The sequence below is a fragment of the Candidatus Paceibacterota bacterium genome (genome assembly GCA_035530615.1).
GTDB lineage: Bacteria > Actinomycetota > Actinomycetes > Nanopelagicales > Nanopelagicaceae > QYPT01.
In genome coordinates, this window is sequence record DATKUL010000001.1 from 115,344 (window position 1) to 230,686 (window position 115,343).

At 50.8% G+C, this 115,343-nt stretch carries 128 protein-coding genes (2 of these 128 cut by a window edge); 30 read left to right on the forward strand and 98 right to left on the reverse strand.

Annotated features, from left to right (window positions below; genetic code table 11):
• The 5 genes from guaA to VMW30_00610 all read right to left on the reverse strand — a co-directional run.
• Nucleotides 1-1,463, reverse strand: partial view of a glutamine-hydrolyzing GMP synthase gene (gene guaA / locus VMW30_00590; protein ID HUW86865.1) — the 5' portion only. It extends 88 nt beyond the left edge of the window; only the first 1,463 of its 1,551 coding nucleotides appear in the window; the start codon lies at nt 1,461-1,463; its stop codon lies off the left edge, out of view.
• A complete protein-coding gene (locus VMW30_00595; GenBank protein ID HUW86866.1) occupies nt 1,456-2,568 on the reverse strand; it encodes a GuaB3 family IMP dehydrogenase-related protein in 1,113 nt (370 codons plus the stop codon). The genes guaA and VMW30_00595 overlap by 8 nt, the downstream gene beginning before the upstream one ends.
• A gap of 9 nt (nt 2,569-2,577) precedes the next feature.
• Complete coding sequence (locus VMW30_00600) at nt 2,578-3,690, reverse strand: IMP dehydrogenase (protein HUW86867.1); 1,113 nt, start codon at nt 3,688-3,690, stop codon at nt 2,578-2,580.
• A gap of 77 nt (nt 3,691-3,767) precedes the next feature.
• The gene (locus VMW30_00605) at nt 3,768-4,451 is read right to left on the reverse strand and encodes a calcium-binding protein (protein HUW86868.1); all 684 of its coding nucleotides are present in this window, start codon (nt 4,449-4,451) and stop codon (nt 3,768-3,770) included.
• A gap of 158 nt (nt 4,452-4,609) precedes the next feature.
• Complete coding sequence (locus VMW30_00610) at nt 4,610-5,506, reverse strand: MerR family transcriptional regulator (protein ID HUW86869.1); 897 nt, start codon at nt 5,504-5,506, stop codon at nt 4,610-4,612.
• Nucleotides 5,507-5,678: 172 nt separating this feature from the next.
• On the opposite strand from VMW30_00610, the gene VMW30_00615 reads away from it, so the two are divergent.
• Nucleotides 5,679-5,990 (forward strand): WhiB family transcriptional regulator, encoded by a 312-nt coding sequence (locus VMW30_00615; GenBank protein ID HUW86870.1) that lies wholly within the window; start codon nt 5,679-5,681, stop codon nt 5,988-5,990.
• Nucleotides 5,991-6,038: 48 nt separating this feature from the next.
• On the opposite strand, the gene VMW30_00620 is transcribed toward VMW30_00615, so the two are convergent.
• The gene (locus VMW30_00620) at nt 6,039-6,725 is read right to left on the reverse strand and encodes a dienelactone hydrolase family protein (GenBank protein ID HUW86871.1); all 687 of its coding nucleotides are present in this window, start codon (nt 6,723-6,725) and stop codon (nt 6,039-6,041) included.
• 136 nt (nt 6,726-6,861) lie between these two features.
• Between VMW30_00620 and VMW30_00625 the strand changes: the two genes are divergently transcribed.
• The gene (locus VMW30_00625; protein HUW86872.1) at nt 6,862-7,311 is read left to right on the forward strand and encodes a GNAT family N-acetyltransferase; all 450 of its coding nucleotides are present in this window, start codon (nt 6,862-6,864) and stop codon (nt 7,309-7,311) included.
• A gap of 31 nt (nt 7,312-7,342) precedes the next feature.
• Here the strand turns inward: VMW30_00625 and VMW30_00630 are convergent, their stop codons facing one another.
• From VMW30_00630 to VMW30_00660, 7 genes are all read right to left on the reverse strand, one after another.
• Nucleotides 7,343-7,927: a hypothetical protein gene (locus tag VMW30_00630; GenBank protein ID HUW86873.1), complete on the reverse strand. Its 585-nt coding sequence runs from the start codon at nt 7,925-7,927 to the stop codon at nt 7,343-7,345.
• A 102-nt stretch (nt 7,928-8,029) separates the two neighbouring features.
• Nucleotides 8,030-8,782 carry an amino acid ABC transporter ATP-binding protein gene (locus tag VMW30_00635; GenBank protein ID HUW86874.1) on the reverse strand — a complete coding sequence of 251 codons (753 nt, stop codon included), beginning with the start codon at nt 8,780-8,782 and terminating at the stop codon, nt 8,030-8,032.
• Nucleotides 8,783-8,805: 23 nt separating this feature from the next.
• The gene (locus tag VMW30_00640; GenBank protein HUW86875.1) at nt 8,806-9,702 is read right to left on the reverse strand and encodes an amino acid ABC transporter permease; all 897 of its coding nucleotides are present in this window, start codon (nt 9,700-9,702) and stop codon (nt 8,806-8,808) included.
• A 52-nt stretch (nt 9,703-9,754) separates the two neighbouring features.
• Nucleotides 9,755-10,642: an ABC transporter substrate-binding protein gene (locus VMW30_00645; protein ID HUW86876.1), complete on the reverse strand. Its 888-nt coding sequence runs from the start codon at nt 10,640-10,642 to the stop codon at nt 9,755-9,757.
• A gap of 221 nt (nt 10,643-10,863) precedes the next feature.
• On the reverse strand, nt 10,864-11,619 hold the full coding sequence (locus VMW30_00650) for an ROK family protein (GenBank protein ID HUW86877.1): 756 nt from the start codon (nt 11,617-11,619) through the stop codon (nt 10,864-10,866).
• A gap of 55 nt (nt 11,620-11,674) precedes the next feature.
• Nucleotides 11,675-12,229 (reverse strand): GNAT family N-acetyltransferase, encoded by a 555-nt coding sequence (locus VMW30_00655; GenBank protein HUW86878.1) that lies wholly within the window; start codon nt 12,227-12,229, stop codon nt 11,675-11,677.
• Nucleotides 12,230-12,348: 119 nt separating this feature from the next.
• Nucleotides 12,349-13,359, reverse strand: a complete 1,011-nt coding sequence (locus tag VMW30_00660) for a hypothetical protein (GenBank protein ID HUW86879.1) — start codon at nt 13,357-13,359, stop codon at nt 12,349-12,351.
• Nucleotides 13,360-13,719: 360 nt separating this feature from the next.
• Here VMW30_00660 and VMW30_00665 point away from each other — a divergent pair, with 360 nt between their 5' ends.
• Nucleotides 13,720-14,970, forward strand: a complete 1,251-nt coding sequence (locus VMW30_00665; protein HUW86880.1) for an MFS transporter — start codon at nt 13,720-13,722, stop codon at nt 14,968-14,970.
• A gap of 136 nt (nt 14,971-15,106) precedes the next feature.
• On the opposite strand, the gene VMW30_00670 is transcribed toward VMW30_00665, so the two are convergent.
• The 22 genes from VMW30_00670 to VMW30_00775 all read right to left on the reverse strand — a co-directional run bounded on the left by VMW30_00670 (nt 15,107) and on the right by VMW30_00775 (nt 35,834).
• Entirely contained in the window at nt 15,107-16,015 is a 909-nt protein-coding gene (locus tag VMW30_00670; GenBank protein ID HUW86881.1) for a DMT family transporter, read from the reverse strand.
• Between the two features lie 108 nt (nt 16,016-16,123).
• Entirely contained in the window at nt 16,124-17,758 is a 1,635-nt protein-coding gene (gene groL / locus VMW30_00675; protein HUW86882.1) for a chaperonin GroEL, read from the reverse strand.
• Nucleotides 17,759-18,055, reverse strand: coding sequence for a co-chaperone GroES (gene groES / locus VMW30_00680; protein HUW86883.1), 297 nt, complete (start codon nt 18,053-18,055; stop codon nt 17,759-17,761).
• A 152-nt stretch (nt 18,056-18,207) separates the two neighbouring features.
• Nucleotides 18,208-19,257 (reverse strand): tRNA (adenosine(37)-N6)-threonylcarbamoyltransferase complex transferase subunit TsaD, encoded by a 1,050-nt coding sequence (gene tsaD / locus VMW30_00685; protein HUW86884.1) that lies wholly within the window; start codon nt 19,255-19,257, stop codon nt 18,208-18,210.
• A complete protein-coding gene (gene rimI / locus VMW30_00690; protein ID HUW86885.1) occupies nt 19,254-19,709 on the reverse strand; it encodes a ribosomal protein S18-alanine N-acetyltransferase in 456 nt (151 codons plus the stop codon). Before rimI ends, tsaD begins: the two co-directional genes overlap by 4 nt.
• On the reverse strand, nt 19,706-20,308 hold the full coding sequence (gene tsaB, locus VMW30_00695) for a tRNA (adenosine(37)-N6)-threonylcarbamoyltransferase complex dimerization subunit type 1 TsaB (GenBank protein HUW86886.1): 603 nt from the start codon (nt 20,306-20,308) through the stop codon (nt 19,706-19,708). Before tsaB ends, rimI begins: the two co-directional genes overlap by 4 nt.
• On the reverse strand, nt 20,305-20,745 hold the full coding sequence (tsaE, locus tag VMW30_00700) for a tRNA (adenosine(37)-N6)-threonylcarbamoyltransferase complex ATPase subunit type 1 TsaE (protein ID HUW86887.1): 441 nt from the start codon (nt 20,743-20,745) through the stop codon (nt 20,305-20,307). The genes tsaB and tsaE overlap by 4 nt, the downstream gene beginning before the upstream one ends.
• A gap of 114 nt (nt 20,746-20,859) precedes the next feature.
• Entirely contained in the window at nt 20,860-22,500 is a 1,641-nt protein-coding gene (locus tag VMW30_00705; GenBank protein HUW86888.1) for a hypothetical protein, read from the reverse strand.
• 14 nt (nt 22,501-22,514) lie between these two features.
• The gene (locus VMW30_00710; GenBank protein ID HUW86889.1) at nt 22,515-23,822 is read right to left on the reverse strand and encodes an ABC transporter substrate-binding protein; all 1,308 of its coding nucleotides are present in this window, start codon (nt 23,820-23,822) and stop codon (nt 22,515-22,517) included.
• 34 nt (nt 23,823-23,856) lie between these two features.
• Nucleotides 23,857-24,858, reverse strand: a complete 1,002-nt coding sequence (locus VMW30_00715) for a branched-chain amino acid ABC transporter permease (protein HUW86890.1) — start codon at nt 24,856-24,858, stop codon at nt 23,857-23,859.
• Nucleotides 24,851-25,759 (reverse strand): branched-chain amino acid ABC transporter permease, encoded by a 909-nt coding sequence (locus VMW30_00720; GenBank protein HUW86891.1) that lies wholly within the window; start codon nt 25,757-25,759, stop codon nt 24,851-24,853. Before VMW30_00720 ends, VMW30_00715 begins: the two co-directional genes overlap by 8 nt.
• A gap of 17 nt (nt 25,760-25,776) precedes the next feature.
• Nucleotides 25,777-26,487 carry an ABC transporter ATP-binding protein gene (locus VMW30_00725; protein HUW86892.1) on the reverse strand — a complete coding sequence of 237 codons (711 nt, stop codon included), beginning with the start codon at nt 26,485-26,487 and terminating at the stop codon, nt 25,777-25,779.
• A complete protein-coding gene (locus VMW30_00730) occupies nt 26,484-27,248 on the reverse strand; it encodes an ABC transporter ATP-binding protein (protein HUW86893.1) in 765 nt (254 codons plus the stop codon). The genes VMW30_00725 and VMW30_00730 overlap by 4 nt, the downstream gene beginning before the upstream one ends.
• Nucleotides 27,245-28,381 carry an alanine racemase gene (gene alr, locus VMW30_00735; GenBank protein HUW86894.1) on the reverse strand — a complete coding sequence of 379 codons (1,137 nt, stop codon included), beginning with the start codon at nt 28,379-28,381 and terminating at the stop codon, nt 27,245-27,247. The genes VMW30_00730 and alr overlap by 4 nt, the downstream gene beginning before the upstream one ends.
• Nucleotides 28,381-28,725: a holo-ACP synthase gene (locus VMW30_00740; protein ID HUW86895.1), complete on the reverse strand. Its 345-nt coding sequence runs from the start codon at nt 28,723-28,725 to the stop codon at nt 28,381-28,383. Before VMW30_00740 ends, alr begins: the two co-directional genes overlap by 1 nt.
• A 14-nt stretch (nt 28,726-28,739) precedes the next feature.
• Nucleotides 28,740-29,408 carry a phosphatase PAP2 family protein gene (locus VMW30_00745; GenBank protein HUW86896.1) on the reverse strand — a complete coding sequence of 223 codons (669 nt, stop codon included), beginning with the start codon at nt 29,406-29,408 and terminating at the stop codon, nt 28,740-28,742.
• Nucleotides 29,409-31,247, reverse strand: a complete 1,839-nt coding sequence (gene glmS / locus VMW30_00750; GenBank protein HUW86897.1) for a glutamine--fructose-6-phosphate transaminase (isomerizing) — start codon at nt 31,245-31,247, stop codon at nt 29,409-29,411. It lies immediately after the preceding gene.
• 3 nt (nt 31,248-31,250) lie between these two features.
• Entirely contained in the window at nt 31,251-32,591 is a 1,341-nt protein-coding gene (glmM, locus tag VMW30_00755; protein ID HUW86898.1) for a phosphoglucosamine mutase, read from the reverse strand.
• 29 nt (nt 32,592-32,620) lie between these two features.
• The gene (gene rpsI, locus VMW30_00760; GenBank protein ID HUW86899.1) at nt 32,621-33,109 is read right to left on the reverse strand and encodes a 30S ribosomal protein S9; all 489 of its coding nucleotides are present in this window, start codon (nt 33,107-33,109) and stop codon (nt 32,621-32,623) included.
• 16 nt (nt 33,110-33,125) lie between these two features.
• Nucleotides 33,126-33,578 carry a 50S ribosomal protein L13 gene (gene rplM, locus VMW30_00765; GenBank protein HUW86900.1) on the reverse strand — a complete coding sequence of 151 codons (453 nt, stop codon included), beginning with the start codon at nt 33,576-33,578 and terminating at the stop codon, nt 33,126-33,128.
• 103 nt (nt 33,579-33,681) lie between these two features.
• Entirely contained in the window at nt 33,682-34,701 is a 1,020-nt protein-coding gene (locus tag VMW30_00770; protein ID HUW86901.1) for a glycosyltransferase, read from the reverse strand.
• Entirely contained in the window at nt 34,698-35,834 is a 1,137-nt protein-coding gene (locus tag VMW30_00775; protein ID HUW86902.1) for a glycosyltransferase, read from the reverse strand. Before VMW30_00775 ends, VMW30_00770 begins: the two co-directional genes overlap by 4 nt.
• A gap of 244 nt (nt 35,835-36,078) precedes the next feature.
• On the opposite strand from VMW30_00775, the gene VMW30_00780 reads away from it, so the two are divergent.
• Nucleotides 36,079-37,554, forward strand: a complete 1,476-nt coding sequence (locus VMW30_00780) for a glycoside hydrolase family 130 protein (GenBank protein HUW86903.1) — start codon at nt 36,079-36,081, stop codon at nt 37,552-37,554.
• 13 nt (nt 37,555-37,567) lie between these two features.
• On the opposite strand, the gene VMW30_00785 is transcribed toward VMW30_00780, so the two are convergent.
• From VMW30_00785 to VMW30_00860, 16 genes are all read right to left on the reverse strand, one after another.
• A complete protein-coding gene (locus VMW30_00785) occupies nt 37,568-38,311 on the reverse strand; it encodes an HAD-IIB family hydrolase (GenBank protein HUW86904.1) in 744 nt (247 codons plus the stop codon).
• A gap of 51 nt (nt 38,312-38,362) precedes the next feature.
• Nucleotides 38,363-39,964, reverse strand: a complete 1,602-nt coding sequence (locus VMW30_00790; protein ID HUW86905.1) for an ATP-binding cassette domain-containing protein — start codon at nt 39,962-39,964, stop codon at nt 38,363-38,365.
• Nucleotides 39,964-40,824 carry a tRNA pseudouridine(38-40) synthase TruA gene (truA, locus tag VMW30_00795; protein ID HUW86906.1) on the reverse strand — a complete coding sequence of 287 codons (861 nt, stop codon included), beginning with the start codon at nt 40,822-40,824 and terminating at the stop codon, nt 39,964-39,966. The genes VMW30_00790 and truA overlap by 1 nt, the downstream gene beginning before the upstream one ends.
• Nucleotides 40,825-40,842: 18 nt before the next feature.
• Nucleotides 40,843-41,343 (reverse strand): 50S ribosomal protein L17, encoded by a 501-nt coding sequence (gene rplQ / locus VMW30_00800; GenBank protein HUW86907.1) that lies wholly within the window; start codon nt 41,341-41,343, stop codon nt 40,843-40,845.
• A gap of 8 nt (nt 41,344-41,351) precedes the next feature.
• Nucleotides 41,352-42,365, reverse strand: a complete 1,014-nt coding sequence (locus VMW30_00805) for a DNA-directed RNA polymerase subunit alpha (GenBank protein HUW86908.1) — start codon at nt 42,363-42,365, stop codon at nt 41,352-41,354.
• 96 nt (nt 42,366-42,461) lie between these two features.
• The gene (gene rpsD, locus VMW30_00810; protein ID HUW86909.1) at nt 42,462-43,088 is read right to left on the reverse strand and encodes a 30S ribosomal protein S4; all 627 of its coding nucleotides are present in this window, start codon (nt 43,086-43,088) and stop codon (nt 42,462-42,464) included.
• A gap of 16 nt (nt 43,089-43,104) precedes the next feature.
• The gene (gene rpsK / locus VMW30_00815) at nt 43,105-43,530 is read right to left on the reverse strand and encodes a 30S ribosomal protein S11 (protein HUW86910.1); all 426 of its coding nucleotides are present in this window, start codon (nt 43,528-43,530) and stop codon (nt 43,105-43,107) included.
• The gene (gene rpsM, locus VMW30_00820) at nt 43,530-43,907 is read right to left on the reverse strand and encodes a 30S ribosomal protein S13 (protein ID HUW86911.1); all 378 of its coding nucleotides are present in this window, start codon (nt 43,905-43,907) and stop codon (nt 43,530-43,532) included. Before rpsM ends, rpsK begins: the two co-directional genes overlap by 1 nt.
• Nucleotides 43,908-44,058: 151 nt before the next feature.
• Nucleotides 44,059-44,172 (reverse strand): 50S ribosomal protein L36, encoded by a 114-nt coding sequence (gene rpmJ, locus VMW30_00825; protein ID HUW86912.1) that lies wholly within the window; start codon nt 44,170-44,172, stop codon nt 44,059-44,061.
• Nucleotides 44,173-44,185: 13 nt separating this feature from the next.
• Nucleotides 44,186-44,407 carry a translation initiation factor IF-1 gene (infA, locus tag VMW30_00830; GenBank protein ID HUW86913.1) on the reverse strand — a complete coding sequence of 74 codons (222 nt, stop codon included), beginning with the start codon at nt 44,405-44,407 and terminating at the stop codon, nt 44,186-44,188.
• Nucleotides 44,408-44,536: 129 nt separating this feature from the next.
• Nucleotides 44,537-45,475, reverse strand: a complete 939-nt coding sequence (locus VMW30_00835; GenBank protein ID HUW86914.1) for an amidohydrolase family protein — start codon at nt 45,473-45,475, stop codon at nt 44,537-44,539.
• Nucleotides 45,476-45,481: 6 nt separating this feature from the next.
• On the reverse strand, nt 45,482-46,519 hold the full coding sequence (locus VMW30_00840; GenBank protein HUW86915.1) for an SIS domain-containing protein: 1,038 nt from the start codon (nt 46,517-46,519) through the stop codon (nt 45,482-45,484).
• Between the two features lie 28 nt (nt 46,520-46,547).
• Complete coding sequence (locus VMW30_00845; protein ID HUW86916.1) at nt 46,548-47,411, reverse strand: carbohydrate ABC transporter permease; 864 nt, start codon at nt 47,409-47,411, stop codon at nt 46,548-46,550.
• Between the two features lie 5 nt (nt 47,412-47,416).
• Nucleotides 47,417-48,322, reverse strand: a complete 906-nt coding sequence (locus VMW30_00850) for a sugar ABC transporter permease (protein HUW86917.1) — start codon at nt 48,320-48,322, stop codon at nt 47,417-47,419.
• 12 nt (nt 48,323-48,334) lie between these two features.
• Entirely contained in the window at nt 48,335-49,648 is a 1,314-nt protein-coding gene (locus VMW30_00855; GenBank protein ID HUW86918.1) for an extracellular solute-binding protein, read from the reverse strand.
• 122 nt (nt 49,649-49,770) lie between these two features.
• The gene (locus VMW30_00860) at nt 49,771-50,562 is read right to left on the reverse strand and encodes a 6-phosphogluconolactonase (GenBank protein ID HUW86919.1); all 792 of its coding nucleotides are present in this window, start codon (nt 50,560-50,562) and stop codon (nt 49,771-49,773) included.
• 85 nt (nt 50,563-50,647) lie between these two features.
• Between VMW30_00860 and VMW30_00865 the strand changes: the two genes are divergently transcribed.
• Together VMW30_00865 and VMW30_00870 are read left to right on the forward strand one after the other, a co-directional pair.
• Nucleotides 50,648-51,436: an ROK family protein gene (locus tag VMW30_00865; protein ID HUW86920.1), complete on the forward strand. Its 789-nt coding sequence runs from the start codon at nt 50,648-50,650 to the stop codon at nt 51,434-51,436.
• A gap of 65 nt (nt 51,437-51,501) precedes the next feature.
• Nucleotides 51,502-52,251: a GntR family transcriptional regulator gene (locus VMW30_00870; GenBank protein HUW86921.1), complete on the forward strand. Its 750-nt coding sequence runs from the start codon at nt 51,502-51,504 to the stop codon at nt 52,249-52,251.
• A 13-nt stretch (nt 52,252-52,264) separates the two neighbouring features.
• On the opposite strand, the gene map is transcribed toward VMW30_00870, so the two are convergent.
• The 38 genes from map to VMW30_01060 form a co-directional block, all read right to left on the reverse strand.
• Nucleotides 52,265-53,077: a type I methionyl aminopeptidase gene (map, locus tag VMW30_00875; protein HUW86922.1), complete on the reverse strand. Its 813-nt coding sequence runs from the start codon at nt 53,075-53,077 to the stop codon at nt 52,265-52,267.
• A 13-nt stretch (nt 53,078-53,090) separates the two neighbouring features.
• Nucleotides 53,091-53,741 (reverse strand): adenylate kinase, encoded by a 651-nt coding sequence (locus VMW30_00880; GenBank protein ID HUW86923.1) that lies wholly within the window; start codon nt 53,739-53,741, stop codon nt 53,091-53,093.
• Complete coding sequence (gene secY / locus VMW30_00885) at nt 53,741-55,036, reverse strand: preprotein translocase subunit SecY (protein ID HUW86924.1); 1,296 nt, start codon at nt 55,034-55,036, stop codon at nt 53,741-53,743. Before secY ends, VMW30_00880 begins: the two co-directional genes overlap by 1 nt.
• A gap of 96 nt (nt 55,037-55,132) precedes the next feature.
• Nucleotides 55,133-55,573 carry a 50S ribosomal protein L15 gene (gene rplO, locus VMW30_00890; GenBank protein ID HUW86925.1) on the reverse strand — a complete coding sequence of 147 codons (441 nt, stop codon included), beginning with the start codon at nt 55,571-55,573 and terminating at the stop codon, nt 55,133-55,135.
• A 2-nt stretch (nt 55,574-55,575) separates the two neighbouring features.
• Nucleotides 55,576-55,758: a 50S ribosomal protein L30 gene (rpmD, locus tag VMW30_00895; protein HUW86926.1), complete on the reverse strand. Its 183-nt coding sequence runs from the start codon at nt 55,756-55,758 to the stop codon at nt 55,576-55,578.
• A complete protein-coding gene (gene rpsE / locus VMW30_00900; protein HUW86927.1) occupies nt 55,758-56,384 on the reverse strand; it encodes a 30S ribosomal protein S5 in 627 nt (208 codons plus the stop codon). Before rpsE ends, rpmD begins: the two co-directional genes overlap by 1 nt.
• Entirely contained in the window at nt 56,384-56,761 is a 378-nt protein-coding gene (gene rplR / locus VMW30_00905; GenBank protein ID HUW86928.1) for a 50S ribosomal protein L18, read from the reverse strand. Before rplR ends, rpsE begins: the two co-directional genes overlap by 1 nt.
• Entirely contained in the window at nt 56,761-57,300 is a 540-nt protein-coding gene (gene rplF, locus VMW30_00910) for a 50S ribosomal protein L6 (protein ID HUW86929.1), read from the reverse strand. Before rplF ends, rplR begins: the two co-directional genes overlap by 1 nt.
• Before the next feature lie 5 nt (nt 57,301-57,305).
• Nucleotides 57,306-57,710 (reverse strand): 30S ribosomal protein S8, encoded by a 405-nt coding sequence (rpsH, locus tag VMW30_00915; protein HUW86930.1) that lies wholly within the window; start codon nt 57,708-57,710, stop codon nt 57,306-57,308.
• Between the two features lie 73 nt (nt 57,711-57,783).
• A complete protein-coding gene (locus VMW30_00920; protein HUW86931.1) occupies nt 57,784-57,969 on the reverse strand; it encodes a type Z 30S ribosomal protein S14 in 186 nt (61 codons plus the stop codon).
• Nucleotides 57,970-58,521, reverse strand: coding sequence for a 50S ribosomal protein L5 (rplE, locus tag VMW30_00925; GenBank protein ID HUW86932.1), 552 nt, complete (start codon nt 58,519-58,521; stop codon nt 57,970-57,972).
• A complete protein-coding gene (gene rplX / locus VMW30_00930) occupies nt 58,521-58,832 on the reverse strand; it encodes a 50S ribosomal protein L24 (GenBank protein ID HUW86933.1) in 312 nt (103 codons plus the stop codon). Before rplX ends, rplE begins: the two co-directional genes overlap by 1 nt.
• Nucleotides 58,833-58,834: 2 nt before the next feature.
• On the reverse strand, nt 58,835-59,203 hold the full coding sequence (gene rplN / locus VMW30_00935; GenBank protein ID HUW86934.1) for a 50S ribosomal protein L14: 369 nt from the start codon (nt 59,201-59,203) through the stop codon (nt 58,835-58,837).
• 18 nt (nt 59,204-59,221) lie between these two features.
• Nucleotides 59,222-59,500, reverse strand: coding sequence for a 30S ribosomal protein S17 (rpsQ, locus tag VMW30_00940; GenBank protein HUW86935.1), 279 nt, complete (start codon nt 59,498-59,500; stop codon nt 59,222-59,224).
• Nucleotides 59,497-59,712 (reverse strand): 50S ribosomal protein L29, encoded by a 216-nt coding sequence (rpmC, locus tag VMW30_00945; protein ID HUW86936.1) that lies wholly within the window; start codon nt 59,710-59,712, stop codon nt 59,497-59,499. Before rpmC ends, rpsQ begins: the two co-directional genes overlap by 4 nt.
• The gene (rplP, locus tag VMW30_00950; GenBank protein HUW86937.1) at nt 59,712-60,125 is read right to left on the reverse strand and encodes a 50S ribosomal protein L16; all 414 of its coding nucleotides are present in this window, start codon (nt 60,123-60,125) and stop codon (nt 59,712-59,714) included. Before rplP ends, rpmC begins: the two co-directional genes overlap by 1 nt.
• Nucleotides 60,126-60,965, reverse strand: a complete 840-nt coding sequence (rpsC, locus tag VMW30_00955; GenBank protein ID HUW86938.1) for a 30S ribosomal protein S3 — start codon at nt 60,963-60,965, stop codon at nt 60,126-60,128.
• On the reverse strand, nt 60,965-61,330 hold the full coding sequence (rplV, locus tag VMW30_00960; GenBank protein ID HUW86939.1) for a 50S ribosomal protein L22: 366 nt from the start codon (nt 61,328-61,330) through the stop codon (nt 60,965-60,967). The genes rpsC and rplV overlap by 1 nt, the downstream gene beginning before the upstream one ends.
• Nucleotides 61,331-61,343: 13 nt before the next feature.
• Entirely contained in the window at nt 61,344-61,625 is a 282-nt protein-coding gene (gene rpsS / locus VMW30_00965) for a 30S ribosomal protein S19 (GenBank protein HUW86940.1), read from the reverse strand.
• A gap of 8 nt (nt 61,626-61,633) precedes the next feature.
• Complete coding sequence (gene rplB / locus VMW30_00970; GenBank protein HUW86941.1) at nt 61,634-62,467, reverse strand: 50S ribosomal protein L2; 834 nt, start codon at nt 62,465-62,467, stop codon at nt 61,634-61,636.
• A gap of 39 nt (nt 62,468-62,506) precedes the next feature.
• Complete coding sequence (gene rplW / locus VMW30_00975) at nt 62,507-62,797, reverse strand: 50S ribosomal protein L23 (protein ID HUW86942.1); 291 nt, start codon at nt 62,795-62,797, stop codon at nt 62,507-62,509.
• The gene (gene rplD / locus VMW30_00980; GenBank protein ID HUW86943.1) at nt 62,794-63,471 is read right to left on the reverse strand and encodes a 50S ribosomal protein L4; all 678 of its coding nucleotides are present in this window, start codon (nt 63,469-63,471) and stop codon (nt 62,794-62,796) included. The genes rplW and rplD overlap by 4 nt, the downstream gene beginning before the upstream one ends.
• A 2-nt stretch (nt 63,472-63,473) precedes the next feature.
• Nucleotides 63,474-64,190 carry a 50S ribosomal protein L3 gene (gene rplC, locus VMW30_00985; GenBank protein HUW86944.1) on the reverse strand — a complete coding sequence of 239 codons (717 nt, stop codon included), beginning with the start codon at nt 64,188-64,190 and terminating at the stop codon, nt 63,474-63,476.
• 14 nt (nt 64,191-64,204) lie between these two features.
• Nucleotides 64,205-64,513 (reverse strand): 30S ribosomal protein S10, encoded by a 309-nt coding sequence (rpsJ, locus tag VMW30_00990; protein ID HUW86945.1) that lies wholly within the window; start codon nt 64,511-64,513, stop codon nt 64,205-64,207.
• Nucleotides 64,514-64,629: 116 nt separating this feature from the next.
• Nucleotides 64,630-65,823, reverse strand: coding sequence for an elongation factor Tu (gene tuf, locus VMW30_00995; GenBank protein HUW86946.1), 1,194 nt, complete (start codon nt 65,821-65,823; stop codon nt 64,630-64,632).
• Between the two features lie 70 nt (nt 65,824-65,893).
• Nucleotides 65,894-67,999 carry an elongation factor G gene (fusA, locus tag VMW30_01000; protein HUW86947.1) on the reverse strand — a complete coding sequence of 702 codons (2,106 nt, stop codon included), beginning with the start codon at nt 67,997-67,999 and terminating at the stop codon, nt 65,894-65,896.
• Nucleotides 68,000-68,080: 81 nt separating this feature from the next.
• Nucleotides 68,081-68,551 carry a 30S ribosomal protein S7 gene (gene rpsG / locus VMW30_01005; protein ID HUW86948.1) on the reverse strand — a complete coding sequence of 157 codons (471 nt, stop codon included), beginning with the start codon at nt 68,549-68,551 and terminating at the stop codon, nt 68,081-68,083.
• Complete coding sequence (gene rpsL, locus VMW30_01010) at nt 68,551-68,931, reverse strand: 30S ribosomal protein S12 (GenBank protein ID HUW86949.1); 381 nt, start codon at nt 68,929-68,931, stop codon at nt 68,551-68,553. Before rpsL ends, rpsG begins: the two co-directional genes overlap by 1 nt.
• 265 nt (nt 68,932-69,196) lie before the next feature.
• Nucleotides 69,197-70,165 (reverse strand): D-2-hydroxyacid dehydrogenase, encoded by a 969-nt coding sequence (locus VMW30_01015; protein ID HUW86950.1) that lies wholly within the window; start codon nt 70,163-70,165, stop codon nt 69,197-69,199.
• Nucleotides 70,162-71,100 carry a D-2-hydroxyacid dehydrogenase gene (locus VMW30_01020; GenBank protein ID HUW86951.1) on the reverse strand — a complete coding sequence of 313 codons (939 nt, stop codon included), beginning with the start codon at nt 71,098-71,100 and terminating at the stop codon, nt 70,162-70,164. Before VMW30_01020 ends, VMW30_01015 begins: the two co-directional genes overlap by 4 nt.
• Before the next feature lie 14 nt (nt 71,101-71,114).
• Nucleotides 71,115-72,020 (reverse strand): ABC transporter permease, encoded by a 906-nt coding sequence (locus VMW30_01025; protein ID HUW86952.1) that lies wholly within the window; start codon nt 72,018-72,020, stop codon nt 71,115-71,117.
• Nucleotides 72,017-72,964: an ABC transporter permease gene (locus VMW30_01030; GenBank protein ID HUW86953.1), complete on the reverse strand. Its 948-nt coding sequence runs from the start codon at nt 72,962-72,964 to the stop codon at nt 72,017-72,019. The genes VMW30_01025 and VMW30_01030 overlap by 4 nt, the downstream gene beginning before the upstream one ends.
• A gap of 1 nt (nt 72,965) precedes the next feature.
• Nucleotides 72,966-74,012 carry an ABC transporter ATP-binding protein gene (locus tag VMW30_01035; protein HUW86954.1) on the reverse strand — a complete coding sequence of 349 codons (1,047 nt, stop codon included), beginning with the start codon at nt 74,010-74,012 and terminating at the stop codon, nt 72,966-72,968.
• Nucleotides 74,002-75,021, reverse strand: a complete 1,020-nt coding sequence (locus tag VMW30_01040) for an ABC transporter ATP-binding protein (GenBank protein HUW86955.1) — start codon at nt 75,019-75,021, stop codon at nt 74,002-74,004. The genes VMW30_01035 and VMW30_01040 overlap by 11 nt, the downstream gene beginning before the upstream one ends.
• Nucleotides 75,022-75,095: 74 nt before the next feature.
• Nucleotides 75,096-76,631: an ABC transporter substrate-binding protein gene (locus VMW30_01045; protein ID HUW86956.1), complete on the reverse strand. Its 1,536-nt coding sequence runs from the start codon at nt 76,629-76,631 to the stop codon at nt 75,096-75,098.
• Between the two features lie 42 nt (nt 76,632-76,673).
• Complete coding sequence (locus VMW30_01050; protein HUW86957.1) at nt 76,674-77,447, reverse strand: SDR family oxidoreductase; 774 nt, start codon at nt 77,445-77,447, stop codon at nt 76,674-76,676.
• Nucleotides 77,447-78,367 carry a dihydrodipicolinate synthase family protein gene (locus VMW30_01055; GenBank protein ID HUW86958.1) on the reverse strand — a complete coding sequence of 307 codons (921 nt, stop codon included), beginning with the start codon at nt 78,365-78,367 and terminating at the stop codon, nt 77,447-77,449. The genes VMW30_01050 and VMW30_01055 overlap by 1 nt, the downstream gene beginning before the upstream one ends.
• Nucleotides 78,360-79,073 carry a GntR family transcriptional regulator gene (locus tag VMW30_01060; GenBank protein ID HUW86959.1) on the reverse strand — a complete coding sequence of 238 codons (714 nt, stop codon included), beginning with the start codon at nt 79,071-79,073 and terminating at the stop codon, nt 78,360-78,362. Before VMW30_01060 ends, VMW30_01055 begins: the two co-directional genes overlap by 8 nt.
• Nucleotides 79,074-79,208: 135 nt before the next feature.
• Between VMW30_01060 and VMW30_01065 the strand changes: the two genes are divergently transcribed.
• The 11 genes from VMW30_01065 (at nt 79,209) to VMW30_01115 (ending at nt 90,028) form a co-directional block, all read left to right on the forward strand.
• Nucleotides 79,209-80,093 (forward strand): NAD-dependent epimerase/dehydratase family protein, encoded by an 885-nt coding sequence (locus VMW30_01065; protein HUW86960.1) that lies wholly within the window; start codon nt 79,209-79,211, stop codon nt 80,091-80,093.
• Nucleotides 80,090-80,872: an amidohydrolase family protein gene (locus tag VMW30_01070; GenBank protein ID HUW86961.1), complete on the forward strand. Its 783-nt coding sequence runs from the start codon at nt 80,090-80,092 to the stop codon at nt 80,870-80,872. Before VMW30_01065 ends, VMW30_01070 begins: the two co-directional genes overlap by 4 nt.
• Before the next feature lie 86 nt (nt 80,873-80,958).
• A complete protein-coding gene (locus VMW30_01075) occupies nt 80,959-81,693 on the forward strand; it encodes an amidohydrolase family protein (protein ID HUW86962.1) in 735 nt (244 codons plus the stop codon).
• A gap of 41 nt (nt 81,694-81,734) precedes the next feature.
• Nucleotides 81,735-82,793 (forward strand): enolase C-terminal domain-like protein, encoded by a 1,059-nt coding sequence (locus VMW30_01080; protein HUW86963.1) that lies wholly within the window; start codon nt 81,735-81,737, stop codon nt 82,791-82,793.
• Nucleotides 82,794-82,832: 39 nt separating this feature from the next.
• On the forward strand, nt 82,833-83,603 hold the full coding sequence (locus VMW30_01085; GenBank protein HUW86964.1) for a creatininase family protein: 771 nt from the start codon (nt 82,833-82,835) through the stop codon (nt 83,601-83,603).
• A 40-nt stretch (nt 83,604-83,643) separates the two neighbouring features.
• Nucleotides 83,644-84,519 carry a fumarylacetoacetate hydrolase family protein gene (locus tag VMW30_01090; protein ID HUW86965.1) on the forward strand — a complete coding sequence of 292 codons (876 nt, stop codon included), beginning with the start codon at nt 83,644-83,646 and terminating at the stop codon, nt 84,517-84,519.
• A complete protein-coding gene (locus VMW30_01095; protein ID HUW86966.1) occupies nt 84,516-85,802 on the forward strand; it encodes an amino acid deaminase in 1,287 nt (428 codons plus the stop codon). Before VMW30_01090 ends, VMW30_01095 begins: the two co-directional genes overlap by 4 nt.
• 14 nt (nt 85,803-85,816) lie before the next feature.
• On the forward strand, nt 85,817-86,200 hold the full coding sequence (locus VMW30_01100; GenBank protein HUW86967.1) for a RidA family protein: 384 nt from the start codon (nt 85,817-85,819) through the stop codon (nt 86,198-86,200).
• 4 nt (nt 86,201-86,204) lie between these two features.
• Entirely contained in the window at nt 86,205-87,818 is a 1,614-nt protein-coding gene (locus VMW30_01105; protein HUW86968.1) for a D-aminoacylase, read from the forward strand.
• Entirely contained in the window at nt 87,815-89,047 is a 1,233-nt protein-coding gene (locus VMW30_01110; protein ID HUW86969.1) for a hypothetical protein, read from the forward strand. The genes VMW30_01105 and VMW30_01110 overlap by 4 nt, the downstream gene beginning before the upstream one ends.
• A gap of 57 nt (nt 89,048-89,104) precedes the next feature.
• Nucleotides 89,105-90,028: an aminotransferase class IV gene (locus VMW30_01115; GenBank protein ID HUW86970.1), complete on the forward strand. Its 924-nt coding sequence runs from the start codon at nt 89,105-89,107 to the stop codon at nt 90,026-90,028.
• A gap of 92 nt (nt 90,029-90,120) precedes the next feature.
• On the opposite strand, the gene VMW30_01120 is transcribed toward VMW30_01115, so the two are convergent.
• The gene (locus tag VMW30_01120) at nt 90,121-91,509 is read right to left on the reverse strand and encodes an acyltransferase (GenBank protein ID HUW86971.1); all 1,389 of its coding nucleotides are present in this window, start codon (nt 91,507-91,509) and stop codon (nt 90,121-90,123) included.
• Nucleotides 91,510-91,724: 215 nt separating this feature from the next.
• On the opposite strand from VMW30_01120, the gene VMW30_01125 reads away from it, so the two are divergent.
• The 4 genes from VMW30_01125 to VMW30_01140 all read left to right on the forward strand — a co-directional run bounded on the left by VMW30_01125 (nt 91,725) and on the right by VMW30_01140 (nt 97,803).
• Nucleotides 91,725-92,735 (forward strand): matrixin family metalloprotease, encoded by a 1,011-nt coding sequence (locus VMW30_01125; protein HUW86972.1) that lies wholly within the window; start codon nt 91,725-91,727, stop codon nt 92,733-92,735.
• 165 nt (nt 92,736-92,900) lie between these two features.
• Nucleotides 92,901-95,462, forward strand: a complete 2,562-nt coding sequence (gene pepN / locus VMW30_01130; GenBank protein ID HUW86973.1) for an aminopeptidase N — start codon at nt 92,901-92,903, stop codon at nt 95,460-95,462.
• Between the two features lie 81 nt (nt 95,463-95,543).
• Nucleotides 95,544-96,254 carry a DUF1684 domain-containing protein gene (locus VMW30_01135; GenBank protein ID HUW86974.1) on the forward strand — a complete coding sequence of 237 codons (711 nt, stop codon included), beginning with the start codon at nt 95,544-95,546 and terminating at the stop codon, nt 96,252-96,254.
• Between the two features lie 49 nt (nt 96,255-96,303).
• A complete protein-coding gene (locus tag VMW30_01140) occupies nt 96,304-97,803 on the forward strand; it encodes an ABC transporter substrate-binding protein (GenBank protein ID HUW86975.1) in 1,500 nt (499 codons plus the stop codon).
• Nucleotides 97,804-97,887: 84 nt separating this feature from the next.
• Here the strand turns inward: VMW30_01140 and VMW30_01145 are convergent, their stop codons facing one another.
• Complete coding sequence (locus VMW30_01145) at nt 97,888-98,601, reverse strand: DUF1028 domain-containing protein (GenBank protein HUW86976.1); 714 nt, start codon at nt 98,599-98,601, stop codon at nt 97,888-97,890.
• A gap of 217 nt (nt 98,602-98,818) precedes the next feature.
• Between VMW30_01145 and VMW30_01150 the strand changes: the two genes are divergently transcribed.
• The 7 genes from VMW30_01150 (at nt 98,819) to VMW30_01180 (ending at nt 106,320) form a co-directional block, all read left to right on the forward strand.
• Nucleotides 98,819-100,513 carry an aminotransferase class V-fold PLP-dependent enzyme gene (locus tag VMW30_01150; GenBank protein ID HUW86977.1) on the forward strand — a complete coding sequence of 565 codons (1,695 nt, stop codon included), beginning with the start codon at nt 98,819-98,821 and terminating at the stop codon, nt 100,511-100,513.
• Between the two features lie 13 nt (nt 100,514-100,526).
• A complete protein-coding gene (locus tag VMW30_01155) occupies nt 100,527-101,222 on the forward strand; it encodes a DUF1684 domain-containing protein (GenBank protein ID HUW86978.1) in 696 nt (231 codons plus the stop codon).
• A 57-nt stretch (nt 101,223-101,279) separates the two neighbouring features.
• On the forward strand, nt 101,280-102,779 hold the full coding sequence (locus tag VMW30_01160; GenBank protein ID HUW86979.1) for an ABC transporter substrate-binding protein: 1,500 nt from the start codon (nt 101,280-101,282) through the stop codon (nt 102,777-102,779).
• A gap of 113 nt (nt 102,780-102,892) precedes the next feature.
• Nucleotides 102,893-103,858 (forward strand): ABC transporter permease, encoded by a 966-nt coding sequence (locus VMW30_01165; GenBank protein ID HUW86980.1) that lies wholly within the window; start codon nt 102,893-102,895, stop codon nt 103,856-103,858.
• Entirely contained in the window at nt 103,855-104,682 is an 828-nt protein-coding gene (locus VMW30_01170; protein HUW86981.1) for an ABC transporter permease, read from the forward strand. The genes VMW30_01165 and VMW30_01170 overlap by 4 nt, the downstream gene beginning before the upstream one ends.
• Complete coding sequence (locus tag VMW30_01175) at nt 104,679-105,539, forward strand: ABC transporter ATP-binding protein (protein HUW86982.1); 861 nt, start codon at nt 104,679-104,681, stop codon at nt 105,537-105,539. The genes VMW30_01170 and VMW30_01175 overlap by 4 nt, the downstream gene beginning before the upstream one ends.
• Nucleotides 105,520-106,320 (forward strand): ABC transporter ATP-binding protein, encoded by an 801-nt coding sequence (locus VMW30_01180; GenBank protein HUW86983.1) that lies wholly within the window; start codon nt 105,520-105,522, stop codon nt 106,318-106,320. The genes VMW30_01175 and VMW30_01180 overlap by 20 nt, the downstream gene beginning before the upstream one ends.
• On the opposite strand, the gene VMW30_01185 is transcribed toward VMW30_01180, so the two are convergent.
• The 7 genes from VMW30_01185 to VMW30_01215 all read right to left on the reverse strand — a co-directional run bounded on the left by VMW30_01185 (nt 106,317) and on the right by VMW30_01215 (nt 112,327).
• A complete protein-coding gene (locus tag VMW30_01185) occupies nt 106,317-107,972 on the reverse strand; it encodes a DUF885 domain-containing protein (protein HUW86984.1) in 1,656 nt (551 codons plus the stop codon). The two genes, VMW30_01180 and VMW30_01185, sit on opposite strands and share 4 nt — an antisense overlap.
• 110 nt (nt 107,973-108,082) lie before the next feature.
• Nucleotides 108,083-108,406: a hypothetical protein gene (locus tag VMW30_01190; protein HUW86985.1), complete on the reverse strand. Its 324-nt coding sequence runs from the start codon at nt 108,404-108,406 to the stop codon at nt 108,083-108,085.
• A gap of 61 nt (nt 108,407-108,467) precedes the next feature.
• Nucleotides 108,468-108,875, reverse strand: a complete 408-nt coding sequence (locus tag VMW30_01195; protein HUW86986.1) for a type II toxin-antitoxin system VapC family toxin — start codon at nt 108,873-108,875, stop codon at nt 108,468-108,470.
• Nucleotides 108,872-109,111: a type II toxin-antitoxin system VapB family antitoxin gene (locus VMW30_01200; protein HUW86987.1), complete on the reverse strand. Its 240-nt coding sequence runs from the start codon at nt 109,109-109,111 to the stop codon at nt 108,872-108,874. The genes VMW30_01195 and VMW30_01200 overlap by 4 nt, the downstream gene beginning before the upstream one ends.
• 49 nt (nt 109,112-109,160) lie before the next feature.
• Nucleotides 109,161-109,319, reverse strand: a complete 159-nt coding sequence (locus VMW30_01205) for a hypothetical protein (GenBank protein ID HUW86988.1) — start codon at nt 109,317-109,319, stop codon at nt 109,161-109,163.
• 313 nt (nt 109,320-109,632) lie between these two features.
• Entirely contained in the window at nt 109,633-110,835 is a 1,203-nt protein-coding gene (locus tag VMW30_01210) for a Fic family protein (GenBank protein ID HUW86989.1), read from the reverse strand.
• 418 nt (nt 110,836-111,253) lie between these two features.
• The gene (locus tag VMW30_01215; protein HUW86990.1) at nt 111,254-112,327 is read right to left on the reverse strand and encodes a nuclease-related domain-containing protein; all 1,074 of its coding nucleotides are present in this window, start codon (nt 112,325-112,327) and stop codon (nt 111,254-111,256) included.
• Nucleotides 112,328-112,835: 508 nt separating this feature from the next.
• On the opposite strand from VMW30_01215, the gene VMW30_01220 reads away from it, so the two are divergent.
• A complete protein-coding gene (locus VMW30_01220) occupies nt 112,836-113,771 on the forward strand; it encodes an ATP-dependent Clp protease proteolytic subunit (protein ID HUW86991.1) in 936 nt (311 codons plus the stop codon).
• A gap of 796 nt (nt 113,772-114,567) precedes the next feature.
• Nucleotides 114,568-115,343 carry the 5' portion of a Fic family protein gene (locus tag VMW30_01225; GenBank protein HUW86992.1) on the forward strand. 640 nt of this gene lie beyond the right edge of the window, so 776 of the gene's 1,416 nt are visible here — the first part of the coding sequence; it begins with the start codon at nt 114,568-114,570; its stop codon lies beyond the right edge, outside the window.

A 115,343-nucleotide genomic window follows, 5' to 3' on the forward strand; every position in this document is an offset into this window, starting at 1 on the left:
GAGATTTTCTCAAGGAGTTCGTAGGGAAGTCTTGACCAATCCGCCGTCATGGCATCTTCACTGGAGACAGGCCGAAGGACGATTGGATGACCGTAGGTGCGACCATCTCCTTGGACTCCAACACTGCGAACTTCCGCCAGGAGTACCACTGGGCATTGCCAGATCAGTCGATCTTGTCCCGCACTGGCTAATTCTTCGCGGACAATGCGGTCTGCATGTCTCAATATTTCCAAACGCTCCTCAGTTACTTCTCCGATGATTCGAATCGCAAGTCCCGGGCCGGGAAAAGGCTGACGCCAGACTATTTCTTCGGGAAGTCCCAACTCAAGACCCACCTGGCGTACTTCATCCTTAAAAAGAGTCCGTAGTGGTTCGATGAGGGTGAACTTTAAATCTTCGGGCAGGCCGCCGACGTTATGGTGGGATTTGATATTTGCCGTTCCTGTCCCTCCTCCAGACTCGACAACATCTGGGTAGAGAGTTCCTTGGACGAGAAATTCGACATCGCCGCCGGCTGCAATTTCACGGGCAGCGGCTTCAAAACTACGGATGAATTCTCTGCCAATAATCTTCCGTTTAGTCTCTGGCTCACTAACCCCGGCTAGAGCATCCATAAACTGCCGCCGTGCATCGACTACTTTGAGTGAGACGCCAGTGGCAGCGACGAAATCTTTCTCGACTTGCTCGGTTTCACCGGCGCGTAAAAGTCCATGATCTACAAATACACAAGTGAGTTGATCTCCGATTGCCTTCTGAATCATCGCAGCAGCAACCGCAGAATCTACTCCGCCAGATAATCCGCAGATAACGCGTTTCTCTCCGACAAGCGCCCTAACTTTTTCAATCTCATGCTCAACGATATTTGCAGAGGTCCAGGAAGGGGAACACTTGGCAATATCGACCAACCAATGTCTCAGAATTTCCTGTCCGTACTCAGTGTGCAGGACCTCTGGATGGAATTGGACTCCTGCCAACATGGCCGTTTCATTCTCAAAGGCACTTATTGGAGTGTCGCTAGTACCTGCACAGACCGTGAAGCCGGGCGGCTCTTGAGTGACTGCATCACCATGACTCATCCATACACGTTGCACATTTGGCAAAGACGCAAAAATTCTTGAGGTTGTCGCTGCATTGAGTTCCGTGCGGCCAAACTCTGACTTCCCCGTCTTACTAACCACGCCACCGAGAGCAACAGCCATGACCTGGAAGCCATAGCAAATTCCAAAAACAGGAATGCCTAATTTGAGAATCTCCGGATCCATGGCAGGAGCATTTGGCGCATAAACACTGGATGGTCCGCCAGAGAGAATTATGGCCTCTGGGTTTTTTGCCAGGACATCCTTTGCAGAAATTGAAGAAGGAACAATTTCGCTAAATACCCTGGCTTCGCGGACTCTGCGTGCGATCAATTGGGCGTACTGTGCACCAAAATCAACGACCAGCACTCCGGATGGATTAGTCACGATGAATGAGTACCTCAACTCGCTGGAATTCCTTGACATCGGAATATCCACACGTGGCCATGGCACGGCGGAGTGCACCAAAGAGATTCATTGATCCGTCCGATGCTCGAGAAGGTCCCAAGAGGATTTCGCGCAGAGTTCCGGATGTGCCCACCGCCACGCGCTCGCCCCGTGGGAGCTCTTGGTGGTGCGCTTCGCTTCCCCAGTGCCAACCAAGTCCAGGAGCCTCTACCGCTTTTGCGAGAGGCGATCCCATCATCACGGCATCTGCACCGCAAGCAATGGCTTTGGCAATATCGCCACTTCGTCCAACAGAACCATCCGCGATGACGTGAACATATCGCCCGCCAGATTCATCAAGATAATCGCGTCGAGCCGATGCAACTTCAGCCACTGCCGAAGCCATAGGAACTTCGATTCCCAGCACTTTTCGCGTTGTATGCGCAGAACCCCCACCGAATCCAACGAGCACACCTGCGGCGCCTGCGCGCATCAAGTGCAACGCTCCAACCGCAGTAGCAACACCACCAACGATCACTGGCACATCAAGTTCGTATATAAATTTCTTTAAGTTAAGCGCTTCATTTTTTAACGAAACATGCTCGGCACTCACGGTCGTTCCACGAATGACGAATATATCTACGCCTGCCTCAATAACGGTCTTATAGAGATCAGCAGTTCTTTGCGGTGATAAGGACCCTGCCACTCTTACTCCGGCATCGCGAATCTGCTGGAGTCTTTCTTTGATCAGAGTTGGCTGAATTGGCGCCGTATAAAGCTCTTGCATGCGACGGGTTGCATGCACATCCGGCATCGACGCAATTTCACCAAGTTGAATACGCGGATCCTCGTAGCGAGTCCATAAGCCCTCAAGGTTGAGTACGCCCAGACCACCCAATTTGCCGATTTCGATAGCGGTTTCTGGCGAAACCACGGAGTCCATCGGAGCCGCAACCATTGGGATATCGAATTTATATGCGTCGATCTGCCAAGAAGTTGAGACTCCTTCATGATCGCGGGTGCGGCGGCTGGGAACTATGGCAATATCATCAAAAGAATAAGCTCTGCGAGCGCGTTTGCCAGGTGCTATTTCGATTTCGCTCATGGTTACTCCTTAATTGTTTCGGATGTAGTTCGGGGCCGAAGCCACATCCAAAACGTCATGCGGATGACTCTCTTGCAGGCCTGCACTGGTGATTTGAATGAGCCGGCCCTCGCGGCGCAAGTATGCGATATCTGCCGCGCCCGCATATCCCATGCCCAGGCGCAAACCACCTATTAACTGGTGGGCGACTTGAGACAGAGGACCGCGGTAGGCAACTTTTCCTTCAATGCCTTCAGGGACCAATTTATCTTCAGATAAAACATCATCCTGCATGTACCGATCTTTCGAGTAGGACTTCTTCCCGCCGCGAGTTTGCATTGCGCCGAGCGAGCCCATTCCTCGGTAAGCCTTGTACTTGCGGCCATCAATCTCAACGAGTTCGCCTGGGGATTCATCGCATCCCGCAAGTAATGAACCAAGCATTACCGTATCTGCGCCAGCAACCAGTGCTTTCACGATATCGCCAGAATATTGCAGTCCACCATCTGCGATGAGGGGTATTCCAGCTTTCGCACATGCCTTACTAGCTTCCATGATTGCAGTAATCTGCGGAACACCAACCCCAGTTACAACTCGAGTCGTACATATTGAACCCGGGCCTACACCCACTTTGACGGCATCTACTCCGGCATTGATAAGCGCCTGTGCGCCTGCGCGGGTAGCTACATTGCCGCCAATAATTTCTGTCTTTGGCGAATATTTCCTTATTCTGGCAATCGCATCCAGAACGCCCCGGTGATGACCATGTGCCGTGTCCACGACGACAACATCTACTCCCGCCTCAATGAGCGCCTTTGCGCGAGCAAAGCCGTCATCGCCGACACCTACCGCTGCGCCGGCCAGTCCGACACCTTTCACCAGTTTCACGTGCGTAACTTGCTCGTCGATCGGAAGGTTGCGGTGAATGATTCCGATTCCACCGGCCTTTGCCATGGCAATGGCCATCTCTGATTCTGTCACCGTGTCCATGGGAGAGGAGACGAGAGGTATCCGAAGTGAGATATTCCGAGTGAGTCGAGTAGAAGTATCAACCTCACTTGGAACCACATCGGATGCATCAGGCAGAAGAAGGACATCGTCATAAGTCAGACCGAGCATTACGACTTTCTCATTGTCGGCCATTTCGCCTCCCCTACGACGGTTGAAGGCGTGAAGTCTATCGGTGACTTGGAACTCCCAAATCCGATGAAATTGTTGGGTTAGCCCTCGCTGGCAGTAGTGGCGGCGCTGCTGTCCTCAGGCGCCTCGTCACTTTCAGGGGCACCATCTTCGGTGTCAGTTCCAGGTCCGCCATCTTCAATGTCACTCCCGCCGCCACCGACGAGTTCGTCATCGCCTTCGCCACCTTGGAGTTCGTCATCGCCCAGACCGCCATCTGCAACGTCATCACCGTCTCCGCCATCTAGCTGGTCGTTACCTTCATCGCCATCTAGCTGGTCGTCACCAGTTCCGCCGCTAAGAACGTCACTTCCAGTGCCACCAGCGAGCGTGTCTGTACCATTGCCGCCGTTTAGTGTGTCATTTCCAGCGCCGCCCTGGAGCGTGTCATTTCCAACCGCACCTATAACCACATCATTACCGGCTCCGGCAACCACGGTGTCATTTCCCGCCTGACCATTAATCTTGTCAATACCTGATCCCCCACAGATAAGATCATTCCCAGCGCCGGCCAGAACAGTGTGAGTACCTGAACCTTGCACAACTATCACGTCGGGCTTTGAAGTACCTTTGATGGTGGACGCACTCGACACTACGGTCGCTTTCTTTCCATCACACGTTGGGGAATCTGCTGCTTGTGCCGAAGATCCAGCCAAGATAAGTGTCGGAACGAAAAAGACAGTCGGTACGCTCAAGATCGCTACACGCTTAAAAAGGCGATTCATAGCGCAAACCTTCCATTTGCAGACTTGTCTGAATGAAGTCTGATCAGCTTGTTTCTCTCCATTGTTCCTCCTCAGGATAGGTTGATCTACAGGATTCAACGATCAAAACCACTCGCCCGTTACAGAAATATTAAGAATGTTTTTGGGTTACGGAGTCGCTAGCGCGAATCCCCTAGAACCCGTGAAATCTCCGCGCAGGCCGATCTCAGATCAGCGGAGAAGAGTGCGTCTTTACACTCATCCAGGTTCCATCCCGGTCCTCCAAGGAGTATGCGTGGGGCCGGCCGAACCTTAGGTAGATCACGGAAGAAGGCAGGATCACCGTTTTCGGGAAGGAGAGCCCAAAGAAATATGACCGGCGGGGCAATACGGGTCACTATTCTGGCAACTGCTGCGTGCGGTGTGCGAGCACCTAAAAAATATGAAGATATCGATCGTTCAGCCAACGCGGCTTTCACGGCGTAAAGTGCCAGGGAATGTTGCTCTTCACTTGGAGCCGCCAACAAGATCGGACGCGGGTTGCGGGCTTCATGAACTTCGACGGCTAACAATACTTTTTTCACTATTTCAGAAACCATATGTTCAACTTCAACGCCCTGATCGGTTCGCTCCCACTCGCTACCAATTCTCACAAGCAAGGGGACGACTATTTCCTGCCACGTGCAAATGACTCCATTTCGTGCCAGTTCTTGCTTCAGCCCCGATTCCAAGAAGCAATCATCCAAAGTGAACGCAGCCCTGTAGAAAATCTCAACGAGGTCTTGGGTTGAATTCCCATTCGGATTCTCGCGAATCAATTCTTCAAGTACGTCGCCGACCGTTTCATCACTACACAGGGCCTTCGCGCGAATTGCGGCATCACACGGTGCCACGCCTTCGATGACAAGACGGCGCATCAAGGTGAGCCTAGCCAGATCGCCGGAGGAGTAGCGTCGGTGATTGCCTGCCTCATGAACCGATGGTCCAAGGCAGTAACGTCGATCCCAGGTTCGCAGGGTGGCCGGAGCAATCCCCAGGCGGCGAGCCACCGCGGCCACCGTCAAGAACTCGCTCATGAGGCTATCTTCGGGCACTTGGGCAAATCTCACCACTTGAGAATCTAGGTGATTTCCTGGCATGGGCTCGGGACTCTACGGAATTTCTCATGGACTTTTCAGTGATCTCTACTTGAACCACCTATGAAGCGATTATAGAGTGGTACCACTCCCCCAAGAAAGGAACTCGAAAATGGCCGAAATCTCCCGGTTGCCCAAGCCAGTAGCCCAAGTATGGGAATGGCAGCAGTCGGGCGCCTGTCGTGATCTTCCATCCGAAATGTTTTTCCACCCAGATGGGGAGCGTGGTCCAAGTCGCCGAAACCGCGAGAACCGCGCCAAGGCGGTATGCGCCACATGTCCGGTGATTCAACAGTGTCGAAATCATGCCCTTGCGGTTGAGGAGCCATACGGAATCTGGGGCGGCCTCAGTGAAGACGACCGCCTCAGTATCCTAGAAAGCAACGATCGAAAGATGAACGAAGCGATTCCTCACGCCTCATAATTTCTCAGGGGGAATTCCCGAATGGGGAAGCAATCATCTATTTTCTATTTAAGCAATATGCGCATTGAAAAATGCGAGCGTTCGATCCCATGCAACAGTTGATGCCGCGGGGTTATAAACCTCTTTCCGTTCATCATTAAAGAAGGCATGATCGGTCCCTGGGTAGTCATATGCGATAACACTGCCTCCCGCTGTTCGGATTGCGAGGAGTGCCTCCTGAATTCCGGGGGCTGCAGAAGTACCATCATGCTCACTGCAGTGAATGATGGCGTGCTTACCTGAATAGTTCTCCCAAGCAGGTGACATACGCGACCAAGGTTGGCCAGGATAGAAACCAACCGTTGCAACAATTTCAGGTGAGAGAGTTGCACTCCAGAGTGCCAGTGAGCCGCCCATGCAGAACCCAATAACCCCAACACCTTTTCCAACGACGTCTTTACGGTTGCTTAGATACTTCGCCGCTCCATCGATATCTACCGCCGCTTTATCTATGGCGAGATCCATCAACAGCTTCCTCGCCTCATCTGGTTCGGTTGTGACAACGCCGTGATAAAGATCAGGTGCGAGAGCGACGAAACCAGCCTTGGCGAATCGATCGGCAACATTTGTAATATGCCCGACCAGTCCCCACCACTCTTGAATCACAATGACAGCAGGGCCACTTCCACTTTGCGGTAACGCCAGGTAGCCCTCGCACGTGCCACCGTTACTTGGAAAGGTAACTTTCTCACCCATGTCGCACTCCTTCACTCTTTCCCTGCCCCTGCTTGGTTAGAACCAATCTAGCTGCATCCGTACATCCAAGAGGCAACACTCTGACTGGGTGTAGTAGAGTCTGCAAACTTCACAATTGAGATAGCTAAGGGGCATCGTGGCAAGCAAGAATTTCCTAAACCAGGTGAAGAATGGACTTTTACTCAGCGACGATGAGGGACTTCTCGATATGGAAAAAATCCATGCCTGGCTCTCACTGGACGCCTACTGGGCGCTAGGGAGGGATCTTGAGCTTGTCACCAGAACTTTCAAACATTCCTATCCCTTTGGTGTCTACGAGGGCAAGAAGCAAGTAGCAGTCGCACGAATCGTTAGTGATACCGGAATTTTCGCTGTGTTATGCGATGTCTTCGTCGATCGAGCATATCGAGGGCGCGGAATTGGCACCTGGTTGAGCCAGGCGACCGTTGAGTGGACCCAGAAACTAGAAATTAAGAAGACCACCTTGACTACAAGCGATGCCCACGATGTTTACTCGGCTGTTGGATTTCGACAACTTAAAAACCCTGATCGCTGGATGGAGTTGGAGCGACCGAGTAGCCTCTGAATCAGGATCTAGTCGTTCGTAGGTGCATTCCCTAAGCGATGGCGACGACCTCTTGCCACATTCCGTTGGCGTAATGGTTGGTTAGATTACAGAGAAATTCATACCGGCCGGCGCTCAACGTAAGTGTGGCCCAAGAGATTCCTCCAGGTTCGATTCCTTCACCTGAGCCCGCTCCGCAATTGTTGGAGGCCTCGCCCAAACTTCCAGTCTCGTTGACCCTTCCCTCAGCATTTGGAACCCGGCTTCCTGCTGTATTTCCCTCACCTAATGGCATAACAACGAGTTCGTGCTCACGCCACCCGAGATTAGAGACCACAACGGTCACTTCACCGGCAGGAAAAGTTGTTGGATTTGCAACAAGCCGCATACGAGAATTCCGAGGGGCCACACCACCCATCATCTGAGTCATACCCATATCACCTAGTTCCACATTAATAATCTGGCCAGGCAGGTTCTCCGGAACCGAACAGGTCACCTTCGAGGAGTAATAACGAGAGGATGAATTCATCATTCCTGGACGTCCGGTTGAATTGAATGTGGCACATCCTGCAAGCAGGAGGGCGAGTGCAATAAAGCCGAATATGACTGCGGTCTTGGATTGCGGGGGTCTATTCATGTTGACCACTATCCCACCAATACCGCCTCCAGGTAACCATCGCAGGTGTCGCCGTTACTTGGAAATAAAACGCGCTCTCCCATAATTCACGATCTAATTTAGTTAGAGGACTTTCGACAGGAATGCTTTAGTACGCGCATGCTGCGGCTTGCCAAGAACATCGCGTGGGTGTCCGGACTCAACTACGACCCCCTCATCCATAAAGACGAGGGCATCACCTACTTCGCGAGCGAAATTCATCTCGTGCGTAACAACAATCATCGTCATGCCATCTTGTGCCAATTGGCGCATCACGTCAAGTACTTCGCCGACCAACTCAGGGTCCAGGGCGCTCGTAGGTTCGTCAAAGAGCATCAACGCCGGCTCCATCGCGAGCGCGCGGGCGATCGCAACCCGTTGTTGTTGACCACCCGAAAGTTGTGAAGGATAACTTTCGATTTTATCCCCGAGCCCAACGCGATCAAGAAGTTTCATTGCACGTTCATGAACAACTGATTTGGATTCTCCCTTTACAAGCATGGGCGCCTCCATCACATTCTCCAGCGCCGTCATATGAGGGAAGAGATTAAAACTTTGGAAAACCATACCGATTTTGCGGCGTTGGGTTGCGACTTCACGCTCGCGCATCTCGTGAAGTAATCCTCCACGTTCGTGATAGCCAACAAGTTCGCCATCAACAGAGAGTCGGCCCGCATCAATTTTCTCTAGGTGATTGATACATCGCAGAAACGTTGATTTACCAGAACCCGAAGGTCCGACAATACAGAAGACTTCGCGAGGAGCAACTTCTAGATCAATGCCCTTGAGTACTTCCAAGCGCCCAAAAGACTTATACACGTTCTCGGCTTTCACCATGGGTTGCAGAGGTTGGACCATCATCAACCACTTATCCCTAAGAAGCGAGTACGGAATCGTTGCACTGGAGTTGGCGGCAGAGTGCGCAATGAGCCGCGCGCGAAATGACGTTCGACGTAGTACTGCACCGTCATCAAGATGCTAGTCATCGCGAGATACCAGAGACTTGCCATAATTAACATCGGCATGACTTGGTATGTGCGGGTGTAGATGTTCTGCACTTTAAAGAGCAATTCGTAATATGGAACGTACGCCACTAGTGACGTGGTCTTGAGCATCGAGATCGTCTCGTTGCCTGTCGGGGGAACGATCACTCGCATCGCCTGTGGTAGCACAATACGACGCAGGGTCTGCATCTTTGTCATTCCCAGGGCTGTTGAAGCCTCAGTCTGTCCTTCGTCCACCGAGAGGATCCCAGCGCGCACAATCTCTGACATATATGCAGCTTCATTAAGTCCAAGACCGAGAAGTGCGGCAGCCAGACCGGGGACGAGATCGAAGGTTTTGGCAGAGAAAAGTTCGTGACCAAAGGGAATACCGAGACCAAGAGTTGGAAAGAGCGCACCTAGGTTGGCCCAGAAGAGTAACTGCACCAGCACTGGAGTGCCTCGGAAAACCCAGATGTAGAACCAGGCAGCGCCCGAGACAAGTGGGTTGGTTGAAAGACGCATGACGGCAAGGATGATGCCGAGTACTACGCCGATCAGCATTGATACAAAGGTAAGCATCAAGGTGGTGCGCACCCCAGCGAACACACTTGCATCAAATATGTACTTCGCTTGTTCAGCCCAGCCAAATCGCGGGTTTGTGATGACGGCGTGGATCGCCATGGCTGCAAGGAGGGCAATTACTGCAGCGGCGACCCAACGCCCCGGATGGCGGACAGGGACGGCCCGGATTGCTCTGGGACGTCCCTGCATCGAATCTGAACTCACGGATGCGAATCTAGTCGCTTAAACGTGAGATGACGACTTACTTGGCGCCATTTATGACTGACTCAGTCACGCCGCCTTCAGCCGCGCCGTACTTGTCGAGGATTGATGCGTAGGTGCCATCAGCGATTATGGCTGCAATTGCACCTTGAACGGCCTTGGCAAAATCACCCTTCGCCTTTGGCAACCCAACTCCATACGGAGCCGTGTCGTAAACGGTGCCAATAATCTCAAGTTGACCATCCGAGGTCTTCACTGCATAACCAGTAATCGGCGAATCAGCGAGCATCGCGTCATTCTTGCCGGAAATAACAGTGGCGGTTGCATCTTGCTGTGATTGATATTGGTTGATCATGATCGCAGACTGTCCTGCATCGGTACACACCTTAGAGCGCGCATCGATGTCATCAACTTGGACAGTTCCTTTCTGCACAGCCACGTTCTTTCCGCAGACAGTGTCTAAAGTCAAAGTTGAGCCGGTCTTTGCAGCCCATGAAGTTCCAGCGCTGTAGTACGTCACGAAGTCAAGAATTTGTTCACGCTCTTTGTTATCAGTGAAGGAGGAGATTCCCGCCTCGTACTTGCCTGACTGAATACCGGGAATGATGGAATCAAATGGTGCATTAATGAACTCTGCTTCCAGACCAAGTTTCGCAGCGATCGCGCTGCCAAGATCAATATCCATTCCTTCCATCGTCTTGCCATCGGTGCCAACAAACTCGTTTGGCGGATACGTACCATCTGAACCAAACGTGAGTATGCCGTCAGCGGCAACATCAGTTGGAACCATCTTGACCAGGGCTTCGTCGCCAGATGCTGTGGTGGAGGTAGCAGAATCTGTGGAGGTCGAACTAGAACAGGCCGAGAGCACGAGAGCGCTTACAGCGATCAGGGCGAAAGCCGAGGCCTTAAAACGTGTGGTTGTCATTTAGTAATCCTTTGTTAAATTTAGTGATAGGAAGAGTTAGCACATCCTAGACCTTAGGACTCAACTCTTAAACCTAGTTTCGCTACTCAATCTATGGAAACCGAAGAATGTGCGAATTAGTGTGCACTATCGCGAGACAGGCCTCGAACGAAGGCGACTCCCCATGAAAGAGAGTGCCTGATTCCTCGAATGATCGTCGAGCGGAATAAGTACTCGCCCGCCTACGAAGTGATCAAGCTCCACGCCCGCACGCCACCGATGATGCCTGCTTCATTGGGGACGATCACCACATCATCACCCAATTTATGGATAACCGAATCTTTGATTCGCCGTGAGTTTCCGCCGCCCAAGTACAAACGATCCCAAAGAAATACTGGTCGTAAGTCATCAACCATTGTGCGAACGCGTCGCGACCAGAAACTATCCCCCAATCTCCGACGTTCGTGCTCCCCTATCCATTCGTCATACATGGTTGAGCGACGGACTGGTGCATGCGAGAGTTCAATGTGCGGTGCAAGTACACCTCCATCAAAAACTGCGCAACCCAAGCCGGTTCCTAAGGTAAGTACAACTTCGAAACCAGAACCAGCCACGACACCTGCACCATGGACCTCTGCATCATTCAAAACGAGAGTCGGAATTTTCAACGCATCGATCAAAGCTTGACGCATATCAAAACCATCCCAAATCGCTTTCAATTCAGGAACCATGCGCGTCAGCGGTCCGGCAACATTAATGTAGTGGGGAGTCGCAACGACAACCCCATGTCGAATCATTCCTGGAATACCTACCGTTGCGCGATCTGCCTTCGGCAATGACTTGGCAAGATCTGCGATGGTTTCCACTAACAGTTGTGGCGAAAGCGGATAAGGCGTAGAAATGCGAACAGCAGGGGTTCTCATTGTTCCAGCGCTATCAAGCACTGAAGCTTTAATTCCCAGACCGCCGCAATCAACTGAAAGCGTGAGTTGTTCCATGAGGATTGAAGTTACTCGTTAATCGCTCTGTTCACCAGACACACCCAAGTAGCCCCTACAGATATATCCGAAACCTGAAGCCATCCGTGCCACCGTGGGATTGCGGCTTAACAAACTTCTCATGAAGTACTCCACCATTTTTCTGTATAACTCGTTGCGAAAAGAAATTATCAGCATCAGTAGTAAGTTCAACGAAAGGCATTCCCAACTTAACCGCTTCAGGCAGTATCTGCTTGAGCGCCTCTGATGCATAACCTTTATTTCGCTTCCACGAAAAGACTTCATACCCAATATGCCCCAAACAGTGAGGGGGCAGTTCAGTCGATCCCTCTTGCCAACGAAAGTTGATACTTCCGCATGCTTGCCCATCCCACATCCAGCGGGTAATTCCCGGTAATCGAGGAACGAATGAACCATCAGGAAGTTTCACATCTCCACCTAGAGCTTTGGGGTCTTCTTGTTTGGCCAAGAAAGATTCGGAATCTGCTTCTATCTCTAAAAGTTCGTCTTGGGCTTCTGCAAGACTGGCGGCCGTGCCTGAAGAAATAGCCTGAATTAGCGCCTTCTTATAACTCTCCAGATAGGCCTCTGCAGGACGGACAATTTTCATGTCGCAATCCCACCACAAACGAGATTACTCTCGCGAGCAATTTGGTGGCTGCCTCCACCAGGTACACACAAGCCGCATTGATCAGAGGGCTGCCATTTCAAGTAAATTGAGTGCGCGGACTACGTAACAAGCCGACGATATTTGGCCACGTCCTCGTCGGTCCAATGCTCGTATTTCAACGCCGCATATTCCGAATTAGAGAATCCCAAAGCCGTTCTTGCGAAACCCACTCCAGCGTAACGGGTGTATTCGTCAGTTTCACCATCTTTTGGCGGAGAATCATTTTCATAGGCCTCCACTGCCTCCGTGGCTCTATCTATGTCGATGGCTAGTTGGCGAATAGTGGAATACCCGACTGCCACTAATTCCTCAACAAATTCAGAGGTTATTTCCAAGGGTGCGCTTTCTCTATCGGGAAATCGAGCTGCCAAGAAGGCTTCAACCGTATCGCGGTTGATGGGAAGGTCCGCGAAATCAGTTGCCTTCCCAACTTGCTTGAGTGATTCAACCGCCTCCGCGCGAGAACCAAGCGACTCCAAGAAAAACAATTCAAAATGTTTATCTGCAACATAGAAAAGCCCCGCAAGCGCGTGAAAATCTTTCCTTAAAGGTTCAGGGATACTTGCTTCTCCCTTGTATGCGAGGCGATGAGACACATTTGCCCAAGCGTCCTGGAGGATAGTGCGACATTGGACCTCAAATTTCATTCCATGTAAGCCTTGATATCGTGGTCCCACGTTTTCGGCCAGAAGAACGCATACAAAATGCACGGACATATATCCGAATGAGTCAGCAGTACCACCTTCAACTTTGTCGTCTTCATCCACCACTGTAAACGTCTCGCGAATGATTGACTTAAGACGAGGCATATCCGAGAGAAAAAGGCACACCACACGGACGCCAACAATATCTTCGATTTCCTCCGTCGGCGCTGCATAAGCCTTGCGGTCGACCTTCTCCAAGAAGCTAGCCTTGCTCTTGATTCTAGAGATGAGTGATTGCGTTTCAATTCCAACCAAATCCACCGCGGCCTTGAGTGAATATTCCACTTCTTCCTGTAAGCGACGAAACGCCTCCAGATTATTGTCATATAACTGGCTCGGAGTTATCGGTTCTGGATCGAGTGTCATTTTCAAACCTTAACGAAGGAGTGTAGAAAATCAACCCTCTTAGAATGTAATTGCCTAGAATGTAAGAGCCATTGGCCGATCGTTAACGATTCGTATAAGGGGGTAGCGTCTTTACTTCAATAGTCAATAACAAGGTTTTGTTCTTGCCCGCTAAAGGCTCAAGGCAATGGGAAGTTTCGATAACCGGAGTAGCCCCCATATTGTCACTGCTCTGCCTCAACGCTCGTAGAGACATTGACTTCCGTAAGGAAGCCTTTTGCTCACGCGAGGACCATAAAATCCTCCGCAGGATGGGGGTGTCTTACCGATTAGTGGGGTTGCCCGTTGTGCTGATGCGTATGCGTACGTCAAGATGGGATAGTGGCAAAGGCAAGCCCTAAGGGCTGGAATACGATTCGTGTCATTGCAGTAGCCAGAGCAGTTTCTCTCCTCGGTGACGAACTCGCGATTTTTGCGCTCTTGCTACGTGAGAAGCACAACGGTGGAGGCGCTCTTTCTATTGCTGCTATTTTGGCGGCGGGACAGTTGCCTCTGATCTTGCTCTCGCCCTGGGCAGGAACACTCGCTGACCGCGTGCCAGTTCGTCGCCTGGCTCCTATCGTGAACGTCATTCAAGCGATGTTGGCAGCATTGCTCGCTTTCAATGCGCCGTTGTTCGTTTCACTCGTACTCATATGTTTAATTGGAGTCGGCCAGGCGTTTACCGCGCCTGCGTGGTCAGCCACATTGCCAGAACTCGTAGGCAAGGAGGCGATGCCACGTGCCATGTCTTTGATGATGGCGTCGTATGCCCTCGCGGGAATCGCTGGACCTGGAATGGCTGGAATCATGGTCAGTAAATTTGGCTACGTAACGCCGATGATCACTAATGCCGCGACTTTTGCAGTACTCGCGATCGTTCCCGCATTCTTAGTGTTGCCGTTTCATGCGCGAGAAAGAGGTCATCGACAACGAGGCGATGTATGGGTGGGATTGCAGATTGTGCGTAATGAACCTGTCATCAGAGCCCTGACGATTCTGGGATTTAGTCTCAACGTTACGGTAGGGACATTTAGCGTGGCGGAATTATTTTTCGCACTTGATAATCTTCACGCCACAATGTTTATTTACGGTCTTGTCGGTTCAACTTTCGCCGCTGGCGTCCTCGTTGCCGCGCTTGTCAATGAGCGGCGCGATGTGAGCCAGGCTCGACTACCAGCAAATATTATTGCGGGAGGGTTGCTGGCTGCTCTTGGAGTGCTTCTTACTGGCTTCTCTTGGCATTGGGCATTGCTATTCCCCACGGCGGCTCTGGCGGGTATCGGCGTTAGCACGTTGAACGCGTACTTCTTCGCCCTCATCTTGCAACGTGCGCCGGATGAAAGTCGGGGTCGCGTCTCGTCAGCAGTCCAAGGAGTGTCTTCGGCTGGACAGATGGCCTCTCTTGCAATCGGAGGAGTAGTTGTTTCGGTGATCGATCCAAGAATCGCCATCCTCCTTAGTGGCACAGCCTGCTTTGTAGTACTTGGCGTTCTGTCATCGACAGTCCTTGGCGCCTCAGCACGAAATCAAGTCCATGACATCTCACCGACACAACCTGCCGAGGATTTGTCACCTAATGAAACGGAGTAAGGAATCCGGATTTGAATGTGAGAAGTCCGTTCGATGTCAAAATCGCATCCTCCAGAGTTCGATTAGGGTGAGTATTAACAATTGGTGGGACTACTGAGTTACATTGTCGATTGATGTAGAGAGAAAACGCATTTATTCACTGGTCCGCAGATTTGCCATTTCTATGGGCAGTCTCAATTCGTTGGCCGAAGAATGTCGCACCAACTATCAGAACGGCACCGACTCCGCCAAGAATCGACAGTATCTCCCCGCCGAGGATTACTCCCACTGCAACAGCCCAGATGGGTTCTGTGCCAAGAAGCAAACTGGCTCGCGATGCCGAGGTGCGGCGAATGGCCCACATCTGTCCAAGGAACGCAAAAACACTGCACGCCATACTTAAAAATAGGAGCCCCCACCACTGCGGCGCTTGGAAAGTTGTTATTGCCGTTCGCACCCCATCAAGACTTAGTGAAGTAAACACAACTGCACCGGTTACGTTTTGGAGAAGCGTCAAATTCACCGAACTGTACGAATGACCGCGGGTCAAGTGACCCATCGCAGTAACGTGGACTGACCTAACAAAGGCAGCGGCCAACATCAGGAGGTCACCAAGTCCCGGACGACCGAATCCATTTCCGGAGACAAGCAGAAGCACTCCGACGACCCCGACGACAGAGGCAACGAAGTAGGCCCTTGGCAGCCAGTTTCTTGCCGCTATCGACTCAAGAATCGGAGTCATCACGATCGTCAAACTTATGATGAGTCCGGCGTTTGTCGCGGTGGTCTTGGAGACACCGGCAGTTTCAAGGTAGAGAATTACTGATTGCGTCGTTCCGAGAAGTAGTCCAAGTTTGATTTCGCCGCGCGAAAAGGATTCTCGCTTCGCCACCCAGATTGCGAGCATCCCTATGGCTGTGAGGATAAACCTGAGAGCGAGAACTACCACAACGGAGGCATGCGTAGTGAGGACTTTCGCAGCCAAGTAACTGGCTCCCCAGACCATGGCCACTGCGAGAAGAACTAGATCGACTTCTCGTTCTTTCAATTTTCCTCTCAGATTCACCAACAGAGTGTAGTGGTGCGTTTTCGTACGATGCTTGCCAATAAAAATATAAGAGAAATAAGAAACGGACCTCGCGTTATGCGAAGCCCGTTTCTTCTTACTAATTAATTAGTGAGAATGTCCACCAGGACCATGCGAGTGGCCAGAGCCACCTGCATCATCAGTGTCACTCTCTGGACGCTCATAGACAACCGCTTCGGTTGTAATGAACATTGCTGCGATTGAGGCAGCATTTGCGAGCGCAGAGCGAGTGACCTTTACCGGGTCAATCACGCCTTCAGCGGTGAGGTCTCCGTAGATTCCAGTCGCGGCGTTGTAGCCCTCGTGAGGCTTCATTGCACGGACTTTGGCAACTACGACGTAACCTTCAACGCCAGCATTCTCGGCAATCCATCGAAGCGGTTCATCGCATGCCTTGCGGACGAGACGAACACCAACGGCCTTATCGCCGTGGAATCCGAGATCGCCTTCAAGTGAGTCAGCTGCGTGAACAAGTGCTGCTCCGCCTCCGACAACAATGCCTTCTTCAACCGCTGCGCGAGTGGCAGAGATCGCATCTTCAAGGCGATGCTTCTTCTCTTTCAACTCGATCTCGGTATAGGCACCAACCTTGATAACGCATACTCCGCCTGCGAGTTTGGCAACACGCTCTTGCAGCTTGTTGCGATCCCATTCAGAGTCTGTGTTCTCTAGTTCGCTGCGGATCTCACCGACGCGAGCAGCAACGGCTACCTTGTCTCCGCCACCATCAACGATGGTCGTAGTGTCTTTGGTGATCACAATGCGACGAGCGCGACCGAGAACATCAAGGCCAACCTGATCCAGTTTCATTCCAACCTCAGCCGAGACAACCTGTCCACCGGTGAGAATTGCAATATCTTGCAACATCGCCTTGCGGCGATCACCGAAACCTGGGGCCTTTACTGCGGCAGATGTGAAAGTGCCACGCATCTTATTCACGACGAGAGTTGAGAGAGCTTCTCCCTCAATGTCTTCAGCAATAATCAGAAGTGGCTTGCTGGCCTGTGCGATCTTTTCCAAGATAGGAAGTAGGTCGCCAAGTGCAGAGATTTTATTAGCGCTGATCAGGACGTAGGCGTCTTCAAGGACGGTCTCCATACGATCCGGGTCAGTGACGAAATATGGAGAGATATAACCCTTGTCGAATTGCATTCCTTCGGTGAACTCCAATTCGAGTCCAGTCGTTGAGGATTCTTCAACGGTGATAACGCCATCTTTCCCGACCTTGTCCATCGCCTCAGCGATTAGATCGCCGATTGCGCGATCCTGTGCGGAGATGGTTGCTACGTCGGCGATCTGCGACTTGTCTTTGACGACTGTGGCATTCTCGCGAAGACGCTCAATAATGGATGCAACCGCGGCTTCAATTCCCAACTTAATATCCATTGGTTGTGCACCGGCAGCCAGGTTACGAAGACCTTCCTTCACCATTGCTTGCGCAAGAACGGTTGCGGTGGTTGTTCCATCACCGGCAACATCGTTGGTCTTAGTTGCAACTTCCTTCACCAACTGTGCGCCCATGTTCTCGGCGGGATCAGATAGTTCGATCTCTCGCGCGATGGTTACACCGTCGTTGGTAATGGTTGGTGCGCCGTACGATTTAGCGATAACGACGTTACGACCGCGAGGTCCGAGCGTTACCTTGACGGTGTCAGCCAGAATGTTGACGCCGCGCTCCATGGCACGACGGGCGTGCTCATCGAACTCAAGAATTTTTCCCATTTAGTTCTTCTCAATCACTGCGAGAATGTCGCGAGCAGACAGAACCAAATATTCTTCATTGTTGTACTTCACTTCAGTTCCACCGTACTTGCTATAAAGAACAACATCGCCAACTTTGACATCCATCGGCACACGTGCGCCATCATCAAAGCGACCTGGACCAACTGCAACAACAGTGCCCTCTTGTGGCTTCTCAGTAGCGGTATCAGGAATGACCAACCCAGATGCGGTGGTCTTCTCGGCTTCTAGAGCCTTAACTACGATGCGGTCTTCTAGTGGCTTAATGGCAACGGCCATCTTTATTACTCCTTTAGTTATTGCGAACGTGGTTTCGTATCTCAACACCGGCACCACCCGCCCGCGAGGGCGGTTGGCAGACTCGGGGTGAGAGTGCTAACGCCAAGCCTAGGAGGGTCGTTCCTCAGGGTCAATTTGAAGTCAGGCCGGGCTTAAATCAGGCTCACCGTGGTCACGGGAAGGCTGGAGTCGGCCTCAACATCAATCCGACTAGCTGGTCGCCCGGCTGAGACCATGAGCGAACCGAGGGCGGCAACCATTGCTCCGTTATCCGTACAAAGGCCTGGAGCAGGAATACGGAGGCGGATTTTCGCCTCATCACAGCGTTTCTGGGCAACTTCCCGAAGGCGGGAATTTGCCGCGACTCCGCCGGCGATCACGAGTGAATCAATCCCAGTCTTGCGAGCGGCGGCCACAGCTTTGAGAAGGAGTACATCAACAATCGCCTCTTGAAATGAGGCGGCCACATCGGCTCTGACATATGCAGGCGTGGCTTCCAGATAGCGGGCGACCGCGGTTTTAAGTCCAGAGAAAGAGAAATCAAACGGACGGCTCGCCCAGTCACTTGCCCGAGTAAGACCGCGCGGGAAATCAATCGCCTGCGGATTTCCTTTACGGGCTTCACGATCAATAGCCGGACCACCCGGAAATCCGAGTCCCATGACCCGTGCAATTTTGTCGAAAGCTTCACCGGCGGCATCATCCATACTCTCGCCGAGTTTGGTCACAGAGGAAGTGATGTCATCGACTTGAAGTAGCGATGAATGCCCGCCACTCACAAGCAGCGCAATCGTCGGTTCGACCGGCATCTCGTGGGTGAGCAGATCGACCGAAACGTGTGCAGCTAAATGGTTCACGCCATAGAGTGGTTTGCCTAAGCCCAATGCCAATCCACTCGCCGATGCAACACCCACAAGGAGGGCACCAACAAGTCCTGGTCCGGCAGTAACCGCAACTGCGTCAATATCTTTGAGCGATACTTTCGATTCCTTAAGTGCGGCTTCAAACACCATCATCATCGATTCGAGATGTGCTCTGCTGGCAATTTCAGGAACGACTCCACCAAAGAGCGCGTGTTCTTCCACGCTAGATGCAATGACGTTGGCAAGGAGGGTGCGTCCACGGACAATTCCGATTGCTGTCTCATCGCATGAAGTCTCGATCCCAAGTACTAGTGGCCCGCTACTAATTCCAGTTGTCATTGGAGATCCTTTTTCATGACAACGGCGTTGACACCCAAGGAGTAGTAATTACTGCGACGAGATATCTCCTCGAAACCTTCTGATAAATACAAGGGTGCCGCCTCTTCATTACCTTCACGCACCTCAAGGAAGATGGCAGGCGCTCTGCGCTCTTGCGCCCAGGCAATCAAGTCTTGCAACATTGCCCGGCCAATTCCTTGCCTTCGAAAGGATTCCGCAACGGTCAAGGTCAATACATCTGCATCAAGACCATAATCGGGTGAAAAAACGCCTGCATATCCAACTATTTCGCTCGTCTGGCTTACTGCGACGAGATAGAACCTATTTTTTGGAACATTGGCCAACTCTTCCTTGAACTGGTCGACAGACCATGCATCAGTGCGGTAGACCTCACGTTCCATGGCTACAACAACTGGTACATCCAAAGAGATCATCGGACGGTAGGTAATCATTTGTTGCGCTCGCTCGTCGGGACCGCATCTGGATGACGGATGTATAGAGGTTCATCTATGCGCATGTCAGAGTTTTTGCTCAAATCAACCAGTGCCAGCAGATCCGGGTACTGGTCCTCATCGGAAGCCGCGATCGAATACTTAACCGCTCCCTCGCCGAACATAGGAATTCCCTTTGTGGCTACAAGTGCGGGGAGGTCAACGCTTGGTCCCTCGACTCGCATCCCACTTTGATAACGAGTCCAATAAATCTCCTTGCGGCGCGCATCTGTGGCAACGATAAAATCATCTCTCTCACGTACGCATGCCGCTATCGCATCCAATGAACAGATCCCGATAATCGGAATTGTTCGGGCCAAGGCGAATGTGCGAGCAAATGCAATTCCAACGCGCAAGCCGGTAAATGGTCCGGGTCCCATACCAACAACAACTTGCTCAACCACGGGTTGTGTCATGAGCCCCTCCAATACAAGTGCAGGGAGAGCATCTCCATGAGACGTCGCTCCATCGCGGTAACCATGCCAAAGGAGTCCACCCTCATCAATGATTGCCACAGAAGTCCGAGAGGTTGAAGTATCGATCGCTAAAGAGATACTCATATCGCAAATCCCTCCCACCGCGCGCCATATCCTTTTGCGGTAACGGTACGAATATCGCTACTTCTATCAATATTGATTTCTAGCCTCTCTTCAGAGAGGCGGGAAGCAAGTTCGCCACCCCACTCAACCACGGTTACTGCGCCCTCTCTTTCGGTATCCAAATCGAGATCGTCAAAAGAAAATGTTGGGTTCTCTGAAATCATCAGTCGGTATGCATCAACATGGATAAAAGGAATCTCCCCTTTATGAACCCTGGAGATCACAAAGGTAGGCGAGGTAATACCTGTAATCCCTAATGAGGCACCTATCCCCTGCGTGAGGAGAGTCTTCCCAGCACCAAGGGGACCGTTGAGGATGAGCAAGTCGCCTGGGTGCAACTGGGTGCCGATTCGTCTTCCCAATTCAAACATCTCATCTGGCGTAGCAACATTGACCATAGTTCTTCAAGGCTAGTAGAAGGTGGCGCAGACGCAAAGAAAAGGGCAAAGGAGAGGGGCATAGAAAAGGGAGTCCGGTTTCCCAGACCCCCTCTTCTTTTTTTGGACGGATTTTTAGTCGGTATAGAACTTCATCAACGGAGGGCTGAAGAAGGGATCCGTGCTTAAGTTCTTTGCAACTCGGATCATGTGAGCCAGCGTGCCACCGTGGATGAAAGAACCCGTGGTGCCAACTGTTGTTAGCTCCTTCGCAACTACCAAGTACTGCGCGGCTGTGAAGTTACAGTGGTTCGTTCCGGGAGCAGCAGCCGTTGTGGTTATGGGGGCACCAGCTGAAGTAAAGGTGGTGTAAGCCGCAGGTGTTGTGCTCCAAATGGTTAACAACTTCTTCATTGGAGGCACAAACACATGTGTCTTTCCATAATCGGCAACAACTTTTGCGTATTCCTCTGCATATTGTTCTGCGTAAGCATTCGCGATACGCATCGTGGCACCGGCGGGAGTAACTGGATCAGCAGTTCCAACCATCATGATTGTTGGAACATTGATCTTTCCGGTGTTCGAGAGCAAAGAATTCATCTTTGCAATCGCAGTTGCACTGCCTACGGCACGTGGCGCTCCCGGATTTAGAGGACTCAATGCACCAAGAAGTGCATCAATAACCGTGTTGCCACTTAGTGCAGCATTGAAGATCACTCGCTCGTCAACCACCCGTGCTGAGTAATCAGTCTTGGTGTTATCAAATACTGCACCACCCGTCTGGTTTTCGAGATCGTGCATAACCAAGATGGCAAGTGCGCCTGCATTTGCGCCATTCTCAAGAATCGCTAGCGCGGGGCTAATCGCCAATGGGAATGTCACTTTTAGCGTACCTTCGGGACCCGAAATTGAGTCAAAGTTAGCGGATTGCGTTGGCAACCCCGCCATGAGACCAAGCAACAACAATGCGCTACGGGATGGAACTCCAGCAGTAGCGAGAGCTTTTCCAGTTGTACTTGATGTATCTGGCCAAACACCGGTTGATATACCTGCCTTCAATTTGCCCAGGACAGTGAAGAACTTGACCATGTCACCCATGGCCTCGCCGTATCCAGCTGCGCCTGCAGAGTAATTACCGCCTTTGATCGTTGGATCAAATAGCGTTTTTACACCCCACAGGAAATCGCCGGCTGCGGTCAGTTCAGCATTGATGCTATCTGCTACACACATAGGTGCAACTGCATCAACGAGATCAGGATGCGTTTCAGCGAGTGCTTGAGTAATAACACCACCAAGAGATTTGCCCCATGCCACAACATGCGTTGTTGCCGGGAATTTCTGCTTAAATAACCCGATTAACTCGACGTCTGTTGCAACTCCAGAGTCAACGTTCCAACCTTGGCGGGCGAATCCAGAACCAGCAACCGCATAGCCGTTGCTAAGTAAATAAGCGATTACTGATGTGTCGCTTGTACCAACGATCGGTCCAGGTTCCGGGGTATTGTCGACTTTATATCCACCATAACCAGGAATTCCTGCAGGTACATTAATGTTGGGGCGATATCCATGTGAATAAAGCACCAGCGTTCCGTTGAAGTTCCCTGGTACCTGCATGACGTATGGCGCAGAATCACTTGTGACACCTTGACACGAGTTAACCGTGAGTTTTCCGTCACAAGCAGGATCGGCCGCTTGCGCCGCAGTTGGAATTGCAATCACCATCATCGACACAAGTGCCGCCGTTGAGAGCGTTGAGATAATGCGTGTCTTCTTCATATGTATTGTCCTCATTATTTGATCGGCAATCCGTTAGCTGGCATTGCTGGACGCTTATAGGTGGACTTAACCACTGCGCCAGTTCCAGAGTCGGTTGTGTAGACGGTATACGCGCCGCCGCTTGGCTTCATTTCGCCCGTCGGGCTATAAGTACCAAACCAGTAGCCGTTGTATCCACCATGGTTTGTCGCTGAATAATTCAATGGAGCAAGGCCAGCACCGAAGAATGTTGCGCCCTTCTTCTCAATCGCAGCAATCAATGATTTCCGAGTTGGCTTCGCACCTGCTGCGGCAATTGCTTGAACTGCGACAAATGCACCATTCATTCCAACCAGAACGTTATTATCAAATACCGCGTTATTGTTGTACTTGGCATTGATCTCTTGGAACAACTTAATGTAATCATCAGTCGTATCAGTAGGTGCCGGTAAGTACGAGGCGCCAATCGCGCCGTAGAGAACCCCTACAGGAACACCGAGTGCCTTGATCGTCGTGGCATCACCACCGACTGAGCCCAGTATCCACTTGGGTCCGTACTTCATCACCGCAGCGGTACCTAGGGCGGCAGCAGTCGCGCTGGTGACACCGAAGAGAACTACCACTTCAGCACCAGCGGCAGATAATTTCTGGATCCATGTTGCGGGCACACCTGAAACACCTTGTGAACCAGATGCGTAAGGAACTTTCACTGAAAAGGTTAAGCCAGCTTGTTTGAAACCAGCCAGGGCATCAACACCAAAATCATCATCTTGGTAAAGAAGACCGATTTTCTTATCCGGAAAAGTCTCCTTAATGTACTGGGCCATTACCTTTGCTTCCATTATGTAGGAAGGAAATAGAGAGAAGGTCGTTGGGTAGGTTTTCTTAATTGCGAATCCGCTGTAACCGGTATTAACAAAAAGAACCGGAATCCCACGGCGAGCAGGATTGACAGAAGCGGCAACTGCTTTGATATTTGCGGTACCTAGTGGACCCAGTAGTGCAAAAACCTTGTCTCTTAGAATCAATTCGTTGGTCTTCGCAACAGCAAGGGTCGGGACATACTGATCATCTTTAACGATTAAAGTAATTTTCCTACCGTTTACTCCGCCATTAGCATTGACATAATCAAAATATGCCTTCATGGCTGAAGGGATCTTGTTGTATCCGGGCGATGCTGCTCCGGTCATGGGAATTGTGACGCCGAGTTTGATCGACTTTGCCGTTACACCAACTTCAGTGCGAGGCGAGAAGGCTTGCGCGGGAACCGTCGAAATGACGAGTCCGCAAGTCGCGAGCACCGCAGAAGCCACAAGGAGCCTCCGACGATTAATTACGATCATGTATTTCCTTCCATCAAGGGATAGTTAGCCCGTGTTACTTGTGAGTATCCGCCTTCTTTCGATGGCGAACTGTTCGCATCTGCTCTACTGGCCCATTTGGAACGAGAAGGACCACCAGAATCAATAATGCGCTCACCAATAACCCGGGAAGGTTTGTGGTCACGTTCTCCGAATTCGCAAAGCGATTGGATATCGCATCGGCGATCTCGGGGGTCACGACCAAGGTCAGTGCGCCAATCATGACCCCAGCAAGGGTGGTTACGCCAGAGAGAACCGCCCCAGTTAGTAGGGCAAAAGAAAGGGTAAGTGGGAATGCGCTGGGAGAGACGGTGCTAATCGTCATCGCCAGAAGGGCACCTGCCAGGCCAGCCAGTCCTGAACTGATAGTAAAAGCTAGAGTTTTGGATTTTCCGGCGTGGATTCCTGCCAATTCTGCCGCCACCTCATTGCCGCGGACCGCCCGCCAAGTCCTGCCATAGCGCGATCGGAGAATGTTCTGGAGCCACCACAAGGAGATCAAGGCAGCCAGAGAGGCAATCCAGAAATACCACTTATATTGAGTGAACTCCTCCCCCAGGCTCAGGGGTGGGAAACCGACATCGAAGAGGAGTCCTTGCTCGCCTCCGAGAATCCCAAACTGATTGGCGATCGAAGGTAATCCCACCGCCAGTGCCAAGGTGGTTCCCGCCAGGTACGGTCCCGACAATCGCGCAGCGGCAGTACCAAGGACCGCGCCGGCCAGCCCTGCAACGAGGATGGCGATGACGAAACAGATCCATACGGGTGCAGAGAGATGATTGCGGGCAAGGGCTGCCGAATATCCACCGATCGCAAGTAGCGCGCCATGTCCTAGCGAAACTTGGCCGGAGTAGCCCGTGAGAAGAATCAGCGAGGCAATTGCGACAACGTACATCGCAAGCGTCGCACCTTGATAAACACGCAGTTCGTCGACACGGTTGCCAAGGAGAAATAAGAAGATACCAATCCCAATAAAGAATGTGAGTCGCCCAAAATTTGAGTGGAGAAATTTATGCACGGCGAACTCGTTTCGTCCCAATCAAACCATTTGGTCTCACCAGCAGTACGACGATCAAGACGGCAAATGCCGTGATAAAGACAAGCGATCCACTTATGTAAGTCAAGACAAATGCCAGAACGAGACCAAGTAAGAGACCACCAACAACAGCACCAATCAGACTCTCCAAGCCTCCAATGACCGCGGCGATGAATCCAAAAACGAGTAACAAACTAAATTCGAGTGAGTCGGGCGAAAGAGCCCCATTACCGTCGGGAGTTTGCAACATCCCGGCCGCCGCGCCTGCGGCTCCAGCAAGTGCCCAACCAAGAGTGCGAATTCCATCTACTCGCACACCTGCCAGGCGAGCGATCTCTGGTGCATAGGCAGAGGCACGCAATGCCAGACCTACATTCGTGTGCTGAAAGATGAGCGAAAGGACCAGCATAAGGAAGAGAACGGAACTGACTATGAGGAGTTTGAGAGGAGAGAATGCCAGAGTGTGCCCCGAGATCGTGTAGCCGATATTAGAAACAGGAGGACGGATGCTCATGTCCTTGTTCCCAACAGCGAATCCTAACAAACTGCGGATTAATCCAAGTAATCCAAGGGTTGCGATGATCGGTGCCACTCCTGCAATGGGACCTTGTGCTGCCCTCTTGAAAAGCGTGCGCATAAATAGCGCGTCAACCAGGGCAGATACTGCGGCTCCTGCAAGCATGGCGATCAACAAAGCAAGCCAGAAGGAGTGAAAACTTTGGATGACAGCATAGCCAATATACGTAGAGACAAGAGCCTGACCCGCTTGGGCAAAATTCACTACTCGAGTGCTGCGCCAGACCAGTACAAGTGCGATAGCCATCAACGAGTAGATCGCCCCAGATGTAATTCCAATGAGAACGGTATTAATGAATTGATACATAGTTATTTGGTATCTCCTCAATAACCAAGGTAGGCCGCGCGGACCTGGGGGTTGGCAATGAGATGTTGTGCAGAATCATGAGCTGCGATTCGTCCAAGATTAAGAACGATCCCCAGATCTGCAATCTTAAGGGCGCTCATTGCATTCTGCTCTACGAGCACAACGGTCAAACCCATCTGCGACGTAAGAGCCTGGATACTCTGGAATATTTGCGCAACAACGAGAGGTGCCAAGCCCAGCGAAGGTTCGTCTAGCAGCAGAAGCGATGGTTTCGACATTAGCGCGCGTCCAATAGCAAGCATCTGTCGCTCGCCGCCCGAGAGAGTATCTGCTTGCTGATCAAGACGTTCAGAAAGGCGAGGAAACGTTTCAAGAATCATCTCTTGTGTTGCGCTGGCTTCATCAGAATTCTTTCGCCATAACGCACCCAAATCCAAATTCTCTTTCACAGTTAGTTCGGCAATAACGGATTTACCCTCAGAGGCGTGCGAAACACCACGTCGGACTAATTTCTCTGGTTTCGAGTAAAGCAACTCGGACCCATGCCACGTCGCAGAACCTCCCGTTGCTTGCGTGAGCCCCGAGAGAGTCCTAAGTAACGTGGTCTTTCCTGCTCCGTTTGCACCGATGACTGCTGCGAGCTGTCCTTCTTCAACTCGGAAGGAAATATTATTGATGGCGCGAATTGCACCATGATCCACGACCAGATCAGAAACGATAAGTGTCATGTCTCACTCACTCCGAGATAAGCAGCAATCACGGCAGGGTCGCGGCGGACCAATTCGGCTGCGCCACTTGAAATCGTCTGTCCAAAATTTAGAACATACAAACGATCACATACGGACATGACTACATCCATGTGGTGCTCAACCAGAAGAATTGAACACTGGGATTTAAGATTGTGAATAAGCGAATTCATCCAGGCAATATCTTCACCACCAAGACCACCGGCGGGTTCATCGAGCATAAGAATCTTGGGTTCACTGGCAAGCGCCCGCGCGATGGCTACTCGCTTGGTATCTGGATAAGAAAGAGTGTCTGCGCGTCGATTCGCGAGCCTCGTAGCGTAAACGCGTTCCAAGGCGAGCATCGCGCGGTTGCGCAACTTGGTCTCATCCCTGCTTCTTCCTAGAGCAGCCGAAATCAATCCCGAGTGAGCGAACTTCTGCGCGCCGATCATGACATTCTCCACGACCGTCAGATCAGGAAAGAGGCCGACACCTTGCAAAGTTCGGGCTATTCCCAAGTCTGCCAACTCATGGGTCCGAGGCCACTTGTGAGATTTTCCATTGAGAATGAGTTCTCCATCCGAAGGAGTAACCAGTCCACAGAGCGCGTTAAAGAGCGTCGTCTTGCCTGCACCATTTGGGCCGATGACACCGACCACTTCATTCTCGTGCAGTTCAAAATAGATATCGTGGAGGGCTTTCAAGCCACCGAATTCGACGGAGAGTTTTTTGGTGGCTAAAAGAGCGGTTTGCGAGTTCATTGATCTTCCACCCGGATAATAGGTTTATAAACTCTGGGAACACGTGGTCCAATACGGGTAACAATTTCATAATTGATGCTCTGACTTGCGTGGCCCCAGTCATCGGCGGTGTACTCGCCGGCATCACCTGAACCAAAGATCGTGACCCACTCTCCCGCCTCAGCAGTCGAATCCGCCCCAAGATCAACGACAAATTGATCCATGGACACCCGGCCGATAATAGGCGCCCTTCTTCCATCGTGAAAGACGCCAGCATTCTTGGCAATTCTGGGGATTCCGTCGGCATATCCCATCGCGATAACTCCAAGCTTTGTATCTTTTTCCGTACGCGCCGTTGCCCCATAACCAACTGGTGTTTCCGATAACACGTCTTTAACAAGATGAATTTTTGCCCTTAATGTCATCGCTGGTTTCAATCCTAAATCTTTAGAAGTACCAAGATGCTCAAGATCAGGAGTCAAACCGTACATTGCGATCCCGGTTCGTACCATGTCGAAGTGCGATGCGGCATCTATCAGGCTGGCTGCCGAGTTAGAGAGATGGTGAATCGCAGGTTCAATTCCTATCTCATTGAGATCGTCTGACATCTCTATAAAACGCTTGAGTTGAAGCGAATTTTGAAGTTCTCCGGGTTCATCGGCACGGGCAAAATGCGAAAAGAGACCAACCACTTCTACTTCATCTCTTGAAATAGTAAGCAAGTCAAGAAATGACTGCCACTCATAGAGAAATCCTCCTCGAGTCATTCCTGTATCGACCTCGATGTGAATCCGTGCGCGTTTGTTGAGATGCCGACTTGCAACGCAAATTTCTTGAAAGATCGCGATGGAGGGGACCGCCAAATCAATATCGCCCGCTATTGCGCTTTGGTAATTCGATCCGGGTGGAACTAGCCAAGCAAGAATGGGGATTGCAATCTCAGCGCTTCGCAACGCGAGAGCCTCCTCAAGAAGTGCAACACCTAACCATGAGGCACCTGCAGTTACGGCCGCTCTCGAAACCGGAACTAATCCGTGGCCGTAAGCATCCGCCTTTACTACCGCCATAACGGCTACACCCGCGTGCTGCTGCAATAAGTGAAGGTTGTGACTAATTGCAGAAAGGTCGACCTCGACTTGCGCGCGATTGCCCATTACAGTCGTTCGACAATCACGATAGCGGAGGCAATGCCAGAGTCGTGGGAGATTGAAAGGTGCACGCTAGCTCCATCAATGATCTCGGCGATCTCACCTCGGAAAAGAAAGACGGGCTTACCGGTCTCAAGATTGATTACTTCTGCGTCCAGCCAGAGGAGACCTTTGCCTGCATTGAGCGCCTTTGCCAGAGCCTCCTTTGCGGCAAAGCGTGCCGCCAACGAGGAGATGGACTTGCTCTGCTCCGCTTGCGTAAACAGGCGATCAATGAGGCCGGGGGTTCTTTCGAGTGACTGAGCGAACCTCTCAATATTTACTACATCAATACCGATGCCCTCGATCATGCACCAATACTAAGTCAGGAAGGTTGTCTTTCAGAAGGAAAATATCGATCTATAGCAATTATTAATACCAGCAGAGAGCCACCAATGAAGAGGCCGCCGATCAGGTCCGAGAACCAGTGGGTGGTTCGGATCAACGAAACGATGCAGACGGTCATGGTGATGACACCGACCATGATTGCCAGCACTTGGCCATGAAACACCTCGCGGTGCGTGTACCGATAAATCAAGTAAGCGAGCACGCCCCATGAGAGAAGTGCGTTAGAAGCATGCCCGCTGGGATAAGACATGCCGCCCGCATGTATGAGATCAATATTGAGGCGGGGCTTGGTGCGCCCTATTGCTAGTTTTGAAACGCCTACAACAAAGTTGAGTGATAGTAGTGCAAGTATTGCGAGGTTGAGGGGGCGCCAAGATTTAAATTGGCGCGAGATAAGAATCGCCGCGATTATGAGAATAGTTCCGGTCAAACCGCGCAGACCCAAATTATCCAGTTTGCGAAGTGCGAAGTCGGCAAAACCGCCAAATCGATATCTTTGCGCCTCCGCGATTTTTGCATCTACATCAATGAGAGGGCCATTCGACATCACTTGTTGAGTGACAATGAGAAAACCGACAAAAAGCAGCCCCGACCAACGAAGTGCTCGACCCATCTGTTGCCGACGAAGACCCACCTGCATGATCATTTATTCGACAGTCACCGATTTTGCAAGATTACGCGGTTGATCCACATCATTGCCCCGTGTGACGGCCATTTCGTATGCAAAGACTTGTAGTGGCACCGTTGCCAAAATTGGCTGAAGCAAAGGTAGTGATCCTGGAATGCGAATGATGTGAGCCGCTCCTGTAACTTCGGCCTTCTCCTCGGCAATGACGATCACCTTCGCGCCGCGAGCCTTGACCTCTTGCACATTACTAAGCATCTTCTCGTCCAAACCATGCTCGTGGCCGAAAGGAAGAATGGCGATAACCGGTGTGCCCTCTTCGATCAGAGCAATCGGCCCGTGCTTCAACTCACCTCCGGCAAAGCCTTCGGCATGCATATATGCAAGTTCCTTAAGCTTGAGTGCCCCTTCAAGGGCAACCGGGAAGCCGACGTTTCGGCCGAGAAAGAGAACTGAAGTTGACTGTGCGAAAGTGCGAGTGAGCTCACGCAAAGGCTCGACTGTTTCCAAAATTTGCTCGATTTTTGAAGGCAACTCGGTCATTTCATCGAAAATTGATCGGACCTCTTCTCCCGACATCACCCCGCGCATCTGAGCCAGGTAAAGACCAATGAGATAGACGGCGATAACCTGCGTTAAAAATGCCTTTGTCGATGCAACGGCGATCTCAGGTCCTGCGTGCGTATACAGAACCGCATCGGATTCGCGCGGAATGGTCGAACTATTTGTATTACAGACTGCAAGAATTCGCGCGCCCCCAGCTTTCGCATGGCGTAGAGCCATCAACGTGTCCATAGTCTCCCCAGATTGCGAGATCGCAATTACCAGCGTTTGGGAGTCGATCAAAGGGTCGCGATAACGAAATTCACTGGCAAGTTCTACTTCTACGATAATGTTTGCCCACTTCTCAATCGCGTACTTCGCGAGCATTCCCGCGTGATAAGCAGTACCGCAGGCAAGAACCACTATCTTCTTCAGATTCTTAATTTCCTCACTTGTCAAATGAAGTTCGTCTAGAACAATTTCATTATTTTCGTTTAAGCGACCAAGTAAGGTATCCGCAACGGCCTTAGGTTGCTCGAAAATTTCCTTGAGCATAAAATGGTTAAAACCGCCTTTTTGTGCGGCGCTTGAATCCCAGGTGATCTCGTACTCCCGTGGCTTAAGAACCACGCCTTCAAGATCGGTAACAATGATTCCTTCGGGAGTTATCGTTACGACTTCATCCTGACCCAATTCGACCGCACGCTTGGTGTAGTCAATAAATGCAGCCACATCGGATGCCAGGAAATTCTCGCCATTGCCCAAACCAACCACCAGAGGAGAATTCCTTCTAACGCCGACGATCACATTCGGTGCATCGGCGTGCATAGCTAGGAGAGTAAAAGAACCACGTAAATACTGCACTGCTTGACGCATGGCCGCAGATAGATCTCCATTATGTGATTTGCGAAGGTCGCTCAGCAGATGCGCGACCGACTCTGTGTCAGTTTCGGATTCGAATTTGTGACCCTTGGATTCGAGATCTACACGAAGTTGCGTGTAGTTCTCAATGATTCCGTTGTGAATGACAGCAAGCTTGCCCTCGTTGTCCAAATGCGGATGTGCATTGCGGTCAGTTGGTCCACCATGTGTGGCCCACCGAGTATGACCAATTCCGCTATGGACTACCGGAAGGGTTCCGTTAAGTGCCGCCTCGAGATTCGATAGTTTGCCAGCTTTTTTTTCTACATATAACTTGCCTGCGGTTCCAAGAGCGATTCCAGCGGAGTCATACCCGCGATACTCAAGACGACGCAGTCCCTCGATAAGTGGTGTGATGGCAGATTGCGGTCCTGTGTAACCCACAATTCCACACATGGTTTACCCCAATTCCTGCTGCACGACCTCGGCAAGCGATGTTGCAATAGTAGAGGCAACGCTATCACTTGAGGCTTCGACCATCACGCGAATTAATGGTTCAGTTCCCGATGGGCGCAGCAAAACGCGACCGCTTTCGCCCAATTCGGCTTCAGCCGCACGAATCGCATTTTGAATGGCCGTGGATGCTGACAGTTTTTCCTTTGCAACATCTCTAACATTTATCAGAACCTGTGGAAATTTAGTCATTGCACTTGCCAACTCGTTGGCACTCTTACCGGATCGCTTTAATTCTTGCAGCAAGGTAAGAGCAGTAAGAACTCCATCGCCGGTGTTGGCGAAGTGTTTCAAAATAACGTGTCCGGATTGCTCACCGCCGAGTGTGCAATCAGAGTCGATGAGTCTTTCCAATATATACCGATCCCCCACAGGCGTCGTGATGACATCGATTTGAGCTTCCTTCATCGCCTTCATAAAACCCAAGTTGCTCATAACCGTGCCCACAACACAATTGCTCTTGAGTAAGCCGCGCTCTTTCAAACCTATTGCCAGAATCGTCATGATCTGATCGCCATCGATGATATTTCCGTGTGCATCAATCGCTAAGCAACGATCGGCATCTCCATCATGTGCAATGCCGATATCAGCTGAAGTTTCAATAACTTTCTCACGCAGTGACTCCATATGGGTAGAACCGCAATTCTCATTGATGTTCCAACCGTTTGGGTAATCCGAAATTGCAATCACTTCTGCACCAGCACGGCGCAGAGCCTCAGGAGCTACATAGGAAGATGCGCCATTTGCGCAGTCAACAACGACTTTCAATCCATCAAGCTGAGTATCAACGGTAGAAAGTAGGTGATTCAAGTACCGCTCTGCCGCTGTGTCATCGTTTATCGCGCGCCCAACATCTTTGCCGATGGGACGCTTCCATGGCTCACGAAGGCGACCTTCAATCGCCGCCTCCAGTGAATCATCTAGTTTTCCACCACCCCGGGCAAATATCTTGATCCCGTTATCGGGCATCGGATTGTGAGAGGCGCTGATCACCACGCCAAGATCTGCACCACTATCGGCCACCAAAAAAGCGATTGCGGGAGTCGGTAAAATACCAACTCGGTAAACATCAACACCCGCACTGGTCAATCCAGCGACAATTGCTGCCTCAAGAAATTCTCCAGATGCACGTGAATCCTGACCGACTATTGCACGCGGACGAGTTTTGGTTGAGCCCAAACTTTCTACAAGAATGTGGGCAGCGGCAACCGCAACGTCAAGCGCCAACTCAGCGGTGATATCTCGATTGGCTAAGCCACGAATACCATCGGTGCCAAAGAGCGCCATATTCGCGGACTAAATATCGCGGATGTGAATTAACGCTTGCTGTACTGCGAGCGCTTACGAGCCTTCTTTAGACCATACTTCTTACGCTCAATGACGCGAGCGTCACGAGTAAGAAAGCCGGCCTTCTTGAGTGCTGGGCGATGCGCTTCTTCATCAATTTGGTTGAGCGCGCGCGCAACACCTAAGCGAAGTGCACCGGCCTGACCAGATACTCCTCCACCATCGATACGTGCAAATACGTCATAACCATTCTCTGCACCAACGGTACGGAATGGTTCGGAAATCAATTGTTGGTGGACCTTGTTTGGGAAGTACACATCAAGTGCCTTACCGTTTACTACCCAGCGACCTGTGCCTGGTACCAGACGTACGCGAGCAACTGCTTCTTTACGACGGCCTGTTCCACCACCTGGTGACTTGATTGCAGGGCGGTTGGTTGCCGCGGCAGGAGTCGAAGAAGTATATGAAGTAGGAACTTCAGTCTCGTCTAGATCATCAATTACGTTGTTATCAGACATCATTTATTCGTTTCCTCTACTTAATGATCTGTGAAACTTGCTCGAAGACATATGGGGTTGGTGCTTGTGCTGCATGTGGATGTTCGGCGCCGGCATAAACCTTGAGCTTGCTACCAACTGCACGTCCAAGCGTGTTCTTGGGCAACATGCCCTTAATTGCCTTCTCGACCGCGCGGGTTGGGTGCTTAACCAAGAGGTCGCCATACACGGTCGACGTTAGGCCGCCTGGGAAACCAGAGTGTTGGTGCGCAAACTTCTGAGTTGTCTTTGAACCGGAGAGTGCAATCTTCTCTGCATTAATAACGATGACAAAGTCACCCATATCCATGTGAGGAGCGAAGGTTGGCTTGTGCTTGCCACGCAACAGCGCGGCCGCATGAGTAGCTAAGCGACCCAATACAACGCCTTCGGCGTCGATGACGTGCCACTTACGCACTGCATCGCCAGGCTTTGGACTATATGTACGCACGCTCTTGCCCTCGCTTCTACTTAATGACTTTTTCCATACGGCGCCCTCGTAGCGCAGGAGAGTAAGGGTACCTGTGTGGGTGTAGGTGGGTCAAAACAGGGATTTATGGGCCCGAGAGACTGGTTTTGAGAGCCTGTTGAGCCGTAGAGAGCATGGAAATCGTCGATTCTGCGCCCTGATTCAAGTTAGGACCTCGATCGTGGAGTCCGTCATAGCCTCCTCCGGTCTCAGGATCAAACATCGCAACGCCTCTGTCATTATTTCCTAGGAACCAGCTCCAAGCCAGTTGGACTTTCTCCGCCCAGCGCGCCTCTCCGGTGACTTGAAATGCCCTAGCGCATGCGTCTGCAATTGCTGCGATTTCAATCGGTTGCTGATCAAAGCTCATTCCCCCGTCATCTCCACGCCCATCAACTGGAGTCACGGAAAAATGGCCCGAACTCATCTCTATATCAAGCAGGAACTCCAGCATGGAAATTCCTTGGGCCAACGTTGGTGCGTCACCTAGTACCCATCCAATAAGTATGACCGCCTCGGCAACAGAGCCGTTGCTATAACTCAACCGCTTCTCCGGCCAGATCCAATGTGTAGAGCTCGAGCGCGCCAATCGTTTCCGAGCTCCCTTTAAAACGCTTAGTGCATCGGAATTGTCTGGGTAGGCGAGCAGTAATTCGCCAGCACCTAAACTCGCAAAAGAGAGCGACTTCAAATCAGGTGACGTAGTTCTAGCAAGCGTGTGAAATCCTTCAACTGCTCGAAGGCGTTGACCTGCTAGAGGCGCATGGGCAGCGGCAAATCCAAGTCCCCACATCGCCCGCCCCCACCAATCACCCCTGCCAGGTTGGTCCGCCCAATTTCCTTCTGAATCCATCCGGTTGTGGCAACCACCATCTTCAGAAACCGCTCTCAGTGTGAAATCCAAATAGAGTTCGAGCATCGCAAGTTCTATTGAATCAAGTTCTGGTTCGCGACAGAGCAAAATTAATCCTCGCGCAACATCATCAACACAGTATCCATGTTCGGGACGAGGCACATCCAGGAGTGCGTGTTCCTGTAGTCCAAATTTCGTAGTGAGACGCTTGAGGTGCAAGAACGTTGGCCGAGGAAATGTCTGACCAATCATGCTGCAGCCTCCGCCCGAATCAACGCCCTTGCAAGTTTCACATATCGAGCGGCAACAGATGGCCAGAGAAGTTCGGCGCCAATTTCTTTTGCGCGCTGCGAGAACGCGGTAGCAGCAGCAGGATCTTGGATAATAACTCGGAGTGCTTGTGCAATCGCATCTGGATCATGGTGCGGTACAACTATTCCCACGTCATCTCCAAGAAGTTCAATGGCATGAGGAAAATTCGTTGCAACCACCGGGCGACCGGCTGTAACCGCTTCAATAAGGACACCAGAAGTCATTTGCTCAGTTGAGTCATACGGGAGTAAGACCACAGATGCGGATGCGACGAGGACCGCGAGTTCGCCGTCACTCAAATAATCAGCATTGAGTTCTACTACGTCAGTCAGGTTGAGTTTCCCAATGCGCCGCCGAAGGCTCTCTCGGTACGCCTCCCCTTCGTTTTCAAGAACTTTAGGGTGCGTACGCCCAGCCACGAGATAGCGAGGAGCAGGCTCCAGGTCGCGAAGTCTGTCCATCGCGTCAATTCCCCATTCGATTCCTTTGCCAGGTCCGATCAATCCCCACGTAAGAATCAGTGGCCGACTGGCAAGATCTTCGGCCATTACATCCGGAAAAGCAGGAGCGCCATGAGGCAGGACAAAAATCTTGGAGGGTTCGACGCAATATTTTGAGACCAGCAGATCACGCGCAGTATTGCTCATCGTCACCACAGCTGAGGCGCTTTTAGTTAACTGCGTGAAAACTATCCGTTGATGCCATGTGGGAGTGATTAGGACCGTATGTACCACAACGATCGAGGGAATCCGCAAGCCTTTAAGGATGTCGAGAACCTCGTCACCGTCCACTCCACCGTAAATACCAAATTCGTGTTGAATCACCGCAATGTCCATCGCGTTGAGTGCGGCGACCGCACTGGCGAGTGATTCAGAATTGCCCGCATGAAGAGTCCTAAGAATTTCAGGACTTACCGAACGTTCAGGCTCATTTGCGCCCTTATCTACTAGGCGCACTACCGAGGTTGTATGTCGTCCAAGATCACGTATTGCACTCATGAGTGAGTTGCTAAAAGTGGCAATGCCACAGTGCGTCGGTGGATACGTACTGACGAATCCGAATCGAATACTCATGTTGGACGCCTTTCAGAGGATAGAGTCACCTTCCAGAACGCCGCGGTTTAGATATTCCCCCGCATTCAGTAACTTTTTGATACTAGACCTGCAATCTTCATTCTGGCTATTACGATCAAGCGTGCAACGACAACTCGCAGGAGTTACACAGAATCATGAGCGTGCAACATTCTTTTTCACAGCCAATCGCTGAGAACTCGACTCACCTACGCAGTAAGGTGGAAGTAACGAGAGGCAGATGCTCATGATTGTAGAAACCGAATTACTTCGGCGAGTTGCGCCGGAAATTAAGGGGGACTCACGTCGAGTTATTGCCCGCTTATACCTGCCTGGACAAGAAATTACGGATGACGAAATTTCCCGAGCCGACGCAGTTATTGAGCGTATTATGGGCATGACCGACGAGGAAGTCTCCACCACTCTGGCCGAGACCATTGGACGCTTCGGCGATCGCCATCATGACCTCCGTGCCACACTCACCGAGAATTTCGGACACGTTGGGCACCGACTTCCGAGAGCGGTGGATGTCTCCGTGGAAAGACGGGAATTAATCGGCGCGTATTTCACCAAGGAGTACTCAATTGAAGGCGCCGCGCTCTTTAATCCATCCATATGCGTCCATCCCGATCAGACGGGCCTACAACCAGGCGAACTGCGATTTATTATGAGCGCGCGGGCTGTGGGAGAGGGTCACATTTCATCGATCGAATTTCGCACGGGAATACTCACTGCGAGCGAAGTCCGACTTGACGAGCCAGGAAAGCGACTCCTCACGGGTACTACTGTCCACACGACTATGACGTGTGACTTCCTCCGCGCCTCCCTGGAAGAATTCCGAGACGTAACTCCGGCAAAGGCGGTCTTTGATCTGCTTCCAGATACTTTTGATGCAAGCCACTTGGACAGTGCTATTGCTGCCGTGGAGAAGGATGAATTAACTCAAGGAAGTGCCCGAGAGATTATTAAAGATATGAAGTCGATCTTCGCCTGCAGCTATCGAGTGGATTTCCCGTATGACCGTCCAATTTCAGAACGCATTCTTTTCCCGACCTCCGTAGATGAATCCCAAGGGATGGAGGACGCGCGCTTCACCGCATTCGTCGACGAGACTGGGCTAGTCAATTACTACGCGACCTACACCGCATACGATGGCTCTCGCGTAAAACCCCACCTCATTCAAACAGTGGATTTCCAAACTTTTGACATCACTCGTCTCATTGGTCCCGCCGCGAAAAACAAAGGAATGGCTCTTTTCCCTCGTCAAGTCAATGGGAAGTACCTTGCGCTTTCACGATGGGATCGAGAGAGCATAAGCGTCGCGACCTCACCAGACACCAAGACCTGGGGTGATGCCACTGAAATCTGCATACCTGAACAGCCATGGGAGTTCATTCAACTTGGCAACTGTGGATCGCCAATCGAAACCCCGGAAGGTTGGCTAGTGGTTACTCACGGCGTGGGGCCAATGCGTGAGTACGGTATCGGTGTAGTTCTACTAGATTTGGTTGATCCAACTATTGTGCTTGGCGTGCTGAGTCAACCACTTATTACTGCGGATATTGATGAGCGAGATGGATACACGCCAAATGTTGTTTACTCATGCGGTGCTTTGGTCCACGAACAAACCCTCGTTTTACCGTATGGCTACAGCGACGTAGCAATTCGATTTGCCTTCGTCGACCTTCCGGAATTAATGAATAGGCTCCGCACATCTCTCTGACTTCACTTGGAATTTACGCTTCCCACCCAACTATCGCTTCGATAACCCGCTTTGTTTCATTGTGATCTCTTACTTGGATAGAGATGACACCTGCCTCCTTGACTGGATAATCATTGCCACCGGGGAAAACAGCATCTCCGACGAAGAGCATTTCCGCCCTATCTATATGAAGAATCTCTTCAAGTTTTGCAATCCCATATGCCTTGTCGATACCGGGTCGCGTGACATCAATGGAGGTCGTACCTCCTAGACGGACCGAAAACTCCGGAATTAGTTCCGCCAGAAGAGTCTGCATCTTCGTTCGCTTTGCAAAGTCCGGATCCCACTCCTTCTTTTCAGCAATCGGTGCTGATTGTCCCAAGGCGGAGAAAGTAATTTGGCTCCCTCGATCCTCAATAATTTCACCCCACACTTTCTTAGGTGCAAGTTCAAGGGAAATCATGGCCATATTTAATGCACTTTTTATCTGCTCTTTCTGACCATCAGAAAGAGCGTCCGAATAGATTTCCTCCCATGTCAAGGAGAATCTATAAAATTTTGTTCCGCATGTTGGTAATAAGTACAAGTTTGAGAAAGCATTCGTGTCAAACCCTGATGTAAGCAACTGCTTCTGGAATTGCGGCCAATCGCCACCCGAAATCACCGCCACTTTTGTCATTGATAGGAGGGAATTAAGTAGAACAATCATCTCAGGGTCCACCGCTGATTTACTTTCGGCGAGAGTTCCATCGAGATCAAAGACGACGAGTTTCTTCATCACAAAACCTAACTAATAATGTTCTGAAGCCAATTTATTGGTTAGGTAAGACTAGTGCTCGAAGACTGGTTCTGGACTCTCGAATACCTTGCCATTTGCCCCAAAAATCAGATAGCGCGTGAAGCCTCGAGTAAACCAGCGATCATGAGTCACCGAGACCACCGTCCCGACGTACTGCGCCAAGGCCGTCTCTAAACTTTCAGCACTTGCGAGATCCAAGTTATCTGTCGGCTCATCAAGAAGCAAAAGTGTCGATCCAGATAACTCGAGAAGAAGAACTTGAAAGCGCGCCTGCTGGCCACCGGAGAGAGAGGAGAATTTCTGCTCGGCCTGGTTATGTATTTCATACCGACGCAGAACACTCTTTGCAGGGCCTAATTGAAGAGAATAATTCTCCCAGAGAAGTTCGAGCAGAGTCTTATTGAAGAACTCCGGATGGGTATGAGTCTGCGCAAAATAACCCGCTTTGACGCGAGCTCCTAATTTGAACTCACCGGAGTACTTCACCGCTTTATCGCCGGAAATCATCCGCAGAAAGTGGGACTTGCCAGTTCCATTCTTTCCGAGCACCGCAACACGATCGCCAAAGAAGATTTCGAAATTGAAAGGCTCAGTAAGTCCCGTAAGTGAGAGGTTCTCCATGGTCAGTGCCCGGACACCTGTACGCCCCCCGCGCAATCCCACCTGCACATCTTGTTCAATCGGAGGCGCTTCCGGTGGACCGACCTCTTCAAATTTGCGTAGGCGTGTCTGCATAGCGCGATATTTTGACGCCATATCCGGGCTACTCGCGGCCTGCCATTGCAAAGTGCGGACAAGCTCTTTGAGGCGATCATGTTCCTGTTCCCAACGGAGTAAAATTTCTGCAAATCGCTCGTTTCGAGCTTTTCGCGCGTCATGCCACGTTGAGAATTTTCCGCCATGAACCCAGGCAGTATTCCCATTGGCGCCTTGCTCAAGAGTGACAATTTTGTTGGCGGTGCGATCAAGAAGTTCGCGATCGTGGCTGACGAATAGGACAGTCTTCTTTGTCTCGGTAATCACTTCTTCAAGCCAGCGTTTGGATGGAACATCCAGATAGTTATCTGGCTCATCAAGGAGCAGGACTTCTTCCGGCCCTTGTAAGAGGGCACGCAGAACCAACTTCTTCTGTTCTCCTCCTGAAAGTGTGTTCACACTCCGCTGCGCAACTTCGTCAAAGGATTTGCCGAGTGACTCGGTGCAGCAGACATCCCAGATAACTTCGAAGTCATACCCTCCTGCATCGCCCCAATTCACGAGGGCTTGAGCGTATGCCATCTGGTCACGCTCTTCGTTTCGTGCATTCATTAATTCTTCGCTTGCCTCTACAGCGGCGGCGGCATCCCTGATTCGTTTGGGTGCCACTGAGATAAGTAAGTCGCGAACATTCGTGTCATCTCGTACAGAGCCGATAAATTGGCGCATCACTCCGAGACCGCCAGAGATAGAAATAGCACCTGATTCTGGTTGAATATCCCCAGAAATCATGCGTATGAGCGTGGTTTTGCCCGATCCATTGGCACCGATCAGTGCCACCTTTGCACCGTCACCGACTCGGAAATTGACGTCGTTAAGGAGCACTCGGCCATCGGAGAGAGAAAACTCCACGGCATTTACATCAATGTGACCCATTACTCTGCTTCGTCTCTGCGTCTAAGTGTTTCTTCTATCCGAGTCAGAAGCTGGTCTTCCGGTGGATAGTCAACTTGGACAAGCGTTAATCCACGCGATGGAAATACCAAACTATCAGAAACTCTCTTCCGGTTGTCGAGTACTTCTTTTATCCATTCGGCGGGGAACCGTCCGTCCGCCACACAAACGACTGCACCAACAAGATTACGCACCATCGAATAACAGAACGCATCAGCAACTATTTCCGCCAGCAATCCGTCTTCATTTCGTATCCAAGAGAACTTTTCCAATGTTCGGATTGTCGTTCCGCCTTGCCGGAATTTACAGAAAGCGGCGAAATCATTTTCGCCAACCAGAAGTGTGCTTGCTTGATTCATGACATCTACATCAAGAGGGCGATACCAGGGTGCGACATCGAAACGACGCATGGGCAGAATGGGACGGTTGTTGTCGACGATTTTGTACTGGTAGTACCGACGCAAGGCTGAGAAGCGCGCGTGAAAACCTACGGGAGCAATACTCGCTGACAAGATTCGAACATCTTCATCAAGAATCCGGTTGAGCCGATACGGCAACTCATCAATATTCCAGTCATCTTTCTTAGAATATGGGCCGATCTCTAAATCTGGAATATCAACGTGAACTACTTGCCCCGAGGCGTGCACTCCCGCATCAGTGCGCCCCGCGACAATTGTTTCAACATGTACCCGGGTGAGTTTCTGTAGCGCACTTTCGACTTCGCTCTGAACGGTCCGTCGCTCTGGTTGCTTACTCCATCCAGAAAAATTCGTGCCATCGTATGCAATATCCAGGCGTAAACGAAGAAACCCACTCTCGGCAAAGAGAGTGGGTTCCGTCATGAGAATTTCGGTGAGTTGTTACTCAGCGTCTTTCTTTACAGCGGCTTTTTCAGCTGTGGCCTTTTTAGTAGCAGTCGCCTTTTTATCAGCAACAGTCTTTGCGGAAGAGGCTTTCTTTGCAGCTTTCTCAGCTTCGGTAACAACTGCCTTCTTGGCAGGGGTGCCTTCCGTCAAAACCTCGATAACCGCCATAGGAGCGTTGTCGCCCTTACGTGGGTTGATCTTTGTTATACGGGTGTAGCCACCATTGCGCTCTCCAAAGCGTGGTCCAATTTCAGTGAAGAGAGTATGAACAACGCTCTTGTTTGAAATTGTGGCCATTACTTGGCGACGAGCTGCCAGATCGCCCTTCTTTGCGAAGGTGATCAATTTTTCTGCGAGTGGGCGCAGACGCTTGGCCTTCGCGTGCGTCGTTGTGATCTTGCCATGCTCGAAAAGCTGCTCAGCAAGAGTTCCTAGGAGTAGTCGCTCATGTGCTGGGCCACTGCCCAGACGAGGACCTTTACTTGGTTTTGGCATGTTATCTCCTAGGCCTGCTCGTTCTCGACGAATTCATCGTCAAGATTTACGTCGTAATTCTGGTGTTGGGTTGGATCGAATCCAACTGGACTGTCCTTGAGAGACATTCCCATAGAAACCAACTTGGCCTTGACCTCATCGATGGACTTTGATCCAAAGTTGCGGATATCAAGAAGATCGGCTTCGCTGCGGCCGACAAGTTCGCCAACCGTGTGAATGCCTTCGCGCTTCAAGCAGTTGTATGAACGAACGGTGAGATCAAGATCTTCGATGGGAAGAGCAAGATCGGCGGCAAGAGCCGCATCGAGAACGGAAGGTCCCATTTCGATGCCTTCAGCATCTACATTGAGTTCGCGAGCAAGCCCGAAGAGTTCAACCAGAGTCTTACCAGCAGATGCAATTGCATCACGTGGCTTCATTGATGGCTTGGTCTCTACATCAACAACCAGGCGATCGAAGTCGGTGCGCTGTTCAACGCGAGTGGCTTCTACTTTGTAAGTGACCTTGAGAACTGGTGAATAGATTGAGTCAACAGGAATGCGACCAATTTCGGCGCCAGCTTGCTTGTTCTGGACTGCAGTTACATATCCACGACCACGTTCGACGGTGAGTTCGATCTCCAGGCTTGCCTTCCCGTTGAGGGTTGCCAGGTGGAGAGCTGGATTGTGAACTTCAACTCCGCTTGGCACAGCAATATCTGCACCGGTCACGGGGCCAGCCCCTGATTTACGGATGTAAAGAATGCTTGGTTCGTCATTATCTGAAGAGAGCACCAAGTTCTTAATATTAAGAACAATATCGGTGAGATCTTCAAGAACGCCTTCGAGAGTAGTGAATTCGTGTAGTGCGCCACCGACACGGATGCTCGTAACTGCTGCTCCTGGAATTGAGGAGAGCAGGGTGCGACGCATTGAGTTGCCGAGGGTGTAACCGAAACCAGGCTCTAGTGGTTCGATGATGAAGCGTGAACGCGTATCACTTAGTACTTCTTCACTGAGGGTGGGACGTTGTGCAATTAGCACTGTTGCTCCTCCATATGTCTGGGAGATCCACTATTTGATCTCCTGCTTGTTCCTCTTTTATTCAGTTTTTCACTTCTTTAAAGCAAATCCAAAGGGTTACTTGGAGTAAAGCTCAACGATTAACTGCTCTTGAACCTGGGTATCGATGACAGCGCGTGCCGGAACGCCGTGGATGATGATGCGCATTTGCGAACCAACAACCTCCATCCATGCAGGTACTGACTTCTCGCCAAGCTCGGCGCTAGCAACGATAAATGGTGTGAGATCCAATGACTTTGGAAGAACATCAATGATGTCCATCGCAGAGACTCGGAAGGAAGGAATATTTACCTTCTTGCCATTTACAAGGAAGTGTCCATGACGGACCAACTGACGTGCCATGTCGCGGCTCTTTGCAAAGCCAGCGCGGAACACAACGTTATCCAAACGGGTTTCTAGAATTACGAGAAGGTTTTCACCAGTTTTACCTTGGCGACGGTTTGCCTCTTCGTAGTAACCGCGGAACTGCTTCTCCAGTACACCGTAAATACGTGCGCACTTCTGCTTCTCACGCATCTGAAGTAAATACTCAGATTCCTTCGAACGACCGCGACCGTGTTGCCCTGGTGGGTATGGACGAGATTCGATCGGACATTTTGGTCCATCGCACTTAGAGCCCTTAAGGAAGAGCTTTACTTTTTCGCGACGGCAGCGCTTGCAATCTGCTCCGGTATAACGAGCCATTTATTCTCTTCCTTCCTTAAACTCGACGTGGCTTGGGTGGACGGCAACCGTTGTGGGGGGCTGGTGTGACATCAGAGATGGCACCAACTTCCAAACCAGCAGCCTGTAATGAACGAATTGCAGTCTCACGTCCAGAGCCTGGACCCTTGACGAAAACATCGACTTTCTTCAAACCGTGCTCCTGTGCGCGACGAGCAGCAGCTTCTGCAGCCAACTGCGCGGCGAACGGAGTTGATTTACGTGAACCTTTGTAGCCAACCTGGCCTGATGAAGCCCATGAAATAACGGCACCGGTTGTGTCGGTGATGGAAATAATCGTGTTGTTGAAGGTGCTCTTAATGTGAGCATGACCGACAGCAATGTTCTTCTTCTCCTTCTTGCGAAGTTTTACTTTGCCTTTAGCGCCTTTTGCGGCGCCGGCTTTAGCTTTAGGAGCGGCCATTACTTAGTCACCTTCTTCTTGCCAGCAATTGCTTTACGAGGACCCTTACGCGTACGTGCGTTGGTGTGTGTACGTTGACCGCGAACAGGAAGTCCCTTGCGGTGACGAATACCTTGATAGCTCTGGATTTCAACCTTGCGTCGAATGTCTCCAGCGATTTCGCGACGTAGGTCGCCCTCGATCTTGAAGTTAGCTTCGATGAATTCACGAAGTTTCGCGAGCTCTGGCTCTTGCAGATCCTTAACGCGAACATCTGGACTAATGCCAGTTGCCGCCAATGTTTTTTGTGAACGAGTAAGACCCATTCCGAAGATATAGGTGAGCGCAATCTCAACGCGTTTTTCACGCGGAAGATCGACACCGACAAGACGTGCCATGTATTCAACCATTCAGTAATCCGACAGGTCCTCCGCAATGCTCCCCATCAATTGATGAGCCTCAGCCTGTCGGACCAAGGGTCTGCTCTCTTAATCTTTCGATTAATCAAGCAGTCGCATCACGCGCTTGCTCTACTTCAAAATCAGAGAATTAACCCTGACGTTGCTTGTGTCGGAGGTTGTCGCAGATAACCATGACGCGACCTTTGCGACGGATAACTTTGCACTTATCGCAAATCTTCTTCACGCTTGGCTTAACTTTCATGACTGCCCTCCTTCTACTTGTAGCGGTAAACAATCCGACCTCTTGTGAGGTCATACGGACTCAACTCCACGATGACACGGTCAGCTGGAAGAATACGAATGTAGTTCTTTCGCATCTTCCCACTGATGTGAGCGAGGATCCTGTGCCCGTTAGTTAACTCAACACGAAACATCGCATTAGGCAGAGCTTCGGCAACGGTGCCCTCGATTTCGATAGCACCATCTTTCTTGGCCAAGCGATACCTTCTTTTCTGTGACTGTTCGTGAGTGCTTCTTGCGAAGCGAAGGGTAAGTCTAAAGCCAGGCGTGGGTATAAGGGAAATCGGTGCCAAATTGCCCAATTTCGCGCATCCGCCACATGAGACTTACACCACAGTGACCTTCCCACCCAAGGACAGAACTCCAAGATCGCCGCGTCCAACCAAGGCTGCCGGTCGAGTCGTCATACTGGCCAGAACTGAATCAAATGGGACTCCAAGGGCCAAAAGTCGCTGAAATGACTCTTTTAAAGACCCAACTCCCCCTGCCAGGACCCCATCGGAGCGAACAGCCCGGCCATCCCTTACCGTCACCATAAAGGTGCCAAAGGGGAACGTTCCCTCTCCCAACCCTGCGGGTGAAACCGCGTCATTGGTAACGATAAAACGGTCCGGTGCATTTTCCACTGTGTAGCGGACCAATTCGTCGGTGAGATGCACGCCATCAACAATGAGTTGGATTGCGATCTCCTCCCGCTCAAGTGCTACTCCTGCAAGCCCAACACCTGGAGTCTGATCCTTGCTCATAGCATTCCAAATATGAGTCACAGTTGTCGCGCCTGCATCAAACCCGGCATGCGCTTCTTGCGTTGTGGCATTGGAGTGACCCAACGAAACAATCACACCCATCTGCGATAAGAATCTAATGGCATCCAAAGCGCCAGGAATTTCAGGTGCGAGAGTAACCATGGTGACCGTCCCAGCACTGAGATATTTTCCTAACAACTCCTGCGTTGGCTGAGCCAAGAAATTTGTTGGATGCGCTCCAGGTTTCTCTGGCGATAGAAACGGTCCCTCAAGATGGATACCGATCACTTCGGCCTCGTCGTCTTGAGGCGATCGGCGAACTTCCTCGATCAATTTCATGACTTCGACGGTTCTAATAAGTGGACCTGTGATCAACGTGGGCAAGTATGCGCCGACACCTTGCGAAAATAGTGAGCGTGAGACTTTGCGAATATCTTCGGCGCTCTGCGCCGTAAGTAGATCAACACCACCGTGCCCATTGACCTGTAGGTCAATAAAGGCCGGAACCGTTTGTATCATTGTCTGCTAGACCGTCTTGGTGACTTTTAACAAACCAACGGGAGCATCGGGATTCTTTCCCGCTGAAACTGCCAAGAAGAGGGCGAATAACTGCAATAGGACGCTATCGGCAATGACGGCATCCATTTCAGATAACTTCGATGCGCCGCCTAAGAAGGTTTCATTGGCAATCCGGGGAAATCCTGCACCAATCCAGTAGATGTGATTGGTGATCTCTCTGATCCTCTGCACCGTCACTGACATAGCATTCTCGGCGATTCCCATAGGAGCCAAGAAAATTACGCGCGAGCCACTATGAAGGGATGAAATTGGACCGTGCAGGTAGTCTGCTGAAGAAAATGATGCGACGGGGATCTTTACTGTCTCTTGAATCTTAAGAGCACACTCGTGAGCATTTGCATATGAATAACCTCGGCCCATCGTGGTGACGCCAGAGTCATAATCAAAATGTGAGGCGATATTCTCGATTGTTGGTGCTTGTTCAAGTGCCTTCTCCGTCTCTTCAATAAGTGCATCAAAATCAACCTTCTCGCCGCTCCAAACAGATACGAAAGTCCGAGCCACCAACAACTCGGCGGAATAACTCTTCGTGGCGGCAACTGCCTTCTCTGGGCCGGCATGCAGATACAAATGGCAGTGAGAGATCAATGCCAGTGGACTCTCTTTGTCGTTTGTCATTGCAAGAAGAGCGGCTCCACCATCACGCGCTGCTTGGCAATAGCGAACTAAGTCCGGAGATTGGCCACTCTGACTCAGTGCGATTACTAATACGTTCTTAAAGCGGAGTTCGGCACCATAAATGGAAACCACTGATGGAGAGGCCAGACCACACGGAATGCCAATCTTTGTTTCGATCAAGTACTTCAAATACAGGGCCGCGTTATCCGAAGTGCCTCGAGCGACGAGGATAACGGAATCAAAAGTAGAAAGAGGCAATTGATTAATCTGTCCAGCCATCTCATCTGCGCTTGCTTTGATTCGCCGGAAAACTGAAGGAATCTCTTCAATCTCCGAGCGCATTATCATTCCTAATTCATCACCCATACGACCATCCTACAACAACTAAAGGTACTCAACCTTTAACAGCACCTGCAGCCAAACCAGCGGTGACTTGGCGTTGGAAAATAAGAGCCACAACGACAGGAGGGATTGCGGCTAAAACACCACCAGCTGCTACCAAACCGAAATCTGTTGAATATTTTCCACTAAATTCTGCAACTGCTATCGGGATTGTCTTAGATGCAGAGGTAGAAGTAAAAATGAGGGCATACAAGAATTCGTCCCAGCAGAGCAATACCGCAAAGAGAACTGCCGAGAACAATCCTGGGCGCATAAGAGGTAGAAGGATTGAACGCAAAGTCATCATTTTACTCGCACCATCAATGGTGGCAGCTTCATCAAGTTCCATTGGAATTGAATTAAGGAAACTCGTTAAGGTCCACATAACAAAAGGAGTAATAAAACTCGAGTAGACAATGATTAGTCCAATTTTTGAATCTAGCAAGTGAAGGCGAGCGAGAATTAAGTAGAGAGGGATAATAATTGCAATTGGTGGCATCATATAACTGGTTAGAAATACAAGTAATAGTGGTCGCTTGAATTGGAAACGTAAGCGTGACAGCGCATACGCTCCATAGACGCTAACAACTGTGCAAACCAACGCTGTTCCTGCGGCGATAATGAGAGAGTTCGCCATCGCAATTCGAAACCCTCCTGCTGGAGAATTAAGAGCGCCGGTTGCAATGTCGACCCAGCGTGAGAAATCAAAACGAGATGGCCACCAACGCAGTGGCCTATCCAGCAGATTCGATGAAGGAGTCAGCGATGCTAGAACCAACCAAATAAACGGTGTTAAAAATAGGAGACTGAAAAAGTAAGCAACTGCGTGAATCCACCATGCGGCATATTTCTTTGGCGAAGAATCAACAGATTTCATCAGATCTACTTGCCTCCCTTATCAAAACCAACATTCACTAAACGCATGTAAAAAAGCGCTAATGAGAACGTGACGACAACAATAAGGAGTGCCAAACTTGAGCCATATCCGAAGTTCTGGTTGGAAAATGCCATCTGATATGAATACAACGCTAATGAGGTTGTTCCACCGGCCGGTCCACCACGGGTCATAATGTAGACAATGTCAAAGACCTTAAAGGCCTCGATAGTGCGTAGGACCATTGCGACTATCAGCACTGGCTTCAATAGCGGCAACATAATTGAAAAGAAAGTACGAAGCGCATTTGCCCCATCAACTTTTGCAGCTTCTAAAACATCGCCAGGAATAGTTGTCAGTCCAGCCATAACAAAGAATGCAATAATCGATGAGTTCTTCCATACATCAGCAAAGATCACCATATGCAGGGCAACATTTGGAGTTCCAAGCCAGGGCTTATAACTCTCAATGACTCCGAGTTGAGTCAAAAGCGCATTCAAGGGGCCATAATCAGCATTAAATATGTATCGCCACATCGTTGCGTTTACCACAGTAGGTAACGCCCAAGGTAAAAGAACTGCCGCTCGCAATAACCAGCGCCCACGAATCTTTTGAGACATGAGCAAACCCAAAATTAGACCTAACGACATTTCCAATGCAGTCGATAAGACTGTGAAGTAGACAGTTCTACGAAAAGAATCCAGCAAACTTGAATCAGTAAGAGCATTGTGAAAGTTTTTAAATCCAACAAAAGGAGTGGCAGTTCCTGGCATCGGAGAGAGCATCTGATGAAATGAGAGCCACACAGTTCGAAGAATCGGCCAAGTGACCAACCCAAATACAACGATCGCGGCTGGCAACAGCAAAACTGTTGCCAGACCACGGTCGCTGGTGGTGCTCGAACGCTTTTTCAATTGAAGCAACTATTAGCCAGCCAAGAGTTTGTTAACTTCAGCCTCGGCATCTTTAAGCGCCTTAGCCGGGGTAACAGAACCAGTGAGAGCTTTCTGAATTGCAACTTGCAATTTCTGTGAAACGGCGTTGTACTGCGTAGCAGCTGGACGGTTTACCATGTTAGCTAATTGCTTTTTGGCAACTGGAACCACATTTGGCGCACTGGCAACTACCGCGGCTGACTCATAGGACGCACCCCAAATTGGCAATGAATCTGCAACATATTGTTCCTGAATTGCCTGGCTAGAGACGAATTCAGCAAAAGCCCATGCTGCATCTTGATTCTTTGAATTTGCAGTAATTGAAAGAGCCGAAGAGCCGTTCACACTCTTATGCCCTCCGCCAGAATCTGGAACTTCCCCAATCGCAATCTTTCCTGCCATTTTGGACTGCTCAGGGTCATTAGCTGCGGCATACATGTATGTCCAGTTCAAACCGATCGAAGCGTCTCCGGCACTTATAAGCTTACGTACATCATCCTCAAGAGCTTGCATTGAGGATGGGTTGGTTATGCCATCGACAACAGTTTTGCGCATGAATTCCAGCGCTTGCAATGCGCCACCATCTGCGAAAGCTGGCGCTCCGGCTTCATCAAATATCTTTCCACCAAAGTCAGCAGTCATGGCTGTCCAATCACAGATCACTGCTTCGGCCTGAGCCCAAGACCAGATCAATGGATATCGAATACCAGCCTTGGCTTTAATCGCCTTGGCTGCAGTGGCGACACCATCCCAGCTAGATAAAGATGCTTTATCTACGCCTGCCTTTGCTAAATGGTCTTCGTTCCAAAAAAGGTACTTAGTGTCCAGGAGCCATGGAACACCATAATACTTTCCGTCGTACACGGCTGAATTCAATGCGCCACCAAGGACATCAGTCGCCCAGGTACTAGGAATACGATTGCTGATATCTGCGATCAAGCCTTTACTCGCAAATTCGGCTGGCCAGATTACATCAATGAAAACCAGATCGTAGGTACCTGCTGGAGCAGCCGCGACGATTTTGTCATGCAGTGCCTCATATGGAACATACTCAGGCTTTATTGTCACGCCAGGGTTCTTCGCCGTGAAAGCGGCGATCATTGCATTAATATGTTCTTCAGAGTAGCCAGCTTGCTTCATAAAAAGCGCACCAAGTGTTCCAGTTAGTGCAGCACCGGTCGCTGATGTTGCATTTGTGGTCTTTGAAGAATCCGAATTACTTGAACATGAGGCAAGAACGCCTGCAGCACCTAAACCGACGGCACCAACAAGTAAGCCTCTACGAGAAACACGATAATCAGACAATTTTTCCTCCCCTTGCTTCGACGTTTCTTACCCGATTTACCCTATTCTCACTTACCCACGTAGGCAAGAGACCTGATTTTTAGCCGTTTTATACGAATAAATCTTTAACGTGGAATAGGTCCTCAGTTGGCTTCATTATCAATTACTAATTGCCTATTTGCGCATTCAAAAAAAACACTCGCTGGCCAATCAGAATCGTATGCTCTCCGCTTGAGGAGTTCTGAAACTGCCTTCTTCTTATGTTTTCCGTGCATAACCATCACCACCCTTTTAGATAGAGATGCGATAGTGTCAATACCAACCGTGACACCGTACTGAGGAACATCTTCAACAGATTTAAATTCAGGAAACGTTCCTAAGTTGTCGATACGCGTTGAAAGTGCCACCTCCACAACGCGCGTTTTTGATTCTCGCGCACTACCTGGTGGATTAAATGCAATATGTCCATCGCTGGCACCACTTGCCAAAATGAAGAAGTCGATGCCGACCTCTCGTAGCCAATTCTCGTATTCTTCAGGGCGCTGCGCATCGGGGATGCGAACAGATTTCAATTCGCGAGCCGATCCAGCCGCCGTGTTAAGAGGGTGACCTATTTCTAATTGGGCGAATCTGGCACATGAATAATGGGCAGCCGGGTCAATGTTGGAGAACTTCCCTTGGTTCTCAACAACATACTCATCCATCATCGCAATATTTACATGGCTAAGAGAAATATTCCGCTTCCCAACTTCTTGGGCAAGGGCTTGAAATATCACTCGAGGCGTCCGGCCTCCTGGGCACCCCAGGACAAACTCCCTGCCTTGGATAGAAGTTTGCTCTATGTCATCAATGATTTGCCTAGCTACGAAATTGCCTATCTCTAATGGGCTATCAAGAACTATTGGAACCACGCAATATCCGATCTCTTGAAGCATTAAGGGAACTGACCATGCTCTTCTGTCCTGCGGAGACTATAGTACAAAACCATACCATTGCAAGACAAATCTGATACCTTTTCCTATGGTGAAGCGGATAGGCGTGGATATTGGTGGTACGAAAATTGCGGTCGCAATCATTGATGTATCAGTAGGAAAAGTTCTCAAATCAGTACAAGTTCCGACCCCGCCGGCGGGAAGCCGAGAAGAGGTCCTTCAGACGATCCGCTCTGCAGTCAGCGCTCTTGGATTAGTCGAAAAACTGCCGATAGGGATCGGAGTGTGTGAGTATGTCGATAATGCGGGGAGAATACTCTCTTCCTACGCGGTAGATCTCAAAGATGCGAACCTGCCTGCTGAATTTGCCGACCTGGGCGATGTTGTTGTTGGCTCGGATGTTCGCGCTGGAGCCATGGCTGAGTTCAGATTTGGTGCCGCCCGTGGCACTGCTTCCACATTTTACGTTTCAGCCGGAACTGGAATTAGTTCGTGCTTGCTACTAAATGGGGTGCCATTAATCGGAGCACACAGCGTTGCAATCGTACTCGGTGCACCACCAGTCGAAATTCAATCAAGCGGACGAGCACTAGACAAGAAGCGACAGGAGAGTGATTTGACCGAACCTCAACTTCATGAACTCGTGACACTAGCTGGTCGACGAACTGGTGAAGTGGTAGCAACCATTGTTAATGCCATTGATCCTGAACTGATTGTTATCGGCGGAGGTTTGGGATTAAGCGAAACTTTCTTCAATTCTTTGGCCGAAACGGTACTCCTCCTCGCACATAAGGATACTCCAAGTCCCTATCGTGTAGTCCCTGCAGAACTTGGTACTGATGCTGGTGTTATTGGTGCCGCATTATTGACATACTAAGTCACGGCGAGAACAGATCAACTTGGTGCACTTCCAAATAGTAAGGAATGAACTCGAGGAATTAAATGCCTAATATCTCTGGTCTTCCACAACCACTTTACGAACAAGCGAGTATTGCTATCACAAAGAGTCTTCGTGAAGGCGTGTACCGACCTGGTTCACGGCTTCCTTCTGAGCGGGTCATGAGCCAGGCTCTTGGCGTAAGTCGGCTTACTCTGAGACATGCCTTAGCTAATCTTGTTAAGCAAGGCCTAGTAGAACAAACTCAAACTCGCGGTTGGTTTGCCGCGCAGACGGTAAGTGAAGGTCAAAATCAATTATTGAGTTTTTCCGCCATGGGGGAACTCCGCGGATTAAAGCCCTCCACTCAAATTATTGAATCACAAGTTCATCCAGCGAGTATTGAGGAATCCATTACTCTGCGAATTGCGCCAGGCTCGGATGTCTTCGATTTAACGAGATTGCGTATGTTAGACGGCATTCCCATTTCTGTAGATCGTTCCCGCCTTTCACTCCAACGTTTTTCATGGCTATCTAACATCGATTTTAGAAAGGAATCACTTTACAATCAGCTAGAGAAACACGATTGCAAGCCTACGCACGCCGATTATGTCATCAGTGTAGAAGATGCAGACCAAAAGACGGCTGAACTTCTTCAGGTAGAAATCGGCAAAGGTCTTTTATTGTCAAATGGAACAACCTTTGATCAAGTCGGTTTCCCAATTTCACTTGATAGAATCCTCTATCGATCAGACCGTTACCGTTTACAGACAAGATTAAACCGAGATAGTTCGAATATCTTCACAGACAAGTGAAAATCAAGAATCCTTACTGTAGCAACTCAGAAATCTCTATCCCTAGTTCGCCTAAGCGCTCTTTCCCGCCGTCCAGCGCCGTCAGCACGAATGGTTTTCCATCAGGCAAGAGCGCATAGGTGTGTTCGAAGTGGGCGCCATGTGATTTATCTGCCGAGACCACAGTCCAGTCATCTTTCAGAACCTTGGTTCGATGAGTGCCGCGAGTGATCATTGGTTCAATTGCAAGGACTAGCCCTGGAGTTAATTCAGGCCCGAAACCTCGTTTGCCGAAATTAAGTACATGTGGTTCTTGGTGCATCTCCGTGCCAATCCCATGCCCACCATACTCTTTCAAAATTCCAAAATTACCTTGCGAATTGATGTACTGCTCGACCGCATGACCAATGTCCGAAAGGTGCGCACCGACGCACCCCGCCGCAATTCCTCGCCACATCGATTCTTCGCAAACGTCCAACAATTTTTGATCCTGTGGATCCACTGTCCCAATAATTGTCGAAAATGCTGCATCCCCATGCCATCCCTCAACGATTGCCCCACAATCGATCGAGACGATATCCCCGTCCTCAATAATACGATTACCCGGAATTCCATGGACAATTTCATCATTGAGTGAGACGCAGATAGTGCCAGTGAAGCCGTGGTAGCCGTTGAAATTGGAGGTTCCGCCGCCGCGCTTTATATTCGCGGCAGCAATCGCATCAAGTGCGTCAGTACGCATTCCGATCTTGATTGATGATTTCACTACCTCAAGTGTCTGCCCAACAAGCAACCCTGCGCGGCGCATGACCTTCATTTGGTCCAAAGTCTTCAACTGAATTGCCACTATAAATGCCTAACTAGTGGACGCGACTAAGCGCGGAGATAGCTCGCTCAGTGATCTCTGATACCGAGCCAGATGCACTGATGGTGATGAGTAAGCCTTCGGTACGATAAAAAGAAATAATTGGGGCTGTTTGCTCTTGGTAAACCTCAAGCCGACGGGTGATTACCTCTTCTTTGTCGTCTTCACGTTGGTACAACTCACCTTGACAGGTATCGCACTTCTGCGGATCTGTAGGTTTATCAAATTCAAGATGCCAGACCTTGCCACAGTTGCGACAGACGCGGCGTCCAGAAAGACGGAGAATGATTTCTGAGATAGCAACAGAGAGTTCCAACGCAGCGCTGAGCGGCGTCCTCTTCTCTGCCAAAATAGCTCGAAGGACTTCGGCTTGCGCGACATTTCGCGGAAAACCATCGAGGAGAAATCCGTTGGCGACGTCATCCTTGCCTAAGCGATCACGGACCATCTCATTTGTTACTGAGTCCGGGACTAAATCGCCACGATCCATAAAAGATTTCGCCTCAATTCCCAGCGGGGTTCCCTCTTTTAAATTGGCGCGAAAAATGTCACCCGTGGAGATGTGCGGAATTGCATAGTGCGAAGCCAGGAATTGAGCCTGCGTTCCTTTGCCAGCACCTGGTGGACCAACCAGGACCAAACGCATTAGCGCAAGAACCCCTCGTATGAACGTTGCTGTAACTGACTTTCGATCTGCTTGGCAGTATCAAGTCCAACACCTACAACGATCAAGATCGCGGTTCCACCAAATGGGAAGTTCTGGGTGGCACCGAAAAGAATAAGCGCAAGGATCGGAATAATCGCAACGAAGGCCAGATAGAGAGAGCCAGGGGCGGTAATTCGAGAAAGTACGTACTGCAAATATTCAGAAGTTGGACGACCAGCGCGGATGCCCGGTACGAATCCACCGTATTTCTTCATGTTGTCAGCAACCTCATCCGGGTTGAAGGTAATTGCGACATAGAAGTAGGTGAAGAAAATAATCAGTGCTGCGTAAGAAAGGATGTAGACCGGGTGATCACCCTTGACGAAGTTCCGGGAAATCCACACGGCCCAACCGGCCTGACTATTTGTGAAGTTAACTATCAAGGATGGAATGTAGAGAAGCGAGGAAGCGAAAATCACGGGGATAACACCAGCCTGGTTGACCTTAATTGGAATGTAGGTGCTTGTTCCGCCATATGACTGGCGGCCAACCATACGCTTGGCATATTGAACTGGGATACGCCTCTGCGCTTGTTCAACGAAGACAACTGCTGCCACTACAAGTACACCAACTGCAAGTACGAAGACGAATGCGAAGAGGCCCTTCTGCAATTTGATGCTCCACAAGTTTCCGGGGAAACCAGCCGCGATAGAAGTAAAAATCAAGATCGACATACCGTTACCGACTCCGCGGTCAGTGATCAATTCACCGAGCCACATGATTACCGAAGTACCTGCCGTCATAACGAAGATCATGGTGACGATGCGTGGCCATGAAGTATCAGGAATGATGGGGGCATCACATCCAGAAATCAATCGACCAGGAACGCGCGCTACTGCAACCAGGCCAGTTGACTGCAAGATTGCAAGGCCAATGGTCAAATAACGGGTGTACTGGGTGAGTTTCGCAGTTCCTGATTGGCCCTCTTGCTTCAAAGTTTCAAAGCGAGGAATGACAACGGTCAGAAGCTGAATAATGATCGAGCTGGTGATGTAAGGCATGATGCCGAGAGCGAAAACAGAGAGTTGGAGAAGGGCTCCACCGCTGAAGAGGTTGATGAGACCAAAGAGGCCGCCGGATTCAACCTGCTTGAGACAACTCTGCACGTTGGCATACGAAACGCCCGGGGTTGGAACAACCGAACCGAAGCGGAAGAGACCCATGATCGAGAGGGTGAAGAAAATCTTCTTGCGCAGATCTGGAGTCCTAAAGGCCTTACCAAATGCTGATAGCACTGATCTTCCCCATCTCTCTCAATACAGGTTCTTTCTTGGTTTCGTACCCACCGCATACTAATGAATTCACCTTGGAATTGGCATTAGAAAAGCGATTTATAGCGTCTTTGTTGATCCTCCCGCCGCTGCAATCTTCTCAGAGGCTGAGGAAGAGAATGCATGAGCGTGAACACTGACCTTGACTGCGATATCGCCATTTCCGAGAACCTTGATCGGTAAGCCACTGCGAGCAGCGCCCTTCTTGACCAAGTCCTCAACGGTGACATCGCCGCCCTTTGGATAAAGAGCATTAATGGTTGCGACATTTACAGCCTGGTACTCAATGTGTGCAGGGTTCTTAAATCCACGTAACTTTGGAAGACGCATAACGAGAGGCAGCTGGCCACCCTCGAATCCGGCGCGAACCTGGTTACGGGCACGAGTTCCCTTACCGCCACGACCGGCAGTCTTACCCTTTGATGCTTCTCCGCGACCCTTGCGAGTCTTTACGGTCTTAGCACCGGGGGCTGGACGAAGATGATGAACTTTGAGTGTCATCGTTATTCAACCTCCTCAACCTGGATCAGATGGCGAACGGCGTGAACCATGCCACGAATTTCTGGACGATCTTCTTTTACGACCACGTCATTGATTCGCTTCAACCCAAGGGATCGCAATGTATGTCGAATCTCTGGCTTGCTACCAATCTTTGATTTGATCTGGGTAACTTTCAAACGAGGCATTAGGCACCTACCGGAATCTGTGAAGCGCGGATAAGTGCTGCAGGTGCAACATCTTCAAGTGGGCGACCGCGACGAGCAGCAATTGCTGCAGGGCTTTCGAGTTGCTTCAATGCAGCGACCGTGGCGTGAACCATGTTGATTGCATTATTTGAACCCAAAGATTTTGTAAGTACATCGGAAATTCCAGCGCACTCAAGTACGGCACGAACGGGACCACCGGCGATAACACCGGTACCAGGACTTGCTGGACGAAGAAGAACTACACCAGCCGCAGCTTCACCCTGTGTTTGATGAGGAATGGTGCCTTGGATGCGAGGAACAGTGAAGAAAGACTTCTTCGCTTCCTCGACAGCCTTGGCAATTGCTTGCGGAACTTCTTTCGACTTTCCGTAGCCAATTCCAACTTGACCATTGCCATCTCCAACTACAACAAGTGCCGTGAAGGAGAAGCGACGTCCGCCTTTTACAACCTTTGATACGCGGTTGATGAAGACAACGCGCTCGATATACGGGCTCTTCTCTTGCTGACGGTCATCGCGTCGTTCGCGTCGTTCGCGACGGTCACTGCCCTTTGGGGCATCGCCCGCTGGAGCGCCACTACGTGCTTGAGTTGGATTACCAGCCATTAGAAGTCCAATCCGTTCTCTCGTGCACTCTCAGCAAGAGCTGCAATACGACCATGGAACTTGTTGCCGCCGCGATCGAAAACGACCGTGGTAATTCCTGCTGCTTTGGCACGCTCTGCGATCAAGGCACCGAGTTGGCGAGACTTTGCAGTCTTATCACCGGCTGCCACCCGAAGATCGGCTTCCATTGTGGATGCGCTAGCCAAGGTACGACCGGCTAGATCATCGACAACCTGGACGACGAGGTGACGAGCAGAGCGCGAAACGACGAGGCGTGGTCTGGCAGAAGTTCCGGAGACCTTCTTGCGAACACGGAAATGACGACGGGCACGGGCATTAGTTGCCGAGCCTTTTACGACCTTTACACCGATAGCCATTACTTCTTACCCGTCTTTCCTTGCTTGCGGCGAACAACTTCGCCTGAGAGACGCAAGCCCTTGCCCTTATAAGGATCGGCCTTACGCAATTTCTTAATCTTCGCGGCAACTTCGCCTACGAGTTGCTTATCAATACCCGAGATTGAGAACTTGGTTGGAGATTCAACCTTGAAGGTAATCCCGACAGGTGCAGGGAAAAGAATTGAGTGGCTGTATCCAAGTGCAAACTCAAGGTCTGCGCCCTTCTCAGCTACACGGTAACCCACACCAACAATTTCGATCGTTTTGCTGTAACCATTGGTTACGCCTTCGACCATGTTGGCGACGAGGGTTCGAGAAAGTCCATGAAGTGAACGGCTCAAGCGCTCATCATTTGGGCGAGCAACTGTAAGAACGCCTTCACTCTGTGAAACTTGAATTGGTTCAGCGACAGAGAGCGACAGGGAGCCCTTAGGTCCCTTCACGGCAACGTCCTGACCAGAAATAGAAACTTCTACGCCCGCTGGGACGGTGATTGGCATACGACCGATACGTGACATATCAATTACCACACATAGGCGAGAACTTCTCCGCCTACGCCCTGTTTGTTGGCTTGCTTATCAGTTAGCAAGCCGGAAGAAGTTGAAATAATGGCAACGCCTAGACCGCCAAGAACTTTTGGCAGTGCAGTCGACTTTGCGTAAACACGAAGTCCTGGCTTACTTACCCGACGAAGTCCGGCAATCGAACGCTCGCGATTAGGTCCGAATTTCAAATCTAGAACGAGTGTCTTGCCGACGCCATTTGCATTGGCGTCAACACGGTACCCGCCGATGAAACCCTCCTGTTGAAGGATAGTTGCGATGCGCGTCTTTACCGATGAAGACGGCATGGAAACCGAATCATGGTAGGCAGAGTTTGCATTACGCAGACGCGTTAGCATGTCCGCGATCGGATCTGTCATTGTCATACGTGGCCTGTGGCCTTTCTCGAACTGGTTTCCCGACAGGGTGTCGGGACCTTTTTCGTAGTTGTTGGGTTAATTACCAGGAAGCTTTAGTGATGCCAGGAAGTTCGCCGCGGTGCGCCATCTCACGGAAGCAGATGCGGCAAATTCCAAACTTTTGGTAGACAGCATGCGGACGTCCGCAACGCTGGCACCGTGTGTATCCGCGAACCTTGAACTTTGGCTTACGGGCTGCTTTTACTTTGAGCGATGTCTTAGCCATTTAGTTCTCCTTGAAAGGAAAGCCGAGCGCCTTGAGGAGTGCGCGACCTTCTTCATCGTTCTTTGCGGTGGTAACGAAGGTGATGTCCATACCGCGCGGACGATCAACCTTGTCTTGTTGAATCTCAGGGAACACAACTTGTTCGGTGAGACCAAAGGTGTAATTGCCATTTCCATCAAATTGCTTTGGTGAAAGTCCACGGAAGTCGCGGATACGTGGCAAGGAGATGGAAAGCAGACGGTCTGTGAACTCCCACATGCGGTCTCCGCGAAGTGTCACGTGTGCACCAATGGGCATGTTCTCGCGGAGTTTGAACTGCGCGATGGACTTGCGTGACTTGGTGACCTGTGGCTTCTGACCGGTGATCGTGGTGAGGTCGCGAATTGCGCCTTCGATCAACTTGGCGTCCCGTGCTGCTTCACCAACACCCATGTTGACCACAACTTTGGTCAGGGTTGGAATCTGCATCACGTTCTTGTAGCCAAATTGAGCCTTGAGAGCAGGTGCGATCTCACTGCGGTAGCGTCCCTTGAGACGTACTAGGGTCGACATTAGATGTCCTTTCCGGTGCGACGGGAAATTCGCACGTTCTTGCCGTTTTCATCTTTGCGAGCACCAAGGCGAGTGGCCTTGCCGTCCTCATCAATGATCATGACATTTGAAATCGCGATTGAGGCTTCAACATTGACTATGCCGCCGACCTTTACTCCGCGATCACCCGTGGTTTCGCGGGTGTGCTTCTTTACGCGATTGACGCCCTCAACCAGGATGCGCTTGGAATCCAAGTCGAGCACCTTGCCGGTTACGCCCTTATCTTTTCCAGCGATAACAAGAACGGTATCGCCCTTCTTAATCTTGGCCATTGTTAGAGCACCTCCGGCGCTAGCGAAATGATCTTCATGAACTTCTTGTCACGAAGTTCGCGTGCAACAGGTCCGAAGATACGAGTGCCACGTGGTTCGCCATCCGCCTTAAGGATGACTGCAGCATTCTCGTCAAATTTGATATAGGAACCATCTGGACGACGGCGCTCCTTAACAGTTCGAACGATGACAGCCTTGACGACTTCACCCTTCTTTACTTGACCGCCGGGAATTGCATCCTTGACGGTACAGACAATGATGTCTCCGATACCGGCATAGCGTCGCTTGGAGCCACCGAGAACACGGATGCAGAGGAGTTCTTTCGCTCCTGTGTTATCCGCGACGCGTAGACGCGACTCTTGTTGAATCATCTTTTACTACCGGCCCCTCTACTTAGCTTTCTCGAGGATTTCGACTACACGCCAACGCTTGGTTGCCGAGATAGGTCGAGTCTCCATGATGATTACACGATCGCCTACGCCAGCAGCATTCTGCTCGTCGTGGGCTTTAAGTTTACGAGAACGACTCATAACCTTGCTGTAGAGACCGTGCTTTACACGATCCATTACTTCAACAGTTACTGTCTTATCCATCTTGTCGCTTACAACAATTCCCTCACGGGTCTTGCGAAAACCGCGATCCTCGACAGAAGCGCCATTTTGCGTCATGCAGCACCTCCGATACCTAATTCACGTTCACGAATAATGGTGTAGATCCGAGCGATCTCTTTACGTACCGCGCTGAGTCGACCGTGGCTCTCCGTCTGCCCAGTGGCAACCTGAAAGCGAATGTTGAAGAGTTCTTCTTTCGATTCGCGAAGTTTTGCGTTTAACTCATCAGATGGTAACGCGCGCAGTTCATCGTTAGTTGTAGTAGCCATTACGCCTCCTCACGTCGAACAACTCGGCACTTCATTGGAAGTTTGTGAATTGCTAGACGCATTGCTTCTTGAGCAATTGACTCAGTTACGCCGGAGATTTCGAACATCACACGGCCTGGCTTTACGTTTGCGATCCACCACTCTGGTGAACCTTTACCGGAACCCATGCGAGTTTCGGCTGGTTTCTTGGTAATGGGGCGGTCTGGATAAATGTTGATCCAAACTTTTCCACCACGCTTGATGTAACGCGTCATTGCAATACGCGCTGCTTCAATCTGTCGGTTGGTGACATAGGCGGGCTCAAGAGCTTGAATACCGAAGTCTCCAAAGGAAACGGCGGTGCCGCCCTTTGATGCACCACTGCGAGATGGGTGGTGCTGCTTACGGTGCTTGACTCGACGAGGAATTAACATTTAAGCCTCGCCTCCTTCCACGGGAGTTTCAGGAGTTTCAGGTGCTGCTGCTGCTGCTGGTGCTGCTGGTGGTTCAACAACCGCAGTTGCGGCACGAGAAGTTGGTGTTGATGAAGTCACTTCACCACGAGTTGCGCGTGGCGCTGGACGACGTGGACGATCAGCCTTTGGTGCACGTGCAGCAGCAAGTGCTGCGGCCTCACGCTCTGCACGTGAATGAATAACTTCGCCCTTGTAAATCCAGACCTTTACGCCAAGACGGCCGAAGGTGGTGTGAGCTTCATAGAAGCCGTAGTCAATATCCGCACGCAAGGTGTGGAGAGGGACGCGGCCTTCGCGATAGAACTCAGAACGTGACATTTCAGCGCCACCCAGACGTCCACCGCACTGGACACGGATGCCCTTAGCGCCGGACTTCAATGCGGTCTGCATTGCCTTACGCATTGCGCGACGGAATGAAACACGTGCAGCAAGCTGCTCGGCGATTCCCTGTGCAACGAGTTGGGCATCAATCTCTGGATTCTTGACCTCAAGAATATTGAGCTGGACCTGCTTGCCAGTGAGCTTCTCGAGCTCTAAGCGAAGCTTGTCTGCTTCCATTCCACGGCGACCAATAACAATTCCTGGACGTGCCGTGTGAAGGTCAATCCGGACACGATCACGGGTGCGCTCGATTTCAATTCGAGAAACACCAGCACGCTCCATGCCCTTACTCATCATGCGACGAATTGCGACATCTTCTTTTACATAATCCTTGTACAACTTGTCTGCATACCAACGAGATTTGAACTCCGTGGTGATGCCAAGACGGAAGCCGTGGGGGTTTACCTTTTGACCCATTACTTGGTCGCTCCCTTCTTAACGTCAGACACGACAACAGTTATGTGGCTGCTGCGCTTAAGAATTCTGAAACCGCGACCTTGAGCACGTGGACGGAAACGCTTCATCGTGGTTCCTTCGTCAACGGTTGCGGTAACAACCCAGAGTTCGGATGCGTCACGAATTGCTGGATTCTTCTGCTTTGCGTTAGCAACAGCTGAAGCCACCAAGGTGTAGACATCTGCGCCCGCGGCTTGCGGAGCAAACTTAAGGACGGCAAGTGCTTGATCGGCGCGGGAACCGCGGATCAAATCGACAACTCGGCGTGCCTTCTGTGGTGTGTGTCGGATGTCGCGCAGAACTGCACGAGCTACCGTCGCGTCAATTGCCTCTGGTGACTTAGCCACGTGTAGCCCTCCGATCATCCTTGACGTGTCCTCGGAAGGTACGTGTTGGTGAAAATTCTCCGAGCTTGTGTCCAACCATTGCGTCAGTCACGAAAACTGGAATGTGCTTGCGGCCATCGTGTACTGCGATGGCGTGCCCAATCATGGAAGGAGTGATCATCGACCGGCGCGACCAGGTCTTGATAACGTTCTTGGTGTTATTTGCGTTCTGCGCATCTACCTTCTTGGTGAGATGGCCGTCCACAAATGGACCCTTCTTCAAACTACGTGGCATGAGAACCCCTACCGCTTCTTATTCGATTTACGACGACGGACAATGAGTGAATCGCTCGCCTTTTTCTTGCGGGTGCGACCTTCAGGCTTACCCCAAGGTGTAACAGGATGGCGACCTCCAGAGGTCTTTCCTTCACCACCACCGTGTGGGTGATCCACTGGGTTCATAACAACACCGCGAACAGATGGGCGAATACCCAACCAACGCATACGTCCGGCCTTGCCGTAGTTGATGTTGGATTGCTCGGCGTTGCCGACTTCACCAACAGTTGCCCGACACCGGACATCTACGTTACGAATTTCGCCAGATGGCATACGAAGTTGGGCGTATGCGCCTTCCTTTGCAACCAACTGAACACTCGCGCCTGCAGAACGAGCAATCTTTGCTCCTCCACCCGGGCGAAGTTCGATTGCGTGAATGACAGTTCCTACTGGAATGTTGCGAAGTGGCAAGTTGTTTCCTGGCTTGATGTCGGCCTTTGGACCGTTTTCGACCATGTCACCTTGCGACAACTTATTTGGGGCGATGATGTAGCGCTTCTCTCCATCTGCGTAGTGCAGAAGAGCAATGCGAGCTGTGCGGTTTGGGTCGTACTCAATGTGAGCGACCTTTGCGGGTACACCATCTTTATCGTTGCGAACAAAGTCAATGAGGCGATAGGCACGCTTGTGTCCACCACCTTGGTGTCGCACTGTGATGCGACCAGTTGAGTTACGTCCACCCTTGGAGTGAATTGGACGCACCAGCGACTTCTCAGGTGTGGTGCGTGTGAGCTCAGCAAAATCTGGAACGCTCGCGCCGCGCTGACCCGGGGTCGTGGGCTTTAACTTACGAAGTGCCATTATCTTTCCCTTGTCCTATTCCTGTAGTCCCGGTCCCCGTTAGGAAACTGGGCCTCCAAAGATGTCGATGCGGTCGCCGGCTGCTACTTGCACGATTGCTCGCTTGGTGTCCTTGCGCTTTCCATCACCAAAACGTGTGCGCTTGTTCTTGCCCATACGGTTCATGGTGTTCACACTCAGAACCTTGACGCCGAACACTTCTTCGACCGCGATCTTGATCTGGGTCTTATTAGCATCTGGAGCCACCAAGAAGGTGTACTTGTTTTCGTCGAGCAGCCCGTATGCCTTTTCAGAGACAACTGGTGCTAACAAAATATCGCGGTGGGTCATGCGGACACCTCAACTTCGCTTTCGAAAGCAGTGGCTGTTACGCCCTTGCCCTTTGATGGACCGGCAAGGAAATCCTTGATAGCGGACTCAGAGAAGACCATGTCATCGCTTTTAAGGATGTCGTAGGCATTCAACTGATCTGGAACCAGCAAGTGAAGATCATCAGCATTGCGAAGACTGCGCCAAGCAGCATCCTCGGTGCGTGAAACAACTACCAATAGGTTTTTGCGATCACTGAACTGACGAACGGCCGCGAGCGCTGCCTTTGTTGAAGGAGCAGAAGTGACCGAGTCAAGAACGTGAATACGATCATTGCGTTGGCGATCAGAGAGAACTCCGCGAAGCGCTGCGGCAATCATTTTCTTAGGAGTGCGCTGTTCGTAGTTGCGTGGGCGCACTGCGTGCGCAGTACCTCCACCCTTGTGGATTGGAGAACGACTCGAACCCTGACGGGCGCGACCAGTTCCTTTCTGCTTGAAAGGCTTCTTACCTCCACCACTTACTTCACCGCGGTTCTTTGCCTTCTGGGTTCCCTGACGGGCCGCAGCAAGCTGAGCGGTTACGACTTGGTGGATTAAAGGAATGTTTGTCTGAGCGTCAAAGATTTCTGCTGGCAGATCAACACTGCCAACTTTCTTTCCTTCGGCGTTCTTGATTTCGACTGTAAGCGCCATGGTTATGCACCAACCTTCGTGGCTTGATAAACAACTTCAAAGACTGCTTTCTTTGCAGCTGAACGGATGAAAACAAGTGCGCCATCTGGACCAGGAACTGCGCCTTTAATGAGCAGCAGGTTCTTCTCGACATCTACTGCGTGAATAAGTAGGTTTTGGGTTGTAATGCGCTCTCCACCCATACGACCAGACATACGCATTCCCTTGAAAACACGACCTGGTGTTGAACATGCGCCGATCGAACCTGGCATACGGTGCTTACGGTCAACACCGTGCGATGAGCTCAGACCAGAGAAGCCGTGACGCTTCATAACACCGGCGGTTCCTTTACCTGTGCTGGTAGCGGTAGCGTCAACCAGTTCGCCCGCTTCAAATACATCAGCACTAAGTTCTTGACCCAGCGTGTAAGCAGAAGCATTGGTCGTACGCAGTTCGGCAACGGAGCGACGTGGTGTCACACCAGCCTTTGCATAGTGACCAATTTGTGGCTGTGAAATCTTCTTAGGGTCGATGGCGCCAAATGCGATTTGAACCGCAGCGTATCCATCTGTCTCTAGTGTGCGGACCTGCGTTACGACGCATGGACCGGCTTCAATAACGGTGACTGGCACCATTTTGTTGTTGGCATCGAATACCTGTGTCATACCGAGCTTCTTGCCAAGGATTCCCTTGATGGCAGCGCCCTGCGATTGGGTTGTGATTGATCCAGTAGTTGTCATTGTCGTCTGGTCCCTTAAAGCTTGATCTCGATGTCAACGCCGGCAGGAAGATCGAGACGCATCAATGAATCAACCGTCTTAGGGGTTGGGTCGATGATGTCGATGAGGCGCTTATGTGTGCGCATCTCGAAATGTTCACGGCTGTCCTTGTATTTGTGAGGAGAGCGAATCACGCAGTACGTGTTCTTCTCAGTAGGTAGCGGCACTGGGCCAGCGACCGTTGCACCAGTGCGCTCGACTGTCTCGACGATTTTCTTCGCCGAAGAGTCAATCACCTCATGGTCGTAGGCCTTGAGCCGAATGCGGATCTTCTGTCCCGCCATTGTCTTCTCCTCTAGTCTCTCTAAACTTCCTAAATCCATTTAAATCTTTTTTTATTGAACCCGGCGGTTTCTATACCGCCGGGGTCAACCTCAGCCACTACTTATCTATTGAGTAGTTACTTCTTGATCTTTACAACACGTCCAGCACCAACGGTGCGGCCACCTTCGCGGATAGCAAAGCGGAGACCTTCCTCCATGGCGATTGGTTGAATCAGCGCAACGGCCAATTCGATGTTGTCGCCAGGCATAACCATTTCGGTGCCGGTTGGAAGTGTTACAACACCGGTCACGTCAGTTGTACGGAAGTAGAACTGTGGTCGGTAGTTGTTGAAGAATGGAGTGTGACGTCCGCCTTCATCCTTTGAAAGGATGTAAACAGAAGCATCGAACTCGGTGTGAGGTGTGATGGTGCCTGGCTTGCAGACAACCTGTCCGCGCTCAACGTCTTCACGCTTTGTTCCACGAAGAAGAAGACCGACGTTCTCGCCAGCTTGTCCTTCATCAAGCAACTTACGGAACATTTCCACACCAGTAACAGTTGTCTTCATGCTTGTTGGACGGATTCCAACGATTTCAACCTCTTCGTTGACCTTAACAACACCGCGCTCAATACGACCGGTGATAACAGTTCCTCGACCTGTGATCGTGAAGACGTCTTCCACTGGCATCAAGAATGGCTTGTCAATTTCACGGACTGGCTGTGGGATAAATGAGTCCACTGCATCCATGAGTTCCATGATCTTCTCTGCCCACTTAGCATCTCCTTCGAGAGCCTTAAGTGCAGATACACGAACGATTGGTGTGTCATCGCCTGGGAACTCGTACTTGCTGAGAAGTTCGCGAACTTCCATTTCTACGAGTTCAAGAATTTCTTCATCGTCAACCATGTCTGACTTGTTGAGAGCAACAACGATTGAAGGTACGCCCACCTGGCGAGCAAGGAGAACGTGCTCCTTGGTCTGTGGCATTGGACCGTCAGTTGCTGCAACTACGAGGATTGCGCCGTCCATCTGTGCTGCACCAGTAATCATGTTCTTGATGTAGTCAGCGTGGCCAGGGCAGTCAACGTGCGCGTAGTGACGCTTCTCTGTTTGGTACTCGATGTGCGCGATCGAGATCGTTATACCGCGCGCGCGCTCTTCTGGCGCCTTATCGATCTGATCGAATGGTGTGAATGGGTTTACATCTGGGAACTTATCGTGCAACACCTTGGAGATCGCAGCGGTAAGAGTGGTCTTACCGTGGTCGATGTGCCCGATGGTGCCGATGTTTACGTGCGGTTTTGTCCGCTCGAACTTCGCCTTTGCCACTTTTGGTCCTTCTTTCTTCTCTTTGGTTGCTTTAGTTAGGGTTTTTTAGTTTTTGGTGGGTCGTTTGGGACTATTCGCCGCGAGCCTTGGAAATGATGTCCTTCGCAACGTTTGCTGGAACTTCGGCATACGAATCGAATTGCATGCTGTAGCTCGCGCGACCTTGCGTTCTGGAGCGGAGATCTCCGACGTAGCCGAACATCTCTGACAACGGAACGAGCGCCCTAACAATGCGGGCACCTGACCGCTCGTCCATGGCCTGGATCTGACCACGACGACTATTAATATCGCCGATGACATCACCCATGAAATCTTCAGGGGTGATGACTTCAACTGCCATTACTGGTTCGAGAATTGCCGGGTCAGCAAGTTTTGCTGCTTCCTTAAACGCTGCGATACCGGCAATCTTGAAGGCCAATTCCGATGAGTCAACATCGTGGTAGGCACCATCAAGAAGAAGGACGCGGACATCAGTGAGTGGATATCCAGCAAGTGGGCCTGCCGTCATGGCCTCTCTGCAACCCGCATCAACTGAAGGAATATATTCCCTAGGAATGCGACCACCGGTAACTTTGTTGACGAATTCGTATCCACCCTCGACCGATCCTGCTGGAAGTGGCTCAATCGCAATCTGAATCTTCGCGAACTGGCCAGAACCACCGGTCTGCTTCTTGTGGGTGTAGTCGTGACGCGCGACACCCTTGCGCAGAGTTTCGCGGAAGGCAACCTGTGGCTTACCGACGTTGGCATCGACGCCAAATTCGCGACGCATGCGTTCAACTGTAATTTCCAGGTGTAACTCGCCCATTCCGGCGATGATGGTCTGACCGGTCTCTTCATCGGTCTTGACACGGAAAGTTGGGTCTTCTTCGGAAAGACGCTGAATCGCAATGCCGAGTTTTTCCTGGTCGCTCTTAGTCTTTGGTTCAATCGCAACTGAGATAACTGGATCTGGAAAATCCATTGATTCAAGAATTACCGGCTTGGCAATATCGCAGAGAGTCTCACCAGTTGTGGTGTTCTTAAGGCCCATAACCGCAACGATCATTCCGGCGCCAGCGCTCTCACGCTCTTCGCGCTTGTTGGCGTGCATCTGGTAGATCTTTCCGATGCGCTCTTTTCGATCTTTATTGCTGTTAAGAACAGCAGAACCGGTTTCAAGAACACCAGAGTAAATACGGATGAAGTGAAGTTTTCCAAGGTGTGGGTCTGACATGATCTTGAATGCAAGGGCCGAGAATGGCTCCTTGTTATCTGGGTGACGGATAACTTCTGCCGTCCCATCCCCGCTCATGCTGTGTCCAACAATTGATTCAACATCAAGCGGACTTGGAAGGTAGCGAGTTACTGCATCGAGCATTGGCTGTACGCCCTTGTTCTTAAATGCAGAACCGCAAAGAACTGGAACTGCCTTAGCTGCCAAAGTTGCGCGACGGATTCCGTCGATGATCTCTTGCTCAGAAAGATCAGCACCGTCTAGGTACTTCTCCATGATCTGGTCATCCGCATCAGCAAGAGCCTCGATGAGATCGTGACGAGCTTGCTTGCACTTCTCAGCCAAGTCAGCGGGAATTTCCTCGACGATGTAATCCTCACCCTTCTTAGTCTCGCCGGGCCAGACAAGCGCCTTCATTGCGATCAAGTCGACAACGCCGAGGAATGAAGCTTCGTTTCCGATTGGAACCTGAAGCACAAGTGGCTTCGCGTTAAGGCGAGAAACGATCATGCCGACGCACATATCGAAGTTTGCGCCGGTGCGGTCTAGCTTGTTTACGAAACAGATACGTGGAACGCTGTAACGATCAGCTTGGCGCCATACCGTTTCAGACTGTGGCTCAACACCTGCAACACCGTCAAACACTGCAACCGCGCCATCAAGTACGCGCAGCGAACGCTCTACCTCAATGGTGAAGTCAACGTGACCGGGTGTATCAATGATGTTGATGAGGTAGTCGTGCCACATACAGGTGGTTGCAGCGGAAGTAATGGTGATTCCGCGCTCTTGTTCCTGCTCCATCCAGTCCATGGTGGCTGCGCCTTCATGGACTTCACCGATTTTGTAGTTAATGCCAGTGTAAAAAAGGATGCGCTCAGTGGTCGTGGTTTTGCCCGCGTCGATATGAGCCATGATCCCAATGTTGCGGACCTTGGCTAGGTCGATGTTCTCTGCGGCCACTTAGTTGCTCCTTCTTTGCTTCTGTTAGAACTTCTTAAAAACGGTTGGTGTGATATTTAATTCTTAGAGCCGTAAGGCGGGTTACCAGCGGTAATGCGCGAAAGCCTTGTTGGCTTCAGCCATCTTGTGTGTGTCTTCGCGACGCTTCACTGCGGCACCAAGACCATTGCTCGCGTCAATCAATTCATTGGTGAGGCGTTCTGCCATCGACTTTTCGCGACGTGCGCGTGAGAAGTCGACCAACCAACGAAGTGCAAGAGTTGTTGAACGGCCAGCCTTTACTTCAACTGGAACCTGGTAAGTAGCGCCACCAACACGACGTGATTTAACTTCAACAGTTGGTTTGATATTGTCGAGTGCGCGCTTCAAGGTGATGATTGGATCAACCTGAGTTTTTGCACGGCAACCCTCGAGGGCGTTGTAAACAATTGCTTCGGCAGTTGAGCGCTTGCCGTGAAGCAGAATTTTATTAATAAGAGCAGTAACAACTGGTGAGTTGTAAACAGGATCAGCAATTACTGGTGACTTGACCGCAGGACCTTTACGTGGCATTAGGAAGCCTTCTTCTCTCTCTTGGTGCCGTAACGGCTACGTGATTGCTTACGGTTTTTAACACCTTGGGTATCAAGTGAACCGCGAATGATCTTGTAACGAACGCCGGGAAGATCCTTTACACGACCACCACGAACGAGAACGATCGAGTGCTCCTGCAAATTGTGACCTTCACCTGGAATGTATGCCGTAACTTCCATGCCACTGGTTAAGCGAACACGTGCGACTTTACGAAGTGCAGAGTTCGGCTTCTTAGGTGTCGTCGTGTAAACACGAGTGCACACACCGCGACGCTGAGGACTTCCCTTGAGCGCAGGCGTGCTCGTCTTCGTGGTCTTTTCAGCGCGACCGCGACGAACCAGCTGTTGAATTGTTGGCATCTTTCTCCATTCGTTACTACTTCAATTTTTGCGCAATGTCCGACCCACGAGGTCGGGCGTGTCGCCTGACTTCGCACGAGTGCTGATGCAAATTAATCGCAGGGCAGTCGGACAGAGCTCTAAAAAAGAGCAGGGCCAGAGCGTAACTCACCCAACCCGCGAAGGTCAAAACGAGGGTTTTACTCCTACTGTCGCCGAAATGGGCACTAAGACACGCCGAAGCTTCTCTCGAACCCGACCAAAGAATTGAAGAATTGAAATTGAACTAGTACCACTTGGACTTATCAACGATATTGAGCAATTGCTCGCCCCTCACGAAGCGCTGGGCATTCTGGCAGAAAAATTGAAATCGTTTCTCCTCAGTATGAGGACCGACTACTGCCACATGTGGAGTAAGCAGAGCATTTGGTTCTGACCAGAGCGCATGATTCATCGGTAGCGGTTCTTCTTCGAAGACATCCAGGCCCACCCCACCGAGCTGCCCCGACTGGAGGGCCTTGACAACGGCTTCTAGTCGGACGGTCTGGCCACGACCAATGTTGATGAGCATGCTCCCCCGCTGGAAGAGAGCTAGCCGCCTGGCGTCGATGAGACCCTCGCTCTCGGGGGTGTGCGGGAGGGTCAGGACGACAATGTTCGCCTGCGGGAGGAGGTCATCCAGTGAGTCGGGGCGGTGGAGCGCTTCCATTCCCGGAGGTGACACTTCCAGGCGCGGGTCCACACCCAGGACTCGACAGCCGAATGCTGATAAAAGTCGCGCAATTTCGGCGCCGATACCGCCAACGCCAATAACAAGCGCAGTGGAATCGGCCAGCGCTACGACAGAGGAGTCCTCGAGGTGACGCAGCCATAGGGCCGATGATTGCTGGCGGAGGTAGACCGGTAGGTTGCGAGCCAGAGCCAGTATCAAGGCAAGAGCATGATTGACGACGTGGTCGTTGTGTATGCCACGGAAGTTGGTGACCTGCACGGGGTGCTCTTCTAGCTTGGGAAAAAAGAAGCCTGCGTCGGGAGCGGTTGCCGGTGCCTGCAACCAGCGAAGTCTCGGAGCGGCCGCAAGAAGTTCGGGGTCGAGCGTGCCGAAGGCTGCCAATGCTCGCGGAAGGATCTCTAAAGCATTCGCCCGATCTTCGGGAACATGAACACGTAACCCTTCGACTGAAGACTCCAGGAGATGTGCCCAGTTGCGAGTGAGTTCAGACTGCGGTGGCAGCATCACAAGATCAAAGCTCATACAAACCTTCCATCCTGTCCAAGGCGGTTGCGCCACGTGCCACCGGATGAGAGAGCGGAAAGGTTAGCTCGGAAAATGTCCCCCCAACGACTCCCGAACCGAGGACTGCTAGCCGCGTTATGTGCAGTCATTACCACGTTGGGAAGAGTCCACAACGGTGAATCGTGAGGCAGCGGCTCTGATTCGAAAACATCCAGGCCTGCGCCCCGCAAGCGTCCATCCTGGAGCCTTTCCAAAAGTGCCTTTTCATCGATGACACTGCCCCGAGCAACGTTGACCACCCATCCAGAACCCAAGAGGTCCAGTTCTTTTGCGCCAATTAGGTGCTTGGTCTCAGATCCCGCTGGGATACTCAAGACCAGGATCTCCGCCCATGCGCACATCTCCTGTAGTGCCTCGGGTGATCTGACATCGGAGAGAATCCCGTCATAGCGTTCCGGCGAGCGCTTTATTCCGACGATCTCCATTTCCCAACCCACCGCCCTCCGAGCGATGGCCTCGCCGATTTGCCCTAAGCCGACAATGAGCATCCGCCTTCCAGATACCTCTTCGCCAATGATTGGCCTCCACACTCCCCTCGACTGATTCCGAGCGGATTCACCGATCGCCCGCGTGCACGCCATGAGTAATCCAAATGCGTGCTCAGCCACGCAGCCCGAATGAATACCGTAGGCCGTGGTAAGGGCAACATCGCCGTCAGCCAACTCGGCTAGCGGGTACTGGTCAAAACCCACACCAGTTCCAGCAATCCACCGCAAGGAAGGCGAGAGAAACTCCCGTTGCCAGGTGTAGGTGACCAGTACTTCACCTCCAGCGGCGAGGGCAGCAACTACCCCCTGGTCATCGGTCGGACGGACCAATTCGATTCCTGAGATCGCCTCTAGGACAGCCTCAACTCCCGGATCATGACGTGGATGAAGTACAACTTGAATCATGTCAGTCCCTACGCCTAGACCAATGTTGCAGATGGGCGAGGTGCAGTGTGATCCCGTGGGTCGAGCACATCGCGAACCGCATCACCAAGCACATTGAATGCAAGTATCAATAGCACCAGAGGGATAATCGAGCAGATCGTCATCCAGGGTGCAACTGTTATGAAGTCTCTGGCTTGGGCGAGCATGCCACCCCAGTCTGCTTGCGGAGGACCTACTCCAAGACCGAGGAAACTTAAGGATGCATATGCCAATTGCGCGTTCGACATGCTCAACGCCGCAAGGACAACTAGTGAAGGCATGACGTTTGGTACAACATGCTTCACCAAAATCGTTGGCGTGCGCACTCCCGATATTCGCGCAGCATCTAGAAACTCACTGGATTTAAGTGTGAGAACTGTTGAACGAGCCAGTCGGGCAAACCTCGGAATATATACAACGCCGATCGCAAAAGTGGCATTCAACAACCCAGGTCCGAGAATCGCAACAATTATGATTGCCAGGAGAAGAGTTGGGAAAGCAAAAATAATATCTTGACTTCGGTTTAGCAAGCTATCGACCACGCCACCTGAGTAGCCCCCAATTACACCAATCAATCCACCAATTATGAGTGCGATGAGCACTGAGACAAGTGCGACGGTGACTGCAATACCCGACCCGTCAATAATTCGGCTGAGGATATCGCGACCAAGTGCGTCGGTACCGAATAGATGTTTTGATGATGGAGATTGCAATGCCTGCATGAAGTCACCAGAGTTCGGGTCATAAGGTGTGATCCACGGCGAGAAAATTCCAAGTAGCGTGAAACCGACAACGACCGAGAGTGAAACCATGCCTGCTCGGTGTTTACTGAAGCGACGCCAAAGAGGAGTGCGGGTGGCCCGTCCGATTGGGACGGGGATGATTTCGTCTGAAATTGTCATCGGGACCTCTGTCGGGGATCAAGGATTGGATAGAGAACATCGATTACGGCATTGACTACAACGAATGAAAGAGCAAAGACCAATGTCGTAGCCGTAACCATGGGGTAATCGCGAGTGCTAATAGCATCAAGCATCCCTCGCCCCAAACCCGGCATGCTGAACATCTGCTCTATGACAATCAATCCACCGAGCATCACGCCCAACTGAAAACCCAAGAACGTAATGATATTCGGAAGTGCATTTCGTAATGCATGTCGATACTGGATTCGTTGAACCCGTACGCCAATAGCTCGTGCAGTAACAATGTATGGAGCAGAGAAAACTTCGAGCATTGCACTTCGCGTCATCTGCATTGTCATGGCCGCCATTGGTAGAGCGATCGTCGCCACCGGCATAACCATTGACTTTATATGGCCTATGAGATCCTGCGAGGGTGATACATAGGAAATCTGTAAAAGTCCCGGCATTAAAAGTGGTCCGAGAAGCAACAGCAGTGCACCGATAACGAAGACCGGGATGGAGAAGATAACTAGAAGCGAGGCGCGCAGGATCGCATCAATTCTCTTATTGGCATGAACAGCGGCCATGATTCCGGCAGGGATACCCAACAAAGTAGACACAAGGAAAACTAGAAGTGCCAACTCCAGTGAGATTGGAATTTGTTGGAGCAAATCCTGCGAGACATTCCTACCGGTAATCGGAGATACTCCAAGGTCTCCCTGCAACGCATTTCCAAGCCAATGGTAATACTGCACATACAGTGGCTTATCTAGTCCTAATCTCTTTGTTACCTCAGCGAACTGTTCGGCCGTGGCGCCTTCTTGACCGACTACGACGCTTGTTAGGTCACCTGGGATCAAAGATCCCAAGGCAAAGACCAAAGCCGAAACAATCAGCAATACAGAGGCCATTCCTGTTATTCGAATAACAAGTCTTCTGAGCATGTTAAGCCTCCTTTTCCAATATCGAACGCGGCCGTGAACTCATAGGCGCTATCTCTGGAGACAATTGTCCTGGGAAGTGGCAAGCGACCAAATGGTCATTTCCCACTTGCTGCTGGACCGGCTTCTCCACTGAACAGCGGGGTTGCGCGATTGGGCAACGGGTATGGAATCTGCAACCAGTCGGCACATTAAGAGGGCTTGGCACATCGCCTTGTAGAATGATTTCCTTCCGATTTCGTTCGAGTACGGGATCTGGAAGAAGTGCGGACTGTCGTAAAGCAACGGAATATGGATGCTGGGGGCGGCTTACAAACTCGTCCACCGGTGCTGATTCCACGACTTCACCTAAGTACATAACCGCAACTCGATGACTGATTACCTGTACTGCTGCCAGATCGTGACTGATGAACATATAAGAAACACCAAGGCGCTCCTGCAGACTGACAAGAAGATTCAAGATCTGTGCTTGAAGTGAAACATCCAGAGAGGCTACGGCTTCATCGAGCACAATCAGGGCGGGTTCAGCGATAAGTGCCCGCGCAATGCAAGCTCGTTGCTGCTGTCCTCCCGACAACTCATGAGGAAGCCGCCTCGACATGGTGGGATCAAGCCCTACCAGCCCAAGAATTTCATCCACTGCTTGGTCGGTCGTCTTTATCCCACGAGCTCGTAATGGCTCAGCAATGCTTGAACTAATCGTGCGTCGTGGATCAAGTGCGCCGGCTGAATTCTGGAAGACCATCTGGAGACTCTGTCGCCGACGACGCCCTTCTGCTCCACTAGCCCAAATATCCTGGCCATCAATGAGAATATTTCCAGCAGATGATGTCAGCAGGCCTACTGCAAGTCTGGCCAGGGTTGACTTCCCACAACCGGACTCGCCGACGATACCCAGCGTCTCACCAGGATTCACTTGGAGAGATACGCCATCAACTGCGCGGAGAAGACCAACTTTGTTCTTGGCATTCACATCATGGACTCGAAAATAACGCTCCAGTCCCGTGAGTTGCAGTCGCGGATGCTTTGTAGAGTCGAAGTCAGTTGCCATCGTTTCCTCCAGATTCCACATTCGAAAGCGCCATCGGATCTCTCTGCGTAACCCAACACCTGACTTTGTGTCCTGGTTTCATCTCGATGAGTTCCGGGTGCTGGCTACGACACTGTTCTTCGACAAAGGGGCAGCGGGCCGCAAAGCGACAGCCTGCAGGCACTGCTGTCATATCAGGTGGGAGGCCCTTCATTGTGGGAAGTGCGCCTCTTGCCTCATCTGCACGCGGAATCGACTCAAGCAATCCCAGTGTGTAAGGGTGAAGAGTTCCCTTAAATAGTTCTTCGACCGGTGCTTCTTCGACGATTTCCCCGGCATACATCACAATCACTCGATCGCACATTTTTGCGATTACACCCATGTTGTGCGTAATAAGTAATAGAGCAGTTCCGTGCTCAGAAGTCAGTTGCTTCATCAATTTCAAGACCTGCGCTTGAATCGTCACGTCTAATGCGGTTGTTGGTTCATCGGCAATAAGAAGGGAAGGCTCATTGAGTAGGGCCATTGCAATTACGACTCGCTGTCTCATGCCACCCGAAAGTTCATGCGGGTAAGAGTCTCTCTGCCGAACTGGATCCGCCATACCCACTGCCGCTAGTGCAGCGAGAATGCGATCATCAGCCGCGCTGTCGAGTTTCACGCCATGCGCCTTTAACGCTTCGCGGAGTTGCCAGCCGATGGTGAATGCAGGGTTCAGCGCTGTCATCGGGTTCTGGAAGACCATCCCCGCATGAGCTCCTCTTATTTGGCGCATTTGTTCCTCATCTAGAGAGAGAATGTCTTGGCCATCGATTTTGATACTTCCGGATTTAATGTGCCCAGGTGCGGCAACAAGGCGCAATACTGACATTGCAGTAACACTCTTCCCGGAGCCAGACTCGCCCACCAGTCCAAGGGTTTCCCCACGTGCTAACTCAAATGACATGGTGTCAACCGCGCGGACGGTTCCGTAGCTCGTGTAGAAATGAGTAATTAATTCTCGTACTTCGAGCACGGGCGCCTCGAACATTCGGTTCGTCCTTTCGATAAATATTATGTGGTGCGGTGAGCCGGGACGGGCGCTAGGCCCGCCCCGGCTAACGGCTATTTTTTAGCTTTAATACTGGCGAGGAATGAACGACTCAGAGTTGGACTGAGCTTTACCTTTGTGAGATTGCTACCGTAAGCAGCCCACGCTTTGCGGGCGGCAACGGTGATATCTGGGAAGACTAGGTCGTCTTCCATTATCTGGATCTTGCGGAGACCATCGGTGTAATTATCTGGATCACCAGTCGAAACCGCTGCGATGAGAGCATCAAGCTCTGCTGGGTTTGGTCCTTGACGACCTGGTCGTGGACTTAGGTAGAAGAGTGGATCGCCATTAAATGCATACTCATTAGTCATGATCTGGTAGTTAGCCTTGTTCTGCTTGTCTAACCAGACTGCGTTCTGATTTGCTTCAATGGTGACCACAATGCCAGCCTTAGCTAGTTGCTGCTTCACAATCTCAGCAAAACGATCTAGATAAGTTGCGTAGCCAGCCAAGTGGTTCAGAGTTAATTGAATCCCCTTTGGATAACCGGCCTTAGCCAGCAATTTCTTGGCTGCAGCAACATTTACGCGTTGGTACTGGAGTTGGTTGATTGGAATCGACCAGGCATATGCAGGAGGAATTTGCGCGCTTGGAACTGCCTGTCCGAGGAAGGCACCCTTGACGATCCCGCGTCGATCCAGTGCCAAGGAGATGGCTCTACGGACATTCACATCATCCAACGGAGCGTTGTTTGTCCCAATGTTGAGGCGAATGGTGCTTGCCGAATTGACGGCCACAGTCCTGATAGTGGATATCCTTTTAATCTGAAGAAATGACTCAGCATTCGGGAACATGAGGTCAATCTGTCCGGCCTGTAGAGCTGCAACCTGCGCAGACTGGTCTGGCATATAGCGAATAGTGAGATTCGCCACGGTATCCAAACTCTTCTTATTCCAATACAACTCATTCCTCTTGAGAATAAGTTGTTGGTTTGGCGAGTATGAGACCATCTGGAAAGGCCCGGTTCCCATCATCATAAGCTTGGGGTCGTTGCTCTCAGTCCATTTCTTATTAACAATGGCCGAGCCGATGAGGTAAGGGCTTCCAAGGTTAAGTAGGAATCCGGCCGTTGGGCTGGATAGCACGAATCGAACCTGGTCATTTGCAATCTTCGTTACAGAAGCGATGGTCGCGAAACGAGCCTGGGAGTATGGAAGTCCTTTGGCTTTGAGTCGTTCAAAACTGTAGACCACATCGTCTGCGGTCAATAAGGCGCCGTTGGAAAACTGGACACCTTGTCGAAGAGTGAAGTCGTATGTCAACCCGTCTTTGCTTATTGTCCATTTAGACGCTAATACTGGCTGAATCTTCCCATCAAGACCTGCGATTACAAGACCTTCATAGACGCTCTGCCATGCATACATCGTGGCAATCTGTGATGACTGGATTGGATCGAAAGTCTGGGGAGGAACGCCCTCCGCAACCACCATCGAGGTTTGATTGATACTAACTGCTTTCTTTGCCGCAGATGCCGGTGAGGAAAAACCCATCAGCCCAACTGCCAGCAGGATACCTGCGGCAATCGCCTTTCTAGTTGCTAGTTTCATGGTTCCCTTTCATAGATTAATTTTCCCTAGTAGTCGAAGCATCTAAAGCGCGGAGATAACTCCGCCGTCAACTCGTATTTGACTTCCAGTGATATAAGACGAACGTGAACTGCAGAGGAAAGTTGCTACTTCCGCGAATTCCGTCACCTCTCCGTACCTATGGGTTGGGATGAGTTCTGTCGATGCTTTCCGTACAGACTCAACAGCAATCCCCTCCCGTTTTGCCTTGTGATCGTCGAGAGTTGCCACCCGCTCCGTGTCGATCCGTCCAGGCAAAATCATGTTGACAGTCACGCCATCTGCAGCAACTTCACCGGCAAGGGTCTTTAGATATGCCGCAAGTGCCGCTCGCGCGGTGTTCGATCGGACAAGGTTTGGAATTGGCTGCTGTACGCCGCTCGAACCAATGGCCAGAATTCGACCCCAGCCCTTGGCGCGCATTGACGGCAGGAGAAGTTGGACGAAGTCGATTTGGGCGAGGAGGAGCAACTCCAAACTCTGGCGCATCTCGACTACCGTGAGACTGGATGCCATTCCTGGCGGTGGACCCCCGCCATTGAGGACAAGGATGTCGACCTCACCCAGGCTCTTTTGAACCTGATGAACAAGTTCGGCGCGTGAAACCTCGTCCGCCAGATCAACTTCCAAACCGACTGCTGAAGGTGCGGTCTCAGCTATCTCTTTGGCAAAATCGCCTCTGCGTCCGCAGAAAACTACTTTCGCTCCCTCGGCCGCCAAGCTATGCCCGATACCCAGACCCAGTCCTGAGGTCGATCCGAGAACCAAGGCCACTCGGCCTTCTAGAGCAAGATCCATTAAATAACCCTCTTATCAATTAGTGCACTAATGTGCTGTGAAAGGTGATGCCGAAGGGCACCCGGCATTGGCATTGCTGGCGGGCGTACTACTCCCGATGTGAAAACTCCTCTTTGCTTGAGAATCTCTTTCCTAATTGCCAACCCAATTCCAACCTGGGCTTCGAAATTGGCTAATGGGAGCCATGAGGCGAAGGCATCCCTTGCCGCTTCAAAACCACCGCGCTTCCATGCACTAAGGGTCTCCGCAAGCCCCTCGGGATGCGAGAACCCCGTCATTGCCCCCGATGCCCCAGACATCAGTTCATCGAGCAAGCCCACTCCGCCAAGTCCGCCAAAGACTGGAACTGATGTCTTCGAAGTGAGGCTGGAAATAGCCAGTGAGGTTGGCGGCGCCTCTGATTTAATGGCAACTGCATAGGTATTGTGCTCAAGAGCGTCAAGTATCTGCTGAGAACTGATTTTTACTCCACTGATGAGGGGATAGTCCTGTACAACGATTCCGACTCCAGTCGCAGCATGGATTGCTTCAAAATGCGCCATAAGTGCCTGCGGGTCGGTACTGTTAATTTGGCACATGAACCCGGCGGGTGGTTGGGTTGCTGCGTCAAGAAGGCGGAGCGCAACTGCAATCGCTTGATCCGTCTCTCGCTCTGAAAGCCCAATAACTAACGGCAAATCTGGTGCTTGCTCGCTCACTAACCGGACAAGATCTGCCTGTTCTGAGAAGTCCAGTTGAGCTGCTTCCCCAAATACCCCGAGGGTGACCACGCCAGTCGCGCCGACGGCACGGTACAAGTCGAGTTGTCTGATCATGGATTCTTCATCAACCTTGAGGTTGGCCTCGTCAAAAGGAGTGGCAAGAACGCCCCATAGCCCTTTCCCTAACGCGGTTGGGGTGATGCTTCCTTGGCTACTCATGTGAGGACTTCGCGGGTTGGTTGGCGAAGCTAAAAGATTCGAGGACCATATCCATCACGTACCGGATATGTCGAGCCATTACTTCGGCGGCCGTAGCACCATCGCCGGCAGTTATTGCCACTGCAACTCGAAGGTGTTCGTCACCGCAGAGAACTGAGTTACTGCGGGCTGGTGCATCTCTCCCGCGAAGCGCGGACGTCAACAGAAGCAACTTCTCGACTTCTTCACGGATCATTGGGTTGTGCGCGGAGTGTGCAACGCGTCGATGAAATTCTCGATCCCAACTTCGGAAACCAGCCTCATCCCCCACGGAGGCGGCTGATAAACTCAATTCAGCAGCTTGCGTAATCGCCGCATGTTCTGCCGAGTCGGCCCGACCAGACGCAGTGGCCGCAGACATTTGCTCGATACCGCAGCGATACTCGTAAGCATCACGGATCCGCTCGAATGATGGTTGGGTCACTCGCAGACCATCGGGTGCCACTTCGGTAAGACCCATACTTTTCAATCGAAGGAGCGCTTCACGGACAGGGGTCTTGCTGACCCCAAGTTGGGTCGCCAGACTCGCCTCACTGACTCGGGTTCCTGGTGCCAAAACTTTGCCGATGATCCCTTCCAAAATTTTGTCGAAGACGACTTCCGTCAAACTTTCGCGCTTGAATTCCAGTTGGCCTAATTCCGTTTGCCCTAACACTGTAGTCGACAAGTACTCACCTCAATATCTCGTATCTCATATACAAGACACCGTACACTAGGGTACGATCCGTGACAAGGGTCACGATTCCAACAGATCCACCACCTCCCGACCGTGCGTGAAAGTTATGTAGAAGGGTGATCCTCTGTGACTTCGAAACAGACCCTGCTTGTTACCGGGGCAACAGGTCATATGGCAGCGATGCTTCTGCCCGCACTCGAGGAAAAATTTGCTATACGAACGGTCACCGAAGATCTCTCAGTATCAGATCACCAGAGCCTTGCCCCCCTATTTGAGGGGGTGGACTCTGTTCTTCATCTGGCATATCACAAGTCCAGCCCGACACATGTCTATGACCCAACAGTCCCGCAGATCGAGAAATTCGACGATGAATTCTTGAATATTCGCATGGCGCAGAACATTTACAGATGCTCCTTCGACGCCGGCATTAAGCGCATAGTGGTTGCAAGTTCAAACCACGCCACCGACTGGTATGAAAATGCATTAGTTCACACCAATAAGCGTGACATGGTGACGCCGACAGAGACTCCCCTAGCTGACAATTTCTATGGTTGGTCAAAAATCGCGTATGAATCCCTAGGTTTCGTGTACGCCTGCGGCTCTCTCGGGCGATCGATGGAGGTTGTTCAAGTGCGTATCGGCGCACCCCGAGAGATCGATGCCGCAACTTATTCTGCTGATGAACCTGCCGCTCCCCAACTCGGTCCTGCATTCCAGACGGGACTGACTCGCTACAAACGAGATCTGGGCGCATGGCTCAGCAAGAGAGATGCACAGCAACTGTTCCTTCGCAGCCTGACGGTCGAGAACATCAATGACCAATATGGCGTGCCTTTCCTCATCGTCTACGGAATCAGCAACAACACCCGCGCTTTCTGGTCTCTTATCAATGCAAGGGAAATCTTGGGATACGAACCTCAAGATGATTCGGAAGTTCAGTATGCAACTGATATTCAGAGGTTGCTCACGGGCCCGACCGCAAATGTTCGTGGTGGAAGAGTGGGCGCATGATCAACCAATCTCTAGAGTTCTTTGACTGCAATACATATATAGGGCAGGTTTCCATCCCGCGTTTCTTCCCAGAGAGGGTGACCCCAGAAGTCCTTCTTGGAGAACTGGATCGAATCGGCATTAATCAAGCTTTAGTCACGCACGTCGCGGCTCGTGAATACTCGCCTGCGAAGGGAAATGATCTTCTTCGCGATGAACTCGCCAATGTCGAGCGCTTGAGTCCATGCCTGACGCTCCTTCCCCATGCGACAGGCGAACTCTGGTCCCCCGATGTGTTACGTGAAGAACTTCGCCAAAGAGGGGCCAAGGCAGTTCGCCTCTTCCCTGGCCTAACGCTTCACCGATACCCACTTGATTACCGCGTTGTTGGGGAGCTCTTCGAGGTCCTTCAAGATGCACGGGTACCCGTGCTGGTGGACTTTGACCTAGGACGCCGCGACGAGATGGACTGGCCAGGTCTCTATGACATAAATGAACGTTACCCAGAACTTCCAATGATTCTCATTCGCCCCGGTGGTCGTAGCGATCGCGGTCTCTATCCGCTTCTATCTCGCACTAAAAATGTCTTTGTTGAGACTGGTGGATATTGGGCTCACCGAGGTCTCGAACGGATCTGCGATCAGTTCGGTGCCGAACGGCTCGTCTACGGATCAGGATTTCCTTACTGGACGTTGAGTGGGGCTGCCTACCACGTCGCCACCGCGCGAATTTCAGAGTCCGAACGTACCGCCATTGCTAGCGGTAATTTGAAAGGCATTCTGGAAGGGGTGAAGTTGTGACCGTTTTCTTCCGGCACTTTGAGAAGCAGACTCCCATCATCGACGCGCATTCCCACATGGGATCTTTTCGCAGCTTCAATATCCCGATGAATGGTCCTGATGGAATGATCCAGCAGATGGATTCCGTTGGAATCGATGTTGCATGTATCAGCCATCACTCTTCGATATCCGCAGATGTTAATTTCGGCAATAACGAAATCGCAAGAGCTATTCGCGAGTACCCAGCACGCTTTATTGGCTTCTGTGTTACTAACCCAAACTATCCGAGCGAGACTCATGAGCAGATTGAGCGATGCTTCTCTCAGCCTGGATTCGGAGGTTTCAAAGCGCACCCCGAACTACACGGAAATTATCCTCTCGATGGTCCGGGGTATGCGCCGATGTGGGAGTACGCGAATGCACACAGTCTTCCCATACTTTCACATAGTTACTTTGGCGGTGACCGCCTGGATGTCTTCAAGAAACTTGCAGAAAAGTACCCGAATACAACAGTACTTTTGGGGCATGCAGGTTTAGACCTTGGGCTCGAGAATGCCGTTGCTCTTACACAATCCGTTCCTAATGTTGTTCTCGACATGACAGCAATGCAGCGACATTGCGGAGCAGTCGAACATTTAGTTTCTCTCGCAGATCCATCCAAGTTGGTTTGGGGATCTGACATGCCGTTCATCGATCCTGGCATGATAATCGGTGCGGTCGTCCTGGCTGATATTTCAACTGAGGTCCGCAATGCGATTCTCTACGACAATATGTCAAAAATTCTCCGCATCACTGTCTCCTCGACAGGGATAGTTCGACAAGATTCCAAGGTTGCAAATTGATAATCCAAAGAGTCCAAGCTTTTCCCGTCAGGGTTCCACGAGTGCACGCAGCTCGCAGTGCATTCGGTGTGCGCACTTACACTGATGCTGGAATTGTTCGTATTGACACTGATCAAGGTGTGATTGGTTGGGGTGAGATCTCTCTTGTGTGGGGTCGAATGGGAAGCGGCTTGACTCTCGATGTTAATCGCATCCTTGCTCCTGCTCTTGTCGGACTAGAGGCTCACTCCATTACCCAAATTTCCCAGATGATGGAGAAAATACTCCCGGGTCGGGAGGATTCCCCTGCGCGCGCAGGAGTCGAGATGGCACTAATCGATGCAATCACCAAAGCTGCAAACATTCCGGCACACATGGTCCTTGGTGGTGTTACACAGAGCAGTGTCAATCTCAGCATCTCGCTTCACATGGACGAGCCGAGCCTCATGGCGGAGGAAGCGGCCACTTGGGTCCAACGCGGATTTCGAACTCTGAAAGTTAAAATGGGTCGTGATTGGGAAGATGATCGAAAGGCGATACGCGCGGTTCGAGAAGCAGCCGGTCCGGATGTGTCGATCCGCGTTGATATAAACGAGGGATGGCATTCCGTCTCCGTAGCGGCCCGTCGGATCAGCGAACTTCGCGACTTTGATGTGCAATTAATAGAACAACCGCTCCCCGCGCATGACTTGGCAGGAATGGCAGAACTGCGAAATCGCTCTGAGATTCCTATCGCTGCCGATGATGCAGTCTGGTCAATCAGAGATGCACTCGCAGTAGTGCAAGCAAGGGCAGCCGACATCATCAATGTTTACGTAAGCGAAGCAGGGGGACTATTCCCCGCCCGCGCCATTGCGGAAATCGCAGCTGCGTCAGGAATTAGTACCTGGGTCGGCAGCATGCCCGAACTCGGAATCGGCACAGCAGCGAATTTGCATCTTGCTGCATCACTGCCTTCCTATGAATTAGCAGCAGATGCCTGCGGATTTCTTTACCATAAAGGTGACGTAATTTCAGAAACATTTGAAGTCGTTTCTGGATGCATCAATGTTCCAACTGGTCCGGGCCTGGGCGTGGAAGTCGACATCGATGCAATAAACCACTATCGCTTGGACCTTTAAGGAAAGCGTCGGATTCGCCGGCAATAACGAAAGGACACTGTGACTACAAATACTCACCTTGAGGAATGGACACGGAGCGAGTGCCAAGAAAACGGCCCGCGAACTCTCGTTGTACTGCCCATCGGTGCCCTTGAGCAACACGGCCCACATCTACCTCTGGGCACAGATACGATTTTAGCTGAACACATTGCACGCGCAGCGGTTTCACAAGTGGAGAAGCGCATTCCCGTAGTCGTTGCCCCATCTTTCTATTACGGAAGTTCACACCACCATCTGTTGCACGGCGGAACTGCTTCGATCACCACGGAAGCTCTCTACGCTGCCCTACGCGATGTGGTCACCACACTTCTCCAGAGCAAGTTCAAAAGCGTATTCATAATCAATGGGCACGGTGGGAATCAAGAAATTGTTCAACTCGTAGCCCGCGATGTGGCGCTGACGGAAGGGGTGCGTGTCGCGGCTGGAAGCTACTTCCACATGGCCCGTCCCGCACTCATAGAGAGCGGAGTTGAAGACCTCGGTGAATTACCTGGACACGCGGGCGCTTTTGAAACCTCACTCATGTTAGCTGCGCGACCCGACCTCGTACGTTTGTCGTTGGCTCCTAGTCGAGAGAAGCCAGAGGCGAACTGGCCGAAGGGTTCGTTGTATCGAGTCGGCGCTCCAGGACCTTTCCGAGGCGCCGCCGGTTACAGCGACAGCCCATCGAATGCGGACCCGATTCTAGGTGCCACCATGTTGGAAGCCTGTGTAACTGCAGTCAGTATGGCCCTCATTGAATTCCACGGAGAAAACTTGGATACCAAGTGAAATCAACAACCGAACCGACAATCAATACTCTAGGAGAAAGATGACAGAGTTAATGCGTATCGCAACCATTCGAGACGGAGTCAACGAACGCCCCGCACTAGTTGATACCAAACGAGGTGTTGTCCTCGTTGGCGATCTCCTCCCAGAGTACTTTGGCGACGCTATGTCCCTTTTTGAAGGAGACACCTATAAGAATCTTTGCCGACTTGCGAAGGTCGCTCCCGATAATGTTTTCCGAGCACCTGAGAGTGTTCAGTACGCACCTCCATACCGTCGCCCCCATAAAATTTGGGGAATCGGTTTGAATTACCGAGAACACGCGGGAGACCTCAACGAGGTACCACCCACCGAACCGGCCTCGTTTATCAAGGGTGACCACACCATCATTGGTCAAGACGACAACATCTACCTTCCCCCACAGAGCACTCGAGTCACCGCCGAAGCTGAGCTCGGGCTCGTGATCGGACGGACCTGTCGCAATGTTTCCGAAAAGGATGCGCTTGACTACGTGTGGGGCGTCTGTTTGATTCTCGACCAGACCGCGGAAGATATTCTGCAGCGCAATCCCCGTTTCTTAACACGAGCGAAAAACTTCAGTACTTTCTTCTCATTCGGCCCGACACTGATTCCCCTCGCCGAAGTGCTTGAGAAGTTTCCAACTCTTAACGATATTGTCGTAACCACGGTCATCAATGGTCGCAAGCACCGCAGCAATAGCGTCGCCAACATGACATTTGGGCCAGAACTATTAGTGAGTTTCCATAGCGAAGTAATGCCGCTCTTTGCGGGCGACATCATCTCCACTGGAACTCCCGGTGCAGTAGTAATTCAAGATGGCGACATCGCAGAGTGTCGCATCCCAGGACTCGGCATTCTCAGCAATCCCGTACGGACACAAGTGGCGGATCCAGTGTGAAGCCCCTCAACCTCAACCAACTAAGAGACGAACAGCTCGATCATCACTACAAGGGCATTCCGCTCAATGCACAGTTGCAACTCTCTGAGATCGGCAAGCAAGGCTGGAACGTAGCTCGCGGCGACCTAGCTCTACCGGTGACGACATTGCGCGTGAACGCGATCTCTCACAACATCGCCACTATGGCGAATTACTGTCAGCGTCATGGTGCCTCTCTCGCACCGCACGGCAAGACAACAATGTCCCCCCAGCTCTTCGATCTTCAGATCGCTGCAGGTGCATGGGGTATTACGGCCGCCACTCCGTCTCAGGTGCGCGTAATGCGACGGTATGGAGTCTCCCGAATTATTCTCGCTAACCAACTCGTCGAGCCCTCTGCTCTCCGTTGGGTGGCAGATCAACTCGACGCTGATCCCTCGTTTGATTTTCTCTGCCTAGTTGATAATCCGGATGCTGTCGCGCGGATGGATCAGATTCTGCAGAGTGCAGGTTCGCAGAGAAAGTTGCGCGTCCTTGTCGAGGTAGGCGTTGCAGGTGGTCGAAGCGGCGCACGCAGCGAAGAGGAAGTCCTAGCGACCGCAGAAGCAGTAGCTAAATCCTCAACTCTCGAACTCGCTGGCGTGGAAACTTACGAGGGTCTCTCCGCGCGGGGCGGTAGTGTTGAAGATATAAAAGCCGTTGATGCTCTACTTCAACGTGTTCGTGACGTCACGGTCAAACTTGCCAATCGCGATCTCTTCTCTACAGACGAGATCGTCGTCACTGCAGGCGGCAGCGCTTATTTCGACCGCGTGGTCGCGGTTCTTTCAGACTGGTCTGGCACAGATATGAATGTCCGTCTCGTCTTGCGCAGCGGTTGTTATATATCCCATGACTCTGGTCGCTACCATAAAATGTCACCGTTCGATGGTCGACGTTCGCCCGAGGAATCTTCTTACTTGACCAACGCCCTTGAAGCATGGGCCGTCGTACTCTCTCGACCCGAGTCCAATCTCGTGGTTTTAGGCACAGGCAGACGTGACGTCTCCTTTGATGTGGATCTACCAATTCCCCTTCGTGTCCACCACGAGGATGGGACCGTTTCGGAGTTGGTCGATTGCTCCACCATCAAACTCATGGATCAACATGCGTTCCTTACCGTTCCCACTGCGACCAAACTAAATCCTGGTGATGTGGTCGTCTTGGGGTTATCCCACCCCTGCACGGCATTCGATAAATTCCGACTGCTCCCGGTCATTGACGACGACTTCAATGTCGTCGATGGCATTCTTACGTTCTTCTGAAAGGTATATGATTCATGATTCAAAAAATTGATGAAACTTTTACAGGACCGCCACCCGGGGGCGCTTACAGCCATAGCATTCGTAAAGGGAACTTCGTGGCGATTGCGGGACAGTGTGGTTACTTGTCCGACCGGACACTAGTTGAAGGTTTAGAAGAGCAGACTCGACTTGCTATAAAGAACCTGCAATTCGCTCTCGAGGGAGCGGGTGGGACTCTGGGCGATGTAATAACCGTAAATGTTTTTCTCACCGATTCGGATCACTTCGACAGAATGAATCGTGTGTACGCAGAATTCTTTGAGACGCCCTACCCAGCGCGCACCACTGTATTTGTCGGACTAAGACCCGGCGTCCTATTTGAGATCAACGCGCTCGCCATACTTACCGAGACGGACTGATTGCGTGAAGAACGACCTGTTGCTACGTGGCGCATCTGTCGTTGATGGCACAGGACGTAAGGCCTTCCCTGCCGACATCACTGTGTCCAATGGGAGAATCTCCGCTATAGAGAACGTTGGAACGGCACAACGAACAAGTCGCGAAATTGATGCAGATGGACTAACTCTGACCCCAGGATTCGTTGATGTGCACACCCACTGCGATTTTAGTTTGTCCGCCTTCCCTAGGGCTGAGTCGATGACTCGCCAGGGAGTTACTACTCAAGTCGTTGGCAATTGCGGCATCTCCCCCTTTCCAGTTGTGCCAGGAAGGGAGCACCTTCTTCGTGAGTACTCTGCATTCCTTGATGCAGGATTACCGTGGGGAAGTTGGCATAGTACACAGGAGTTCTTCGCCTTCCTGGAGCAATTGCCACTAGCCAGCAATATTGCGGTGCAGGTAGGTCATGGCACGGTTCGAATTGCAGCGATGGGTTTTGATACTGGATCGCCAAATGATCAGGATTTGGAAATGATGTGCAAGTTCGTTGCTGAAGCAATGGCTGCTGGAGCCGTTGGAATGTCCAGCGGGCTAACGTACGCTCCGGCAAGCGCTGCCAGTACTGCCGAATTAATTGCTCTCGCAAAAGTGCTCGCGCCTTTCGGAGGTATTTACTCCAGCCACATTCGAAGTGAAGCAACCGGTCTCATCGAGGCGGTGAACGAGGCAATTGAAATCGGAACTGCCGCTGGCGTCCCCGTACAAATCAGTCACCTCAAAGCCATGGGAAGGAATAACTGGAACAAGATTGATGACACGTTACGACTTATTGACCGCGCTGTGAGCGAAGGTGTCGACATTGCCATGGATCAGTACCCATACTCTGCTGGCAGCACAGGATTAGCCGTCATACTTCCGCGTTGGGCGATGGCCGGTGGCGTTACCGAAATGCAACGCCGACTCCAAGATCCCGAACAGAGAATTGCTATCCGGTCTCAAATCATCAAACAGGACGCCGAAGATATTCGAGCGGGGTTGCGCGAGTTAGATCCAGATGTCGTAGTCATTGCCGACCTGCCGCCAGGTCGGTTCAAACAATACGTCGGTCAATCACTCACACAGATCGGACAGGCGCTCGGAGAACATCCGGTAGATGTCGCCCTCGACATGCTAGAAGAATTTGGTAATGGAATTCTCACTCTTGTGCACGGCCAATCTCAAGAGAACGTCAGTACGGTTATGCAACATCCTCGTACGATGATCGCCAGCGACGGGTGGACTTTGAGTCCGACTGAAGGTGGCAAGCCACACCCACGAAGTTATGGCACCTTCGCTCGAGTATTAGGACGCTACGTGCGCGAAGATCATGTGCTCACCCTCGAGGATGCGGTGCGGAAGATGACCTCATTACCCGCATCACGGTTCTCACTGGCTGACCGCGGTCTTATACGAGAAGGATTTCATGCAGACATGGTCCTCTTCGACAAGAACACGATCCTCGATACGGCTACATTCGAAGACCCGCATCAGTTCGCGATCGGGGTCAAGTATGTGCTGGTCAACGGAGAACTGATCATCGCAGAAGGACAGGACACTGGAGTTGCTGCTGGACGCGTACTGAAGAGGGGCATCAGATGAAATCATCCATTTTTGTATTCGGTACAGACCTGATTGACGAGGGTTACGCCACCGTGCTGCACAATCTGAAGGATCGCGCGGGAGTAGATGCGGTCTCGCTCTCTGCGACTTACCATAATGCTCGTGACATTTTCCCACACAATCCCCGCTCGCACGTCTATAAGCACGAAGGTGACGTCGCATGGTTTCAACCTCAGCGGGATAATTTTCGCTCAGGTCTAGTTCCAACCACAGCGCAGGAATCAAAAAGCGAAGATGTGCTCGCCAGACTCTGTGTCGAAGCCGAGCGCTTGGGAATGCCGGTCAATGCTTGGACTATCTTCCTCCACAACTCCCGCCTCGGACGGGAGCACCCAGATTGCACGACTCGCAATATTTACGGTGACGCTTATGTAACTGACCTATGTCCAGCCAACCCGCGGGTGCAGGACTACGCCCGAGAACTTTGCGAAGACATCACTCGCTATCCAGTCGCCAGCATTCTGGCGGAAAGCCTTCACTACCGCCCGTTTGAACACGGTCTGCATCACGAAAGATATTTACTCGATATTCCCCTAACTATGCGAAACTATTTATCACTCTGCTTCTGTAAGTACTGCACGGCTGCGGCATCAGATTCGGGTGTAGACGTCGAGACACTGGGTACCGAGTTGCGAACCCAACTCGATCAGTTATGGCTCGACGAACCTTCTCAAACAGGAACGTCTCCACTCCCACTTGGCAACGAATTGCAAACAAAGTTAGACGCCTATATGGATGTTCGTGAGCGGACTGTTACCAATCTGATTTCTGATGCCCGAGGTGTGGCAGCGGCACATGGTGTGGAATTCACGTTCATCGACCATGGAGGCGCCATGCCTCATGTGATGCGAGGAACTACTGCCGATGACTCGATCACCGTTCTCTCTCGCAAACTCGGAGTCAACGTGAGAGAAGCGGCCTCGGTCAGCGATGAACTATCAATTTTAGGGTACGTCGATACACCTGATCGTCTCGAGAGAAAGATAACCGCCTACCGCGATACCGTCAGTCCGGTAACTCCTTTCTCTGTCGTGTTGAGACCACTGATCCCGGACTCTGAAGATGCCGATAATTTCAGCGCCAAGGTCAGAGTCGTAAAAAAATCTGGGGCAGTCGCCTTACATATCTACCATTACGCGCTCATGCCATTGCGTCGCCTAGATTGGATCCGCACGGCTTTGACCCAAGACGCAGGTCCCCAGTCGTGAGCGGAACATGGTGTCATAAGACTGCAGTGATCTTCTTCTCATGGAAAGGTCTGCGACATGACTGAAGACAAGCACTTTAAAAAACAGGTCACGCCTGCACCAACTCAGGAGCCAGTACTCATCATGATCAAAGCAACACTCGGAATGGGTTCGTTGGAACCGCTTTTTGAGCGACTAGTCCCAACAGATCCTCATATAAACGTGCTCGACTTAGGGATCACTCGCGGAGACGGCATCTTCGAGTCCATCGGCGTGATCAACGGTACGGCCCTCGAACTTGAACCACACCTCACCAGACTGTGTCACTCGGCAATAATGCTTAACCTGCCAGAACTCAATCTCGATGCCATTCGAGCAGCCGTTCTCGCGGCCATCGATGCACATACCCCAGTTCCTGAACTTCTCGTGAAAGTATTTGTTACGCGCGGGATTGAGGGAACCAATGTGCCTTCTGCCTGGATCTACGCCACCCAGACTCCCGACTATTACCTTGAACGGACCGAAGGAATTCGGACAATCACGCTCGATCGCGGATACCGCCATGATGTGACGCTTACATCGCCGTGGCTTTTGCAAGGTGCGAAAACGCTCTCCTATGCCGTCAACTTAGCGGCTCTTCGAGAAGCAAAGCGGCGCGGCGCGAGCGACGCGATTTTCCTCAGTAGCGATGGTTTCGCTTTAGAGGGTTCTACTTCCAGCCTGATCATTCGCAACGACACTGGGTTCCATACTCCTCGGCTCGATCTCGGCGTGCTTGCCGGAACGACTCAAGCCGCCGTCTTCCGTGTGCTTGAGTCTGCTGGCTTCACCACTCAATACTCGTTAATTACGAGTATTGAACTCCGAGAGGCAATCAATATTTGGTTGGTATCTAGCGGTCGGCTCGTCGTCCCCGTCAACAACCTCGACGGAGTCGATATCCGGGTGGACCGCGAGTTGACCGCTCAGGTTCTTCGAAATATCACGGGCGAATCGCTGTGATGTCAGTCCAATAATTTCCAGCAGGTTCTAATAGGTCTAATAGAGTTCTAATAGAATAGATTTAATAGAATAGATTAAGGCATAAGGGGATCTTAACGTTTGGCCCCCGCCCAGCGGATCAAGAGTGCCGATAGGACCAGAATCCCGACGGCTAGCCCATTATTGATCGGGACCCCTCCATATTCGCGAACTCGGCCCGGAAAACCCCACAATCCGGTGGCTGCCAGCATCAAGAGGGCGGATCCGGCTCCGAAAACCCCGATTCCTGCCCAGATCGATCCCCACGGATCCCGCAGAGCGCGATTAAGTGGAGAGGAGTCCCACCCAGGAAGGGCCACGTGCTCCAAAGGCCACATCAACCGGACAATCCCCCAGACTCCAATACCGAAGACGAGCCAGAAGGGGAAAGACCAGGCGACGTAACCCCACCCTTCTGGATATGCAATGTGGTCAGCTCCGATTCTTGTCGGACGGTCCAGGCCGAGGGAATGTGAAAGGGCGAAGACCGCCGTGAGCACTGGTAGGTGCCACAGATAGAGAGTCATCGCCGAAAGATTGACCCCAGTAATAGGTCGCCAAATATTTTCGCGCGCAAGGAGACGAGTGAGTGGTTCGTTAAGCAGTGCCACTGCACAAACCCACACGACAGAGTGCAGCGCAAGAACAATTGTTGGCGGTGCCATATTGCTTATCGAATTCCCGGGCATTCCAACAAATGAAAATGGCCAAGGACCGATTCTTATTAGCAACGCGTTTATCAATACGCTTGAGAATAGAACTGCAAGCAGACTCCGCTTTGAGTAGATGCGAAGAATTCCACGCGCTCGCAATGACCCGAGATAGGTTGGGACGGTCCATACGAGTACGAAATTGAGAAGTCCGATGGCCGGCCAATGTGCGAAGAGACGGAGTGAGTCAATCACTCCGGATGCCAAAACAATTACAAAAGTAACGACAGCGGCATGTTTTGGCGAACTCGAGCGAAATAATGGCGTGAGCATCGTAATTAGTAAGTAAGCACCTAAAAACCAGAGCAATTGCGTAGCAAGAAATAAGAGCGGTACTGCGAGAGCTCGTGGTGTAAATCGAGTTACCAGCGGAGCGATTACTCCCACGATAAGTAGAAAAGGCCAGACTGGTCGGAGCAACCGTTCAGTGCGCAACCACATCCACTCTGGGAACTTGCCGCCTCGAGCTACATGCCTATCCCACGAAATCGTATTTGCGGCACCACCCGCAAAGAATAGGAGAGGGATGATTTGAAATATCCACGTCAGTACCTGCGTCCAGGGGTGCGCGGCGAGAATATTGCTAATTCTTGGGACGCCGTTTTCCCATCCGACAACTGCCATAAAGCCATGCCCAACAACAACTATTACGAGCGAGAACGCACGCGCTGCATCAACCACACGGTCTCTTTCGGCGGGGGTTTGAGCGGCTGCTTGCTCAGATGGGACACGTGAAAATAAATGTGTGCCCACTATCCGCCCCCTTTTTGATGACATCATCCTCTTGATTGAATTTCCTTAGCAGACCCTATCCAACACTCATAAGGGGTAGTACCTAGTCCATTTGAAGTTATGACTAGTGAAGTTGTTACATTTTCGCGCTATTTTAGGCAACAATAACTACTTTAACCAAGCGTTCAATTACTGCTTCCATTTTTCTTCATACCTCAATTCCCCTGGAGGTGCAGGTGCACAAAGACGACTTCGGAAAAATAAATCCGAACGACATTCCACATTCCCCCTCTGGGCGAATTCCACGTTGGGTGACCGACGAAGCGGAGGGTCGGATTAATCCGCGTGAAACGTGGCGTGCTGTATCACCTGGCCAGATTCGCGCGCAAAAACGTCATTCCCGAAGGCGAAGTTTTAAAACCTTGCTTCCATTTATAGTACTGATTCTCATACTTGGAACTTCCATCTGGTCACGAAATGGTGGAAATTTTGGAACAAGACTGCATTTCATTTCCAACAATGTCCCTGTGCCAACGTCGACACTTGCTGGATCCTCCGTTGTTGGGACATCTAACGGACCTACACCGGGAACTGAGGAGTCACCGAGCCCCATTGGAATACCAGCGCCCCTCGCTTCTACAAATAGTTCGTATAAATTCGTTCAGTACCAGGCTGATAAGACAACTCCCGTGGCGTATGACCCCTGCAGACCAATCCACTTTGTGATTCGACCAGATGGTGAACCCTTCGGCGGGAATCAAATAATTATGGACGCCGTTTCAAGAGTCTCCGAAGCCACAGGGCTTCAATTCATCTACGACGGGGCGACTTCCGAAGCCCCCTCCGCTCAACGAGATATCTTTCAACCCGACCGTTACGGCGATCACTGGGTGCCAGTTCTTTTTGCCTGGGAGAGCGCCACAGAGAATGCCGATTTTGCGGCGAACGTAGAGGGTCAGAGCGGGAGTGCGTACGTTTCACGCGGAAGCGGGCCGAGAGTTTACGTCACCGGAATAGTCGAACTTAACTCTGAGAAATTAGCCAATTTACTTCTCACCCAGGATGGAATTCGAGTTGTCCTCGCCGTGATTCTTCATGAACTCGGACACTTAGTTGGTCTGGGACATGTTGCTGATCAGACCCAGTTAATGTTTCCGGAAGCCAGTTCTGCGGTGACAGATTTCCAACCTGGCGATCTCACCGGTGCGGCGATTCTCGGTCGAGGTGTCTGCACACCTGATTTATAGAGGTTTGATTTCTTTCTGCCATTTTCTCCATTGAATTCACTGCCGTCATTGGCCTCAAAGTTAGTTCGCTCATTGCGAGATTATGCCCGCTGATTCGACATATTCACCAGAGTTTGCCCGAAATACCCTCTACTTCTGCTAGATATCTGTCCTAGGATGGCAAAGTTGTCAGAGAGGACGAATTCCATGCCAGGGGTAAATATCTCGCAAGTCGAGGCGCAAGAACGTTCGAAGTACCTACATATTGAGAGCTATGACGTAACGCTCAAGATCGTTCCCGATCAGGAGACTTTCTACTCCAAATCCATGGTCCGTTTTTCCTGCAACCAGCCAGGCATTGACACTTTTATCGACGCGCCAGCGCGCCGAATTATCTCGGCAACACTCAACGGCGTGGCAATAGATATTTCGCATTTCGACGGTGAGACCGTCTTCCTTAAGAACCTAGCCGCAGAGAACGAACTCGTCATCGAGTCCGATGCAATCTTCTCTAAAGACGGCGAGGGACTTCAATACTCGGTTGATCCTGCCGATCAGGAGGTCTACCTCTACTCGCAATGTGCACCTGCCCTAACCCGACACATGTATGCCTGCTTTGATCAGCCAGATTTGAAAGCAACCTTCACGCTTACGGCGACCGTACCCAACCATTGGGAAGCGATTTCAAATAGCCCGGTCGAATCCAAGATACCAGCAGGCTCGGAGTACACCACCTGGAGATTCTTCCCAACCGCCCGCATTGCTACATACGTGACCGCTTTCATCGCTGGCCCATATCACCATGTTCATGATGATTACGTCGGAGAGAAGAAGATTCCACTCGGTCTCTACTGCCGCAAGTCTCTTGCTCCACACTTGGACCACGAAGCGATTTTCAAAATTACTAAACAAGGTTTCAAATATTTTGAGAAAGTATTCGGACTTGCATACCCCTTTGATAAATACGACCAGATTGCCGTGGTTGATTACAACTGGGGCGCTATGGAAAATGTCGGAGCGGTAACTTTCAAGGAAGAACTCTTCGTCTACAGAAGCAAAGTAACCGAACGTCTCTATAAATATCGAGTCAACACAATCCTCCACGAAATGTCGCACATGTGGTTTGGCAACCTGGTCACCATGCAGTGGTGGGACGACCTATGGCTAAATGAATCCTTCGCCACGTGGGCCGCTTTCACCGCCACCGATGAATGCACCGAGTTCAAGAACACCTGGACAGACTTCAATGCTCGACAAAAGACATGGGCCCTTCGGCAAGATCAGTTGTCGTCAACTCACCCGATAGTTGTGGATGTTAAGGACATCGAAACAGCGAACTCTAATTTCGACGGTATCACCTACGCCAAAGGCGCCTCCGTCCTCATGCAATTCGTGGCATATGTAGGACGCGATAACTTCATTCGAGGTCTACAGAAATACTTTGCAAAGCACGCATATAAGAACACGACCCTTGCCGATCTTCTCGCTGAGATGGAAGCGACGAGTGGGCGCGACCTGAAGGCATGGTCGGCAACGTGGCTGCAAACTGCGGGCGTCAACACACTGCGGCCAGTTCTAGAGATTTCAGGCGGCATCTACACCGCAGCGGGAATCAAGCAAGAAGCACCCACAATGCCGGCCGGATCAACGGAACTTCGCCCCCACCGAATGGCAATTGGCCTCTATGACCTCCGGCATGGGTCGCTCCTGCGCAGAAAAATAGTTGAACTGGATGTATCTGGTGCCATCACCCATGTTCCCGAACTAATCGGTGAGAAAGCCGCCGACCTTGTTCTCATTAACGACAAGGATATGACTTACGCGAAAACCCGCTTTGATGCGAATTCAATAGCGACGCTGAAGAGCCACATTGGGGATATCAGCGACTCACTTGCCCGAGCGCTCTGTTTCAGCGCAACGTGGGACATGCTCCGCGATGCTGAAATATCTTCAACCGATTTCGTTGACATCGCACTTGCTGGTCTGCCCGGAGAATCCGAGATCACTGTTGTCGCACAGATCGCCGAGCAGTTGGCAATCGCTGTCAACCAATATGCCCATCCTTCGGTGAGAGATGCACTTCGTTCACGAACTGCCAGTGGATTGGAATCGCTCCTGGATTCCGCGGAGCCCGGTAGCGACCACCAACTCCAATACGCACGTTCATTTGCAACCCTTGCAATCACACCTGAACAGAACCAGCGAATCCTGTCGGTTCTCAAAGGCCAACTTCAAGGACTCACACTCGACGCCGACATGCGCTGGCACTTGCTCTGTGCACTCGCCGAACGCGGGCTCATCACCCGAGTCGAATTGGATAAAGAATTGGAGAAAGACCCCTCTACTTTGGGTGAGCTGAGCCATCTACACGCAATAGCAGCGCTTCCAACCCCCGCGGACAAGGCAAAAGCTTGGGCGCAGATTGTGAGCGAAGAGACTTCAAATGCCAATCGCATCGCGTTGATCAACGGTTTCAATAGTGCGTTGAATCGCGATCTGATTGAAAGTTATGTCGACAACTACTTCGAAATGTTGTTGATAATGTCCGAGCGCAAATCCTTCGAATCAGCAACCCGCTTCACTGAATATGCATTCCCAATTTATATAACAACGCAAACAACGCTGGATAAAGCCAACTACTGGCTTGACGTCACTGGCAAAGACGCCGCATCGGCTTTACGTCGTCGGATAGCAGAAGCACGCGATTCGCTCGCTCGTGCTCTTCGCGTGCAATCGCGAGAGGTATAAGTCGGGATTGTGCAATGAATATGCAAATGCGAATGAATATTGTGGTTGGACTTTGAACTATCGCCTTAGGTAATCTGCACCATGAGTCTCATAGCCAAGGTTTCACATACAGATTGGGATGCGTGGAGAGCTAAACGAATTTCCTCTCTCGTGTCACCTACTGGCAATCTCGCGTTAATTGAAACACGTTGGCAACACGATGATGAAGAGTTGACATTAGAAGAAGCAGTAGCTGGACAACCAGAAACAGTGACCGCAACGAGACTGGTGCGTAGAGACTTCGAAGGAAAGATTATTGGGAATGGAATTCGACTGTGGGATTCCAACTCAGAAGCTATCCGTTCTTTTAGCACTATTGATGTATACCCTTTTGATCCCAAGTGGATTTTTGAAGGTACGTTCACCGCATTTTCCGAATCTCGACCCGTTCCATTTGAATATGTAAGAGAGACACCCGGTCTGCGTGACTTAGCGGTGCCCGGTGAAATCAGAGTCACTATTGCGGGTACCGAATACGTCCTTGATGCATTTGATGACGATGGTCCACTACTGCTCGTCTTCGGTGATCCAACAAACCGTACCGAGACTTACCCAGCAGGACGATTCCTTTTCGTCCACCGAATTGAGGGCTCTGAGCGAGTGATAGTCGATTTCAATCGAGCTTTCGTGCCTCCATGTGGCTTCTCAATACATTATAACTGCCCCCTTCCGCCACCACAGAATCGGCTGCAGGTGCCGGTTTACGCCGGCGAGAAGAATCCAATATTTCGTAACGACTACGAAATTCACTAAGAGATTTAAACCATCCACGACACCCAAAGAGCTGCTAAGGAGAAAAGTAATGGTTAAAAGGAACGGGAAAAAAGTCAGATGGCTGGGCGTTGCCATAGCCTTAGCACTCACCCTCGTTGGGTGTTCTTCAAGTACGGAGACGACCACTGCATCGGACGCAACGATTAATATCGGCTCACTTTACGAACCTCAGAATTTAGATAACACCGGCGGTGGTGGACAAGGCGTGAATGAGGCGCTCAATGGAAATGTTTACGAGGGCCTGTTCAGCCTGACCGATTCGGGAAAAGTTGAAAACCTGCTAGCTACCGATTCCCAGGTAAACGCAGATGGTCTTACCTACACGTTTACCCTGCGGAGCGACGTCAATTTTCACTCCGGAAAAGCGCTTACCTCATCCGATGTGAAGTACAGCATTGAGAAAGTAACCGCTGCAGATTCTCAATCGGCGCGCAAGAGCAGTTTCGAAATGATCGATTCAATCACTACCCCTGATGACCAGACAGTTGTAGTGACACTCAAGACAAGGTCGATCTCATTTGTTTACAACCTAAGTTACATCTGGGTCATCAACTCCGAGGCCAAAGACATAAAGGCCACGGAAGATGGAACTGGTCCGTACACGCTGACTGAATGGAAGCATGGATCGACTCTCTCATTAACCCGATTCGATGGTTATTGGGGCACGCCAGCGAAGAATAAAGTCGCCGTATTCCACTATTTCACCGACGCAACCGCACTTAACAATGCCCTCCTAACAAACGCGGTCGATGTTGTTACAAGTGAGCAGAGTCCAGATGCTCTCTCCCAGTTCAAGAATTCAAAATTCACGATCAATAATGGTCAGTCGACGACAAAGCTCCTGCTTGTCTTCAATGATCGTGTAGCCCCTTTTAACAAGCCGCTGGTCCGCAAAGCGATCACGTCTGCCATAGATAACAAGAAATTGCTTTCATCTATCTGGGGAGAGTACGGAACGTTGATTGGCTCGATGGTCCCACCTACCGATCCTTGGTATGAAGACCTCACTACTGTAAATCCCTATGACATTACTCTGGCAAAGAAGGAACTGGCCGACGCGGGGTATCCAAACGGATTCACCTTTAGGCTCGATACTCCAAGCTACGACCCACACCCAGCCGCTGCGACTTTCATCAAGGCAGAGTTGGCAAAGGTCGGAATTACTGTCGATATAAACATCATCACCGCAGATCAATGGTACGCGCAGGTTTATCAAAAATTGGACTACGCGGCGACCATGCAAGAGCACGTCAATGACCGCGATGTCGTTTGGTATGGCAACCCAGATTTCTACTGGGGCTACAACAACCCAACGGTAACAAACTTGATTAATCAAGCCGAGCAGGCCAGCACCACAACAGAGCAGGCAGAACTACTCAAGCAAGCGAACAGAATCATTGTCGATGAGGCTGCTAGCGATTGGATTTACCTCTACCCACAGATCGTGGTGGCTTCAACGTCACTCTCCGGGTATCCAGTCAACGGACTTAACTCCCAGTTCTACGCATTCAACATCACAAAGAACTAGGAGCAGCTCCACCCACTTGACTAGATCCGTAGCCAGCCCGGGTCTCCTAAATGGAGACCCGGGCTGGCTCGTATATATGGAGAATTAGAACGCAGCAACCCCATCATTAGTCGTCACTGAACGATTGAGCTTCAAAGTCTCGCCATCCGTGTCGAGGGTTGGGAGCGAATCAATGAGTGGAATCAAAATGGTTTCGGCTACGCCATAGACACGAAAGAGTTCAGCTATTGGGTCATCATGCTCATCGACCCGGAGATCGACTATGGGGTACTTCTCCACGCCATATACCTTCAGTGCCGCAGATTGATGGCCGCGTTTATCGCCACCCGCAGAACGACCTGCACTTAATGCCACAAGAAGACGCTTAGCTAAGGGTTGAGTGTCATCGGATTCGAAACTCTCCTTCATCGCCACGAGGGTCTCAGCTCCAACGAGCATATTTCCAGCGATCGCAAAATTCAGTCCAGTAATCTCACCACGCCAGTTGTCACAGTTCTTGCCAGTGAAAGCGGCGCTTCCTCCTTTGTTATCCACAATCCCCAGTTGTCGGAATTCGATTCCTTCATCTCTACTCTTTAGGTATTCAAGAGTCTCGACTGCGTTATGACCCTTTGCCAAATACTCCAAGCCCCAAATACCCAGATAGGGATTTACATACGCCTGGCTTGCAATAGCCCCAGCATTACTTTTGACGAAAGCACAGAGCATGCCCACCGCCACAAATTTCGTGGAGACTGCAATGCCAAGTTCGCCTGTACGAGAGCATCGAGCCGTAATAGAAAAAGTGTTGTACTTCATGGCCTTCATCTCCTCAGCGGAAACCACAGTGATCTATTTAGTGTCAGGCGAAAGGTTATAGGAAAGTTATAGGAAAGTTACCCGAAAGTTATCGTGTGCACGATTATAAAGAAGTATGCAAGCAAATATGCATATTCATGATAAGTAACTTCTACAGAAGCTAATTCTGCAATTAATTCACTAGACTTTGAGTATCACTTCTGTATAACCTTCGCATATGCGCGGCGTCCAACTACTCCGCCAAATACGCGAGAACGTAATAGGCGACGATCAATTGATGGATGGCCCTTACGGACCGCGTCGAGTAACTTATGCAGACTACACAGCAAGCGGAAGATCCTTAACATTTATTGAAGATTTTATTCGCAACGAAGTTATGCCGCGATATGCCAATACCCATACTGAAGCAAGTGGAACTGGTTTACAAACAACTCGCTTACGTGAAGACGCGCGCGAAATTATTCGCAAAGCCGTGGGTGCGACATCAGATGACGTTGTGATTTTTGCAGGATCGGGTGCTACTGGCGCTATTGATAAATTGGTTGGCATCCTCAACATTCGAATTCCTGCCGATCTTGATCGACGGTGGAAATTATCTGATCAGATCCCTAAGAATCAAAGGCCTATTGTTTTTATCGGCCCTTTTGAGCACCATAGCAACGAACTCTCTTGGCGAGAATCAATCTGCGATGTTGTCACTATTCAGGAGGATACGGATGGTCATGTGGATCTTGACCACCTACGCACTGAACTCGACAAGTACGCTAAACGCCCCCTGAAAATTGGTTCCTTCTCGGCAGCAAGCAATGTCACGGGAATCATTACGGATACCGATGCGGTTTCGCAACTGCTACACGAACACGGTGCTCTTGCATTCTGGGACTTCGCTGCAGCAGCCCCCTATGTGGAAATCAATATGCACCCCACAAATCCTTTGCATCGCAAAGACGCGATCTTCCTTAGCCCTCATAAATTCGTTGGGGGCCCGGGAACGCCAGGGATTTTGGTCGTGAACCATGCAGTCATCCACAATACGGTCCCAGTGGTACCGGGCGGAGGCACCGTTGCGTACGTCAACTCACACGACCATCGCTATTTGGCCGATCCTTCCCACAGAGAAGAGGGCGGAACACCGGCAATTATCGAATCTATTCGCGCAGGGTTGGTCTTTCAACTTAAAGAGGCCGTCGGCGTCACCGCAATTCATGCGACGGAGAAAAGGTTCTTGTCGCGTGCGATACAAGCGTGGAAATCGGAACCTCGAATAGAGTTACTTGGCAACCTTGAATCCGAACGACTTTCCATTTTGTCTTTCGTGCTACGCGCTCCTTCTGGAAAACTGCTTCACCATAATTTCATTGTGGCACTTCTCAATGATCTCTTTGGAATTCAATCGCGCGGTGGTTGTTCTTGTGCGGGACCCTACGGCCATCGGTTGCTCGGGATAGACAATGCTAAGAGCCACGAAATCGAAGAAGAAATCACAGGCGGCTGCGAGGGAATAAAACCGGGTTGGGTAAGAATCAACTTTAACTATTTCGTCTCTGATGTCGTCGCAGATTACCTCATCTCGTCTGTGCTCTTTGTCGCGCGGCAAGGGCACCTGTTTCTTTCTGACTACAGTTTTGAACCAGAGACTGGCATGTGGCGTCATCGCAATGGACCGGTAGAACCAGCATTGCGATTGCGCGAAATCTCATACGGCGAAGATGGTCAGATGCACTACCCCATTCATGATGACCGCGCACCCGAAAGCGCGCTGGCAGATTATCTAGAACACGCTAAAGACCTCGCAACAGAACGGATCAATCACCCGATGTGGGCAGAAACGCCTGCACAATCCACAATGAGCGATCGTTTTGAATCTCTGCGCTGGTTTGAACTTCCCTCAGAATGCCTCATTAAACGCTAAGGAGAACATCAGAATGGTTTCACGCACTGACTGGGATGCATGGCGGGCTGCACGATTAGCCTCCGTTGTATCACCAACTGGCAATCTCGCCCTCATCGAAACTCGGTGGCAAGAAGACGGTCAGGAGTTATCTCTAGACGAGGTGTTGGATGGTCTTCCAGATACGATTAAGGTGACCGACACTTTTCAACGCAATTTTGCGGGTGAGGTAGTAGCACGGGGAATTCGTTTGTGGGATTCACAATCTCAAGCGATCCAATCTTTTGAAACAACGGACGTTTATCCCTTTGATCCCGATTGGATCATCGAGGCGACTTATTCCCAGCATCCTGAATCTATTCCAGTGGCCTTCGAACATATAAAGGACAACGGCGGCACCCGTGACTTGGTAGTGCCTGGCGAGATCACTGTTACGTTAGATGGCGTCGAATTCGTGCTTAGCGCATTCGATGATGGGGACAAATTATTACTCGTTTTTGGAGATACAACCAACGGCGCGGAAACATATTCAGCCGGAAGATTCCTCTTTGTCTACCCATCAACCGGTACCGATCGAATAGTCCTCAATTTCAATCAAGCCTTTGTGCCACCCTGTGGTTTCTCCAGTCATTACAATTGTCCGATGCCACCACCTCAGAATCGTCTACACATTCCTGTCCGAGCCGGCGAGCGAAACCCAATTTTTCGAAATGGCTACAAAGTAAGTTAAGCCAACAATCAACCGCTCAACAAACAACCACCCAACAAACAACCACTAAGGGGAAAAATGAAAACCAGAAAGAAAGGCATGAAGCTGGGAGGGATCACCCTTGTGGTTGCCCTCGCTTTGACCATGACCACCGGCAGCCTCAGCGCAAGCGCAGCCGACAGCAATGCAACCATTGATGTCGGCACACTGCACGAAGTTCAGAACCTGGATAACACCGCCAATGGCGGAGCGGGCCTGACCGAGGCTTTCAATGGCAATGTGTACGAAGGTCTATTTAAGCTCACCGATGCTGGCAAGATTGAAAACCTATTGGCCAGTAGTTACAAGAAGAGTAGGGATGGTCTAACTTACACATTCTCACTTCGCAGCGGCGTAAAGTTCCACTCTGGCAAGACTCTTACCTCAGCAGATGTGAAGTCCAGCCTTGAAAGAGTGACCGCCGAAGGATCACAATCGCCACAAAAGGGCGACCTAAGCAACATCGCATCAATTACAACACCAGATGCCAGGACCGTTGTTGTCACACTTTCAAAGAAGTCAATCTCCTTTGTTTACAACCTTACCTACGTATGGATTGTGAATTCAGCGCTTAAGGACATGACCTCGGCTGAAGATGGAACAGGGCCTTACAAGTACACATCTTGGACACGGGGATCCTCTATCTCAATCACCCGATTTGATTCATATTGGGGCGCAAATGCGAAGAACAAGGTTGTCGTATTCCATGAGTTCACTGATGGAACCGCACTAAACAACGCACTTTTGAGCCATGCTGTTGACATCATCACCAGCGAGGGAAATCCAGACGCACTGGCGCAATTCAAGAACGCGAATTTCAAAATTACCAATGGTCTATCAACAAACAAGCAATTGATAATTTTCAATGATCGAGCGGCACCATTCAATAAGGCACTAGTTCGTAAGGCAATCACCTCAGCCCTTGACAAGAAGAAGTTGCTCTCATCTGTCTGGGGAGATTACGGCACCGTTTTGCACTCAGTTATGACTCCAATTGATCCAGGCTACGAGGATCTGAGCTCAATGAATCCTTACAACCCAACTCTGGCAAAGTCGCAACTTGCCAAGGCTGGTTATCCAAAGGGCTTCACATTCACACTCGATACACCAAATGATGATCCTCATCCTGCACTCGCTGCATTTATCCAGTCTTCGCTGGCAGAGATCGGCGTCACCATGAAGATCAACATCATTACCACAAGCCAGTGGTTCGAGAAGATCTACAAAAAAAGGGACTACACCGCAACGATTCAGAATATTCTAAGTGGTCGAAACATTGGTTGGTATGGCAACCCAGACTTCTTCTGGGGTTATAGCAATCCACGCGTTACCAATTTGATCAGCCAGTCCGAATCTGCAGGTACGTTAGCCGCCCAAGCACATCTTCTAAAGAGAGCTAACCGGCTCGTCGTTGGCGAAGCCGCCAGTGTCTGGCTCTACCTATACCCCTTGATTGTGGTCTCTTCGAGTTCAATTTCGGGATACCCAATCAATGGAATCAACTCACAGTTCTTCGTTTACGACATAACGAAGAATTAGGAGATAATTTCACCGTTAGAATGAGGTTCGTATCCAATCCAGATTCCTGAGAGGGTATCTGGATTGGATACGGCTTTTAAAAGTCTGGGAGGGCATGAGTGAAAGTATCGCCGATGGTTAAATACATCATTCGACGATTAATGGTGCTTGTAATTTCCCTTTTCCTGGCCAGTACCACCCTCTTTGTACTTCTGCGAATGTTGCCTGGTGATCCAGCAAATGCCCTCCTGACTGTTGGCGCGACTCCCGAACAGGTCGCTGCAGCGCGTCATTCGGTAGGGTCAGATCTTCCGATGCTTCAGCAATTCTGGAACTGGCTTCACGATCTAACGACTTTCGAACTCGGTACCTCGCTGATTGGCAATGTTCCAGTGGGGCCAGAAATAAATTCACGTCTTTCCGTAACCGTTCCTTTGACATTGATTTCCTTCTTTATCGCCATCACAATTGCAGTGCCGCTTGGATTTATAGCCGCCTATAAGGCGAAAACTTGGTACGGCGCGCTGCTCAATAGTGTCTCCCAACTTGGCATTGCGATACCTGTCTTTTGGGTTGGTGTAATTCTCATTCTTATTTTCGCTCTTCGATTCATGATCTTTCCCGCGGGAGGTTTCCCTCCGACAGGCTGGAGTGATCCTGGGCAAGCACTTAGATCGCTTATTCTTCCGGTCGGCACTATTGCCCTAGTGATGTCTGCTTCACTCACTCGCTATGTCCGCTCCGCCACATTGGACGTGCTCAACAGTGATTACCTGCGCACTTCGCGATCCCTTGGCTCCTCCTTCATGCAGGCCATGTGGCGCCATGGCATTAGGAATGCTGCATCCCCAGTCGTATCCATTCTGGGCATGGAACTCGCCACAACATTTATCGGAGCGGTAGTAGTGGAGGCCGTGTTCGCACTGCCAGGTCTTGGAAGTTTGCTGGTACAAGGCATTGCACAACGCGATTACCCCATTATTCAAGGCATACTTTTTGTCAGCACCATGGCGGTCCTCATTATTGGTTTTCTTGCAGATCTAGCCCAGCGTTTCATCGACCCTCGCCTTAGTAAATCGTTAGCGGGTCGAAACTCATGAGCACTCCCAAGAAATTACGCTCGCTGCCGCTAATAATTGGTTGCATTCTTGTTGGCTTTATAGCCAGCATGGCTCTGATCTCCCTTTTCTGGACGCCCTACTCCGTCGGCGATATGACTGGTGACCGACTCGGTCCGCTAAGTAGTAACCATTGGTTGGGTACTGACAAACTCGGCCGCGATCTCTTATCACGCGTGATGATCGGTGCTCGGATTGCAATTACTGTCGGGTTTGCATCTGTCTTGATTGGGGCAATCCTCGGTGTGATCTTTGGGCTCATCGCCGGCTTTGCTCAACACTGGGTGGACGAATCATTCTCGGCAATGTTTGACATCCTTATCGCATTCCCAACTCTGCTCCTAGCAATGCTTGTCGTAGCTGCCAGAGGAGCCTCATTGGCTTCAGCGATTATCGCCATTGGTTTTGGTATGTCTGCGATTGTTGCCAGGCTGACTCGGCTTCTCGTCAAGCGAGTGCTCGCGAAGGACTTCATAACTGCCTCGCGTGCTTCGGGAACTTCCTGGACGCGCATAATTTTCGTCCATGTTCTTCCAAATATTTGGCCCACCCTAATAGTCACCTTTGCCCTGCAATTCGGTTTTGCTGGTCTAACTGAAGCCAGCCTTTCTTATCTCGGGCTCGGCGCCCCTCCTCCCAATGCGTCATGGGGAAGCTTGTTGCAAGAAGCGCAGGCCACCGTACTTATTTCTCCGGTAGCCGCAATTGCACCTGGTCTGTTGCTTGTTTGCTTGGTGATCGGGATGAACATGGTTGCTGATGGATTACGGGATATCGCCGACCCCACGTTGCGGCGGTCACGATGAAGATAGTGGATGTACAAAATCTTAGTGTTCAGACAATTGATGGATCCAATGTTGTTTCGGAGATTTCATTCTCAATTGAGCCAGGAGCGCGTTTAGGTTTAATTGGTGAATCCGGTTCTGGAAAATCAATGACAGCCTTAGCGATTATGGGCTTACTACCGGCCGAGTTGAAGGCATCGGGAAGTTTGCGCTTAGGAAATGGAAAAAACGAACCCGTGCAGATTCTGGGAACTCCCGAGAAAATGCTCAATCGAATCCGCGGCACCGTAGCCAGCATTGTCTTCCAGGAGCCTCTCACCGCCCTTGACCCTCTCATGAAGATCGGCCGCCAATTATCCGAACCACTTCGCCGCTGGCAAGGGCTGACGGGTGATGCCCTTAAGGATGCCGTCATCTCCGCCCTCGCCGAAGTACATATAAACAAACCAGAACGAATTGCGGCCTCTTACCCTTACGAAATCTCTGGAGGCGAGCGACAACGAGCGGCAATTGCGATGGCGCTGGCATGTGAACCTGCACTCCTCATTGCGGATGAACCAACGACCGCTTTAGATGTCACCGTGCAAGCGGAGATACTCACACTGCTTGATGCAGTTGTTTCCAATCGAGGAATGTCACTTCTCTTCATTAGCCATGATCTTGCCGTCGTTTCGAGAATCACTGATCGCGTCCTGGTCATGAAGGATGGCTCAGTCGTCGAATCCGGCTCATTGCGGGACGTCCTGCGAGATCCGCAGCACCCATACACGCGGGACCTGGTCACCAGTGCCAAAGAACTTGATAACGCATTAGACATAGCACTAGATATTGAAAAAGGTACCGAGATTGGAGGAAGCGATGACTTCGCCAATTCTTGAAACGCGCAATCTCAACTTCTCTTATAACTCTGGAGTTCCGATTCTCCATGACGTAAATATCTCGATCACCAAGGGCCAGAATGTTGGCCTTGTCGGAGAGTCAGGTTCGGGAAAGAGCACCATTCTTCGACTACTTCTTGGAATTTATCGTCCAACGCAGGGTCAAATACTCTTCGCGGGAGAGGAACTCGCCCTACGCAACAAGGAGCAAGCTCGCAGATTCAGAAGCCAGGTGCAAGTTGTCTTTCAAGATCCGTACTCTTCACTGGATCCCCGCCAACGGGTTGACCAATTAATCGCTGAACCACTGCGCTCTCTTGGCATTGCAAGAGATGCGAATGTCGGTGGAAGTCGAGCCCATATTCGAGAGTGGATAGAGAATGAAGTTGTGGAGGCTCTAAAGTCAGTTGGACTGCCAGCTGATTCTGCGCGGCGCTACCCCGATGAATTCTCCGGTGGACAACGCCAGAGAATCGCCATCGCCCGTGCGATTGTCTGCAAACCGCAAGTTCTTCTCGCAGACGAACCAGTGAGCGCCTTGGACGTTTCGACTCGAGTAAGGGTTATCGAACTCATTGCCGAACTCGGAGCGACAAAAAATCTCACGATTGTCATGGTCTCCCACGACCTTGCTGTCGTAGCCGCACTTTGCAAGCAGAGCATCGTTCTTGAAAAGGGATTCGTCGTAGAGCAAGGCTCGACGGCCTCAGTTCTTGGAGCACCCAGCCACGCCTACACGCAAAGATTGATCGAGAGTTTGCCTCGCCTACCAGTTAATTAATTCCCGTCCCACCGTGCCATCTCAACTTCAAATGGATCCAGTCCCATCGGCCCAAGTTTTAATGCAAACGAATGAAATCTTTTAAGCGAGAAGCCGACTCCCAAACGTTTCTTTGCATCCTCTCGAACCCGCATCCACACTCGTTCGCCGACTTTATAAGAGATGGCCTGCCCTGGCCAGCCGAGGTACCGATCCACTTCACTGCGTGAATGGGCATCATCAAGAAGCGCCCGGTTCATTAAGACTTCGTAGGCAGATTCTGCGTTCCACACCTCACCGTTGTAATCGGTGTATCCAAGGTGCATCCCAATATCGACAACAACACGTGCCGCACGCAGAGCCTGCCCGGAGAGATAACCCATTTCTAAACCTGGATCTTCAAATGCGCCGAGTTCGTCCATGAGACGTTCTGCGTAAAGCGCCCAACCTTCACCATAACCACTTGTCCATGCCTTGGTCCGTTGGAATCTGCTCAACCTATCTTGTTCGATAATCACCGTTGCTTCTTGCAAATGATGACCCGGAACCGACTCGTGATACCAAGTAGTTGCGAGATGCCACCAACTAAATTCACTCTTACCCAGGGTGGGAAACCATGTGGTACCAGGACGAGAAAGATCTTCACTGGGTGACTGATAATAAGGAGCAGAGGCACTTCCCTCTGGCGCAAGTCGTGCATCGCAGAACTTGACCCGCTCGTCAATGTCGAAATGAACTCCATCCATCTGCGCGACCGCTGCCTGCGTAAAACTCTTCAATTTTTCCAACAGTGCTTCAGTACCCTGAATAAGGTACTTGGGATCAGCATCCAAGTGATCTGCGACCTCGCGTAAGGTTTTAGCCCCCGGCTTGATTTTCGCAGCGACCCGCCACATCCGTTCATTGATCTGTGCTAAATCTTGCAACCCCCACTCATAAGTAGCCCGTAAATCGAGTTTTGCCCCTGTGAAATGACGGGCCCACGCAGAATATCTCGCTTCACCAACGGCATCCGCCGGATTAGATAATGGTAGGTACTCACGCAATAACCATTCGCTAGTTTGCAGAGCCGACTCATCGGCTGCTGCACCTGCCACGTGTAATTCTGGGTACTTTTCAGTTGGATCTATCCCCCTGGCGATCCCCGAATATGCGCCTTCTGCGAAAGTCTTCAACTGCTGCGCCACTGCCAACGTCTGTCTTCGCGACGTCGTCTTGCCAACTTTGGCCAACTCGTCAATGCACGATAGCCATGATTCATGCGCGCCAGCAACCGCATTAAGGCGAGCCGTAATGTTCTTCACATCCTCATCAGTATCGTGCGACATCACCTCAAAGACTTGGCGAATATCTGCCACTGGCGATGAAATTACGTTCCATGAGATTTGTTCTTCACGAGAATCATGCAATGCCAATCTCGATTTCAATCGCTCTTCCATAACCGCCTTCGCGATTCGATCAATCTCATCCTGTGGCTCCAGCATCGCCAATTCTTCCAGCGTCCTTCGACTCAAATCAGCGGACTTCACGGTACCAGCCAATGAAAAATCATCGAGTTTATGGTCAAAACCACTGATGCCTAGAAAGGTCGCACTTATCGGATTCAAGATGGCCAGGTAGGCGATGTACTTATCGCTCAGTTCAAATATTGGTGATCGGGAGGAAGAATCCATTACGCAATCTAATCAGCGTTCAAGTCGCTTGTCGATTTATCAGAAATGAAAGTACCGTCAACATCACGGCAACAATCTGAATATGCAAGAAATTTAGTAATGCATGAATATCACGTTGGAGTTACCCCGAATTCTAGATCGTTAAGTACATAACTATCCTTGCTTGAAGCCACCACGATGCTGATCGGCGGCACGAAATCGGCATTACAGGGGTTGTGGTTATTTCCACCGATCCAGTTCTGCTCGGTGCGAATCACGCCAGCCACGTGCTGGTTGGTCGCCGATGCCATCAGGATTCGATGGATCTCGACGATGTTCTCTACGGAAATGGTTTCTGCAACGGTGGCGTGGTCGATCGCCAACCCCATCGAATCAATGTTGGCAAGAATCTCCCGAGTGTTGGGGCCCGCCTTGCAGTACTGATGTTCCTTCAAAGACCCTAGTTAGGAATATGAGCCGGGGCTCGCATCGCGTGGAGTCCGTTTTCTAGTTTCCTCAAGGACTCTTTAAATCCAAAATTGCAATATCAGTTTCAAGGAAATCGCCACCTTTACAAATCAGTTTTCTGCGTGTGGTAGCAGCCAGTGCATAGGCAAAGACATCTCCATAGTTCAGTCTGGCTGGATGACCAGTACCTTTTCCGTAATCTCGATAGGCCGCGCGAGCAACATCAACTTGTTTTGAATCAACTGGAAGCACTTCGATCGCACTATCTTTCATAAAGGTGGCGAATTTGCGTACTACAACAGGATCATGTGTTGAGTCGATGACTATTGCTGCTTCTAAATAGTTGGCGGCAGAAATAGCACACTCATTGTTGGAAATGGCGCGAAGAATATCTAGGCCGTCATGTTCGTCAAATACAACGGAAATAATCGCTGAACTATCTATAACCGCCTTCACTTAGGTAAACCCACTTCGTTATAAAGCATGGAGTCAATGGAATCGGATGTGAGACCTTTGGGAATTCTTACGGAGATCTCCAAAGCCAGCGCACGCAATCTCTCGAAGCGATCCTCCGCTGTTGCCCGAGCCAAACGTTCGCGCAATGCCACTGTCACGGCCTCCGTAAGCGTTTCGTCATACAGTGAAGCCACCTGAGTAGCCAGGCGGTGAGCCTCTTCATTCTTAATGTTCATTCCCATAATCCAAATGTTATACCTTTTGATTATTCGTTTCTACCATTTTTCACGCTTCGGAGGCGAGGGTGTGAATTACCAGAGCAAGGTGCTGTGATCCCCTCAACGTCAGAACGACCTGCGATTCAAATGGGGCGAAGTCGTATTCATCATAAGCTGCGTAAACCGCCGCCTTTGCCTCCCCCATTGGTTGAAGTAACAAGATCATTCGAAGAAATCAAGTTCTCGGACTTATTCTCGGAATTCGCTGAAATAGACAAGGTTGGACTTCCAGGAGTTCAAGAGAAAGTCTCGGCTAAAAGAATCTCGTTCGCCGCATCTCGGGCGGGATTCCAATCCTTTCTACCCAAGATGGGGAATGGAAAATCTCACCGGCCTACGATCTCCCATCAACTCTCCCATACGGGGATACTTCTCTCGCGCTCACATTGGGAGGGAAAAAAACAGGCCACTCAAGAAGATCATTAGTCGAATTTGGCATGACAGTTGGGCTAAGTGAGAAACTCGCGATAATTAGTTCTTTAGCCGTATCGTCTCGGAAGTATCCCAGATTCAAGATCGGTGAGAAGGCTCAATAGACCCCGAACTTCCCACGTTCTATTTCTCTGACCTTGCGATTCACGAATCAGAACACCCGCAAGTTCGAGTTGCGCCATAGCTTCACTGATCGCAGCTTTAGTGCGCCCCACCGCCGCCACAGCAACTGCCACAGTAATCATCGGGTGAGCTGGAAGCGCCTCAATAATCTTCCAAGCAGCAGCATCGGCGCGCGGATTTGCCGCCGCACCTAACTCCGCTCTCCATTCTTTCTGCAGCCTCTCAACTTCGCCTAGGTACGCACTCGCCAGATTGGCTGACTGTGCCGCCGCCGAAGCAAACGTAGTCAACCAGTCGGTGAATTCACCTTCTCTAAAATTCGAGAGGCCACGTATATAACTATCTCTATTCGAAGCCAGAACAATGCTGATGGGCGGCACAAACTGGGGTGTCATTCCGCGGCGACGCAGTACAACATGAATGAGGGCACGGCCCGTGCGGCCATTGCCATCGTGGAATGGATGGATCGTTTCGAACTGCGCATGCACCAAACCGGCCTGCACGATTGGCGGGAGATGATCTTCGTTTATGGCTTCACAAAGATCAGCGAGGAGACGGGGGACTTCCTCCGGTGGTGGAGGAACGAAATCGGCATCACAAGGATTGTAGTTATTTCCACCGATCCAGTTCTGTTCGGTCCGAATGAGACCAGCGACATGTTGGTTAGACGCCGCGGCCATCAGGATTCGATGAATTTCGATGATGTTCTCTACAGAAATGGTTTCTGCAACGGTGGCGTGGTCGATCGCCAGTTCCATCGCATCAATGTTGGCCAGGATCTCACGAGTGTTCGGGCCAGTCTTGCCACCTGTTTCGAGTTTGGCCTCCGCTCGTGCTAGATCGCGTACATCAACCTGCATTCCCTCAACTTTGGAAGAGGCAACCGATTCGGAGCGCAAAAGCAATCGCGCCAACGGGGCGAGTGCTGGAAGGGCCCGCGCATTAAGTTGGTGAATAGCGGTCTCAGCATCGGAGACTGCCCCGGCAAGTTCGCCCGCCAGTGGTTCGGCGAAGTTGGTGAGGTCATCTGGAATGAAGGCTTCATAATGGCAGGCTCGGCGATACCGAGGTGGGGCGTAGTGGGCTGGGTTGTATTCCCACGTTCGACGAACGAATCTGCCTCTCATATCTGCCCCCTGTTAATTCATAGTATAGGTTAGCACCTAAACTATACTAGTGGCAATAATTAGTATAGTTTAGATATTATCCTATGCTTAACTCCACTTTCAGTTCAGGGTAAAGCACCGATCTCTGAAGCGAAACTTTCTGATTTTCTCCAGTTGTCCGAGTGAGAGCAAAATGGGAAAGGCGACTTAAGTCAGTCCCCATCAATCAAAACAGCCCCTCCGCTCCGTCAAGAGCAAAGGGGCCGTTAAGACTCGCCGTGAGATTAGTTCTCCGTTAGCGAGGTACTTCGAATTCATCCAGACGGACCGCCTCGCCTGTATCTTGCCATTCAAATTGAGGGGGCGGAGCCAAATGATCCTAGTTTCCGTCCCACTTGATTGTCGTGACCAGCGACGGGGCTACGCAAAAGATTGAATATCAACGGAGCAAGAACAGAATCTCATGCACAAGCAAGTAGGCCACAACCACGCCAAGACTTGAAAACCAGCACACCGTGACCATTTTGAGGCGCGTTCGAGATCGGATATACAGGCCCATCACGCAAAGAATTGGCAAACTCCCAAGATCCATATAGCCGTTTTTCAATAGTGAAATTGCCCCTACTGCCCAGAGTGGTGAAATAAACGCAAGAATAGGAAGAAACATCGAATCCACAATGATTCGATTCAGGGTTCGCCTATGCCGCTCAGGGGTCTCCACGTCAAGAATCTTGGCTTTTTCCTGCATCTCTGAGGCGATTTCTTTAACTCTATGTGGGTCGAGAGCATTTTTGCGAAGGCCCTCAAGCCAACTCTTGAGTTCAGGACCTCGGACTCCGTAAACGAAATCTGGACTCTTTCTATAGAACGTTGGAAGATCAGATGAGGAATCTTCTGCCGACCAAAGCACGCAGACAGCATAAATCGGCACATAATCTCGAACACTTTCGAACTTAGATTGCACATCCTCTCGATTTTTCTTTACTTGAGTGACGGCCCAATCCAGTTGGTTAGACATGTAGTTCCGTTTTCCATACTTCATGGGCCAGCGACCACTGCTCCACTTAGTTTCGAAGATGATAATTCCACTCGGACCAACGAGTATGTGGTCGATATCTCCCGAATCGGGAAAGCGCATGCCATTTATCAAATGCCACTCTCTGCCTTTGAACTCCCTCAAAATATCCGCGGTGAGACTTTCGCCTTGTATTCCCATGATGCTTGGCGCGATACCACTCCATAAGATTACGAAAACTACGACAAGCCAAAAACTTGTTGCCCCTACTGCTCCAATGAACGCCCAACGCGCCGCTCCATGAACGAGCAACGAAAGTGGAAGAGAACTCAAGAAAGGGAAAAGGAATAATCCAACAAGGGGTAATTTGTAGCGCCGCAAGAAGGATATAGTCCGAGTCCAAACATCATTTCTTGCTTTCCGCGCGACGCGTTCCCCGCTCCCTAATTCCCGCGCAGATTTGTTCGCCCTGCGCGACGCCACTTTGTCATTCATCATTTCGGAAGATTAACAGTGGGCGCGAAAAGAAATGACATCACGAAAGGGGACCGGGTGATCAAAATCCACCGCATAACAGCCCTGGGGTGCTACTTTTCGTCAACCATCCCCCATCAGTGCAGGTAACAACGCGTCTACGGAGAGGGTCGCCAGCTCATATGAATGAACTTGAACTTTCACGAGCCATGGGCACTTGCACGCTCGGCGTGACGATAATTGATTCGTGGAAAACGATATCCGCTTACAACTCCAAAAGGATATCCTTGTCACCAGGTCAGATTCGCCCTATCCTCAACTCAAACGAAGTATTTCGTTTGAAATAGTGCGAGACAGGAATGCGTATGCGACACCTCGTCGGTCAAGAAAACGACATTATTCAGATATGCGGAGTCGCCTGTGGATCAATTGGGCGGATTAGAAACATGAATTTTCGTTACAAGAAATTCAGGATGGCCACCCCGAATTGAATACGAGAGAGCCGCAGGAAGGGAAGTCTGTTGGGGAAGAGGTGTCGGCGCAGCCGGGTATTGTTGCTGGTCTCGAAAATAGTGGAAGGTCGCCAATGGGTCATCACCCGGATAGCACTAATCATGTTGTAGAACGAGAACTGACATCTCGGCTTGTATCACTTGAGAAGTTGTTACGCGCAGATGTGCTTGCCTATTCAGGACCGATAGATCCCATGGCGCATGAAGTCATAAAAGCTGCAATCGAAAGTTTTGATAAAAGGCGAAAAAAAATTGTTGTTCTCCTAGAAACATTTGGTGGCTACATAGAATTCGCAGAACGAATCGCCAACACTTTGCATCATCATTACAAAACGGTTGACTTTATTGTGACGACTTATGCAATGTCGGCTGGCACCGTCTTGGTAATGTCTGGAGACAATCTGTTTATGGATTACTCGGCCACACTTGGACCCATTGATCCACAAATTCCTCGTCAGGGGGCGGCGGGATTTGTCCCGGCCTTGGGTTACTTAGAACAATTTGAACGACTAGTCCAAAAATCGCGAGAAGAGGACCTCACTCGGATTGAGCAGATGTACTTTCTTCAGAACTTCGACCCAGGGGAATTGTACTCTTATGAACAGGCTCGAGATCTTTCGATTGCCCTGTTGGAAGAATGGCTTGTTAAATACAAATTCAAGAATTGGCGAGTTACAGAGACTCGGAATCTCCCAGTTACAATATCCATGAAACGAGAAAGAGCAGCACAAATAGCCGAGCGGTTGAATGAAACAAAACGTTGGCATTCGCACGCGCGTGGCATTACAATGAAAGTTGCAAATCGCGAACTAAAATTGAGAATCGATGACTTAGAGGAAATACCGGAAGTCTGGGCTGGGTTAATGAGTTACCAAAACCTGTTGCGAGAATATCGCACTAGACTGGGCCACCGTACGTTAGTTATCAATTGGAGGGATGGTTATCATGGTCACTAAAACACGAGTTAAGGAGATTGAGGAGATCATCGATGAAATTGTCTCTAAATCCGACAATGATTCAGTTCAAAGTATAAGGGAAGCATTGTCTGAATTGAAAGATCAGGGCGTAACACGGCCCTTCTATAATCTTGAATCTCCATATGAGCGGATGACACATTGTTGCAATTCAAACGATCAAGATTATTAGAACTCACATAACAAATACTCCTGTCCTAATCTTAGATCCGAACGGTTCCTCGCTACAGAAATTCACTTTCGAGAGCATGACGAGTATGACAATGCATATTATTAGGTAATATCGTTGTCGTTATATAGTCACGTTTCGGAGGCGAGAAGTAAAGAAAATCCAAAATCAATTCTTCATTCCTTATCCTAAGAAGATTTTCGAAATCTGAACCGCCCCTCTACCGTGAGGTCGAGGGGCCGTTCTGACTAACTTCCTATTTACTGGCGGTGCTCGAATTCATCGAGACGTACCGCCTCACCTGAACCTTGCGATTCAAATGGGGTGAAGTCATACTCGCCGAGGCTGCGTGAACAGCGGCCTTGGCTTTTTCTGTTGGCTCGACCCGGATGTTGCGGTATCTGGCAAGTCCAGTACCGACCGGAATGAGTTTGCGCCATGGGTGCCCCAAACTTGCTCCTTTATAGGCTTCTTCAAGAAATTGCTCACCGATGGCTCTTCAATAGGAGACAAAGGGATTTTAGAAGCGGCGGGGAAAAATGCCTCCGATTGATTACGGGTTAACGGAGTACGGTATGCCAAGAGTTCACTAGTACCGTGGAGGCCTGAATGGAAGAGAATCCGAATCCTCGGGACCCCACAGGTGTTCCTTATAAGCCTTTCCCCACTTTTAGTGAATGGCGGAACGTTGATGTAAGTCTCTCCACCTCGGACGCCTATTTCAATCGGATTGCCAAAATCAAATCGGAGGCATCCTCATCACAATTGGAAGACGCAGTCCGAATAGCAACAAAGTGGGCTGCCGTAGACACAGGTGCGATAGAAGGGCTATACGAGGTTGATAGGGGCTTTACCTATTCTGTAGCGAGAAGTGCAACTGCCTGGTCAAACATCCACAAAGAGAAGAATGAATATGCCGCCAGATCAATCGCTGACGCGATGAAAGCGTACGAATGGGTAATTGATGCAGCCACAAACAATTCCTTGATTTCTGAGAAGTGGATAAAGGAGCTACACGCGGAACTATGTGCATCTCAAGATACCTACACGGTAATTACAGATCGTGGAGTTGAACAGCGGGAATTACCTAAGGGCCAATACAAGACACTACCTAACAATCCCATTAACCACGCATCAAACGAGGTGCACTGCTATGCGGCGCCCATAGATACTCAACCGGAAATGACTAGATTCATCAATGAATTGAGATCTGTTGAGTTCAATTCGTCACATCCAATCTTGCAAGCTTCATACACACACTACGCTTTTGTAAGTGTCCACCCATTCCCTGATGGCAATGGTCGAGTCGCACGCACTCTCGCTTCCGTATTCTTGTATCGGAATCCTGGAATTCCTCTAGTAGTCTTCGCGAATCAAAAGTCCGA

Bases quoted from the DNA above. Each gene is read 5' to 3' on its own strand.
- VMW30_00595 (HUW86866.1), bottom strand. From the start codon at position 2,568: ATGAGCGAAATCGAAATAGCACCTGGCAAACGCGCTCGCAGAGCTTAT.
- VMW30_00600 (HUW86867.1), bottom strand. From the start codon at position 3,690: ATGGCCGACAATGAGAAAGTCGTAATGCTCGGTCTGACTTATGACGAT.
- VMW30_00605 (HUW86868.1), bottom strand. From the start codon at position 4,451: ATGAATCGCCTTTTTAAGCGTGTAGCGATCTTGAGCGTACCGACTGTC.
- VMW30_00610 (HUW86869.1), bottom strand. From the start codon at position 5,506: ATGAGCGAGTTCTTGACGGTGGCCGCGGTGGCTCGCCGCCTGGGGATT.
- VMW30_00615 (HUW86870.1), top strand. From the start codon at position 5,679: ATGGCCGAAATCTCCCGGTTGCCCAAGCCAGTAGCCCAAGTATGGGAA.
- VMW30_00620 (HUW86871.1), bottom strand. From the start codon at position 6,725: ATGGGTGAGAAAGTTACCTTTCCAAGTAACGGTGGCACGTGCGAGGGC.
- VMW30_00630 (HUW86873.1), bottom strand. From the start codon at position 7,927: ATGAATAGACCCCCGCAATCCAAGACCGCAGTCATATTCGGCTTTATT.
- VMW30_00635 (HUW86874.1), bottom strand. From the start codon at position 8,782: ATGGTGAAAGCCGAGAACGTGTATAAGTCTTTTGGGCGCTTGGAAGTA.
- VMW30_00640 (HUW86875.1), bottom strand. From the start codon at position 9,702: ATGCAGGGACGTCCCAGAGCAATCCGGGCCGTCCCTGTCCGCCATCCG.
- VMW30_00645 (HUW86876.1), bottom strand. From the start codon at position 10,642: ATGACAACCACACGTTTTAAGGCCTCGGCTTTCGCCCTGATCGCTGTA.
- VMW30_00650 (HUW86877.1), bottom strand. From the start codon at position 11,619: ATGGAACAACTCACGCTTTCAGTTGATTGCGGCGGTCTGGGAATTAAA.
- VMW30_00655 (HUW86878.1), bottom strand. From the start codon at position 12,229: ATGAAAATTGTCCGTCCTGCAGAGGCCTATCTGGAGAGTTATAAGAAG.
- VMW30_00660 (HUW86879.1), bottom strand. From the start codon at position 13,359: ATGACACTCGATCCAGAACCGATAACTCCGAGCCAGTTATATGACAAT.
- groL (HUW86882.1), bottom strand. From the start codon at position 17,758: ATGGGAAAAATTCTTGAGTTCGATGAGCACGCCCGTCGTGCCATGGAG.
- groES (HUW86883.1), bottom strand. From the start codon at position 18,055: ATGGCCGTTGCCATTAAGCCACTAGAAGACCGCATCGTAGTTAAGGCT.
- tsaD (HUW86884.1), bottom strand. From the start codon at position 19,257: ATGACAACTGGAATTAGTAGCGGGCCACTAGTACTTGGGATCGAGACT.
- rimI (HUW86885.1), bottom strand. From the start codon at position 19,709: ATGATTACCTACCGTCCGATGATCTCTTTGGATGTACCAGTTGTTGTA.
- tsaB (HUW86886.1), bottom strand. From the start codon at position 20,308: ATGAGTATCTCTTTAGCGATCGATACTTCAACCTCTCGGACTTCTGTG.
- tsaE (HUW86887.1), bottom strand. From the start codon at position 20,745: ATGGTCAATGTTGCTACGCCAGATGAGATGTTTGAATTGGGAAGACGA.
- VMW30_00705 (HUW86888.1), bottom strand. From the start codon at position 22,500: ATGAAGAAGACACGCATTATCTCAACGCTCTCAACGGCGGCACTTGTG.
- VMW30_00710 (HUW86889.1), bottom strand. From the start codon at position 23,822: ATGATCGTAATTAATCGTCGGAGGCTCCTTGTGGCTTCTGCGGTGCTC.
- VMW30_00720 (HUW86891.1), bottom strand. From the start codon at position 25,759: ATGTATCAATTCATTAATACCGTTCTCATTGGAATTACATCTGGGGCG.
- VMW30_00725 (HUW86892.1), bottom strand. From the start codon at position 26,487: ATGACACTTATCGTTTCTGATCTGGTCGTGGATCATGGTGCAATTCGC.
- VMW30_00730 (HUW86893.1), bottom strand. From the start codon at position 27,248: ATGAACTCGCAAACCGCTCTTTTAGCCACCAAAAAACTCTCCGTCGAA.
- alr (HUW86894.1), bottom strand. From the start codon at position 28,381: ATGGGCAATCGCGCGCAAGTCGAGGTCGACCTTTCTGCAATTAGTCAC.
- VMW30_00740 (HUW86895.1), bottom strand. From the start codon at position 28,725: ATGATCGAGGGCATCGGTATTGATGTAGTAAATATTGAGAGGTTCGCT.
- VMW30_00745 (HUW86896.1), bottom strand. From the start codon at position 29,408: ATGATCATGCAGGTGGGTCTTCGTCGGCAACAGATGGGTCGAGCACTT.
- glmS (HUW86897.1), bottom strand. From the start codon at position 31,247: ATGTGTGGAATTGTGGGTTACACAGGACCGCAATCTGCCATCACACCA.
- glmM (HUW86898.1), bottom strand. From the start codon at position 32,591: ATGGCGCTCTTTGGCACCGATGGTATTCGTGGCTTAGCCAATCGAGAT.
- rpsI (HUW86899.1), bottom strand. From the start codon at position 33,109: ATGTCTGATAACAACGTAATTGATGATCTAGACGAGACTGAAGTTCCT.
- VMW30_00770 (HUW86901.1), bottom strand. From the start codon at position 34,701: ATGATTGGTCAGACATTTCCTCGGCCAACGTTCTTGCACCTCAAGCGT.
- VMW30_00775 (HUW86902.1), bottom strand. From the start codon at position 35,834: ATGAGTATTCGATTCGGATTCGTCAGTACGTATCCACCGACGCACTGT.
- VMW30_00780 (HUW86903.1), top strand. From the start codon at position 36,079: ATGATTGTAGAAACCGAATTACTTCGGCGAGTTGCGCCGGAAATTAAG.
- VMW30_00785 (HUW86904.1), bottom strand. From the start codon at position 38,311: ATGAAGAAACTCGTCGTCTTTGATCTCGATGGAACTCTCGCCGAAAGT.
- VMW30_00790 (HUW86905.1), bottom strand. From the start codon at position 39,964: ATGGGTCACATTGATGTAAATGCCGTGGAGTTTTCTCTCTCCGATGGC.
- truA (HUW86906.1), bottom strand. From the start codon at position 40,824: ATGACGGAACCCACTCTCTTTGCCGAGAGTGGGTTTCTTCGTTTACGC.
- rplQ (HUW86907.1), bottom strand. From the start codon at position 41,343: ATGCCAAAACCAAGTAAAGGTCCTCGTCTGGGCAGTGGCCCAGCACAT.
- rpsD (HUW86909.1), bottom strand. From the start codon at position 43,088: ATGGCTCGTTATACCGGAGCAGATTGCAAGCGCTGCCGTCGCGAAAAA.
- rpsK (HUW86910.1), bottom strand. From the start codon at position 43,530: ATGGCCGCTCCTAAAGCTAAAGCCGGCGCCGCAAAAGGCGCTAAAGGC.
- rpsM (HUW86911.1), bottom strand. From the start codon at position 43,907: ATGGCACGTCTTGTCGGTGTCGATCTTCCGCGTGAAAAACGCGTTGAG.
- rpmJ (HUW86912.1), bottom strand. From the start codon at position 44,172: ATGAAAGTTAAGCCAAGCGTGAAGAAGATTTGCGATAAGTGCAAAGTT.
- VMW30_00835 (HUW86914.1), bottom strand. From the start codon at position 45,475: ATGATACAAACGGTTCCGGCCTTTATTGACCTACAGGTCAATGGGCAC.
- VMW30_00840 (HUW86915.1), bottom strand. From the start codon at position 46,519: ATGGGTGATGAATTAGGAATGATAATGCGCTCGGAGATTGAAGAGATT.
- VMW30_00845 (HUW86916.1), bottom strand. From the start codon at position 47,411: ATGAAATCTGTTGATTCTTCGCCAAAGAAATATGCCGCATGGTGGATT.
- VMW30_00860 (HUW86919.1), bottom strand. From the start codon at position 50,562: ATGCTTCAAGAGATCGGATATTGCGTGGTTCCAATAGTTCTTGATAGC.
- VMW30_00865 (HUW86920.1), top strand. From the start codon at position 50,648: ATGGTGAAGCGGATAGGCGTGGATATTGGTGGTACGAAAATTGCGGTC.
- VMW30_00870 (HUW86921.1), top strand. From the start codon at position 51,502: ATGCCTAATATCTCTGGTCTTCCACAACCACTTTACGAACAAGCGAGT.
- VMW30_00880 (HUW86923.1), bottom strand. From the start codon at position 53,741: ATGCGTTTGGTCCTGGTTGGTCCACCAGGTGCTGGCAAAGGAACGCAG.
- rplO (HUW86925.1), bottom strand. From the start codon at position 55,573: ATGACACTCAAAGTTCATCATCTTCGTCCAGCCCCCGGTGCTAAGACC.
- rpmD (HUW86926.1), bottom strand. From the start codon at position 55,758: ATGCCTCGTTTGAAAGTTACCCAGATCAAATCAAAGATTGGTAGCAAG.
- rpsE (HUW86927.1), bottom strand. From the start codon at position 56,384: ATGGCTGGTAATCCAACTCAAGCACGTAGTGGCGCTCCAGCGGGCGAT.
- rplR (HUW86928.1), bottom strand. From the start codon at position 56,761: ATGGCTATCGGTGTAAAGGTCGTAAAAGGCTCGGCAACTAATGCCCGT.
- rplF (HUW86929.1), bottom strand. From the start codon at position 57,300: ATGTCACGTATCGGTCGTATGCCAATCACCGTCCCAGCGGGCGTAGAA.
- rpsH (HUW86930.1), bottom strand. From the start codon at position 57,710: ATGACAATGACAGATCCGATCGCGGACATGCTAACGCGTCTGCGTAAT.
- VMW30_00920 (HUW86931.1), bottom strand. From the start codon at position 57,969: ATGGCTAAGACATCGCTCAAAGTAAAAGCAGCCCGTAAGCCAAAGTTC.
- rplE (HUW86932.1), bottom strand. From the start codon at position 58,521: ATGTCGACCCTAGTACGTCTCAAGGGACGCTACCGCAGTGAGATCGCA.
- rplX (HUW86933.1), bottom strand. From the start codon at position 58,832: ATGGCCAAGATTAAGAAGGGCGATACCGTTCTTGTTATCGCTGGAAAA.
- rplN (HUW86934.1), bottom strand. From the start codon at position 59,203: ATGATTCAACAAGAGTCGCGTCTACGCGTCGCGGATAACACAGGAGCG.
- rpsQ (HUW86935.1), bottom strand. From the start codon at position 59,500: ATGACGCAAAATGGCGCTTCTGTCGAGGATCGCGGTTTTCGCAAGACC.
- rpmC (HUW86936.1), bottom strand. From the start codon at position 59,712: ATGGCTACTACAACTAACGATGAACTGCGCGCGTTACCATCTGATGAG.
- rplP (HUW86937.1), bottom strand. From the start codon at position 60,125: ATGTTAATTCCTCGTCGAGTCAAGCACCGTAAGCAGCACCACCCATCT.
- rpsC (HUW86938.1), bottom strand. From the start codon at position 60,965: ATGGGTCAAAAGGTAAACCCCCACGGCTTCCGTCTTGGCATCACCACG.
- rpsS (HUW86940.1), bottom strand. From the start codon at position 61,625: ATGCCACGTAGTTTGAAGAAGGGTCCATTTGTGGACGGCCATCTCACC.
- rplB (HUW86941.1), bottom strand. From the start codon at position 62,467: ATGGCACTTCGTAAGTTAAAGCCCACGACCCCGGGTCAGCGCGGCGCG.
- rplW (HUW86942.1), bottom strand. From the start codon at position 62,797: ATGACCCACCGCGATATTTTGTTAGCACCAGTTGTCTCTGAAAAGGCA.
- rplD (HUW86943.1), bottom strand. From the start codon at position 63,471: ATGGCGCTTACAGTCGAAATCAAGAACGCCGAAGGAAAGAAAGTTGGC.
- rplC (HUW86944.1), bottom strand. From the start codon at position 64,190: ATGACAACTACTGGATCAATCACAACCCAATCGCAGGGCGCTGCCATC.
- rpsJ (HUW86945.1), bottom strand. From the start codon at position 64,513: ATGGCGGGACAGAAGATCCGCATTCGGCTCAAGGCCTACGACCATGAG.
- rpsG (HUW86948.1), bottom strand. From the start codon at position 68,551: ATGCCACGTAAAGGTCCTGCGGTCAAGTCACCAGTAATTGCTGATCCT.
- rpsL (HUW86949.1), bottom strand. From the start codon at position 68,931: ATGCCAACAATTCAACAGCTGGTTCGTCGCGGTCGCGCTGAAAAGACC.
- VMW30_01015 (HUW86950.1), bottom strand. From the start codon at position 70,165: ATGAGCTTTGATCTTGTGATGCTGCCACCGCAGTCTGAACTCACTCGC.
- VMW30_01020 (HUW86951.1), bottom strand. From the start codon at position 71,100: ATGATTCAAGTTGTACTTCATCCACGTCATGATCCGGGAGTTGAGGCT.
- VMW30_01025 (HUW86952.1), bottom strand. From the start codon at position 72,020: ATGACAATTTCAGACGAAATCATCCCCGTCCCAATCGGACGGGCCACC.
- VMW30_01030 (HUW86953.1), bottom strand. From the start codon at position 72,964: ATGCTCAGAAGACTTGTTATTCGAATAACAGGAATGGCCTCTGTATTG.
- VMW30_01035 (HUW86954.1), bottom strand. From the start codon at position 74,012: ATGGCAACTGACTTCGACTCTACAAAGCATCCGCGACTGCAACTCACG.
- VMW30_01040 (HUW86955.1), bottom strand. From the start codon at position 75,021: ATGTTCGAGGCGCCCGTGCTCGAAGTACGAGAATTAATTACTCATTTC.
- VMW30_01045 (HUW86956.1), bottom strand. From the start codon at position 76,631: ATGAAACTAGCAACTAGAAAGGCGATTGCCGCAGGTATCCTGCTGGCA.
- VMW30_01050 (HUW86957.1), bottom strand. From the start codon at position 77,447: ATGGATCTTGCTCTAGAAGGCCGAGTGGCCTTGGTTCTCGGATCGACC.
- VMW30_01055 (HUW86958.1), bottom strand. From the start codon at position 78,367: ATGAGTAGCCAAGGAAGCATCACCCCAACCGCGTTAGGGAAAGGGCTA.
- VMW30_01070 (HUW86961.1), top strand. From the start codon at position 80,090: ATGATCAACCAATCTCTAGAGTTCTTTGACTGCAATACATATATAGGG.
- VMW30_01075 (HUW86962.1), top strand. From the start codon at position 80,959: ATGAATGGTCCTGATGGAATGATCCAGCAGATGGATTCCGTTGGAATC.
- VMW30_01090 (HUW86965.1), top strand. From the start codon at position 83,644: ATGACAGAGTTAATGCGTATCGCAACCATTCGAGACGGAGTCAACGAA.
- VMW30_01100 (HUW86967.1), top strand. From the start codon at position 85,817: ATGATTCAAAAAATTGATGAAACTTTTACAGGACCGCCACCCGGGGGC.
- VMW30_01110 (HUW86969.1), top strand. From the start codon at position 87,815: ATGAAATCATCCATTTTTGTATTCGGTACAGACCTGATTGACGAGGGT.
- VMW30_01115 (HUW86970.1), top strand. From the start codon at position 89,105: ATGACTGAAGACAAGCACTTTAAAAAACAGGTCACGCCTGCACCAACT.
- VMW30_01135 (HUW86974.1), top strand. From the start codon at position 95,544: ATGAGTCTCATAGCCAAGGTTTCACATACAGATTGGGATGCGTGGAGA.
- VMW30_01140 (HUW86975.1), top strand. From the start codon at position 96,304: ATGGTTAAAAGGAACGGGAAAAAAGTCAGATGGCTGGGCGTTGCCATA.
- VMW30_01145 (HUW86976.1), bottom strand. From the start codon at position 98,601: ATGAAGTACAACACTTTTTCTATTACGGCTCGATGCTCTCGTACAGGC.
- VMW30_01150 (HUW86977.1), top strand. From the start codon at position 98,819: ATGCGCGGCGTCCAACTACTCCGCCAAATACGCGAGAACGTAATAGGC.
- VMW30_01155 (HUW86978.1), top strand. From the start codon at position 100,527: ATGGTTTCACGCACTGACTGGGATGCATGGCGGGCTGCACGATTAGCC.
- VMW30_01160 (HUW86979.1), top strand. From the start codon at position 101,280: ATGAAAACCAGAAAGAAAGGCATGAAGCTGGGAGGGATCACCCTTGTG.
- VMW30_01165 (HUW86980.1), top strand. From the start codon at position 102,893: ATGGTTAAATACATCATTCGACGATTAATGGTGCTTGTAATTTCCCTT.
- VMW30_01170 (HUW86981.1), top strand. From the start codon at position 103,855: ATGAGCACTCCCAAGAAATTACGCTCGCTGCCGCTAATAATTGGTTGC.
- VMW30_01175 (HUW86982.1), top strand. From the start codon at position 104,679: ATGAAGATAGTGGATGTACAAAATCTTAGTGTTCAGACAATTGATGGA.
- VMW30_01180 (HUW86983.1), top strand. From the start codon at position 105,520: ATGACTTCGCCAATTCTTGAAACGCGCAATCTCAACTTCTCTTATAAC.
- VMW30_01185 (HUW86984.1), bottom strand. From the start codon at position 107,972: ATGGATTCTTCCTCCCGATCACCAATATTTGAACTGAGCGATAAGTAC.
- VMW30_01200 (HUW86987.1), bottom strand. From the start codon at position 109,111: ATGAACATTAAGAATGAAGAGGCTCACCGCCTGGCTACTCAGGTGGCT.
- VMW30_01205 (HUW86988.1), bottom strand. From the start codon at position 109,319: ATGATCTTGTTACTTCAACCAATGGGGGAGGCAAAGGCGGCGGTTTAC.
- VMW30_01210 (HUW86989.1), bottom strand. From the start codon at position 110,835: ATGAGAGGCAGATTCGTTCGTCGAACGTGGGAATACAACCCAGCCCAC.
- VMW30_01215 (HUW86990.1), bottom strand. From the start codon at position 112,327: ATGATGAATGACAAAGTGGCGTCGCGCAGGGCGAACAAATCTGCGCGG.